Origin of the sequence: Paenibacillus sp. FSL R7-0297 (genome assembly GCF_038009025.1) — a bacterium.
In the GTDB taxonomy this organism is placed as follows: Bacteria; Bacillota; Bacilli; order Paenibacillales; family Paenibacillaceae; genus Paenibacillus_AQ.
This window is the reverse complement of the sequence record NZ_JBBPAQ010000001.1, coordinates 4,319,777-4,435,119: the sequence shown is the minus strand read 5'-3', so window position 1 is coordinate 4,435,119 and position 115,343 is coordinate 4,319,777. Positions and strand designations below refer to the sequence as shown.

The following is a 115,343-nucleotide window of genomic DNA, read 5'->3' as shown; positions in this document are numbered from 1 at the left end:
TCTCAATATAGACATCCGCATCTGTAAGCTGCTTCAGCAGCGTGGATTTGCCGGCGTTGGTATAGCCAACAAGTGCCACCTGGACAGCGCCGCTCTTACGGCGGCGTTCACGGTGCAGCTCACGCGTCTTGACGACCTCATCGAGCTGGCGTTTCAGCTCGGTAATCCGGTCGCGGATATGACGGCGGTCGGTCTCCAGCTTGCTCTCCCCTGGTCCTCTCGTACCAATCCCGCCCCCGAGCCGCGACAGATTCTTCCCGTGTCCGGACAGACGCGGAAGCAGATAGGAGAGCTGCGCCAGCTCTACCTGAATGATGCCTTCCCGGGTTTTCGCCCGTCCCGCAAAAATATCAAGGATCAGCTGGGTCCGGTCAATAATCTTCAGATCCAGAGACTCCTCCAGATTCCGCACCTGTGCTCCGGACAGCTCCTGGTCGAAGATCGCCGTATTGGCACCCAGTCCGTCAGCGGCCATCCGCAGCTCTTCTACCTTTCCCTTACCGATGAACCATTTGGAATCCGGGGTTTCCTTGTTCTGCCGGATGACATCGAGCACCTCCACCCCGGCCGTTTCAGCCAGCTGGACCAGCTCCTGAAGTGAAAGCTCGGGATCAATGCCCGTGCGTTTGATTTTGTCCGTGACCAGACTGACGAGTATTGCCCGGTCCTGAACATCTGTTTGGGTATCATGTGTGGTGATTGCCATTAATTAAGTGCTCCTTATCTGTATGCATTCATGTCTTACAATTTGAAATCCTCCGTCCGCAGGGTCATCAGCTCCTGCTTGCCGGGACTTGTGCTCTCATACTGATTCAGCAGCCGTACCGCCTGCGAGCGCACCGCCTTCTCAATACTGTTGCGCACATACCTTGCGTTGCTGAAGGCATGCAGACTTTCTGTTTTTTCAAGCAGTAAAGCCTGCTTAAGTTTGAGTATGGCCTGCGGCATCAGAATATAATCGCGTTCCTTGGCCATTAGCTCGGCAATCTGCAGCAGCTGGTCAATCGTATAGTCAGGAAATTCCACCTGAATCGGAAACCGTGAGGGCAGACCGGGGTTGCTCATCAGAAAATAGTCGATTTCCCCGGAATAACCGGCCAGAATCAGCACAAATTGGCTCCGGTGATCCTCCATGGATTTCACCAGTGTGTCGATGGCTTCTTTACCGAAATCCTTATCTCCCCCGCGGGCCAGACTATAGGCCTCATCGATAAAAAGTATGCCCCCCAGCGCCTTTTTCACCAGATCCCGCGTCTTCTGGGCAGTGTGCCCGATATATTCGCCCACCAGATCCGCCCGTTCCACCTCAATGAGATGGCCTTTGCTGAGCACACCCATCCGCTGGAACAGCTTCGCAACAATCCGTGCTACGGTTGTTTTGCCTGTACCGGGATTTCCCTTGAAGACCATATGATAGGCCTGGCCCCCGCTGGCAAGTCCAGCTTCACTGCGCATCTGTGCTACCTGGAGCAGGGCATATATCTCAAAAACTAGCTCTTTGATATTATCCAGACCTACTAACGCGTCCAGTTCCCGGCTGAGTTCCTGGAACAGTCCGCTGTGGCTGTGGTTTTTTGGGGGTACCGGGCCGCTGGCACTGTCTGCGGGTGAGCTGGCCACCGGCGCCGGATCCTGATTCCTCAGCACAATATTGATCTGCCGTGACGGTCTTCCTTCATCCCGTCCACTTGCCGCCGCTACATGTCCGTTCACCTTATTCACCTCATTATACAGGGCTGACTTGCTCTAAACAGTCTATTCCGGTACAGGGGGTGTTATTAGCAGTTTCCGAAATTAGCAGATTTATAAAGATAACTGCTGCATTTTCCATTTGGTATAGGCGAGAATTTCGCGTGTCTTGTACTTGAACATTGACATGACCTTAGACTCCGTAACCCCAAGCTCCGGGTTCGTGAACTTAAGCTCACGTGCAATCTCCAGCGCACGGCGGCCATGGAAATCATGCGTAATGATAACCGCAGAAGACAAGCCCTCCTGCTGCATGACTGCCTTACTGAACAGAAGATTCTCATAGGTGCTGGTAGACTGCTTCTCCAGATAGATCACATCCTCCGGAACACCATGTGCCGCCAGATACCTCTTCATTCCCTCGGCTTCAGTATACTTGTTATCCGGGTGATCCAGACCTCCTGAAACCACAAAATGGGTGAATGCTCCTGAACGATAGAGCTCAAGCGCGTAATCCAGCCGCTCCTTCAGACCCGGACTGGGTTCATCCCCCCACATCGACATGCCCAGAATTACACCCGCATCCGCTTTCACCATCGGCGCGGTTGTTTCTGCACCATTAATTCTGCTAAGTGCCACAGCGCACCAGATCAGTCCGGCAACGATGAGCAGAATCAGTGCAGACCACAACATTCGCTTCATACGATAGTTACGCTTCCGGGTGACTCTGCGAATGGGGGAGGATCCTCTTTGATAGACATACCATTCCATTATTATTTCCTCCTGAACTCTCCGTGATGAAATAATTCGGCACGGTGCTTCAGTGAAAGGGAGAAATAAGGGAAGGCATGAGCATCGATACTGCGCAGTATCGTATTTGCTGTAGACCAGGCTAAATTATAGTCACTGTCTGTTATGTCGTCCCGTTCCAGCGCTTCCTCCAGCTCATCCTCATCCAGCAAGAACACTTCACCGTTCCACAGCACCACAACATCCAGGTATAAATCATCAAACCAGGGAACCCCTTGGTCTGTTACTCCCTGAACCTTGCAGGTGTCGATATACCATTGTACAATATTCTGCCGTTCGTCAAACATAGCCGTCACAATATAGTGGCTGTCTTTGGGAAAATACTGCAGCCATGAATACCCTTTGTCCGCAATGCGGTATGTATGCCTGCCATAGCTCTTCCACAGCGGCTCCTTCAGCCCGTAAATGGTATACAGTGTAATGTACCCACTGAATTCCCGGGTTTCCACATAGCGGCAGGCAAAATGGCGGCGCGTAATCCGGCGCCAGTTGGCCCGGTCTCCGAATTTACGTTTCATATGAATAACCCTCTCAGATAATGGTGCCTTCAGCTTAACACATTTCGCGTAGACACTCAAAATATCACAGTGATCCAAGTCACCAGAAAACCCCGCCAGCCGGGAATTCTGCAGCATGCAGAGCGCTCCGGACTGCCGGGGTCAAATGTTTCCATGGATTTCAATTAAACCGCTACTACCTACTGCGTAGTATTAGCGCCTTCTACAAAACCGGCGTTCGGATCGCTGCCCGGATCTGTAGCGGGATCCGTTACAGGTTCGCCAGTAGTCGCGGTTGCTTCCGGAGCCGGCGTAGGCAGCGGTGTGCTTTGCACTGGAGGCGGTGTTATTTCAGGCGGAGGTGTTACTGTTCCGCCATTATTGCCGCTGCCTCCATTTCCGTTGCCGTTCCCATTACCATTACCATTACCATTACCATTACCATTACCGTTCCCGTTGTTGCCGGAGCCGTCATCACCCGGAATACCGCCATTTCCGGAGTTGCCGCCGTTGCCAGTGTCATCCGTAGGCAGATTCGGATCGAGTGTTGGTTCAGGTTCCGGCGTTTGTAGTTCATCCTGCACGGACACTGTTACGATATCCGAAGGCTCACTTTCCACATCAAGCTCCGGATCATAAGCTCTTACATAATATTCATAAGACAGTCCCGGCATCGCACTTATATCACCAACACTAGCAGCGCTCGTGTTAAGAAGCTGAGTAAAATCTGCTTCTGAGGTTTCCCGGCGGTATATGCGGTAGTCCACCCCTGCAGCTTCAACCGGGTTCCAGCTGAGGTTGACCGTCATGGTCGAGGCATCATAAGCCGCCTGCAGACCGGTTACAACCGGAGTCGCCTCAGGTGTCGGTGTGGCTTCAACCTCTGCCGAGCCTTTGGGAACCGGGAACGATTTGGCAGGAACGCCTTCCAGCGCTTCCTCCATGACCTTGCCCCAGAAGGCTGCCGCAAGCGGACTGCTGTTCTTGAGCAGATGTTTCTTGCTTGGCTTGTCATAGCCCATCCAGACCGCGGCTGTCCATTCCGGTGTATAGCCGACGAACCAGACATCGCGGTTAGAACTGATTCCTTCGTAGCCGCTCTGGGTGGTTCCTGTCTTACCGGCTACCGGACGGTTAATTCTGGCTTTTTTACCCGTGCCGTCCTGTACGACCTTCTGCATCATTCCAGTCATCTGATAAGCCGTGTCCTCGCTCATCACCCGTTCAGCGGTGGTATTGGCCTTATAGACCGTCTTGTCGTCGCTGTCGGCAATCGACTTAATGGAGTAGGCATTCCGCAGCTCTCCACCATTGGCAAATGCGCTGTAGGCCTGGGCCATCTCCAGTGTATTGGTCCCTTCACTCATCCCGCCGAGGGCAAGCGACAGGTTCTTGTCTTCATCCTTCAGATTGATGCCAAGCTTCTTGGCGAACTGGAAGCCGGTGTTCACACCGATCTCATTCAGCAGCCATACCGCCGGAATATTCTCTGATTTCGTCAAGGCATCCGCCATGCTAATCGTTGTCGAATAGCCATGCAGGTTGTTCGGGCAATATTTGCCGAAGCACTGCTTCTCATTGCTCAGCCTCGAATCATTCGTGAACTTGCCGGATTCCAGCGCCGGTGCGTAGGCAACCAGCGGTTTGAACGCTGACCCCGGGGAACGGCGGCTGCCGTCAACGCGGCTATAGCCTTTCTTCTCATAATTGCGACCGCCCATGAGCGCCACAATACTGCCGTTCTCCTGGTTGATGATCGTCATCGAACCCTGCACCAGCTCATCGTCCACGCTTTTCTCGAAATTCTCACTGTCGGCAAAAGCATCCTCAATGGTCTCCTGGGCATGCTTATCCATCGTTGTATAGATCTTGTAACCGCCAATATTCAGATCATCTTCGGTAAGCCCGAATTTATCCTCAGCCTCGTCAATAGCATAATCAATAAATGCCTGGTAATGCTGCTTGCTGCTCTCAGGTGGCGTATAGTTATAGTCAACTGCCTTAGCCTCATCCATCTGTTCCTTCGTGATCGCTTTCTGATCATACATAAGCTGCAGCACAACCGCGCGGCGTTCCTTGGACAGCTCCGGATTACGCAGCGGATTATAGCGGGAAGGCCCCTTCGGCATGGCAGCCAGTGTAGCCATTTGCCACAGCTCCAGCTTGTTCAAATCACTTTCACCGAAATAACGGATAGAGGCGGCCTTGATGCCGTAGATGGTTCCCCCGAAAGGTATCCGGTTCAAATACATCGTGATAATTTCTTCTTTGGTATGCTTATTCTCCAGCGCAACAGCAATCGAAACCTCTGTCGCTTTGCGGAAGAAGGTCTTATCCCGGGTCAGGAAGATATTTTTCGCGAGCTGCTGGGTGATGGTGCTTCCGCCTTCAACCATGCTGCGTGCCGCAATATCCTTCACCGCTGCCCGTCCGATGGACCAGATATCTACACCTTTGTGATCGAAAAACCTTTTATCCTCGGTAGCTACAAAAGCGGTGATCAGCATCTTGGGAAGATCCTCGTATTCTACGGGATCACTTTTCTCCAGGGCGAGCTCCCCGATCAGATTCGCATTCCGGTCAAAAATCTGCGTCGGTGGATTTACCGTCAATTTGCCCTGGTTCTCCTCCAGCAGCTTCTGGCCGTTCAGCATAATGAACAAATAGCCGCCCAGCGCACAAAAAATCGCCAGTGCCGTTGCAAAAAACAAACTCCACAATACACGTTTCTTGGTTAGAAATTTTTTCTTTTTCTTTGGTTTCCCTTTGGAATTCGGCGTATTGCTACCTCTGTCTCTATTGCCGCCATTCCTGGTTAGTTGGTCTCTGGACATGTTGCCTCCTGACTCCCTTAGCGGAAAAATCATGAATTATGGTCATGAATGAAAAGAACAACCTTCACAGGTTGCTCTCTCACACTCTCTATTCAAACGATTGATAAACAAAAAGGTTTCGCTTCAAGACTGTAAAATCTTAAATCTCGGTATTATTGTCCTGCATCAGCGATACGCTGCGCTGTGGTGTAAACGTGGAAATCGCATGCTTGTACACCATCTGCTGGCGCCCGTCGCTGTCGATGACAATCGTAAAGTTGTCGAAGGCTTTGATAATTCCCCGGATTTGGAAACCGTTGGTCAAATATACTGTAGCAGGGATATTCTCTTTGCGTAGTTGGTTCAAGAACGTATCTTGGATGTTAATGGACTTGTTCATATGACGTACCCCCAATGGTTCAATTAGATTGTTCGTAAGTATATTCAACACCTTAGAGAAACTTTCCTGCTATTATACCATGTATTCTGCAAGCACAGCAATGTAATAAAACAGGCTGAGATATGGTATGTAAAACGTTAACACATAGATGAAATCAGCTCATTTATTAAACCCCTCCACTACATATTAAATCTTCGGAGCCCTTCCGGTCAATCTCCATGCCTTCAGCATCAGCTGCGGTCCCGCTTTCAACCGGTTTATCCGGCACAGCAAATCCTCTAATTCAGTAGTGACGCGGGAAGCTTCCGCATAGTCACTCTGGGCAGCTGCTCTGATCCCGTCTTTTCATTTGGGTCCCCCGGTTCTTTGTACATTCGGCAAAAAGAGGCATGAAGCGGGATGTAAAAAGATGCTTCCGGTAAAGCGCGAACACGCTTTGGAAGCATCCTACATGTTCGTGCAGCCAAGAATGGATTTAATGGGGTAACCTCAAGAGTTATATTGAATTTGCAAAGGTTTGCGCAATTTTATGCTGAATGATTGCGAAAATCTCATGATAGTCCAGACTCTCCTCCACGTCGATCCACTGAATCTCCTTCATGTGGCGAAACCAGGATAACTGTCTTTTGGCAAAACGGCGGGTATCGCGCTTCAGCAGGATCACAGCTTCCTCAAGCGTTGTCTCTCCCTCCAGATAGGCGGCAATCTCTTTGTAGCCCAGTCCCTGCATAGATACAAGGCTTCTGCTGTAGCCGCGCTCAAGCAGTCCCTGAACTTCAGCGACGAGTCCTTGCGCCACCATCTGATCAATCCGTTCTTCAATACGTTTATATAGTTTTTTACGGTCCATAGTCAGCCCTATGAGGCATAACTCATAAGGGGATTCCTTCTTTTGCTCAGAAAGAGAGTCGGAAAGCGGAATGTTAGTCTGATGATAGATTTCCAGCGCGCGGATAATTCTTCTCCGGTCATTGGGATGCAGCCGCTCCGCACTGGCCGGATCTACCGCCGCCAGCCGGGCATGCAGCGCTTCCGCCCCATGCTCTTCAGCGTAAGCATCCTGCTCGCTGCGGAAGGCCTCATCCGCCACCGCCTCGGAGAAGCGGAATCCGTAGCACAGGGACTCAATATACAGTCCTGTTCCGCCAACAATAAAAGGCAGCCTGCCCCTGCTGCTGATCTCTTCGATCAGCCGGGTTCCCTGCTCCTGGAATTCTGCGGTGGAATAGGCATCAAGCGGATCATGAATATCAATCAGATGATGGGGAATCCCCTTCATCTCAGCTTCGGTGATCTTCGCCGTGCCGATATCCATACCACGGTAGACCTGCATGGAATCCCCTGATATGATCTCGGCACCGAAAGCTCCGGCCAGCTCCAGGCTCAGCCTGGTCTTCCCGACTGCGGTCGGACCGAGCAGCACGAGTACCTTGCGTTTAGTCTCTGTTGTCAATGGTGATCACCCCGTACGATGTTTTGGCGCTCGTTCTCAGCAGCTCCGTGAAGCCCAGACGGGCGAACTCTCCGCTCAGCGCCTTTTCCTTCAGCAGCACAGTCTTGCGTGCAACCCTGACCGCTTCAGCCACGCTCTCCGTCGACAACGCGGCGGGATTGGCGAACTTACGCAGCGGTGAAATCGCCGCTGAATCCGTCATCGGCACCCGGAACATCGGGTCGAAATAAACAATATCAATGCTGTTGTCCGGCTGAGCCTTCAAATACTCCAGATGGTCGCCCAGCCGGACGTCGATGCGGCGCAGGGCTTCATTCACCTTAATCTGGCCTGAAACATATTGGCTCATCCCCTCCAGCAGCAGCGCGTATAACGGCAGTGAGCTCTCCAGTGCCGTAACCCGGGAATGCTCCCCACCAGTGACGGCAAACAGCAGGGAGTCTCCCCCCAGCCCTGCCGTACAATCCAGCACGCTGTCGCCGGGCAGCATGCCTGCTGCATCAATCAGGGGGTCTGATTCGCCTCTAATGATCCGTTTCGCACGGACAAACCCCATGCTGGGATGGAACTCCATAGGCGGCATCTCCGGCGTTATCAGCCGGACCGCCTCCTGCAGAACGACCAGGACCTGCTCGTCCCCATATTGATCCACAAGCTTCGCCATGGATAACTTGGCACGGGGCGCATAGAGACAGCCGGTGCGCTCAGCCAGAGTCCTGGCCCGGTCTACTATTTCCGGTATCGGGTTAAAGCCCGTGGTTATAATCATGTTGCCTCCGATCTTGCTCTCTTCAAATGTTCAATGCTGCCACTACATCACGCGCTTAAACAGCTTCTCCAGATCATAGGAAGAAAAGGAGACGACTATCGGCCGTCCATGCGGGCAGGTATAAGGCTGGCGGCAGGCCGCAAGCCGGGAGAGCAGCGATTCCACTTCCAGCTCTGTGAGCTTCTGATTAGCCTTAATCGAGGCTTTGCAGGAGCAGAGGATAGAGGATTTCTCGCGCAGCTTGGCGAGGTCAATCGACCGTTCGCTCAGCACCCACTCCGCCATCTCCTCGATAACCGCCTTCTCGTCACCTTCCGGGAACCAGTACGGCAAGGAACGGACCAGGAAAGTCTGTCCGCCGAAATGCTCAAGAAATACTCCCGCCTGCTGGAACCAGTGCAGCCGTTCGCTGAGCTGCCTGCTCTCCGAAGGCGTGAATTCCAGCGTAATCGGCAGCAGCAGCTCCTGCGATGCATCTTCCGGCTTGCCGAATTTCTCATAGTAGAATTCATAATTCACCCGTTCATGCGCAGCGTGCTGGTCGATCAGATACAGCCCGCTGTCATTCTGGGCGATAATATACGTTCCGTGATGCTGGCCGATATAATTCAGCTCGGGAAATTGCGGGAGTCCCGTGTCTTCGCTTCCGGCAGGAGCAATAGCAGGGGCGTATAACTCCTCTGCGGTTGGCATTTGTCCCCGGTCAGCCGCAGCTGCCTGCGGGCGGTAGCTGTCGCGCGGACGGGATGACGGCTGTGCTGCGGTCCCGTTCCGGTAAGGTGCGGGCGGAATGATACCGCCGCCGTATGCTGCAGCCGTCTCCCTGGTCTGAGACTGCGGCGGCAGAGAATTGCCGCCGCTTGGATAACGCTGCGGAGCCCCGGCAGCGGCCCCACCACCGAACAGCGGAGCACTGCTGCCGGTTAGCGGGGCAGCACTGTTCCCGCCAGGGCGTGGCTGGCTGCTGCCTCCCTGCAGAGCATCAGCATCAGCAGGCATCCCTTGGATCGGACCGCGGCCAGCAGAAGCATCCGCAGGGTTAGCTGGCTCAGCACCTTGCTGCGGAGCTCCCGGAACCGACCCTTTGGAAAAAGCGAACTGCTCCTGAATGAAGGAGCTGCTATTTTTGCCCCCGATAATTTCCTTGGTTGGACGCGGTATCAGACTCTGTCCCATGAGCAGGCTGCGGATCTGCTGCTCCACGAATGCGTACAGCTCGGTCTCCTTGCTGAAACGAACCTCCAGCTTAGCCGGATGCACGTTGACATCGACCAGTGACGGATGCATGTCGAGCTGCAGCACCAGCAGCGGATAACGGTTAATCGGCAGCAGCGTATGATACGCTCGCATGATCGAGGCATTCAGTCCGTTGCTGCGGATATAGCGTCCGCCGACAATTGTCGTAACGGCATTACGGTTCGAACGCGTCCATTCCGGACGGCTGATATAACCGGAGATCTTATAATCCGGATCCTCGGCTGCGACCGGCAGCATCGCCTTGGCAGCGGAGGTGCCATACACGGCGGCAATAACCTGCAGCAGATCGCCGTTGCCCAGCGTATGCAGCAGCTGATTGCCGTTATGCTGCAAGGTGAATGAGATATCCGGATGGGCCAGCGCCATGCGGTACATCGCATCCGAAATATGGCCCAGCTCCGTCTGGATGCTCTTCATATACTTCAGCCGTGCCGGGGTATTATAGAACAATTCCCGTACGGTGAGATCACTTCCCCGGCCGGAAGGCGCATCCTCACTCAGGATCAGCTTCCCGCCCTCAATCTCCAGCAGCCGTCCCTTCCCGTCATCACCGCTGGCAGTCAGCAGGGTCAGCTTCGATACCGCCGCGATACTCGGCAGTGCTTCCCCCCGGAACCCGAGGCTGGTGATCAGGAACAGATCACGGCCGTTGGCGATTTTGCTCGTTGCATGGCGGTAAAAGGCCGTCTCGCAATCCTCCGGCTCTATGCCGGAGCCATTATCCTTGACGCGGATGCTCTGCAGTCCACCCTCTTCCACAGAGACCTCGATACGTGTGCTTCCCGCATCAATCGCGTTCTCCACAAGCTCTTTCACTACAGATGCAGGACGCTCCACTACCTCTCCGGCCGCAATCTGGTTGGCAATATGCTCGTCCAGCACATGAATCTTAGCCATATTCGTTCACCCCGCAATTAATAAATAATGTAGCTGCAAACTCATAGTGTTATCTGAATGGAGCCCGCTAAATCATAATTAGCCCGCTCGCTTGTATACACTTCTCAGGTTTATAGCTCTCTAGCCCTCATCTTCAGCTCATTCAGCAAGCCCATCGCCTGCAGCGGCGTCATATTCATCAGATCAGCGCCTTGCACAGCTGAGATCAGCTCTTTCAAGAGCGGATTTTCTTTGGCTGCCGGTGCTGCGACCCCGCCTTTGCGGTTCTTGCGCGGCTCGTCCTCACCAAAAATCGAAAGCTGCACAACCTCATTGTCCTCTTCCTCCGCAGGGGAAGCAAGTGAAACAGCGGCTTCCAGCTGAGCCGCAGCCATGGAAGCCACAGCCTGCTTCTCCTGAATCACAGATCCGGGACGGTCATTATAGCCCGTACCGTAGTTCAGCGGCACGCTGCCCGGCGGAGACGCCTGTTCGATGCTCTGAAGCAAGCCGTACGCGCGGTCGATAATGCCTTCCGGCAGTCCCGCCAGTCTCGCACAGTAAATTCCGTAGCTGCTGTCCGCCGCTCCCGGCACAAGCTTGCGCAGGAAGTTGACCTTGTCCCCGCTCTCCTGAACTGCCATGGAATAGTTGCGGAGTCCGTTTAGACTCTGCTCCAGATGAGCCAGCTCATGAAAATGCGTCGATACCAGCGCCTTACAGGCGATAGTATCATGCACATATTCAATCACCGCCTGGGCGATCGCCATACCTTCACTGGTTGAGGTACCCCGGCCCAGCTCGTCAATGATGATCAGGCTGCGGGCCGTAGCTTTTTCGGTCATGACCTGAATATCAGCCATCTCAACCATGAAGGTACTCTGGCCGCCGATCAGGTCATCCGCTGCTCCGATCCGCGTGAAGATGCGGTCAATCAGCGGAACCTCGGCACTGGATGCCGGCACGAAGCAGCCGATCTGGGCCATGATGCAGATGAGCGCAACCTGGCGCATGTACGTGCTTTTGCCTGCCATATTCGGTCCGGTAATCAGCAGGATATTGCCCTCATCCTTGCTGAGTGTGCTGCCGTTCTCAATAAAAGCGGAATCCTTCAGCACTGCCTCAACCACCGGATGGCGCCCGCCCTCGAGCCGCAGGTCATAGCTGTCGGACAGCTTCGGCTTCACGAAACGGTGCTCGGCACTAACCGCCGCGAGACATTGATACACATCAATCTCGGCCACCTTCTCGGCAAGCGCCTGCAGCCGGGGAACCTGGGCGCTAATCCGCTCGCGCAGCTCGGTAAACAGGCTGTACTCCAGGTCTGTCATTTTGTCCTGGGCCTCCAGGATCAGTGCTTCCTTCTCCTTCAGCTCCGGGGTAACATAACGCTCGGCATTGGCCAGCGTCTGTTTCCGTTCATATCTGCCTTCCGGAAGTGCAGACAGATTGGAGCGGGTAATTTCAATATAATAACCGAAGATTTTGTTATAGCCGATCTTCAGGGATTTGATGCCTGTCGCCTGGCGTTCCTTCGCTTCAAGCTCCGCAATCCAGCGTTTGCCGCTGCTGCTGGCTTCACGAAGCTCGTCCAGCCGCTCATGATATCCGCCGCGGATAATTCCGCCGTCACGTACAGATACCGGAGCATCCTCAACGATGGCCCGCTCGATATCCTCCCGGAGCTCTGCGCACTCATCCATGGATGTGCCGATCTCCCGCAGGGTGGCCGAACCGGATGTCAGGCACATCTCCTTCAGCGCCGGAATCTGCGCCAGCGACAGCTTCAAGGCATTCATGTCCCGGCCGTTGGCACTGCCGAAGGCAATGCGTCCGACGAGCCGCTCCAGATCATAGATTTCTTTCAGTGCTCCGCGCAAATCCTCGCGGACAATAAACTGGTTATACAGATAGTCAACAGCTTCTAGGCGGCGTTCAATCGGTGCGCGCTGCAGCAGCGGCTTGTCGATCCGGCGGCGCAGCAGACGCCCGCCCATCGAGGTTTCGGTGCGGTCGAGGAGCCAGAGCAGCGAGCCTTTTTTGGAGCGCTCCCTTACGGTTTCGGTCAGCTCCAGATTGCGCCGGGTGAACGGATCAAGAATCATATAATTTCCGGGCTCGTAGGGAGAAATCTGGGTGAGCTGCCCAAGTGACCGGCGCTGGGTCTCGCTGAAATAAGAGATCAGCAGTGCCAGACAGCGGCCGCGTTCCTTCTCCAGGCGTACCCAAGCCGCTTCGCCGAACTGGCGGCGGGCAAGTCCTTCCTCCTGCTTGTCCCACGGTGTATAAACTACCGGCTTAGCCAGCAGGGAGGCTTCACTGCGCAGCAGCTCCAGGAGCGCCGCGTCCCCGATAATCTCTGCCGGCTCATAGATGCCGATCTCATCCCGCAGCCATTCGGTGCTGGAGAGTACAGAGGTGACATACAGCTCACCTGTTGTTAAATCGCAGGCAGCCAGTGCCGTCATGCCATCTTCCTCAGTCACACAGACGAGGTAATTGTTGCTTTTGTCCGTTATAATTTTGCCATCCATCACGGTGCCCGGTGTAACTACACGGACGATATCGCGGCGGACCATTCCTTTGGTCACCGCAGGATCATCCAGTTGCTCGCAGATAGCGACCTTGTAGCCTTTCTCAATCAGCCGCTGTATGTACCCCTCAGCAGCATGATGCGGCACTCCGCACATTGGAATCTTTTCGCCGACCCCGCCATCACGGCCTGTTAATGTAATCTCAAGCTCTTTCGAGGCAAGCAAGGCATCCTCAAAGAACATTTCATAGAAATCGCCCAGACGAAAGAAAAGGAAAGCGTCTTTGGCCCCTTCCTTCACTTTTAAATACTGCTGAATCATCGGCGTATAGTTTGCCATCGTCTACCTCCATGCCTACTTCATACTGTTCTCTATTATAGCAGAAACTTCGCTCTCAAAGTTACCCGCAGCCTCTCACGGTCTCCTGCTAAAACCTGGTGCGAACCTATTCTCACGATTGGCAGAAGATGATTTCACGGTAGGCATGGCTTTCCCTTACGCACGCTGTAGGTGTTCTGAACGAAATTATATTTTCAAGAAACCCTATCCTATAATATTATCTATAGTATTAACAGTACACTCTATCTGCTAAAAGGAGGAAGTATTTGTGATACGGAAGCTAAATGAAACCGACCGCGATCCGCTGATGGCACTGCTTCTCAAAGAACCGGCCTTAAATTTGTTTATGATTGGAGACTTGGAGAATTTCGGGGTTGAACAAGACTTTATGGAATTATGGGGCGAGATGGATGAACCGGATAGCCGGATCAAAGCGGTTATGATGCGTTATTACGGAAGTTATTTGTGTTATGCGGATGGTTCTTTTGACGTGGAGGGGTTCGCGGAGGTGCTAAAAAAAGGCGGGAAGGCGGAAATGCTCTCCGGCTCTTCTGAAGTGGTGAATCAGTTCTGCGAGGTGTTGAGCTTCCGCACAGAGAAGCAGATGTACTTTGCCGAGCTTAAAGAAATGAATGAGCAGCTCCATAAGGCGGCTTGCGCCCCGGGAGAATTTCAACGTGCGACGGTTCTGGATGTAGAAGATATTTGTACCCTTACGGACCGGATTGATGAATTCTCAGACAACTCGGCGGATTCGCGGCAAACCCTGAGTAAAACACTGGAGAGTAAGACCGGACGCACCTATTTCACCAAAAAACACGGCCGGCTTGTAGTGACAGCATCAACCGCAGCAGAAAACTCCATGTCGGCTATGGTTGTTGCTGTAGCTTCGCATCCTGATTACAGAGGACAAGGTTTGGCTACGCGCCTGGTTGCCCGCTTATGCACCGATATCCTGGAGGAAAGCAAATCGCTGTGCCTCTTCTACAACAACCCGCAAGCCGGACTTATCTATAAGAAGCTCGGATTCCGCGATATCGGCAACTGGTCGATGCTGTACATATAAGCAGATCAAAGAAGGTTGGAGAACACATATAGCGTTCAGAATACCAACCCCTTTATGCATCTCTCAAAAAGACAGCCGCCGTGTTCACGGATTCCCGCACCCTGTGGTACGGAGGAATCGTGACCGGCGGCTGTCTGCCATTTTGCATGCCCTATTGATCCGATTCTCCGGGCCTCGAAGGAGGCGCCCCGGAGACTGACGGGGCGCTGCCGCACCACAAGCCGCGGATATCACGCGACTCGTCCCAGGTCTGCTGCGCGGCTATGGAGCGCAGCAACGGCTCTATGTAGCTGGCGGCGGCTGCGTAGCCGCCCAGTGCGCGAAGCTGCGCCTCCAGGGGAGGCCAGGCTTCGCGGAGCGGTTGCTTGTCGCCGCTGTAGAAGGCGGCATGCAGCTTCTCCCGGTCGAGCGGGCGCAGCGGCAGCTCTTCATAATGGCTCACGATCAGGTGAGCCAGGCAGACCGCGCCTTTGGCGATGACCGGGGACACCAGGAAGCTCGGCAGCGTCCGGTATTCGAAGCCGCCATGCGGCTGCCGCCGGAAATCGCCGAGCACGCCATAGCGGGGACGCCGGGCCGCAGCCCGGACGTCCTCGAGCAGCAGCATGGGCAGCGCGAGATAGTTGTCGAGCGCGCGCAGCAGCGGCGCGCACAGCGTCACGCCGCTGAAGTGCAGGTGGCCGCCGAGGGCCCAGCCCCGCAGCGGCATGCCTCCCGCCCGCCAGCGGAGCGAGCGGTCTGTAATGAGCCGGTCCGCCTCGCGCGCGGCGGACATCAGCTGCGCCAGCAGCGCGCGCGGTTCCCCGCGCGGCGCAGGGCGCAGCTCCGCCACCGGGAACACGCCGCGCGTTCCCGGGGGTCCGGCGTCGCAGCCCGCGGCGCCGTCCATGGGCAGGTACCGCGACGCCGGCACAACGCGGCCCGTGGATTCCCGGAGCAGAATGAACTCCGGGTCCATACCCATAAGCAGCCCGGCACGGCCTGGCTGCTCAAGGGCAAGGGAGCGGGCCAGCTCCCGCGAGGCTGTCCGGTACGGCTCAGGCAGCGGCTTGCCGGGAACCGGCATCAACGGATTGATGCCCGTCACCACATAACGCCGCCCGCCCATGGCCCGCAGTTCCACCTCGCCGCTGTCCAGCCCCAGGCTGTACAACGCCCGGACCGCCGTTACACGGACAACTCCTGCCACCCCGCGCATTTCACTGCCGCCACCACCCGCTCCGCCATAATTGTTCCCGCTATCACCCGCTCCACCACTACCGTTCTCGCCATCCCCGTCATCACCCGCTCCGCTATAACCACCCCGTCCTCTCCCCGGCCCCAAAAAAGCAGCATTCATAGCCGCTCCTGCACCCAGAGGCTGGCACTCCAGCACAGCCAGATTGAAAATACCCACCCGGTAGTGCTGCCTGTAACTTGCGGGGTCTTGTCCATGGGAATATGTATGACTCTCACTTGCATCCTTCCGCCGTGCAGGTCTGCCGATAGCCCCCGGGTCCGCTTCAATCCCGCAGCGCCGGAGTCTGCGCATAATCTGCTCCGGTGCCAGCTGAAGGAATAAGTTAAGCCCTTCGTTCATCCTTATGCCACCGCCCATCAGAAATTCTTCATGCAGCGCCTACAGCTGCACCATCCTAATGACCGGATAGCTCGCCCTTCAGCAGTACGCAGATGAAGCTTTTGGTGCTGAAACCTAACCCCAAAATATTTTAAAAAAAAGAGGGCATTCGCCCTCTACGCCGCTGCCCTCTCATCATATAATGGATCATAACCCACACAGTAACAGAAAGGCAGCGGCGTATTCCTTCCTTACAGCTCATCATCCAGGGCGTCAGGGTCCAGATCATCGTAATCAAAACTCTCGCCGTCAAAATCATAATCCTTGTCTTCCAGATCATCACTCTGATCGCTGACATACACGCGGACCTTGGTCTCAGCCACCAGCTCCGCCTCGAACTCCCGTTCCACCCGGAGCGTCACACTGCCGCCGCCCGGCGATACCCCGGCTTCCACACAATTGGGTTCCTGCGTTGCCTCCGCAGAGACCTGTGCCGTGGAAGCACGGTGTCTCGGGTCCAGATACGACAAGGGAATAAGCTCCACATAGGAGACCGTTTCCTTGGCAACCTCGGTCTGCTTGTTTTTGTCGTACGAGTACCAGATGTTCACATCATAAGTACCGATTACTTCGATTCCGTTCCCGGCGGCAACCGCTTCGTACTGGTGGTTAATAATCCAAGCCCCCAGAATACTAGTCGGATGATGTGGCGGAGTCACGGTATGGGTTGCGGTAGAGAACTTACGACCTTTGCCGCAAATTGCCTTCGTAATGATCTCCCTTGTTTGACGTTTATGGCTTAATGACATCTTTGAACCTCCTCCATACAATCATTCACTATCAAGTGTATGCACGTTCTGGGCATTTGTTGATTGTTAGAGTAGAAATAAATTTGGGTAAGCCCTCGTGAGAGTCTAATTAAGCCTCCTGCTTCATTTTATTGCTGAATTTAGCCAGTTATGAGTCCCGCCTCCGAAAAAACAAAAGGCAGCCCTTCCCCAAAATATGGGGAACCGCTACCTTTTTTTCGTATTACGATATTGCACCCTGTGCTTATTGCGGAATTACACGCACAATACCCAATTGCCTGTGACGGCTCAGATCAATGAAATCGTCATCGATATTCACCAGGGGACGCAACGGATCATGGGCCAGAATCATTATGATTTTGCCAATCCGTCCGTCTGTGAGCAGTACCTCATTGCCGATCATCGATTGCATCAGCTTGTTGATGAACACGCTGCAGATATAAGGGTCCAGCTTGCCGTAGACATTATCATCCATCTGCCTGAGCACCTCATACAAAGGGGCGGCCGTGCGGTAGAAGCGGTCTGAGGTCATCGCATGAAAAATATCCGCCACCGCAACAATTTTGCTGAAATCGGTAATCCGGTGCCCCAGCACACCAAAGGGGTAGCCGCTGCCGTCCATCCGTTCATGATGCTGCAGCGCAACAAGCGCCTGCATGTGAGTGGTGCCCACGGTATCCCGGATCATTTCATATCCAAAGGTGGTATGCTTCTTCATTAGCGCATGTTCTTCCACACTCAGCGGGCCGGGTTTGGTGAGAATTTCAGCCGGAATCATAATTTTGCCGATATCATGAAGAGTCGCTGCGATGGTCAGCATGCTTAGCTCTTCCGGCTTCAGCTTCAGCCATTTGCCAAGCAGTGTGGAGATAATACCAACCGCAACATTATGCCTGTATGTATAATCATCCTTAGACTGCAGTGCAGCCAATATTCCGTAGAAATCGTTCTTCTCACTTACCTGCTGGATAAAAGGAATGACTTCATTTCGGATCTCAATCATCGGCAGCCTTTTGGTCTTGGTATAGCGGAGCTGATCAAAAATGCTCTCCATCGCTGCTGTGCAGTCATCCACAGCCAGCTGATAGAATGCCGCGTTGTCCACCTGAAACACATCATGCGGCTCTAAGAGGATCTTGTGCTGGGAGATCAGCCGGATATGCTCCCCGCTTAATAAGGTCATCGCCGGCAGAACAAACACACCGCTATGATTAAAAAGATTGGCTGCAAGCTGTTTGCCGATATATTGTTCATTGCTGTTGTTCATGTTCCTCACCTGCCAGTGCAGCCGTCCACCGGAGTGAACCGCTGCTGTAATTGGAAGCTTCGCGGCCTCATGTACAATCTTATCCTGAAATGTGTTTATCTGTCCCGCACAGAAAATGAACATAGCTATAGAGATAAGCTCACTTTAAGTGCTTATATATCTTATCGTTAATTCACACCGTAATGTTAATACCTGAGACATATTTACCTTCCTGCTCAAGCTTTTCCCTTTGCGGGCAGCTTGTCCTTCACCGGCCTCGGATCGACCGGACTTTTATAGCGTTTGGCAATTTTGAGATAGAGCGCAAGCTCGCGGCATAACTGCAGAATAGCGGAGCGGATCTCGAAGACCTCACGGGAATCCGGGAGCTCCATCTGCTGAAATTCCTGCTGCAGATCATCCAGCAGCTTCTCGGTCCGGCCGGTATATTCCTCGGCCAGCACATCGCCGCTGAGCTGATCGAACAGCTCCGCAACCATATCACCATGCGGCAGCTGGCGGTATACCTGAGAGAGGAGCTGCATCATATTCTGAATCGACTCCAGCTGCTCCTTGCGCATGTAGAAGTATACATTCCAGGCTTCATCCGGATGGATCACATGATTCTCCATCTCCCTTGAAGCCGCGGTCAGACCCTTCTGCACCGCTTCACCGGCTCCGATCAGTTCCTTCCCGTCCCACACATAAGCGGGATCTCGCAGGGTTCTGGCAATCTGCCGGAAGATAACCGAGAAATAGCCGTCCACCTCTTTGCGGATACCGGCAATCATGTCTCCGGTCTGCGGCATATAGATGAAGTTGACGAGTCCGGCCGAACCCAGACCGATAATCAGCAGCTCAATCTGCTGCAGCAGGATGTGAACGGTAATGTCAGCTTGTCCAAAAACACGGAACACAATAACGGAGCTGGTGACGATCCCCTCTTTGAAGCCGGATTTGACGATAAGCGGGAAGCCGAACAGCACATACAATCCAAGAACCCAATAATGAAAGCCCAGGGTAAAAAAGAGAATACAGCCCAAAAAGAGTCCCACCAGCGAAGCGAAGAAGCGTGCCGTGATCGTGCGGAGACTCCTTTTGCGCGTCGTTTCCACCCCGAGAATAGCCAGCAGTCCCGCGCTTTGCGCATTGGGAATACCTGCGGCGGCTGCCAGCAGAATGGACAGCAGAGTTGCAGCCGCCGTTTTGATAATACGAAATCCCATGTTAATACCTCTCCTACAAAGTTCAGCTTCAATATTCAGGTAAAGATATAGTCATGGTACAAGATTTTGCCGGGAGACACAATATTACATTATTCTACCTCCGTGACAATAACAGCTTCTCCACATATACAACAAGCTGATACATGGCTGTAGCTACCGCGGCGATGATAAGCAGACTGGACATGACAAGTGTGAAATTGAACACCTGAAAGCCATAGATAATCAGATAACCCAGCCCCGATTTGGCCACCAGAAATTCCCCAACAATGACTCCGACCCAGGACATCCCGACATTCACCTTCAGCGTGGAGACCACGGCAGGGAAGGACGCCGGAAGAATCACCTTGTTGAATTCCTGTACTCTGGAAGCTCCGAATGAACGGACAACCTTAACCAGATTCGGGTCCACACTGCAAAAGCTGTTGTACACCACCAGAGTGGTAATAATCACCGTAATGGATAACGTGGTGACCACAATCGCGGTGAATCCGGCGCCGAACATAACAATGAAGATCGGACCCAGCGCCACCTTCGGCATACTGTTGAAGACGACCATATAAGGATCAAGTACGGCAGACAGAAAAGGCGACCACCAGATGATCACAGCCAGCAGCGTCCCAAGCAGGGTTCCGAGAATAAATCCGACTACTGTCTCTCCTACGGTCATCCCCAGATGCGGCCAAAGACTACCGCTGACCACGTCATCCCAAATTTGCCGGAACACTTTCGTCGGGTAGCTGAAGAGCAGTTCATCAATCCAGCCCAGCCTGGCCCCCGTTTCCCAGAGCACAAAGAACAGGATCAGGATACTGCCTCTTACGATCAGAACCTGAGTCTTGCGGCGCAGCTTCTTCTTCCTGTAGTCCGCATGCTTTTTTTCCAGCCAAAGTGCACGGGAGGCCGCCACTTCTGCGGGCAATTCTGTCTTCACACGCCTTCCCTCCCTGCCAGCTCCATTTCCTTCCACACTTCATGAAAAAGCTCTGCGAATCCGGGCAAGTCCCGCGCATACAGCGGCGGGGTACTGCGGATGGCTTCCGGAACCTGAAAAATCCTGCGGATTCTTCCCGGATTCCGCTGGAGCAGAATGACCCGGCTGCTGACGGCGATTGCCTCAGACAGGTCGTGAGTAACCAGAATGGCCGTTGTTCCCCGGCGCATCAGTGTCTCCGAGACCAGATCCTCCAGCTGCAGCTTAATCTGGTAATCCAGCGCGGAGAACGGTTCATCCAGCAGCAGCAGGCTGGGATCTGTCGCCAGCGTCCGCACCAGAGCGACGCGCTGGCGCATTCCGCCCGAGAGCTGCGCCGGAAAAGCAAGCTCCTTGCCCGCAAGCCCCATATCGGCCAGCAGCTGCAGGGTTTTGCTGCGCGATTCCTCATCCAGCCTTCCGGTAAGCTCCAGGCCAAGCAGTGCATTGTCCTGAATGCTCCTCCAGGGAAACAGATAATCCTGCTGCAGCATATAGCCTACTTCAGGAGACGGCCCAGCCGCAGAGCGTCCGCTAAGCAAAACTTCACCCCGCGAGGGCCGCAGCAGCCCGGCAATGATCGACAGCAGCGTCGTCTTGCCGCAACCGCTGGGCCCGACGAGGCTGACGAATTCACCCTGGCCCACGCTGAGATTGAAATCCTCGATCGCAAGCGAAGCCTCGCGGTCTCCCAGATAGGCGTGCGTGATTTCCTTCAACTCCACTACTGGAAGCATATCAGCCCTCCTAAAAGTTTTGCGTAAAAATCACATCCTCGATTCTTCTTTGCAGCAAAACTCGCTTCGGAAGCATCAACTTAGTTTGTGAGCATTACTTCTCACGATTTTGCTTCGAAGAAACTCGCTTCGGAAGCATCACAACCCTACTTAATGCTGCTCTTTCGCTTTTTCAGCAAAAGTGTTATCCACAATCTTGCCCGAAGGGACACGCTCCTTCAGCTCACCGGCATTATCGATCACATCAAGCAGATTGTTCCATTCTTTATCATCAATAACCGGGTTTACCGCATAGGTGTCCTGTTCTTTATAACGGCTGATGGCGGAGACGACAATATTCCGGTCCGTTTTATCAAAGTAAGGCATAACCGCATCAGCGATTTCTTCCGCGCTATGATTCTTCACCCACAATTGTGCACGCTGGATGGCATTGGTGAATTTCTGCACCGTGTCTTTGTTTTTGCTGATGTAGCTCTCCTTGGACATGAAGACGGTATACGGCAGATAACCGCTCTCTATGCCAAATGAAGCGACAACCTGTCCCCGGCCTTCACTCTCGAAGATCGATGCCTGAGGTTCAAAGAGTTGCACATAATCTCCTGTTCCGGAGGCAAAAGCACCAGCAATATTGGCAAAGTCAATATTCTGAATCAGCTTCAGATCCTTGCCGGTATCAATCCCTTTGTTCAGCAGGGTGAATGCACCGGCCATTTGCGGCATACCGCCTTGCCGTTGGCCGAGGAAAGTGGACCCTTTAACTTTGTCCCATGTAAAATCACTGTCCGGTGTACGTGCGAACAGGAATGTTCCGTCCCGTTGCGTGAGCTGGGCAAAATTGATCACGGGATCATCGGACCCCTGCTGATACACATAAATGGACGTTTCCGAACCGACCAGCGCCACATCTATTGCGCCGGAGAGCAGCGCCGTCATCGTTTTATCCCCGCCCGGTATCGTCTGCAGCTCCACGTCCAGCCCCTCATCCTTGAAGAAATTCTGGGACAGCGCTACATATTCAGGTGCATAGAACACAGAACGCGTAACCTCACCAATTTTCACCTTCACTACAGCCGAATCACCGCCACACCCGGCGAGTACTGCAAAACACATGACAATCATCATGAGCGGCAATGACAGTTTTTTCTTGAGATTCATCTTCATTCTCCTTTCTTCCCGGGTCTTTCGCCCTTGCTCTATGCATATGCGGTTGCCCGCCGAAAGGTTAAAGACCTGTATTGCTATCGTTTGCACAAAAAAACTGCATTCTATAAAGCGATTTGTATATATTTTCGGTCGATTTTCCGGATAGGCATTAATATAATGGTCATATCAGGTAATAAAACAGACTAAATCAAAGCATTAAAGCGATAACTCCAGATTAACTTGGTCAAAACCGATCCTATGACAGTATATATCAATATTCAGGTTGTGCAAACGTTTTACCAATAGTAGAGTTTCCAATAAGATGTAACAATAAAGCGCTTACGAAGTTACATATAATGAAGCGAAATATCCCGAATGCCTGAAAGGAGTTTTAATTCTATGTCTCGTTCTTCATCAGTTATGCCAACAACCCGTTTGGTGCATGCCTTAGCAATCACTGGCCTGGCTGCGGTGCTGCTGGCCGGTTGCAGCAGTACTGCGCGCACAGGCGGAAATCAAGCTGCCGGTGTCTCATCCGCACAACCTTCCTCCCCCGTTCACAGTACAGAACCGGAATCAGGGACAGGAATACAGAACAACGGCGCTGGGCAACCTGCCGCTAATCCGAATGCAGCTGTAGACGAGCAGCCTTCCACCGTATTTTATGAAATCTTCGTCCGCTCCTTCTACGATTCTGACGGGGATGGTATCGGTGATCTGCAGGGGATCACGGAGAAACTGGATTATTTAAATGACGGCGACCCGGGGACCCATGAGGATCTGGGTGTAGGAGGAATATGGCTGATGCCGGTTAACCCCTCGCCCAGCTATCACGGTTATGATGTAACCGATTACCGGAGTATTAATCCGGACTATGGAACGCTCGAAGATATGCAGACACTGATCAAGGAGGCACATAAACGGGGCATCAAGGTAATTATGGATCTGGTGGTGAACCATACGTCCAAGGCTCATCCCTGGTTTGTGGATTCAGCCAGGAATCTAGGCAGCCAATACCGCAGCTGGTATATCTGGGCAGAAGATCAGAACCGCCCGGTCAGTGGAACCAGTGCTGCCGGCAGCGGCAGTCCGTGGCATGCTCTGCGGGGAAGCCATTATATGGGGACTTTCTGGGAGGGAATGCCGGATCTCAACTTCGATAATCCTGAGGTCCGCCGAGAAATGAAGAGCATCGGTACCTACTGGCTGGAACAAGGCGTCGACGGGTTCCGTCTGGATGCTGCAAAGCATATTTATGAGGATCTTCTTTCGGACAAAAGCACTGCGACAACAGCCAAGAATGTAGCCTGGTGGCAGGAATTCCGCACAGCCATGAACGGGGTGAATCCGCAGGCTTATATCGTAGGTGAGGTCTGGGAGAATTCCGCTGTGTCCGTAGGGGCCTATCTAGATCAGGCCTTCAATTCCGGATTTAACTTCGGGCTTGCTGAAACGCTGGTCCATTCGGCTCAAACGGAGAAAGACAGCGGAGCCGCGTTCACCCTGGAACGGACCTACAAGCTGTATTCGCAACTCTCAGGCGGTGCTTTCACAGATGCGATTTTCCTGACCAATCATGATCAGAACAGGGTCATGAGCCAGCTTGAGAATCAGCCAGATCATGCCGCAATGGCGGCAGCCATGCTGCTGACCCTGCCGGGTAATCCATTTATCTATTATGGGGAAGAGATCGGACTGCTGGGTGTGAAGCCGGATGAAGGCATCCGCGAGCCCATGAAATGGACGCCGGACGGACTGGATACAGGTCAGACTTCGTGGGAGCCGGGCAGCAATAACGCTGCGAATCCCGGGGCCGATGTAGAGAGCCAGCAATCGCGCATGGGTTCACTTTTGGTGCGCTACCGCGAGCTTATTCAGCTGCGGGAAGAGGTGCCGGCCCTGCGAGACGGGGACATACGTGATTACCCTTCCGGGAACGGGGGAATTATGGCTTATGAACGGATAACCGCCAGGCAGCAGGTCCTTGTTATTCATAACTTAACGGGATCGGCACAGACGATGCAGCTTCATAGCGGAACTGGAGGCATTATATACGCTGGTATCCTCCGGACAGTTGGAGGCAAGGCTGCACTCGGCAGCGGCGGACTCACACTTCCTGCTTACACAACAGTTATTCTGGAGTAAAAATCGGAGTAGAATGCATGACCCACTCATAAAAGGCGCAGCACAGCTCCGCCTTCGTGAGCGGAGCGGCGATCAGATAGTCCCGCGCTGGCTCGGAGCTCATCCGAAGGAGCCAGCCGCCAGCAGCGTTCTCAAAATATGAAGCCTGCTGAAGGCTCCAGCCGCTGCCAGTTCGGGAGCATAACCGCAGTTCTCCGGTCATTTCCGGGCCTAACATAACCTTGGCCAGTTCAGTTGAACTGGCCAAATCACCTGTCTCCTCCCCCAGGTACTCAGCCAGCATACACAAACTGCAGGACCCTGCTTGTTGTTTAATCTCCTCATACCTGCTTCTAGACAGGAAGAGTGCAGGAACAGACACCATGCGGGTCTCTGCATATTCAAAGCAGTTAAAAAGATAATAACAGGCGCGCTTCATCTCACTTGGCTCCTTCAATTCATAACCGAAGGGGTCTTCTTCCAGTATACCGGTAACAACTATTTTATCTTTATGTATTTGCATGCATACATCCTGCGAAGTTTCGCCTTCCAAATACTTCACCCTGCAAATCCCTACTGCGCCAGAGACTGTCTGCAGGATATCCGCCACCACTTTCCGCTCTGTTTCACCGGGGAACAGAAACTGTGCTAAACAGATTACATCTTGAGTTTTCACATCCATATATCCTTCCCTATTCCCATAAATCTGAAATTTATTGTCAATGAGTGGCTTTCAAATAACGGTAAAACTATAAAACTTGCAATCTTTATGTTATCATAAGCTAATTTTAAGGTAAAATTAAGAAATGCAGGGTAAGATCAATACCATGAAATACTTTTAGCGAGGTGATTTCAAAATGAGAATGCTCATCACATTTCAGAACAAGCTTGTACCAGTATATTTCACAACAGAAAACAAACAGCCTACCCAAAAAGTACTTCGACTGCTTAACAGCACACTGGAGCTCAAAATTCAAAAGGGGAAAAACGCCCTGCAGAAATGTTTGAATTCTCTGATCAGTATCGAAATTAAAGGCTCAGAAGCTATATTGCACAGTTATAGTGAAAATGATTCACTGGCTTTATCCCTCTATTAATAGAGGGATATTTTTTTGCCTGAAAATGTACTTGATGCAGATCCGGTGAAAACCATACAAAAAAGCACACGCCTGCATCCAGGAATGTGCCCTCTCTACATAATGCTCTGTATGATCAGTGAATGCTCTGCCTCAGCCAATCCTGAGTTTCCGTTTCTCTTCTTTCTCAGCCTTTTGAATCCGCAGCTTGAACAACTTCACCAGGTTGCGCCGGGTATGCTCTTCGTGACAGTTGTCCAATTTCTTAATAATAAACCGGTCAATGGACATGTCAATCGCTCCTTTGGAATGGGATCGGAATCCTGTTGTAGAGAGAGGAAATCATTTCCTTGTCTCCTTGTAACACCTATATAACCGGGTCCCGGATGGCTTAAACCAGCCAATATCGCTGCTGCAAACAGCTGCGAAATTAGTCTTACTACATATTGACGGTTCTTCTGTGAATGGATTCCTGGATCAGGAGATATGGTATCTGTGCAAAAAAAAGCCTGTTTGTGTCGGCAAAATAAAAATATTATCCGACGGATATTTACAAACAATTTATTAAATGCTATATTATCTATAGTTAATATTAAATATATATTTAAGGAGAAATCATAATGTCTAATGTCCTGTTTATCAAAGCAAATAACCGCCCAGCCGAGCAATCTGTAAGTGTTCAGCTCTATAATGAGTTCCTGGCGAGCTACAAAGAATCCCATCCGCAGGATGAAGTTACTGAATTGGATTTGTTCGCTGAACAACTTCCATACTACGATAATACGCTGATTACAGGCGTATACAAAGCAGCACAAGGCTTCGAAGCAACTCCTGAAGAAGCTGCCGGCGCCGCTCTAGTTAAGAAATATCTGGACCAGTTCCTGGCCGCTGATAAAGTGGTATTCGCCTTCCCGCTCTGGAACATGACTGTTCCGGCTGTACTGCACACTTACATCGATTACCTGAACCAGGCCGGCACCACCTTCAAATATACTGCTGAAGGTCCTGTAGGATTGCTGACAGGCAAAAAAGCAGCTGTACTGAACGCCAGAGGCGGCGTGTACTCCGAAGGCCCGGCAGCAAGTGCTGAAATGGCTGTTAACTTCATCATGGGTAACCTGAACTTCTGGGGCTTCAAGGAAACTACACAAGTTATCGTTGAAGGACACAACCAGAACCCGCAGAAATCCGCTGAAATTATCGCTACCGGTCTGCAATTGGCAAAAACTGCAGCTGTATCGTTCTAATCCGCCAGCGCTAAAAGTCCGGTTTCACCTTTAGAACCCCGCACTTTTATCAGGCATCTGCCATAACATCAACCGGACTTTTATTTATATATAGATCCGTCGGTGCATCCTCCGGGACACCCGCCGGACCCTACAGGAAGAGGCCCTGCAGCTGTTACGTCAGCTGCAGGGCCTCTTTTGTGCTCCGGAAAGGCTTAATACTCTTCCAATACCCGCTGCCAGCTGCTGCCTTTGGCACGCGGAGGTGTACTTTTGGAGGAGGCAGCTACGGTTTTGCGCTTCTGCTTCACTTCCTTGCTGTTCTGGAACTGCAGTTCCTTCTGCGTCTTGCGGTAATTGAGCAGCCGTTTCTCATCCAGTGCACCGCTTGCTACTGCCTCAAGCACCGCGCAGCCTTCCTCCCGAATATGGCGGCAGTCACTGAAGCGGCAGTCTGCCGCGAGCGAGCTGATGTCACCGAAGGCCAGATCCAGGCCTCCCTCATCTTCCCACAGCTGCAGCTCACGCATCCCCGGCGTATCCACAATGATGCCGCCATCCGGCAGGACAAACAGCTCACGGTGTGTGGTCGTATGCCGCCCGCGGCTGTCCCCTTCACGGATATCCTGGGTAAGCTGCAGATTCTGTCCGCTGAGCCAGTTGACCATCGTTGATTTGCCGCAGCCGGAGGAACCGGTCAGGGCTACGGTCTGACCGCGGCCGATATAAGGCAGCAGTTCCTCCCGCCCATCGCCGAGCAGTGCGCTGACCGCATGTACAGCTACCCCGGGAGCCGCCCGCTGCATCTCGGCAATTTTATCCGCCGCGTCCGAACAGAGATCTGCCTTGGTCAGCAGAATCACCGGATTTGCCCCGCTGTTCCAGGCCATAATCAGATAACGCTCCATCCGCCGTACATTGAAATCATCGTTCAAGGCGCTGACCAGGAACAGGGTATCGACGTTGGAGGCAACGATTTGTTCCTCTTGCGTCACCCCTGCCACCTTGCGCGAAATTACGCTGCGGCGGGGCAGGATGCCATGAATCACAGCATGCTCCCCGCCGTCCTGCATGGCCAGAACCACCCAATCACCAACCGCCGGATAATCACCGGACCCGGTCAAGGTATGTCTGAGCTTGCCGGATAACTCTCCCCAGATCTCTCCTGTGCTTGCGATAACCCGGTACTTGCTGCCGAAATCACCGACAATACGGCCCGGCTCAAGTATCCTGGCCTCGAGCTGCTGCAGCTTCTCTGTCCACTTATTTTTCCATTCATCGTTCCAGCCATACTGTTCTATATTCATACAAATCCTCCTGGTTATTGCTTCGTATTAAGCTTTAAATATTTCCTTTTTTGAGATTTAGGATCAGCCGCCACTGCGGTGGATATTTGGGCTTTCGGCCGCTGTTAGGTTTGGATTTCATGATTTATCACCGAGTTCACGGTGGAAATCCAAACCTAAAGGCGAACGCTACCGCTCCTCCAGCCCAAAATCCCCCTCCGCCACTCCTTCTCTTTTCTCAAATATTCAATTCTAAACCAATAGCTTCACTAGCCTGCTTAATCATTCAAGTGTATTTCCGGGAATCAGTAACCCATCCAATCCTTTTAGCACAGCACATCATTTACTGCGTGCAGCATATAATGGCTGCTGTTTCAACAAAAAAACCGCCGGAACCCAAAGGTTCCGGCGGCGGAATCGAACAAAAAGCTGAAGTACTCCCCACGTAAGGAGAACTGACTCAGATTTCTGGGCGTGCCACAGACCAGGATATATTCAAGCGCATGAATATACACCTGGCAATGCACGCAAAAAAGCCGCCGGAACCGATACGGTTCCCGGCGGCTCTAAAAGGCATCTTAGAGCTTACCCGCTAAGCTGGGAATCTTATTCCACAGCCGCTGTTCCCGGAAGACACGTATCCACAACAGTTGCAACTGATCCTGATAACACGGTATAAACTGTCATTTGACATCGTCTCCTTCCGAACTAATATGCTGTTATGATAAACGCGCTGCCAGCTGTTTGTCAACAGGCTCTCTTGAATTTTTTAACAAATTCGAATTAAATAATGCCTTCAAGCTCATTCAGCTCATGAATAGTGGCCACCGGCTGCACGTTCAGCGACTCATCCCAGGCATGGTTACGCTTCAGCCAGATGGTATCCATTCCGGCCCGGACTGCCCCCCAGATATCATTCACCGGATGGTCCCCTATGAACAGGGTCCGGTCTGCCGTTGAACCTAGACGTTCCAAGGCCAGCCGGTAAATCTGAGGGTCCGGTTTGCTGATTCCGACTTCTCCAGAAATAACGATGGTACGGAAATAGCGGCGCAGACCGAGCAGATCGATTTTGCTATATTGAATATCCCTGCTGCCATTCGTTACCAGTCCCAGCGGATAGCCGCGGCCTTGGCAATATTCCAGTGTCGCCACCGCATGCTTCATGATTGCCCCGTGGTGAATATATGTTTCGTCGTAGTATTTCCGGATGTCCTCTGCCGACCGCACAGTCTGCCAAGGGAGAACTTCGCTTAGTTCTGCAAAAAAGCCATCCTTATCACGGTAACCGTCAGCATCTCTGATAATCATATCTTCAACCACCTGCGCGGCCTCTTCCCCTTCCAGATGCCCGAGGAAATCCTGTACAAATTTCATACTGAAGCTGCGGAAGGTCTGATCACGGTCCATCAGCGTATTGTCGAGGTCAAACAGTAAAGCTTGTACTTCCTTCATTCTTTCGTTCCCCTTATTTCATCAATTTCTATGATCCAACATCAGAAATTCATTGTACTATGCACCGGGGAACAAAGAAAAGACCATTCTGTTAAGAAGAACAACCGCTTCTTCCACAGGATGGCCTCTATTTTCAGATTCAGGTCCGGAACGCCTAAGATTCAAAATGCTCTGCGCGATGCGTAAGCATCATTTCCTCTTCCGTAATGTAAAGCGGGAATGGCGGCGTTTCCTTGAGATAACGTTCCGTGGAGAGCAGCCGGTAATGAACTTCTGGCAGCCAGGCATCTTCTAGCAGCGGGAGCTTGCCCGTATCACTGATATAGTTGTCTACAGCCGACTGCACCATATCGAGATAATACGGTACCAGCTTGTCAGCTTCCTCAAAGATTTCAAAGGTTTCGCGGGACATATAGAACTTCTGTTGCGGGACCCCGCCCAAATATCGTTTAAGCCGATTAAGATCAATACTTTTATCGTCCATAATCAGAGCAGTGCGGTTAATCGGCGCAGGCATATCTTCTTCAAATTGCCTAACAGCCTGCTTGACTTGCGGCAAGGTAACGGTGAGATGAACAGACGGCATATTTTTTTTGGCGCGTTTGAATATCATACTGAAAGTCTCCTTTCGAAGTTTATGTCAGATAACGCTTACAATTCCATTTTATTCGTTATTCAAACATTTAATCAGCAGATTCGAACTTGTCACACAAAATCCCCATTTATTAGATCATTATTTGACATTTTCCCAGTGAGTCCACAACTCGGGCGGATTCAGCTCATACTTCTCGTTCTCCCGGTACATGAATTGATGCATAATGAACTCCCGGCGGATCGTCGCATAATCCTCGTGAAACGGCTTAATGAATTCATTGATCTCTTTTTCGGAATAGACTACACCCGGCTCCAGCTTCTCCACCATATACTGTAGGGCGATCAGCTTCTTCTTATACTGTGCGGGAATCTGCCGTAGGCGTCCGTCCTTCGCAAAAAAATTACGCAGCACCGATTCCTTCAGACTGCTCTCCGGCGACGCTTCCTCCATCTCTTCCACCCCCTTGGCAAAAATAAATTTCAGCGAGGCCTCTGAGCCTGCCTGAATAAACTCAGGATTCAGCTTGAAATATACCGTATTCTTATCTCTTCTCTCCAAGATCAGCGCAGCTTCGCGCAGTTTGGCGGCATGATGGGTTACGGTGGGCTGTGACAGGTTCAGCTTCTCGGCCAGCGCATGTCCGTGAACCTCGCCTTTGGACAAAAGCAGCAGAATCCGCAGCCGGGTCGGATCGGATAACGCTTTATGGTAAGCAACAATTTTATCTAACTGCATCGGAACACGCTCCTATAGACATTTGAACATTCATAAACCCTATTTTATAAAAATAAATACTGTTATCTGCTGCATTGTGTTTAGATATATATCTAATTATATACCTTTTTCAATGATTGAGCAATGCTTTTGTTACTGGAAACACCGGGGAATGGCATAAATCTAAAATATAAGGTACCATTTACTGAAAAGAATACTTACCCGAAAGGATGCAGCTATTATGAAAGACGTTATTATTATCGGTGCGGGTCCCTGCGGACTGTCTGCAGCTATAGAATGCCAGCGCCAGGGGCTCTCCAGCCTGATCATTGAGAAGAACTTCATCGTCCATTCTATTTATTTATATCCGACGAATATGCAGTTCTTCAGTACAACCCCGCTGCTTGAAATCGGAGATGTGCCCTTCACCTCCCCAAACGACAAGCCGTACCGCCATGAAGCCCTGGTCTATTACCGCCGCGCAGCCGCGCAGCATGACCTCGACATCGCCGCCTATGAGGAGGCACTGTCCGTTCTGCCGCAGGAGGATGGCAGCTTCATCGTACATACACGCAACAAGCGCGGAGAAGAGCAGCACCATAACGCCGCGAATGTAGTCATTTCAACCGGTTATTTCGACCAGCCGAATATGATCGGGATTCCCGGGGAAGAGCTATCCAAAGTAACCCATTATTTCGGTGAAGCCCATCCATATTCCGGCATGAAGGTTGCCGTCATCGGGGGAAGCAACTCAGCGGTTGATGCCGCTCTGGAGCTCATCCGGGTCGGTGCCAAGGTGGATATGGTCTACCGCGGAAGCAGTATTTCGGAGAATATTAAGCCATGGGTGCGTCCGATTTTTGAGAGCATGGTCCAGAAAGGGAACATTGCGCTCCATCTGGAGTCACGGGTAACGGAAATCACCCCGTCTTCTGCAGTAGTCACGGCTAGCAGCGGGGAGACCCGCATCCTGGATAATGACTTCGTCCTTGCCATGACCGGCTTCCGTCCGAGCAGAACCCTATTATCCTCGGCAGGTGTGCTGATGGATGATTCCCTGGATAAACCTGACTTCAATCCTTCTACGATGGAGAGCAATATTCCCGGTATCTATGTCGCAGGCGTTATCGCGTCCGGACGGAATGCCAATGAGGTATTCATCGAGAGCGGTCGCGGGCACGGCAAACTGATTGCCGATCATATAATGAGCAAAAGGCTTTCTTAGAGAAGGAGTGCTTCTAAGCTATGGATATGACCTCGTTACTGCTGCTGGGTCTGGCCGCACTGGGGATTATCAGCAGCAATTCTCCGGTCACGATTGCCATGGTCGTTCTGCTGCTGATACGGGTGCTGGGCCTGCAGCAGGCTTTTCCCTGGCTGGAGAAATACGGGCTTACCGTCGGCATCATCATCCTCACCATCGGAGTGATGACACCGCTGGCCAGCGGTAAAATCTCGCTGCAGACGATCGGCCAATCGTTCCTGCACTGGAAATCGCTGGCCGCAATCGGCATCGGGATTCTCGTCGCCTATCTCGGCGGTCGCGGCGCGGTGCTTATGGGCAGCCAGCCGACGATTGTGGCCGGGCTGCTGATTGGCACCGTCATCGGCGTCGCTTTTTTCAAAGGCGTGCCGGTTGGTCCGCTGATTGCCGCCGGTATCCTGTCGCTGCTGATTGGACGGATCTGAACCCAGCCACAAATGAAACAGGCTGCATCTTCACCTAATCGGGTGGAGTATGCAGCCTGTTTGTTGTCCTGCCTAATAAGTTGCGCTCTGCTGTCGCTTGGGGACCCTGCTAACCATCCAGCCGCTGGACATTGAACAGGCGTGCATAGCTGCCCTCCAGCACCATCAGCTGTTCATGGGTTCCGCGTTCAGTAACGGCCCCGTTCTCCAGCACAACTATCAGATCGGCATAGGTTATGGTAGACAGTCTGTGAGCCACAATCAGTGTGGTCCGTTCTGAGGAAAGGGCCTGCAGCGACTGCTGAATCAGATGCTCTGATTCAAGATCCAGCGCTGAGGTGGCTTCGTCCAGAATCAGCACTTTGGGGTCCTTCAGGAATACGCGCGCTATCGCCACTCTCTGCTTCTGGCCTCCGGACAGCTTCACTCCGCGCTCTCCTACCTCCGTATCATAGCCTTCCGGCAGCTGCATGATGAAATCATGGGCATTAGCCGACACCGCCGCTGCAATGACCTCCTGCTCCCCTGCCTGCGGATTACCGAACAGAATATTATCCCGCACGGAGCCGCTGAACAGGAAGTTATCCTGCAGCACCATGCCCACTGCCTTGCGCAGACTCTCTTGTGTCAGCCCTCTGATATCCTGCCCGTCCATCCGCAGGCTGCCTTCACTGATATCGTAGAACCGCGGAATCAGGCTGATCAGCGAGGACTTGCCGCCCCCGCTCATCCCGACAAAAGCCACCGTCTGCCCCGGAGCAATACGCAGATTAATATCGCGTAGAACCCACTCATTCTCATCGTTATACTTGAACCATACCTCGCTGAATTCAATCTCTCCTGCGGGTGCCAGCAGCGGCTTCGCCCCTGGGGCGTCTACGATATCATAAGGCTCGTTCATCAGCTCCATCACCCGCTCCAGCGAAGCAGAAGCCTGGGTCAGCACAGTCGAGGAATTAATCAGCCGGCGGAGCGGTGCATACATGCGGTCCAGGTATCCGAAGAAGGCTACGAAGGTTCCCAGAGTCAGATTACCCTGGATCACCTGGTACCCCCCATATCCAATGACGAGGAGCGGCGCGATATCCGTCAAGGTGTTGATAATCGCGAAGGTAAAAGCGTTCCAGCGCGTTTGCGCCATCGCTTTTTCCAGAAATCTGCCGTTAATATCCTTGAACTGCTGCTGATCCACCCGTTCCATAGTGAAGCTGCGGATCACCGCAATCCCCTGAATCCGTTCATGCAAGTAGCCCTGAATAACTGCAAGCGCCTGGGACCTGTCCTTGGTAAGCAGCTTGAGCCGCTTATACAGGGTGTTCACGGCAATGCCGTACAGCGGCAGAATCGCAATCGAGACCAGCGCCAGCACCGGATTCAGGTAGAACATGAACCCGAGTGCAAAGAGCAGCGTGAACATGTCCAGCCAGACATTCATCATTCCGACCTCAACGAGATTCTTCGACTGCTCCACATCGTTAATAAATCTGGAGATTGCCTCGCCCACTTTGGTATTCTGGTAATAACGCAGCGACAGGCGCTGCATATGTCCATACAGCTTATTGCGCATATCGAAGAGGATCTTGCTTGTAATCAGCTGGGCAAAATACTGGCGGTAATACTCTACCGGACCTCTGATAATCACGAACAGCACAAATGCGCCGCTGAGCACGATCATCAGCTTGGACACCCGTTCAGCAATGGTTAACGCAGGATTGCCCAGCAGATCATCTACTACATACTTCAAAATCATCGGCAGCGTCAGCGGAATACTGAATTTGATCATCCCGATAATTAATGTGAGCACAATCCATTTCATGTAAGGCCGTACGAAGGTATAATAAGATTTCCATTGTTTCACAGCCTCTTACGCCCTTTCCCGTTAATTGGTTTACCCGGACACTGTTGACATTTGCGCTCCGCAGTGTTTTTATAATTTTATTAGTTACGATCGCAGTACCTGAAATCCAGGAGGATAATGATGCCCAGACAATTTGTGACGGAAGCCGTCATGATGGCGATTTACGGCCAGCTTCTCGCACCGCGGAGCCCTGTAGAATATATAGTGCCTTACACTACAATTATGGAATTGTACGAACTACGGGACAGTGATGAGCCGGTGATGAGCCACGCTGACGATGACCAGCATGTGAAGCTGAGAATCCGCGAGCTGATCAACTATTTCGAGGAACCGCTTAATTCCAAGAAGATCAACCGCTGCCTTAATGTCCCGTGGGCCAAAAGCTCCGGCATTCTGCTCGGAGGTCAGGCGCAGATTACTATCATCAACAGCTTGGACAACGCTTCCTACGGAGAAACCTTTGATCCGATCGAGACGGAACTGCTCCTGGCCTCCCAGCGTGAACAGGTACCGATTCTCACCGACCAATTCGAGCTGATTCAGCGTATCATCGAAGGCGGAGTGCCGGTACAGGTGTTTGATATTGATGATTTCGAGTTCGCGATGGAAGAAGAAACATTCCGCAGTTCTCATTGATGCTGCAGCAGATGATGTAGGCGGAATGCCTATCCGCTAATGCGTTCTCACGTAAAATCCCTTGCCTCATGGCAAGGGATTTTTACATCTTTCACCGTAATGGGGCCTGCACCATTCCTTACTTCCGGGTTATTCCTTTACCCCTCCGGCGAACGGCACAGACTCATACTTATACTCGATATCATCCTCAGCCTCCGAATAGACAATCGACAGGCTATACCCCTCCATGTACCACAGATCCTGCTCTTCCATATAGAAAATAAGGCTTCCCTGCTCGAACTGAACAGCGGGACGGCCCGGCGGTTCTGTAGCAATTCCCAGCGAGAATCCGGGATGCAGTCCGCCTCCTGAGCTATACCGGGGAAATATACGGACATACGCTCCATTCTGGAGGCTCAGCTCTCTCTTGAACCAGGCGGCAGCTTCCGGACTAATTAACATGTTCATCTCTCCACTCCTCCCGCATAAGTTTATTTTATCATACAGCTTATTCGCAATTTGTTCAAAATTACATTTGACAATTCTTGAAGGGTGATGATAAACTCGGAACATAACGAAGCGTCTTCAAGTTATTACCAAAATCAAATCAAAGAAAGGGTGAGCGCGGTGTTTACTATTGTTCCAGCATATTTCCTAACTATTGTCGGCAAATCCACACAACTGAATACCGAAGCAGCCCGAGTAATGGATAATTCCTGAGTATCATGCGTGTTACGCGTACCGTATGAATTCAGGCTAAGCAATTCTCTTCCATGTCTCTGTGCTGCGACAAGCACCGTGGACATGATAGCCGTAAATGACAGGCGTATCATCCGTTTTCGGATGGTACGCTTTTTTGCATGCTTTGAGAGAGTTATCCATTGTTCTGCAGCCCCACAATTTCCTTACCCAAGCCGGCAAAAAACATTCTCAACACGAAAGGAAGGGATTTCCCTTGTTCTCCGTTCTCCGCGATCTCGGCTGGTTCTTCCGCCGGGAAAAAAGGCGCTATGTTATAGGCCTTATACTCCTAATTGTGGTAGGTGTGCTTGAATTGCTGCCTCCGCGTCTCCTCGGTAACGCCATCGACGATATTGTCAGCGGCGCCATTACTGCAGGTTCACTGATGAAATATATTGGCATGATCGTGCTCATGCTGCTGATTATTTACTGGATCACCTACATATGGATGCACAAGCTGTTCGGAGGTTCAAACCTGGTGGAGCGCCTGCTGCGCTCGCGTTTCATGAATCATCTCATGACGATGACACCGGCTTTCTTCGAGCGCAACCGCACCGGTGATCTGATGGCCCGTGCCACCAATGATATCCGTGCGGTATCAGCTACCGTAGGCTTTGGTATGCTGACCCTCGTCGATTCGACAGTCTATCTGACAGTAGTGTTGTTCGCCATGGGGTTCCTGGTCAGCTGGAAGCTGACACTTGCCGCAGTTATCCCGCTTCCGCTGATCGCGATAGCTATGGTCTTCTACGGCAAAGCCATTCACGACCGCTACAGTCTGGCGCAGGATGCTTTCGGTGACATGAACGATCAGGTGCTCGAATCCGTATCCGGTATCCGCGTTATCCGTGCCTATGTGCAGGAACGCCAGGATGAGAAGCGTTTCTCTGATATCACCGAAGATGTGTACCGCAAGAATATGGCCGTAGCCCGGGTCGATGCTTTCTTCGAGCCGACTATCCGCTTTTGCGTTGGCCTCAGTTATATTATTGCACTGACCTACGGAATCAATCTGGTCTTCCGCAATCAGATCACACTTGGAGATCTTGTCTCCTTCAATATGTATCTCGGCATGATTGTCTGGCCGATGTTCGCCATCGGCGAGCTGATTAACATTATGCAGCGCGGCGGCGCCTCGCTGGAGCGGATCGATGAGACACTGCATGCCAAACCTGATGTGCAGGATGTCCCTCACCCAACACCCGTAGAACATCCGTCATCTATTGAACTGAAGGATGTGACCTTCCGTTATCCGACCTCAACCATCGACAACCTGAGCGGAGTCAGCCTTTCCTTGTCGCAGGGCCAGACACTCGGTGTGGTTGGACGGACCGGCAGCGGCAAATCGACTCTGCTGAAACAGCTGCTGCATGAATATCCGACCGGCCAGGGTGAGATATTGATCTCAGGTGTTCCGATCGGGCAGATTGCCCTGGATCAGCTGCACAGCTGGATGGGCTATGTGCCGCAGGAGCAGATTCTGTTCTCCAAATCGGTACGCGAGAACATACAGTTCGGCCATTCGGGAGCCAGCGATGAGCTCATTATGCAGGCTATAACGGCTGCAGCATTCCAAAATGACCTCGGCACCTTGTCCGACGGGCTCGACACGATGGTTGGCGAACGCGGTGTTTCCCTGTCCGGAGGACAGAAGCAGCGGGTCTCAATCTCCAGAGCCTTCATCTCTAATCCGGATATTCTGATTCTCGATGATGCACTGTCTGCTGTTGACGCGCGGACAGAAGCCAAGATCATCGAGAACATCCGTGAAGAGCGCAGCGGTAAAACCACGCTCATCTCCACCCACCGCCTCTCGGCTATTGAACACGCCGATCTGATCGTGGTGCTTGACGGAGGACATATTACGGAACGGGGCACCCACCAGGAGCTGCTTGAATTGAACGGCTGGTACCGTGAGCAGTTCGACCGTCAGCAGGTTGAGAATAACCTGACGAATGAATAACCCAAAAATAAGTTATAACGTGCATATATCCATTCTAATGTTCTGAAATATAGGAGGTGTCACCGTTGACACAGAGTACAGGCAAACGTCTGCTGCAGTACGCACTGACTGCCAAAAAAACATTCATAGCAGCCCTTCTGCTCCTCACCATCGGGGTAGCGGCTGAGCTGGCGGGGCCTTTCATCGCTAAGAGTATGATTGACAATCACCTGCTCGCGATTGAGAAGCCTTATTTCGTGACTGCTTCGCCTGAAGATGCTGCTGAATATAACAATAACTATTACAAGCGCGGTGACCGGTTTGCCGCAGATGAAGTCAAAGGCCAGGAAATCCGCCTGCTTCAGGCTGGCAGAAGCTTCTATTTCATTAATGAAGCTGTAGCCCAGACTGAAGGCGAGCGGAGCTTCTCGGACGGGAACCTGCGTATCCAATATGGCGATCAGGCGACGGTCTATCCGGCCGTCAGGCTGTCGGCTGATGACCTGTTTTCATTCTACAAACCAGAGTTCCCCGGGATTTATAAACTAGTCGCTCTATACGCCATGTTCCTCGTCATCTCCATAATTGCGGAATTCGGCAAAACCTACTGGCTGCAATCATCAGCTAACCAGGTCATCCGTAAACTGCGGACGGACGTGTATGCGCATATCCAGCGCCTCCCGGTGCATTTCTTCGATAATCTGCCTGCAGGCAAGGTAGTGTCCCGGGTCACCAATGATACAGAAGCGGTCAAGGATCTGTTCATTGCTGTACTGTCCAACTTCGCAACAGGGATTATTAATATTACGGGTGTATATGTCGCCCTCTTCCTGCTGGACGTGAAGCTGGGTCTTGTCAGCTTGTTCATCGTGCCGATTATCATTGTCTGGATTGTGCTCTACCGCAAGATCGCAACGAAATACAATACGATCATCCGCTCACGCCTTAGTGAGATCAATGCCATTATCAATGAATCCATCCAAGGGATGTCCATTATCCGGATTTTCCGCCGCCAGAAGCAGAGTAGTGCGGAATTCGAACAGCTTAATGATGATTACTTGAAGTATCAGAACAAAATGCTTAACCTGAATGCCTTCACGTCCCACAATCTGGTGAACTCCCTGCGCAGTCTCTCCTTCGTGCTCGTGCTGTGGTATTTCGGCTTCGGCAGTCTTGACGGTTCAACCTTCGTTTCCCTGGGCGTCCTGTACGCCTTCGTCGATGTATTGGGAAGGATGTTCCAGCCGATTACAGGGATGGTCAACCAGCTGGCGAACCTTGACAGCTCGATGGTATCCGCAGGGCGCGTCTTCACGCTGATGGATGAGCCTGGTGAGCCGGTAACCGACGGTTCGATGCCGCGTTATAAAGGTGATGTGGTCTTCAAGGATGTATCCTTCGCCTACAAAAAAGACTTCGTCCTGCGTGATATCTCCTTCGAAGCGCGTCCGGGCGAGACTGTCGCTCTGGTCGGTCATACCGGCTCGGGCAAAAGCTCGATCATCAATCTGCTGTTCCGCTTCTATGATCCGCAAGCCGGAAGTATCACTATTGACGGCCAGGAGGTCAAGGATCTGCCGAAACAGTGGCTGCGCAGCCATATGGGCATTGTGCTGCAGGACCCTTACCTCTTCACCGGAACGATTGCCTCGAATGTCAGTCTCGGGGATGAACGCATTAGCCGGGAACGTGTAGAGCGTGCCTTGCGTGAAGTAGGGGCTGACAAATTGCTGTCCCATCTGCCGCAAGGCTTCGACGAACCGGTAATTGAGAAAGGCAGCACATTATCCGCTGGCCAGCGGCAGCTGATCTCCTTCGCCAGAGCGTTGTCGTTCGATCCTGCGATTCTGATTCTGGATGAAGCGACCTCCAACATCGATACCGAAACGGAGAGTATCATCCAGCAGGCGCTGGAGGTGTTGAAGAAGGGCCGGACCACATTCATCATTGCCCACCGGCTGTCCACCATCCGCAGCGCAGACCAGATTCTGGTGCTGCACCGGGGCGAGATTGTTGAACGGGGCAGCCATGATGAGCTGATGGCGCTGGGCGGACGTTACTTCCGCATGTATCAGCTTCAGCTGGGTGCCGGTGCCGGTAACGGTACGGATGCACCAGCCCCAGACCCTGTCTCCTCTTCCACTTCCGCTGCCGGACTGCGTCCGTCACTGGAGCAGATTTAATCTTTGAGGTTCAGCCATCCTCTCTGCTGATTAACAAGCCCCCCTGATGCTGTAGAAGCTTCAGGGGGGCTCTTTCACTTGAGTTCAGAACATTTGTTCCGTATAATGGAAAGCAATACATAGGGATGGGGTGAAGGACTTGATAACCTATAGTCTGAGCAAGCGGCAAGCCCGGCTGTTCCTGCTGCGTCACCAGCGGCTGGTCACGGGAGGACTGAAGGAGGGTAAGATGAGCATCCACGAATTCGTCCGCCACGTGGGCTGTATTCAATATGATCCGCTGAGTATAGCCGGACATAATCATGAGCTTGTGCTGCAGGCCAGACTCCCGGGATTCCGGCCGGAAATGGCCACGGAGCTGCTCTATAAGGACAGGCTGCTGATTGACGGCTGGGACAAGAATATGTCGATCTACTGCACAGAGGACTGGCCTTATTTCCAGCGGCGCAGAGAAGCCGCCGCCAGGCATCAGGACAATGAAGCCATGGCTGCCATGGTCACCCATGTCCGTGAAGAACTGAACTCACGGGGTCCGCTCTCTTCGCTTGATCTGGAGAGCAAAGAGAAGATCGACTGGTCTTGGGCTCCGGCGAGACTATCCAGGGCAGCAATGGAGAGCATGTATTTCTGGGGAGAGCTCTCCATACACCACCGGGTGCATACCCGCCGTTATTATGATTTTACGGCTAAGCTGCTACCGGCCGGACTGCTCAGCACAAGCGACCCGAATGTAACCATGGATCAGCACCATGACTGGTATGTACTGCGACGGATCGGCAGCATCGGGCTGCAATGGAACAAATCCGGGGACGGCTGGCTCGGAATCTCCGGCCTGAAGAGCAAGGAGCGGACAGCAGCCGTGCAGCGACTGCTGCTAAGCGATAAGCTCCGCGAGGTACGGGTCGAGGGCATCAAGCTCCCGCTGTACATTCGGACATCCGATGCCCCGGAGCTGGAAGCGGTACTGCGGCTGGATGACGCCGCTGTTACGGACGCTGACACACAGGAGCTTACGTTTGCAGCGGCGCTGGCTCCGCTCGACAACCTGCTGTGGGATAGAGAGCTGATCCGCCAGCTGTTCGGCTTCCATTACCGCTGGGAGGTATACAAGCCTGTGCTTGAGCGGGAGTACGGTTATTACGTACTTCCCCTGCTATATGGCGACCGCTTTATCGCCCGGCTTGAACCGGTGATGAATAAGAAGAGCGGAATTCTTACCATTGTCCGCTGGTGGTGGGAAACCGGAGAATCGCTTGTTCCGGACATGCTTCCCGCGCTCGTCAAGGCTCTTACTTCACTTGCCCGTTCAACCGGAGCGTCCGGTATCCAGTTTGCGCCGGAAACTGTCCAGTCCTGCAGGCTGCAGGAACTGGAATCCGTGCTGTCCTCTCCACAATAACCGCACAACGTAAAGAGACTCCTCTTATCCGCAGTGTTTTTCTGCGTAAAGAGTGAGTCTCTTTGGTTTGAACTGATAGGATGGCGTTACTTGATATGCTCTTCTTCAAGACCCAGCTTGCTGTACATTTCTGTACAATAGCCCTGCAGCTTAATCTCCAGTCTGCTTGCCTTGTTCTTAAACCGTTTCAATTCGCGGATCATATGGGCACGTCCCGCCGGAGTGAACGTCTCCTGGATCCGTTCCTTGAAATAATCATGGACAATGTGGTTGCGTTCTTTCCATACTGCCTGCAGTTGACTCGTTTCTTCCTCCGAGAATGGAAAGTGATGCTGGATTTCTTTGATGAGTTGGCCGAGTGAATTGCTAAGCTTGCGTTGATACAATTCTGATATCTCTGCATCGGTTGGCGTTTTGCCCTGTGACAGCTTGGTCAGCAGCAGCAGATTGGTCAATTGCTGCTCCAGTGCCTGGCAATAATAAACGGCCAGCCCGAAATAAGCAAATAGCTCTTTGGATTGTTCACTCTCCGGTACATGTGTATCCTTCATCTTTCCTCCCGTTCTTGATCTGGTTATTTGTGCTGTATCTATTGAACCTTAAATTCTATTTTGGAATGACCGTTACTGCTGAGAATATTTGGACTTCCGGCCGCTGCCCGTCTCCAGATTTCTCCAATTTATCCGCTGTTCGCGGTGGAAATCCGTAGACAAAGGCGGTCGCTTCTGCTCCTACAGCTCCAAATATCTCCTCCGCCACTTTTTCCAAACTGTAAATCTTCAGGTTCAAAGGATACAGCTCATGTTATTTTGTTATAGTCCATGCGGCCGGAACGGTAAATGTAGAATCCGGTCAGCAAAATTATGTATACCAGCGCGTGGGCATAGGCGCGAAGCAGGGTTGACACCGGCAGCGTATCCGCATTCATCATTGCATCCATCACCGGAAATACGGGCGGCAGCAGCACCGGAACAACAGGTCCGGGCACCAGCTCAGCAACCTTGCTGGCGCTGATGGACAGAATGATTGTGATGAGCATCAAGCCGGCGGCGTAGCTGGTTCTGGACACCCACGAGGACTGCAGGTACAGGGAGACTACAATACCCAACATACCAAGTAGAGCATGTCCCGTAAAAGCAAGCAGGATCCGGTCCAGTCCGGCCGGTTCATTGAAACTCCCGGTCACCACCGGATAGATGACAATGAAGAGATCCAGCAGCAAGGTGAGCAGGCCCAATGTAAGAATACCGCCGATACTGTAACGGCGGGCACTGCGGAGCTGGACGATAACCACCTGTTTCTGTACCGCATGCTCATGATTCAGAAAGCTTAACCCCAGCCAGCAGCAGGCTACAAATAGAAAGACTGCCGTAGCCGAGTAGCTGTTCATTACAGGATTAGGCTTATAGGAATACAAGATTAACACAGTTATAATAATGCCGGCAATTGGACCGAAATACCGCTGGGAGACACTGTAGCTGCGCAAAAAATATCTGATGAGAGCCTTCACCCGCATCCACTCCCGTTCTCTTCCTTCGGGTCCATCCACTCTGTTATACCGCTTAAGCCCCCAAGACGTTCAACCGAAACAATTGAACCGCCTGCTGCAAGAATCTGCTGCAGGCAAGTATCTGCCATCTTCTGGTCTACAGTCAATCCTGTACAGGCTGCACCTTCAGAATCCGGTACTGGATGCATATGGAGCACTCCAGGCAACGCCTTTACCGCCTGTTGTTCCACTGGCGGAAGGTCTGTGTAGACGATATGTACTGACGGCACCGTCCGCAGGTTCTCTGCTCCATGGATTGTCCGGATCATCCGCCCTTCCTGCAGTACATACACGGCATCCGCCAGAGCTTGTACGGTCTGAGGCTCGTGCACGGAGAAGACCAGTGCCGTCCCTTCCGACTTCAGCTCCTGCAGCAGTTCGGTCAGAGTATGCTGAGCCGGAAGATCCAGTCCAGACATGGGCTCGTCCAGAAGCAGAAGCTGCGGACGGATCAGCAGGCTCTGGATCAGATTGACCTTCTGCAGCATGCCCTTGGAGAAGCCTGCCAGGGGGTGGCTGCGGGACGCTCCCAGCTTAAAGATATCCAGAAGTTCGCTCACCCGCGATACCGCTGCCGCCCGGGAGAGCCCGGCAATACGGCACATGTCGTGCAGATAATCTTCTGCTGTTAATTTCAGTCCCGGAAACGCTTCGGGCGCATAACCCGTAGTCAGCCCTTGACGGCCGTATGTAAGTTCACCGGAGGACAGCCTCAGCAGTCCCGCGAGAATGGAGAGCAGAGTACTCTTGCCGGAGCCGTTCCTTCCGATGAGCGCCGTCGCCGTGCCAGGGTGGACAATCATTGATATTTCATGAAGAACCGGGCGGCCTCCATACCGCTTGGCTCCCCGGGTGAGTGTAATAAGCGGGCGTGCATCCGGATCTTCCGGCATATTAATTCTGTCTGTACTCTGAAGGAACATTCGTTTATAGCCTCCTTCAACTTACGCTAGGGCAACGGCCGCACGAAATGGCAGCCAAAGTTCTTTATTTACTACATTCGCCGGAAGCTTCCTTTTCTCCTTTTGGATTTCGCAGATTACTGAATATCGGATACAAAAAAACCAGACAGGTGCAGAATGATTCCCGCACCTGTCTGGCCCCTGCTTTTTTATAAGGAAGTGCTTAAAATCTGTATTATGCGTATACCTCAACAGCTCCGCTTACCAGTCTGCAGGCCATTGCCGCACTGCGGCAGGCATCAATGCATTTCTGGCAGTGTATATGCTCATGTCTGCTGCTCGTATCCGCACAGCGCTCACAGATATCAGCACATAACCGGAGAATCTCCACCACGAACGGGCTCTGGCGGGTCATTGCCTGGATGGCGAAAGAACACATATCAGCACATTCGCGGTCAAGCTGGATGGTCTCCCTTAGTGCTGCCAAATCATATTCTTTCAGGCTTGAGACATAGCTATAGTTACAGGCATCCATACATTTCATACAAGCATCAATGCATTCCTGATATTGAATTCGGGTCATAGCCTTAAACCTCCTGCAATTATTATAGGGTATGCCTATGTATTAACCTGCAAGAAAAGGAACGAACCAATCCCCCGGCTTCAGGGGAAGGTATTACAGGCTTCTTTTGACGGCAGCCGGTCTTGCCAGCAGACGTTTCTCCAGCCGCAGAAGCTCTGTGCGCAGTTCGCTGGAAGAGAAATGTTCACCGATAAATACGGCGACATCAGGTACCTCGCCCTGGGGGGTGATTTTCATGAAATCCGCTTCCCTGTAGGCATATTGAAACAGAAACCGGCTCGAGGTGTCGTTAAAGGATACAATTCCCTTAGCCCGGTAGACGTCACGCGGCAGTTCCTTAACAAACCGTTCGAAGGCCTCGCTGTTCACCGGATTCTTGAAATAATGCGTGTATGCCATCACATGATCATGCGAAGCATGCATTTGCCTGGCATCTCCATCCTGTTTACAATGCTCATTCTCTTCTGTTACACCACGTTCTTCCGAATAAACTCCACCGATATTGCCGAGCAGGGCTTCCGGCTCCAGCTCACAGCGTACAGCGGGCAGTATCTCTGCATACGCATTCCATTTGCGCAGCACCGCCGAGATCTCTTCAGCTTCCTCTGCACTGATCCGGTCTGTCTTATTCAGAATAAGCACGGAGGCGCAGCGGATCTGCTCCTGCATAAGGCGGTAGGTAGCCCCCTGCTGGGAACGGTACAGTTCTAACAGATGGGCCGCATCGACGACCGTGATCAGTCCTTTCAGCTCCACCTGCTGATATAGTGAGGTTTCGGTAACAGCGTCCACAATCTCCAGCGGATTCGCTGCGCCTGTCGCTTCAATGACAACTACATCCGGTGATTCTTTTTTGACCAGAGTGGTCAGCTCTGTACTTAAATCGCCCCGGCTGGTACAGCAGATACAACCGCCCAGCATCTCTGCCATCGGCACAGACTGCTCTACCAGCAGACCATCCAGATTAACCTCGCCAAGCTCGTTCATGATTACCGCCGGCCGGAGGCCTTGCGTTTTCCAATGCTCCAGCAGACGCTGCAGTAATGTAGTCTTGCCGCTGCCGAGAAATCCCGACAATATGTAAACTGGTAATGTGTGTTCCAAGTTCAATCGCTCCCCGCAAAAATCAGTTATGGTAGCGAGTGTACTACAACGGACGGCTCTACGCAAGACATCTGCAGCTTCCGGGGTATCCGCCTGCTGCTGCCTGAACTTGTCTTTGCATGCCCCATCCCCTATCATGGGATTACAAGCCGTTCATAACACCATTAAGGAGCTGGTTCGCATGTCATCCGTTGAAGAACACCGGCGTGAAGCCCCCGATTCAGTAGCTTGCTATATCATTACGGTCTCGGACACCCGGACCATGGAGACCGATACCGGAGGACTGCTGATCCAGAATATGCTTGAAACAGCAGGCTATACGGTTTACGGCCGCACGATCATTAAGGATGATTATGAGGATATCCGTGAACTGGTCTACAAAAGCTCCGTTCATTCCGGCATCGAAGCTGTACTGCTGACCGGAGGAACAGGCATTTCCCCCCGGGATACCACTTATGAAGCTGTTGCTTCCTTGCTCGACAAGTCGATGCCGGGGTTTGGAGAGATTTTCCGGCTGCTCAGCTTTACCGAAGATATCGGATCCGCTGCCATGCTCAGCCGGGCCATTGCCGGTACAATCGGCAGCACAGCAGTCTTCTCCTTGCCCGGCTCTACAGGTGCAATCAAGCTTGCCATGGAGCGGCTGATCCTTCCTGAGCTGCGCCATGTCATGCGTGAGATCTATAAGCGCTCCTAAGTACGGATTGCTGCACCCTATGTATTATTTTATTGAAGGCAAACCCTGCAACCGCGTTTTTAACGAGGCGCGTTGCTTGCAGGTTTGCCTTTTTTGGCATGGATCAATAATGGCATTGACAACATCTGGAGATCTCCTTATACTATTGAACACTTTACGCGAAAGTGTTTTTTGATTAACTAAATGGTTAATCGGAAAGGAAAGAGATGAGCTCACTCCAACAATTGCAACGCAAGATCAAAACGGTTGCCTGTCCCTATCATGAAATGCTGTGCAGCCTGCATGTACTCCATCAGCCGGAGCATCACCCCAAACGCCTGCAGTGGGCCGTTGAGATGCTAAGTGTAATGCCTTCTTCGCTGGTTGAAGGGATACATACTATCGGCCGGTTAACCGACAGCTGGATGGGTCTTATGCTTACCGGGCGAAACGGAGCGTTCCCGTCAAGCCTTGCGGGCATCCGGCAGCTGAAAGCATTGCCTGATACAGAGCTTCTCCACGTGCTGCTGAACGGCAAGGTTTCTCTCGGCACCATTCTGGAGTGGCAGCATGGACTGCTGCCGGGAAACGGCGAGACCGGAGGTCAGCCAGATGAACCTGCCCGATACCTTTTGCAGCATTTGAATGAAGTACGCACACAGCTGTTCACAACACTGGAAACCTATGAACAGGACTACTTCCGCAAGGAGTGGGAGTATGTCCAGCCATGGATCCATACTGCAGCCGCAGAGTTTCAGGACTCGGTCTCCCGTTCTGCGGAGCGGGCGCTGAATTCCCTGCATCCCCGGCTGCACGCCGCTGAAGGAACCATCACTGCACAAAAGGCGGTCACTTATCATTTTGAATATGAACAATTACAGCTGATCTATGTACTTCCCTCCACCTTCATCTTCCCTCATCTGCTGATCGATTGGACCGGAGACAGGCTTGTGCTGCCGCTCGCTGTCGATATTCCCGGCCTGTCCTTCAGCGAAGCGCCTCCGGCGGATCTGCTGCGCCAGTTCAAGGGACTTGGCGATGCGACGCGCCTGCGCATACTGAAGCTGCTATGGCAAGCTCCGCACTGCACGAAGCAGCTTGCTCCCATAATGGGCATCTCGGAGGCAGCGGTATCGAAGCAGCTCAAGCTGCTGAGTGAATCCGGACTCGTAAGTTCGCAGCGCAAAGGGAACTATTTGTTTTACTCCAGTGACAAGGAGGCGTTCGACAGCTTGATTGTTCTGCAGAGGCAGTATTTTGAACAATGAAGCTGATCCCTGAATAAGGAGTTGTTCACACGTGTGGCAAACCGCAATTGCAACAGCGCTCAGGAACCAGAGAGCCAATCTCAGGGCTTTTCCCTGGAACTTCACTTTAGGGCATATTATTGAAGGGGCTTATCTGGTCCTGGTCTCTTATTTCTCGTATGTCTATTTAATACAAGGCGATTTAGATGACAGGTTCGCACTCTATACCGGAACCAATAACTATCTGGCTTTTGCCATCATTGGCGGTACTATGAATATTTTCTGCATCAGCATGATGATGAACGTATCGCGGGCGCTGATTACCGAATGGCGGGAAGGAACGCTTGAGGCGCTTCTGCTCTCCCCTTCAAGCCGGAATGGCTATTTTCTAGGAACGGCCGTTCAGCAATTTTACCGCAGCGGCATTGTGCTGATCACTGTACTGGCTTTTGGCATTCTGGCCGGACTGCGGCTCCCCTCTCCTCACCTGCTATCCGTGCTGTTAGGCGCATTGTTGTTTATTCTCTCTACCTATGCCATGGCGCTGGTGCTGGGCAGTGTAATGCTGTTCACACGTGATACATACATCGTACAGAATACACTATTTGCCGTAACTACCCTGCTCTGCGGTTTCCAGTTTCCAAGACAGTATCTCCCCCGTTCCCTGCAAAATGTAGCGGAGATCTTCCCGCTGACCTCCTCGCTCCAGCTTCTGCGCGGAGCACTGCTGACCAGTAACGCGGTATCATTTCCGGATATGCTGCCTGCACTGCTACTTAGCCTGGTCTATATTGTAGTTGGATTGTGGTGCACTAACCGGGTTGAACGCAGTTTATTCGAGAAATTCTAAACTCAGGAGGCTGATATTCAAGTGATCTGCATGAACGAGGTAACCAAAATCTATCAGACCAAACATAGACTCGGTCTGTTCCGCTCCGAAACCAGGATACAAGCGGCAGTCAAAGCGCTGACCCTGACCATTGCACCGGGTGAGGTTGTCGGATTGCTCGGGCTGAACGGGGCAGGCAAGACTACAACCATCCGCATGCTCTCAACCCTGCTTGATCCGACTTCAGGAAGTATAGAGGTGGATGGACTCTCCATGGCCGATAACCGGAAAGCTATCCAATCGAAGGTAAACATGATTCCCGGTGGTGAACGAATGCTGTACTGGCGGCTCACCGGCAGGGAGAATCTGGAGTATTTCGGCAGACTCTACGGTCTTAGCAGCACTGCAATCCGGATGGAAAGCACCCGGCTTCTGAATGAAGTCGGGCTGGCGGAAGCAGCTGACCAGCCTGTAGAGCAGTATTCCAAAGGGATGAAGCAGCGGCTCCAGATCGCCAGAGGATTGATTAATGACCCTGCCTACTTATTCCTGGATGAACCTACACTTGGACTCGATGCACCGATTGCCCGTCAATTGCGTGGCACGGTTCGGACGCTAGCCCAAGAGCAGGGTAAAGGTATTCTGCTGACCAGCCATTATCTTCAGGAGGTTGAAGAGCTATGTGACCGGGTATACGTACTTAGCCGCGGGGAACTTCTGCTGTGCGACAAGCCGGAGGCTATTGTCCGGCAGATTGCCGGTTCTCAATCTGCCCATCTCGAGGTAAGCGGATGGGATGAGCAGCTTCGTCCGCAGCTGGTGTCTCATCTGACTGAGCTTGGGCATCCCGCACAGCTGGTTGTCGGAGAGAATGCCGCCAGCCAGACTTCTTCCGGAGAAGATACAACGTACCGGATTTCTGTACAAACTCCGGTAGCTGATACGCTGATCACAGAGCTGCTCCCCTGGGTAAGTGAACACGGGCTGCGTATCCACAGTTTCTCCTGCGATAAACCAACGTTGGAGGATGCCATTATTCTGCTGTCGGAGGACCGGGCATCATGAGACCCGGTGGATTATGGACGACGATTGCCGCCGAGCTGTCCAAGCAGCACCGGAACCGCAGGAAAGGAAGGGCAACCTTCTTCTCCCTGCTATTCTGGCCTGCGCTCAGCTTCCTGACCTCCTATTACACCATGAAGCCCTACAGGACCGGGGAAGGCTCCGTCCTCTCGCGGATCATACCGGATGAACGCATTCCTTTGTTTTTGCTCAGCGGGTATCTGGTGTTCCAGCTGTTCTGGACGGTGGTTGAAGCTGCCTGGATTTTTGAGCAGGAACGCAAAGACGGTACTGTGGAGACGGTATTCCTTACACCTGCTCCCAAAATAGCCTTTCTGTACGGACGCTCCCTGTATTCGCTTATGCACGGAATCTGGATGTTCGCCGTCTTCTCCCTGCTGACCTTTGTATTTGTGTCTGATATTTCAAGCGTCAATTGGACGGCGCTGACGCTTGCGCTGCTGCTGATTATGGTTGCGGCCGTGGTCTGGGGTGCTCTGCTCAGCGCAGTGTCGCTGTTCTCCCGTGAATCTTCATTTCTCTACTATATCTTCCAGACACCGATGGAATTATTCGGCGGAGTACGGATCCCCCCAGCGGTCTTCCCGGCCTGGGCAACCGGAGTCTCCACACTATTCCCGGTGACCTACAGCCTAATCCTGGTACGAGGAGCTTTGTACGGCACCATCGGGGCCACCTGGTGGTGGGCTCTTGGCATCCTGGCCGCGGGCAGCATAGTACTTGCGGGATGCACCCGTTATGTGCTGTACCGTGCGGAGCACCATGCCAGACTGAAAGGCAATTGGAGCTTGTTCTAGCGCCGGCCCGGATCTCCAGGGAAATGAAATTCACCGGAAAATAACGGATATGCATCACAAAAAAACGCCCGCAGGCTTCATGCAGCAATGCTGTCATAAGGTCTGCGGGCGGTTTCTGTACGGCTAGCGTTTTCATGTATTAATGAGCATGTGTGCCCAAATGTTCCAGAAGTCCAGTGAAGAGGCTCTTTACCTTCTTCGAGTATTTCCCCTTCTCCTTGCCCATGGATGTATAGACGAGCGAGGTATTGTCCTTGTTGTAGATCTCTGTTCTGGCCCCGGAAGTTTCCGATACCTGCAATCCGCCATACCAATTTGCAATCCGGCTCACCCGCTCAGGCTTACTGCTGAATACATGCAGGGTAATATTCTGCGCTGGCTGGCTGTTAATCAGATACTGATAACTCGTGTTTCCGCTGTTGTCTTCAGTAAATTTCTCATCCGTCAGCTTAATTTGTTCTCTGGCAAAAGCCTGATGCATCTCCTTGCGGAACCGGCCGTCCAGTCCCTTCCCTTGTGAAAGGGCCAGCATCGTACCATCCTGATAGGCTTGCGTCGTGTAGCTTCCCGCTTCCTTCTTGTCCTGCTCCCCGGAACAGCCCGCCAGCAGTGTCCCGGCAGTCAGTGCGGTAGCCAGCATGGCTGCTAATCTGCGCTTCATAGCCAAAAGCCCCCTTTTCCAAACACTCAGGTTCATTCCTGTTAGGTATAGGATGTCTGAGCGTGTGAAAAATATGCAAACCGCTGCCATTCACATCTGCGTGCTGCCCAGACCGAAGTACCGTTACCGTACAGGCGGATCTGTATGCACATCAATATCCGGGGCTGAGACTGACCAGCGGGTGAAGGTCACCTGAAGCCCTGGCCGGGTTGGTGCGCACAGGAACGGACCTGCCTGCTTGCCATTCTCATGAGCAAAACGTGCTACCCGGATCGTCCGCCAAGGATGATTCTCTGTTCTCGCCCTAAGGATAACCGCATCCTTCATCCGTGATGCCCGTAGAGTCACCACCTCACCTGTCCATTCCGGAACTGGTGACAGCGACCAGTCTGAGTACGTATCCGTCACAACCGCGCCGATATGCGGCACGCCATCATTCAGTTCAATTCCGGCTTTGATCCATATGTCATCACTATGCCACAGCATTATTCCCGCCTGATCGTAGAGCCCTGTAAACCCGTCCAGTACAAAGCTGACCTCAACAGCTTCCGAGTCGTCCCAAGGTGCGAGCAGCGCATGCCCGTTGTCATGCTGGAAGCCGTACATCGTTTTTTGCCAATAATCACTGCCTTCTGCTGCTTCCACCACAAGCTTGCCAGAGATCTTTGTGCTGGACACCGGTTCGTTGCTCCATACTCCATCCTGCCACTCTACTATGCTCATTACAGGCTCACCTCTTCTTTCCGTTTTTTCATCATACTGTTGATCTGCTCAGAACTTAACATCATAACAATAATATACCCGATCATCACAAGCGGAAGAATCATAAAAGTGCTGCGGGCAGCTACCCACCCGAGAAGTGGAGGCAGAAAAGCACCGCCCGTATAAGCCAGTGCCATCTGGTAACCCATAATCTTCTGGGAATTCTCTTTCCCGAACCGGGCCGGTGTCTCATGCAGCATGCATGGGAAGATCGGCGCCGAACCCAGACCAATCAGAATAAACGCAACCAGTGAATAGACAGCAGGCAGCGGCATAGCCAGCACCAGCGCACCTAGCAACGAAATCAGAAGACCGCCGCGGATCAGCGCACGGTTGCTGAATCTGAAGGTAATGAATCCGGTAATCAGCCGCCCAGCAGTGATTCCCCCGTAGTACAGCGACACCCAGCCAGCCGCCGTAGCCGGGGATACATCCTTGACATTCACCAGGTAGCTGCTGCCCCATAAACCTACTGTCGCCTCAACACCGCAATAGAACAGGAAGGTGATCATCGCCAGCTTTACTCCCTTAATCCGCAGCACATTACCGGAAGAAGCATTCGTAGCAGGCACTGCCACCAGCCCTTCCTGAACTTTTTCACCAGCTTGCGGACTGCTGCTCTTACCAGCTCTTTTCCATAACGGGAGACTTGCGAACAGCAGCACTACAAGGGCAAACTGGATCATGCTGACCATGAAGTACCCTTCTCTCCAGGATTCGCCGCCTGCAATATAACGCGACATAATGATCGGCCCGAGCATTGCCCCGACGCCCCAGAAGCAGTGTAGCCAGCTCATATGATGTGCTTTGTAATGGGTAGCCACATAGTTGTTCAGCCCTGTGTCGATCGAACCTGCACCGAGTCCCAGCGGCAAGGCCAGCACCGCTAGCCAGACTACAGAGGAAGAATAAGAGAAACCCAGCAGAGCCAGAGCGGTCACAGCCACGCTGATAAAAGTAACCATTCCTGTCCCGAACCGTTTCAGCACGCTGCTGCTGGCCAAACTTGATATAATTGTGCCTGCGACTACGATCATGGAGAGCAGTCCTGCTGTATCGACCGGTGCCCCATAATCAAGCCTCATCATCGGCCAGGCTGCGCCCAGCATGGAATCCGGCAGCCCCAAACTGATAAACGCTAAATATATAATAATTAAAAATACTGTTGCCATGTCAATATCCACCCTGCCCTTCAGATTTCGTCAGCTTCAGCCCCTGTTCCAAAGTCCCTAAGGTCTGCACAATCATACCCTGAATATAATCGGCGGCAAAATCTTCTGATAGCAGCACCCGCGGAATAGCGGCGTCCGGCAGAAGGGCCCCGCATTTCTCCGCAAGCGCCTGCAGATGCCCTTCATTCAGGAAGCTCCCATACAAGATAACTGCATCCGGGTTCAGCACACTGCTGACAGCTACCGCCAGTCTGGCAATCGCATCAGTCAATTCTGCAAAGGAGGAGATCAGACGGGGATCTCCCCACGGAATGCCCAAGGGTATGTTGGCCACTTCTCCAGCAAAGCCCCGTTTGCCTTTATAGAGCTTACCGTTAATAAAGATCCCTGCCCCCGGTTCAAACCGGTCGGGAAAATACAGATAAATAACTGAACCTTCCTCCTCCTTCATTCTGCGGCAATACCCGATCACTGCAGCGTTGACATCATTCTCAATCACTACGGGTTTGCCGTAACGCTGCCTGAAATGCTCTGCCACCGGAACACCGAGCAGTGCATCATAATCGGACACAATCATTTTGCCATCCACTTCAGCACCAGGCAGTCCTAACCCTATTGCCTGTATAGCGGGGCACATCTGCAGCGAGCTGTCTATTACGGTTTCAAAAGCCGCTAGATCAACTCGCAGAACAGCCGTTTTGTCTTCAAACAGGCAGCGACCGGCAAGCGTAACGATGGTTCTGTGAATATAGATGACATTCTGTTCTTCATGTGTAAATACAATCAGTGCTAGAGCGAATTCTTCGTTATATATGTATTGCTGTGACGGTCTCCCGCCGCTTGAGGAAACCTGCCCACCCAGAGTTACCTCATTCCGCTCCATCAGAATCTGCAGTACGGTTCCTACAGTAACGATACTTAGCCCGGAATACTCGGCGATCTGCCGCTTGGTAGCCTGCCCTCTTTCCTTCAGCACCTGCCGCACCAGATTAATATTTACTTCTCGAATGACCAGAGCGTTGCCGCCAATCTTCTGCATCTGCTTTCACCTCATTAATATAATACTTTATAAAAGTATTTAAATAAATAGACAAATTGAAAACTCCGGCTTCAGGAACGCTATAACGGTACGCACCTCCACCCAACGCTGCGGCGGTGAGTCCCTGCATATTATTATGCTTTGGACAGCCGTTATCGCTGGAATATCTTAAGACAATGTTAAGGTTAGTCATATTTTACTGAAAGGCAAGGCAACTATAATGAACTTACGACCCCGAGGATATGATGAACAGGAAGGGAGGTGAACTCGTGAACAAAACGATTCTGGTTGTAGATGACGAGAAGGAAATCCGTGAGCTTCTACGGTTGTATATCGAGAAGGACGGCTACTCCGTAATCCAGGCTGCTAACGGATTGGAGGCGCTTAAACGGGCTGCGTCCACACGGATTGATTTGGCGGTTATCGACATTATGATGCCTGAGCTTGACGGCTATCAGCTTATTAAAGGTCTGAGAGAACACAGTAATCTTCCTATTATTGTCGTCAGCGCCAAAACGGAAAATCACGAGAAAATTCTGGGGCTTGATCTTGGCGCAGACGATTATGTAACAAAGCCTTTTGACCCTTTGGAGGTTACTGCCCGGATCAAAGCTCAATTACGACGTTATGACGGAGGTGTGTCGGATCGAGAAGCGGATCTGCTGACGGCAGGCGCATTGTGTATGGATGTTTCGGCTTGCATTCTTAGCCTTGGCAACGGGGCAATTCCTCTTACAGCGACAGAATTTAACATAATGAAGCTGTTTATGCAAAGTCCCGGTCGTGTATACACCAAACAGCAGATTTATGAGGCTGCATGGCAGGAGACCGCCATCGTAGACGACAATACAGTGATGGTCGCCATCAGCAAGCTGCGCAGTAAACTTCCCGGAGGCGCGGTATCCATTGGAACTGTGCGGGGATTAGGTTATCGTCTGGAGGTGCGTACATGAAGAACAGACGCAGTTTCAAAAGAGTCATCATACACAGATTCATAGGTTACACCATCGGAATTGCACTAACGCTTCTGGTGTTGGAGTTTTTATTCAGTCTGTATACATTGAATAACGGGATGAATCTCTCGGAGCTGGCGTCTTCCCCTCTGGGCGAGGGGACAGAATCTCTTCAAATCACACTTTCAGTATTCTGGAATCTTATTACAGCTGGAGTATATCTGATTGGGATTGTCCTTTTTGGGCGCGGAATCAACAAGAGAATCATGGAACCCATTCAGAAAATGGAAGAAGGCTTCAAGGCAGTTACCGCCGGCCACCTGGACACTATACTAGACTTTGAAACAGAAACGGAATTTGGGGACATGCGGGACGCCTTCAACTATATGGCGCGAAAGCTGAAAGATTCCGAAGAACAGCGAATGACCATGGAAAATGAAAGGATGCGGCTTTTCTCGCACATTGCCCATGACTTAAAAACCCCCATGACGACGATTTCCGGATACGCTGGGGCTTTGGCAAGCGGTATGGTTGAGGAACCTGACAAACAGCGGGAATACCATCTGGCGATTCAAGCGAAATCCGGACAGATGAACCAATTAATTGACCAGTTGCTTTCCTATTCCAAGCTGGGTACGCCGAAGTACCGGTTAAATGTTGCCAAGGTTGACCTTGTAGAGCTGCTTCGCGCATCTTGTGCCGCTTTGTTCGGTGAAATCGAAAACAAGCTGATGAACTTGGAGCTGCGGTTGCCGGATCATCCAGTATTTCATATGGCGGATTCGCTGGAAATTGCCAGGGCTATCAGCAATCTGCTGACCAACGCAATCCGCCATAACCCGAGCGGCAGCTTATTATACGTGGGGCTGAAGGAGGAATCCGGCTGTATCGAAATACATGTTGCCGATAACGGAACAACTATCCCCAAGACGATTGCCGGGAGTCTGTTCGAGCCTTTTGTATCCGGCAGTGATTCAAGAAGTACCAGCAGTGGAACAGGACTTGGGCTAGCCATTGTAAAAAAGGTGATGGAACACCATTCTGGTGAGGTCTTTGTATGGGACGCCCCCTCACCCTATACCAAGATGTTTGTCCTGTGTTTCCCCAAAGTTTCAAAGTTTCAAGACACAGAAAGACTGAGGGATGAAGATGTATCGTAAAATGATCAAAAATGATATACGCAAAAGCAAGCTGATTACCGCGATGATTACGGCATTTATCCTGATTGCCGCCATGCTGACTGCTTTGGCTGCATCGCTGACAGTAAACCTGTTCGGTGCTATCGACAATATGCTTCTTTCGGCAAAGGCGCCCCACTTCATGCAGATGCACACAGGCGATATTGATATGGAACAGTTGGGAAGCTTCGCGGACGCTAACGACAGCGTAGAGGACTATCAGGTGCTTAAGTTCCTTAACCTTGAAGGTGCGGACATTGTCATCGGGGACGGTTCCCTTGTCGGGAGCATACAGGATAACGGCCTTTCCGTACAGGGCGAGAAATTCGACTTCCTGCTTAACTTAAACGGTGAAATCATCCAGCCGGCCGACGGCGAAATCTATCTCCCCATCTATTACAGGCAGGCTGGAAACGCGGCACTTGGCAACAAGGTGATCATTCATGGCATTTCCTTTACCGTCGCAGGATTTTTACGGGATTCTATCATGAACGCGGCGATGGTAAGCTCCAAACGGTTCCTTGTGAGCCAAGCGGATTTTGATAAAGTCCGTGATTTCGGACAGTTAGAGAACCTTATCGAGTTCCGGCTGGCGGAGGATGTTTCCTTCCCTGCTTTCGAGGCAGCCTATCTTAATGCGGGGCTTCCGTCGAACGGCCCCCCCGCGATCACTTACCCACAAGTAAAGATGATAAATGGCATTACAGATGGTATAACCATTGCCGTGCTGGTGTTGATAGGCACCCTCGTAATCATCGTGGCATTTTTGTGCATCCGGTTAACGCTTCTGGCTAAAATTGAAGAGGATTATAAGGAAATAGGCGCACTGAAGGCTATAGGGATACGGGTATCACAGATTAAAAAGCTTTACCTTGCGAAATACGGTGCTATCTCAGGGGCAGCCTGCGCGCTGGGTTATCTCGCCTCCCTGCCGCTCCAAATTCCTTTCATGCAAAATATCCGTCTATATATGGGAGAGAGCAGCAGCCCGTTACCCGGCCTGCTCTGCGGTCTTGCGGGGGCCACAGTTATCAGCGGGGTTGTCATGCTGTATGTGAACGGGGTGTTGCGGCGTTTCCGCAACATATCTGCAGCGCAGGCGGCGCGGTTCGGCTCAGCGCCGGAACAATCGAAACCTGCCAGAAGCTTCCGGCTGAGCAATAACAGGCTTTTTTCCCGGAATATCTTTCTTGGAATCAAAGATGTTCTTACCCGGAAAAAGCTGTATGCCACCATGCTGATGGTACTGGTCATATCCTCATTCATTATGATTGTACCGCACAATATCAGCAGCACAATTTCTGCGGAAAGCTTCATCACCTACATGGGGATGGGAATTAGCGATGTTAATATCGGGGTGATGCGTACACAGGTGGAGGATGTATCGGGGAAGGCGGCTGAAGTTGCTGAAATGCTGGCGGAGGACAAGAATGTGGAAAAGTATGCTGTGTTCACCGGTATGATGTTAGACCGGAAAGCGGACGATGGAACGATGGAGAAGCTGCGGGTGACGATTGGTGACTACTCCGCCTATCCTATCACCTACTCCAAGGGCCATGCGCCGCAGTCAGAATCGGAAATCGCCCTTTCCGTCCTCAATGCCGAAGACCTTGAAACAGCCGTTGGGGATGACATCATTTTGATCGTTGACGGAGCAGAAAAGCATCTGACGGTGTGCGGGATTTACTCTGATGTCACGAGCGGTGGCCGAACGGCGCAAGCCACTTTTACCGTTAACAACAGAGAGGTATTGAGCGTTGGGCTGGCCGCCACGTTCCGTGACCGTAAGAGTGTACAGACAGCAATATCACAGTACAGGGAACAGTTGCCCTTCGCCAAGGTTACCGGCATCGACGAAAGCATTGGGCAGATGCTCGGATCTATACGGGATTCCATCAAAATGGCTTCCGTTGTCGCTGCCTTGGCAACCGTCCTGCTTACACTGCTGGTTACGGTGCTGTTTATGAAAATGCTGGTAGCGAAAGACCGATATCCCATCGCCATCCTGAAATCAATGGGCTTCACCTGTGCGGATATTCGCGGGCAGTATCTTACACGCTCCATAACCGTGCTGGCGCTGGGCGTCTTCATCGGAACGCTTCTGGCAAACACGCTGGGTGAGCTTGTGGGTGTAGCCATCGTCTCTTCCTTTGGCGCAGCAACCTTCCATTTCGCGGTAGATCCATGGTTTGTCTATCTCGCCTCACCTCTGCTGATTACGGGTTGCGTCATCTACGCCACCATGCTGGGCGTCTCCGGCATCCGTACACTACAAATTTCCGAACATATTAAGGAGACTTAACCTTATGAATAACATTATCACAGGCAATAATATCGTGAAAACCTTTGGCAAGGGTAAGGAGCAGGTCACGGCATTGAACGGAGTAAACGTGGAAATAGCAAAAGGCGAGTTTGTTGCCGTGATGGGGCCGTCAGGTTCGGGGAAATCCACACTGTTGTTCGCGCTCAGCGGCATGGACGAGATTACAGGCGGATCGGTGAAATTTGGCCATACCGAACTATCTAAACTCCGCGAAAACGCGCTTGCAGATATTCGCCGGACAAAGATGGGCTTTGTCTTTCAGCAGCCCACTATGCTGAGAAATTTAAATCTGTTGGATAATATTATTCTCCCCGCCGCGCATGAGGGCTACAAGGATACAGCGAAAATCTCACAAAAGGCCAAAGCCCTAATGAAGAAAACGGGAATTTCCGGTTTGGAAGGCAGGGATATCACAGAGGTATCGGGTGGCCAGCTCCAGCGGGCCGGCATCTGCCGCGCCCTGATGAATGCGCCGGAGATACTCTTTGCCGACGAGCCGACCGGCGCGCTCAACACAAAGTCAGCGGATGAAATCATGGGGCTACTGGTGGTTATTAATCAAGAGGGCACAGCCATATTGCTTGTGACCCATGATGCGAAAGTCGCGGCCAGGGCTGACAGGGTTCTGTTTACGAAAGACGGAAGTATCGTTTCCGAACTACCGCTACCAAAGTTCAGCGGCACGGATATGGAGGCGAGAGGGGACAAGGTACTCGCCGGGATGGCGGCTGTGGGTATTTAAATAGCCCGGCAGAGAATCTCTGCCGGGCGGGTATGAATGATGGCTAATTATAGTGGTGCTTAGGTTAAGCCTTACAAATCCGGATGCTCATGTTTCGCTTTGAGACGGCTCCAGCGGCGCTGTACCTCATTCTCGAAGCTACGCAGTGCAGGCTCGTTCTCCGGCTTCAGCAGATGGCGCGTTTTGCCCATAGTCTTCAGCCAGGCGGAGACTTCAATCCGTTTCTCCTTGTCTTCCGGGTTATACGTGATGTTGGTCATGCCCTGCTCTACTTCATAGAGCGGGAAGAAGCAGGACTCAACGGCCAGGGAGACGATATCTGTACCGTCTTTGTCTTCACTCATCCAGTTGAGCGGACAGGCGATCAGAATCTTGCCATAGACGAGACCTTCATTCTGAGCATACCACTGAGCCTTCGCAGCCTTCTTCAGCAGATCCTGCGGGTAAGCTTCACAGCCGGTGAAGACATAAGGGATATTGGTCGCAGCCATAATCTGTGCAGTGTCCTTATGCTGGGTCAGCTTGCCCTGCTGGGTTTTGCCGATGCTCGAAGTCGAAGTACGGTGTCCGAGCGGTGTGGAATAGGACTGCTGTGCACCTGTATTCATGTAGCCCTCGTTATCGTATTCCACGATAATCATCTTGTGGCCGCGCAGCGCAGCGCCAATCGCCGGACCCATACCAATGTCCATACCGCCGTCACCGGTTACCATAACGAAGGTGAAGTCATCCTGCAGCCCCAGGCCGTCCAGCTCGCCGCGGCGTTTGCGTTCCCAGAACATTTCGACCACACCGGACAGCGTAGCTGCACCGTTCTGGAAGAGGTTGTGGATGAACGTTGATTTATGTGACGAATAAGGATAGCCGGTAGTTGTAACCATGGCACAGCCGGTGTGATACAGCGCTACGATATCCCCTTCAATCCCTTTGAAGAACAGCTCCAGGCCGGAGAAAATACCACAGCCCGGACATGCGCCATGTCCCGGAGACAGACGTCTTGGCTTCTTCATCAGGGAGCGGATCGGCGGAATCTTCACGGCCAGCTTACCTGTTTCTTCATTCTTGTTCACCGTAATCAGTCCGGTCTTCAACAGATCAAAGTTCATCGGCTTCAGCAGACGCTTCGGCGCATTCTCCGGCGCTCCCGGATTATGTCCGTAGTAATCAAACGGCACTTCTACGCGGTCCGCTACCACGGCATCCATTGCGAGCTGGAAGAAGTGATGGCCGTCTTCAGCATAGAAGTCTTTACCGCCCAGTCCGTAGATACGGCTGATTACCTTAGTGGTAGTGTTGCCGTAGGTGAACAATGCAGCCTTAATTTCGTTAACCATATTGCCGCCGTGTCCGCCGACGGAATCCGCACGGTCACCTACAGTAATGGCTTTGACATTCTTCAGCGCTTCAGCAATCTGCTTCTGCGGGAACGGGCGGATCATATTCGGGGAGATCGCTCCCGCTTTGATTCCTTGCAGACGCAGCTGGTCAACTACATCCTTGATAATCTCCGAAGCGGAGTTCATCAGGAATACGGCCACATCGGCATCCTCCATCCGGTACTGCTCGATCATGGGATAATGGCGGCCTGTCAGCACAGCGAATTCCGCTGCGATCTCTTCAAACACGTCACCGGCATTGTACATGGCTACCGACTGCTGATAACGGTTGTTGATATAATCCGGTTCGTTCATATAAGGACCTACAGTAACTGGGTTATTGCGGTCCAGCGTATCTGTGAAGCCAACTGGCGGCTGCTCGCCTACGAACTTGTGAACATCCTCGCGGTGGGCAAAAGCCTGCACACGGCGCTTCTGGTGAGAGGTGAAATAACCGTCGGAAGCAACCATAACCGGAAGGCGGACCTTGGCATGCTCCGCAAGCTTCAATGCCATCAGATTCATATCATATACGGACTGCGGATCACGGCACATCAGGATCGGCCAGCCGGTGTTCAGGGCGAAATACAAGTCGGAATGGTCACCGTGAATATTCAGCGGACCCGAGATCGAACGGCAGATCAGGTTCATAACCATAGGCATCCGCGTACCTGCTTGTACAGGCAACTGCTCCAGCATGAACATGTACCCTTGAGCACTGGTAGCATTGAACACACGGCCGCCTGCTGTTGAAGCGCCGTAACAGATCCCGGCGGAGCTGTGCTCCCCATCGGAAGGCACCAGCATAATGTCATGCTGGCCGCTGGCTTTCATGGTATCGAGGAACTGGGCAACCTCCGTCGACGGCGAGATCGGGAAATACCCCATAACATGATAGTTAATCTGATGGGCGGCATAAGCAGCCATTTCATTGCCTGATTCATATAGGAATTTCTGCTCCACTTTTGCGGAGCCTACTTCTTTTTCATAATCAATAGCCACAATTCATTCCACCTTTCTTCCGAAATTTAGACTTGAGTAACCAGATCAAACGTATGCTTCACGGTATGGCTGTCTGCATAGCCTTCCTTCTCCCGGGTGCTGGAGAGCGCCGAGGTCGGGCAGGCGCCGATGCATTTCAGGCAGCCTTTGCAATATTGATAGTCAATGCCGAGCAGGAACATCTGTGAACGGCCCTTGCGGTCCAGCCGTTCTTCCCATACGAAGCATTGATCCGGACATACCGTGTCACACTGTGCGCAGTTGATGCAGGACTCATTCTCATAGACCGGAAGCATACCGGAACGGGAGATGCTGAGGTTCTTCAGGAAACTGCCGCCCGGGTTCGTGATGGTGCCGCCTATCGGCTGAGTCTCGTAGCCGAGAGCGGAAATATCGGAGCGGACATACACCGGCATGCTGTCGCCGGCAGCCAGCTCGAAATGCAGGAATTTCACTTCATTATAGCCACGGTCAAAGGTCGTAATGGCCGACTGGACCGCCTGCGGATATTTCTTGCCGAGCGATTTCTCAATAACGCCCTTCATAATATCGGTATCCAGGAACGGACAGAGCCGGAACAGCGCGCCAAGCATCGCCATATTCACCCGGTTCTTCTCTTTCAGCGCGATGCTGGTGGCATCGATTACTGCAATCGTACCGGCCTTCATCTTCAGCAGTTCTTTGAGTTCTTCCGGCGTCTTGGCCGAGTTCACAAGAACGGTACTGTGTTCATGAATTCCGCTGGTTACGTTAACGGTCTTGGCAAGCGCTTCGTGAAAAACACCTACAACATGCGGACGTTCTACCGGGGAGGTATCACGGATATGAGTGTCCATATCGCAGAAACGGATATGAGCTTTAACCGCCGACCCCTTCTTTTCCGAACCATACGATGAAAAACTGACGCCATTGAGTCCTGCGCCGACTACACCCGCTTCTGCGAGCATCTTACCGGCAAGGTTCGCACCCAGGCCTCCAATAGATTCGAGACGAATCTCAAAGAAACCGAGCTCATTTACTTTTGGCAATTGTACCACCGACATAACCCCTTTCTTAGTGTCAAGAAGAATAACATCCTTTTGACTTTTTCAACGATTGTAACTTGAAATTGTAAGCCGCGAAGTGACATATCTTGCATTTTCCACGCTTTGGGAATCACAATTCTTTATGGATTTCAATGGATTTCTTTATACGCGACAGCGCGGCGTTACTTCAATAGAAGGTAATCTGCCATAAAAACGACAAATTGTGAAAATTGTGTGTAATTCCGCGTTTTCCCAAGGATGAAGTGGAACCAATGTCACCCTTAATTTAGCAATAAAATTAAAAATTAAGATGTTAAATTTATCACAGATTTCATGATAAATGTCACAGGCGCCCATTATGAAAAAAGACGAAACCCGTGATCAGAGATCACCCGGATTTCGTCTTTGGATCATATCAAGAATAAAAACGCTTAGTAAGTCCACCAGTTACCGGACATTACGATCATGGAGAACAGCTTAATGCTGTCTTCATAATAATCCTCTGCCGCGCTGCCTGACGTATGGCTCCAGAGTGAATTCAGCCAGCTCTGGTTGCCTGATGAAGTCATCGCACTTACGCCGAACGGAGCATAGAACGCGCCGCTGTTGTAGCTGCCGAAAGTGGTTCCGTTCAGCTTGTAGCCGTCCTTGATGTTGCCCGGAGTATTGCTTACCTTAGTCTTGATCCAGCTGTTCAGCTGATTCAGCTGGGACAAGGCACGGTTATCGCCTGTGAGCAAATAATCGGTGGTAATCCGCCACGGGGTACGGCATGAATTGTAGTTATAATTGCCGTCGTTGGCATCCTCCAGGAAATTCGCTGCGGCCGGTTTATAGGTGTTACTGGAGTAGACTACGAAATCTGGCAGCAGACCGGTGGTAGAGCTATAACCGGTATAGAGGTTGTTAATAATCGTATAAGTCTTATCCGTTACATTCTGCCAGCGGGCATCGCCGGTAGCGGACTGGAAGGCCTTCAAATGGCTGAGCATGAAATCGGAAGGACGGGTTGCTGTATTGTATGAACCGCTGTTCGCCCAGTCCCCCAGGCGGATGGTCCACTGGGTCTGATTGATCTCATTATCCATGATTGCATTAATGATGTTAGTAGCTGCCTGCAAATAGTTGATCGTCCCGCTGCTTCCCCATTGTCTGTGAGCCAGCAGCAGCGAGTACGCAATATCCATATCACCATCCGTTGCGGAATCCTCGCCTTCGATATTCTGGAAGCTGCTGTTCTGTTTCCAGGACATCAGATAAGGATTGATGGAGCTTGGATGTGCTGTGTAATAATTGTAGAGTCCGTTATAGTAGTTCTGCGCATTGGTGTCGTAACCGGCCATCAGGACAGTGAACAGCATGCCGTAGCCATGCGCTTCAGAGACGGTCTCCCCGTCTGAATTATATTTAACATAATATTTGCCTGTCCCGGCCGGTTTGAGATATGCACCCTTCCAGGCATCCCATTTGGTCTTAACCGCATTATCCATAACCGTCTGCGTAACATTATTCGGTTTGATGGTTCCGGCCGTATAGGTCGTATGCTGCGGGAACGGTTTGTTCACTGCGGCGAAAGCGGACCCGGCAGGCAGGATAAAGAGCGCCAGACAAAGAAGCATCAGACTTTTCCAGTGCAGCTTGCGTTTCCCTTGCTTATTCATAACGCATTCACTCCTCATGATTTGGTCGATATGGCTTCGAATCCATTGCAATCACAAACGAACTGCCTTAGGAAAAGCTCACCCCCTCACATGGAGTATCCGCCCAACTGTCTGCCGAGCTAAAGTTAAAGCGCTTTAACTTTAGCTCCAAAAAAATAACCTTTTCTGTAAAAATTGTATTTAAGAACATATTTAATATATTATTCCAGAGACTTCGTGTCAATGAGCATATGGTCCTGCGTATTACGTGTCTATGAAGATATACTCAGCGGGCAGGGGGATGAGCCTGCCTGTCTTCTGCCCACACCCCGGCAAAAAAGCCCTCCCGGTCGTGGATTATCCACCGGCCGAGAGGGCTAAGTTAATTGAGTATATTTCTATATAACAATCAGGCTATTCCACATCCGTCATCATATGCTCCGCGATCAGCTGCTGCTTGCGGTTCCACAGCTGCTCGCTGAGATTCACGCGGAATACTTCAGGGTTCAGCTTACGCAGGTACTCCGGCCAGAACAGATCAAGCTGCTCCTGATGGTAGCGGCGGATCTCGTTCAGATCCGGCAGCTGATAGACCTGGAAGCCGTTCACTACAATCGGCTCCAGCATTGGCAGCGCTTCATAGTGCTCCACATGTTTTCTCATATAAGGATGCAGCGGATTGAACAGCTTGAGCCGGACACCGTTACGCGGCGCCTCTTCCCCGGAGAAGCTGATGTAATCTGCCAGGGCTTTACCGTTCTGCCCGATAATGCGGTAAACGGCCTTTTTGCCGGGAGTCGATACCTTCTCGGGATTAGAGGAAATCTTGATCGTTGGAATCATCTCTCCGCTTGGAGATTCAATCTCGACCAGCTTGTATACTCCGCCTAGAGAAGGCTGATCGGAAGCTGTAATCAGCTGGGTTCCGACCCCCCACGTATCAATAGCCGCCCCTTGCGACTTCAAGTTCATGATCGTGTTCTCATCCAGGTCATTGGAGGCAACGATCTTCACATACTGCAGGCAGGCTTCATCGAGCATTTGCCGGGCTTTGCGGGATAAATAGGCTAAGTCACCGCTGTCGAGCCGGATGCCGTTCATCCGTTTGCCCTGCGCCTCCAGCTTCTTGGCGGTGTTAATCGCATTCGGCACACCGCTGCGCAGGGTATCGAAGGTATCGACCAGCAGGGTAACGCCGTCCGGCATTACTCTCGCGTAAGCGTCGAAGGCTTCCTGTTCGCTCGGGAAGCTCTGTACCCAGGAATGGGCATGGGTGCCCTTCGTAGGAATGCCGAACATTTTGCCGGCCAGCATGTTGGAGGTCGCATGGAAGCCGCCCACATACGCTGCCCGGGCACCCCATACGGCCGCATCTGCTTCCTGCGCACGCCGCGTTCCGAACTCAAGTAGCGTATCATTCGGAGCCACTTGCTTGATCCGGGAAGCTTTGGTCGCAATCAGGGTCTGGTAGTTCATGAAGTTCAGGATGGCTGTCTCCACCAGCTGAGCCTCCATAATCGTGCCTTCCACGCGGATCAGCGGCTCATCCGGGAAGACAAGCGCGCCTTCCTTCATCGAATGTATGCTGCCCTGGAAATGGAACTGCAGCAGCTCCTCCAGAAACGCCGGTGCATAATTCTCCTCCTGCTCCGACAAGTAGCGGATATCATCCTCTGTGAACCGCAGTTCAGCAATATACTGGGCAATCCGCTCCAGGCCTGCAAATACCGCGAACCCGTTGCCGAACGGCAGCTTGCGGAAATAAGCTTCAAATACAGCCCGGCGTTTGTGCGTGCCGTTAACCCAATGGGCGTACATCATATTAATCTGATATTTGTCTGTATGTAGAGCAAGTTCTCTCCTCAAGTCCTCATCTCCTAATAGTTGCACTGCTGTAGCGGGATCTGCAGCTGCTGTTGTGTTATATAATCCAAATTTCCCCTTCGTTCCTTACAGCTTTTGATATTATCTTCGTTCAATTATATTATTTATCTATGTGATAGCGACTACCTTCGCTCCGAGACTGCCCCGGAAATGTCCCAGTGCCCAAGTATGCCCGTCCGGGTTGAAGCTGGCTACCGCATCCTCGTGTACAATAATGCTGAATCCCAGATTATACGCATCCACTGCCGTATGCAGCACACAGATATCCGTACATACTCCGATCAGGTGCAGCTCGGTAATGCCGCGTTCACGCAGCTTCAGCGCGAGATCCGTGCCGCTAAAAGCGCTGTACCGGGTTTTGTCCATCCAGTAGATGGCTTCACGGTTCGCTTCGTATACGGCCTTCAGGTTGCCGTAGAGCTCACGTCCTTGACTGCCCCGCAGATTATGCGGCGGAAATAATTTACTCTCCGGATGATATGGATCATCTGTTTCATGCAAGTCTACAGCCATCACAACATAATCCCCGCTCTGCACGAACTGTTCCGTGAGCTGGCTGACCCGTGGCGCAATCTCGATACCGGGCTGCCCTACCGGCAGACTTCCGTCAATGAAATCATTGGTGAAATCAATTACGATTAGTGCTCTCATTAGTTGATAGCCTCCTCAAAGGGTTGTGAGCATAAGCTTCCCAGCAGATTAGGTATAAATCGATAATAAAGGTTCATGGTCCGTGAACATATAGAGCTGTGCCGGACGCTGGGAGTATTGATTGGAGCTGAGCGGATTGCCCGCTTCATCACTTACTTCCTTTAATATACCCTGCCGGCTGCGTGTTGACGTAATTTTACGGATAAAATTCGGTTCCTTGAATTCAGGCACGACCGTCTGGATCACCTGATACAGCTCACTTAGCGTGAAATGGCGCGGCAGAAACTGCCGTGCAATCGTAGTCTGCAGCATTTGCTGCTGAATCCGCAGATAAGCGTCGGTAATAATATCATGGTGGTCAAAAGCCAGCTCCAGCTTCTCCAGCGCTTCCTGCAGGGTGAACAGGCCAACCTCCCCTGCATCATCAGAGGCCTGACGCTGCTCCAGCATCCACTCCTCGACCAGTGCAAAAAACGCATGGCTGATGATCCAGCCCCGCGGATCGCGCCCCGGCTTGCTGTAGACACCGAGATATTCCAAATGGCCGCCGTCTACGCCGGTCTCTTCCTTCAGCTCACGCGTAGCCGCATCATAGATCGATTCATCTTCCTGGCAAAAGCCGCCCGGCAAAGCCCACATACCTGCATAGGGCCATTTCTTGCGCCGGATCAGCATAACTTTCAACTCCCGCAGCGGGAGTGTCTTCGTGACCGTCTTCCGTTCGCGTTTGGTCAGCGTAAACATGACAATATCCGCCGGAACGCCGTCCGGAGTGCGGTATTTTTTGGAGTTATAGGTTTGTTCCACGTTCTCGCTCACTTTAGATCATCCTTTGCCGCAGCTATATTTGCTGTTCGTATCTTTTAATGTACCAAACCTGTCCTCTTAAAATCAACCGCAGTTCGCGCTATATATGAAAAAGGGACGGATTCTCATCCGCCCCGGGGGTATTCAATTAGTCACCGCAAGTGGATGGAGGCGCTTCTGTGCCTGCTTCCACATTGATTTTGTCCGAGACGGTATCCCTGATAACGGAGATAACCAGCTGCAGCAGATAGTTAATGTCGCTCTGGCTCTGCTGGAACTCGTTCACGACCGGAATACTGTCTATTTCATCCTGCAGCACTTCAATTTCCTGTTCAATCTTGGCGACCATCGCCTGATTCTTGAAGCTCTCAAAGGCCACAATCTCCTTCTGCTTCTTCTTAATGGTAGCAATCAAACCCTGTACACGATCGTGATTCAGAATTTTCTGCTCGGCCTGCTGGAAATGCCGGACCTCTTCACTGGTGGAGATGAGTGTAGCCAGCTCCTTCGCTTTGCCCATAATATCCTCTCTTACGATTAAATCACGGGTGTTGTGGGTCTGCATGCCGTATTCATTCAAACGCGCTTCTTCCTGGCTCAATCTTCTCGCCCCATTTCTCTATAATTAGAGGACTGCTGCAGCTTCCGCCAGATAGTCCCCTTTGATGTACCATGTCTTCGTACTGGTAATTCTCACCTGCACCATTGTGCCGATCAGTGACGGCGGGCCTTCGAAATGCACCAGCTTGCTGTCACGGGTACGTCCAGCGAGTACGTTGATGTTGTTCTTGCTGTCGCCTTCCACCAGTACCTCGACCAGCTTGCCGAGCATCCGTTCATTGCCCTGCCGGCTCTGTTCTTTGATCAGATCGTTCAGACGCTGCAGGCGCGCGCTTTTGACTTCCGCCGGAACGTTATCTTCCATAGCAGCAGCCGGAGTACCTTCGCGCGGAGAATAAATGAAGGTATATGCCATATCATACCCTACTTCGCGCACCAGCGACAGTGTCTCCTCGAACTGCTCTTCGGTTTCACCCGGGAAACCGACAATAATATCGGTAGTCAGCACCGCGTCTGGCACGCCTGCTTTGATCTTGCGGACCAGCTCCAAATATGCTTCACGGGTATACTTGCGGCTCATCTGCTTCAGGACGGCTGTACTTCCCGACTGGACCGGCAGATGGATATGTTCCACCAGATTTCCGCCCTTGCCAAGCACTTGAATCAATTTATCGTCAAAATCACGGGGATGCGACGTCATGAAGCGGATACGCGGAATATCGATCCCCCGCATGTCGTCCATCAGGTCCCCGAATGTATAGTCAATGTCGGTAAAATCCTTCCCGTAGGCGTTTACATTCTGCCCCAGCAGCGTAACTTCCTTGAAGCCCTGACGGGCCAGCTCCCGCACTTCGGCAATGACATCTTCAGGACGCCGGCTGCGCTCCTTACCCCGGGTGAACGGCACAATGCAGTATGTGCAGAACTTGTCACAGCCGTACATAATATTCACCCAGGCGCGCAATCCTTCTCTCTTCTTCGGCAGATTCTCAATAATGTCGCCTTCCTTGGACCAGACCTCGATCACAAGCTCCCTGCTGAACACCGCTTCCTTAATCAGCTCCGGCAGCCGGTGGATATTATGCGTACCAAAAATCATATCCACGAAGCCATAACGGTTCATGATCCGGTTAACTACGCCTTCTTCCTGGGACATGCAGCCGCAGATCCCGAGCAGCAGCCCCGGCTTCTCCAGCTTGAGCGATTTGAGATGACCCAGCTCTCCGAACACCTTATCTTCCGCATTCTCGCGGATTGCACATGTATTTAATAGAATAAGATCAGCATCTCTGCGGTCATCAGCCGGCCGGTAACCCAGTTGCTCCAGCATACCTTTCATCGTTTCGGTATCATGTTCATTCATTTGGCAGCCGTAGGTGGTGATATGATAGGTTTTGCCTTGGCCGAAATCCTCCATCTCCGGCGGAATCTCGAAATGGTAGAGCACCTCGATCTCTTCCTTGCCGCGGCGCTTGCCTTCCCTGTAGTCGGGCTGGCTGTTTATCTGAACGTTTCTTCCTTTTATGCGATAGGTGGTCTTGCCCTCTTGCTCACTTATCACTTTAGCATCGGTAAAATCAAAATACTTGGAGTAATCCTTGCCCTTGGTGGAGTTGAAGTCCGCTGAGTTCCGGTTCTCCTTCGTCATCAGATTTACACTTCCTTTATAAGTAATTCATGAATTCAGATACACCCGCAATCAATTCAAAATTATATCACAGATAAGGATAATCTAACCATCTAATCCATTGATCCGATTCAGCCTTTAGTACAACAATTCCGGATTTGGGCCGGTAGGATGAGGAAAATGTTGTATTTTGGGCAGGAATATATAAACAGTTACCGGAGCTCTGCGAAAAAATTTCCTGAATGACAAAAAAAGCCCCGACAAGGCAGAGCTTTTCGTGAATTTTACGTTTAATGATGCGGTATCAGCTCTTGGATGCTGTACTTCTCCACTCCATTTCCTGTTTGCACCAGAACCTGAATATTCGGAGCATAACGTACCAGCATCTCCCGGCAATTGCCGCATGGAGGAAGCAGAATTCCTCCTTCGCTTTGCGCTCTGGTAGCAACGATAGTCTCGAATTCCCGTTCTCCTGCTGTAATCGCCGCGCCGATAGCAATAAACTCCGCACATGAGCCATGAATCGAGTACAAATTAACTCCTGCATAAACTTTGCCATTCGCGCAGCGTACTGCTGCACCTACCGTGTGACGCTCGTTCACTTCATCGAAGTTGCGGTCTATTACCTTAATGGCTTCCTGGATCAGTTCCAGATCTCTCTGCTCAACTTGCATTGTATTAGTCTCCTTATGTATCAATTCCACTTGCTTCCTTATAATACTAAATATTCTTTATATTTCATTGAAGAATATCACTGCATCATTCCATTCTATCCACAGCAATAAACCCGGCCCAAGCTTATGGTTCGGGACTTATTCATTAAACTCTGCTTGCCATAACCGGGCTCAGCACGGTCCGACACTTAATTTTTCTTACACATACAGGGACCGTACTCCAATAAGGCTGTAGTCCAAGATAGGAACATCGAATTCCTCGGTTGTATTTCGGCCGTCTATTTTTGACTGTTACCGATTGAGTCGGGCGGGTGCCTGTGCTGTTTACCACATTGTTCTCGATAGGTCCCGTCGATAGAATCGCCATCTCTCACTCTCCTTCTTCTGAATTTACAAAGGTCCTCCTTATAGCAATATTCTAGAGAAAGGTAAGGATGCTCGGACAATGGCATTATTTCAGGAAATTGGACAGTAGTATGCTGTAATGGGGCTGATCTGCGCAAAAAACACCCGATGTGGATGGACATTAGCGGATAAACACGAGGTTTGCCGCAATTCCCAATTCACCGGGTGCTCTGGCTCAAACTATATGAATTAGTATTCTTAGTATAATGTCTTGGTTGCGTCAGAGGTGAAATGAATGATCTCACCAATTCTGCCAGCCTGCACTTTAGCAGCCCACGCCGGATCGCTGATCAGGGCTCTGCCTACCGCAACAAGATCGAACTCTGCCTTGTCCAGCCGCTCCAGCAGAAGGTCAATATTATCCTCCTGATTCTTCTCGGTTACCGGGCTGGGAAAGGCACTGTCGAGTCCCACAGAGCCTACTGTGATTGTCGGTTTGCCGGTAATCTTCTTCGTCCAGCCTGCCAGATTAAGATCTGACCCTTCGAACTCCGGCTGCCAGAAACGCCGGGTGGAGCAGTGGAAGATATCCACACCCGCATTGCTGAGTGGTGTCAGGAAGCGCGCCAGGTCTTCAGGCGTCTCCACAAGTCTGGCGTCATAATGGCCACCCTTCCACTGCGAGAAGCGGAGCACAATCGGGAAGTCCGGTCCTACCGCACGGCGGCAGGCATCGATCACTTCAACCGCGAAGGTTGTCCGTGCCTCAAGATCACCGCCATATTCATCGGTACGGTGGTTGGTCTTCTCCCAGAAGAACTGGTCGATCAGATAACCGTGGGCCCCGTGTAATTCAATGCCGTCGAAGCCAATGGCCTTGGCATCTTTGGCCGCCTTGGCAAAGGCGCTGACAATCCCCTGAATTTCATTCTTGGTCATCGGCTCGGTAACTTGCTCTCCGGCCAGATTAAGCCCTGTAGGACCGATAGGAAGCGCTGAAGCATTCGGCAATTCACCGATGCTACGGGCCATGCCGACATGCCACAGCTGCGGAATAATTTTGCCTCCGGCAGCATGCACTTCCTTGACTACCTGCGCCCATCCCTCCAGAGAGGCTTCGCCGTGGATATTCGGAATATCCGGATGGCTGACCGCCGCCGGATGATCGATAGCTGTTCCTTCAGTAATGATCAGACCGACGCCGCCTTCCGCCCGGCGGCGGTAATAAGCCGCTACCTCCGGACTAGCCACGCCTCCTGGAGACTGAACCCGTGTCATCGGTGCCATTACCACACGGTTGGTCAGGGACAGGCCCCCTCCCTCAAAGGGTTCAAACAATTTATTGGTATTCATGATCGGCCTCCATTTCATAATATAATTACTTTAAGTAAGCATATTATGACTGTTCTCAGCGGCAAATGCAAATGAGTGCCGGGATGATCCTAATTAACCTACAGGTCCAGAACGCCGGCCTTCGGAGTTACCCGGAATGCTGCGGCCAGATCGGCCAGCTGTTGATCCGTGATTTTCTGTTTGATTTCACGTCCGCCGATCAGATTGTAGACAATTGCCGCTTTTTCAATGGTTTCTACCAGACCGAAGGTAGCATCCATGGTAGCACCCGTAACAAAGATACCATGCTGTGGCCAAATCACTACACGATAGTCTTTCATTTTATCCGCTGTAGCCCGTCCAATATCACTGCTTCCCGGAACCATCCAAGGAATGACGCTGACGCCATCCGGGAAGACAACCAGACATTCTGTGCACATTTCCCACAGGGTCTTGGTGAACTTCAGTTCATCCAGATCATGGGTGAAGGTCATGGCAATCACATTCGTTGCATGGGTATGCAGCACGATGCGGTGCGAAGGATCTACCTTCAGCCGTTCAATATGGCTCATGAAGTGGGAAGCAAGCTCACTGGTCGGTACCGCTCCGTTACGCAAGCCCCAGAGCACTTCTACACTCTCACCGCTGCCGCTGACACGCAGCACGCCAAGGTTCGCTTCCGGGTCTTTGATGACGTTGCGGAAGTATTTACCGGAGCCGGTTACGATGAAGGTTTTGCCGGCCAGCTCGGTCACAGGGAAGGTAAGGGCGATTGTACGCAGCGGCTCGCGGATGTTAATATACTTGGCTACTTCTTCTTCATCCAGCAGATAGCTGACGTTGCCTCCATTCAGCTCATCCCAGCCCAGCGACCACATGTGGTGGGTGATCTCCGACATTTCCTGGATAAACGGCGCTTCAACATCGGCGATATAACCTTTAGATTCTACTACTGAAGTACTCATATGTTATCTCTCCTCTATATGCTCGTATAAGTGCGTAGATACATTCAATTACGCTATATCAAATGCCGCTGTGTCTATGATTCAACAGGACAAAATCCCATTTATCTTGCAGCCAGTACTTCCTGCTCGTAGCTCTTCACTTCAGCCAGCCATTGCTCACGGACCGGAGTGCCCTGTGATGCGCAGTAGTAATCCCAAACTGCGCCGAACGGATAGGACTTGAATTCTTCTACCAGCGCGAGGCGTGAAGTATAGTCTCCTGCCAGTTCAATGGCGCGAAGCTCCTCAACCGGCTCCAGCATAGCGCGAAGCAGCGCCTTAATGGTGTTGCGAGTTCCAATAACCCAAGCCGCGAGATGATTGATGCTGCCGTCGAAGAAATCAAGTCCGATGTTCGTGCGCGGCAGCAAATCTCCGCGAACCAGTTCACGGGCAATTTCCAGCAGCTCATCGTCCATGGTGACAACATGATCGCTGTCCCAGCGGACCGGTCTGCTGACATGCAGCAGCAGCTGTTCTGTGAACATCAGGATCGAGCTGAGTTTATTGGAGATGACTTCGGTCGGATGGAAATGTCCGGCATCGAGGCAGATCGCCTTGCCGCGGGTTAGGCCATAACCCATATAGAATTCATGTGATCCGACAACATAGCTCTCAGAACCGATACCGAACAGCTTGCTCTCAAGTGCATCAATATTGTACTGCGGATCAATTTCCTCACTGAAAATTTCATCCAGGGATTCCTTAAGACGCACACGCGGTGCCAGGCGGTCAATCGGAGTATCCTTGTAGCCGTCCGGTACCCAGAAATTCGTTACACAAGGCTGTCCCAGCTCGCGGCCGAAATGCTCGGCGATGCGGCGGGAAGCCTTGCAGTGTTTAATCCAGAAATTGCGGATTTCGTCATTGGCATGACTCAGGGTGAAGCCGTCAGCAGCCTTCGGATGCGAGAAACAGGTTGGATTGAAATCCAGTCCCAGCCCTTGCTCTTTCGCCCACTCTACCCAGCTTGCGAAGTGGCGCGGTTCCAGCTCATCCAGATCGACCTGTTCGTCAGTATCAGCATAGATTGCATGCAGATTGACTTTATGTTTACCCGGAATCAGCGACAGGGCTTTCTCCAAATCCTTGCGCAGCTCAGCCGGTGTGCCGGCACGTCCGGGATAGCTGCCAGTCACAGCAATCCCGCCGCTGAGCTCTTTGTCTTTGAACAGGAACCCTTGAACATCATCGCCTTGCCAGCAATGAACGGAAATTTTGATCTTCGCAAGCTTCTCCAGCACCTCATCTACATTAATTCCATGGGCTGCGTATAATTTCTTCGCTTCGTTATAGCCACTGGTGATGCTCTGATCCATGCTGTTGCCTCCTAATAGTTCTATATATTCTCAATCGTACTTGCCGCAGAATGGAGCTTATTCCAGCGGGCCAGTAGCTGATTCAGCCGGGGAACCGGCCGCGGCAGATACGACTTGATTGCAAAGGAAGTGCCGATGACGTCCCGGGCTTCATGGATGTCGGCCATTCGGCCCGCCTTGATCATCTGCACGGCCAGATTGCCCAGTGCCGTTGATTCCGTCGGACCTGCCAGTACCTCTCTGCCGATCATATCGGCGGTCAGCTGACACAGCAGTTCATTATTGGCGCCGCCGCCGACGATCTGCAGAACTTCAATCCCTTGGCCCGTGAGGTCTTCAAGCTCGGCCAGATAGCTCCGATAGGATAGAGCCAGACTGTCAAATATACAACGGGCTAGTTCACCCGGCGTCTCTGGAACAGGCTGGCCGCTCTCCGCGCAGGCCTGGCGAATCTCTTCTATCATATGGTCCGGATTCAGGAAACGCGGATGATTGCATGGAATCAGGCTGCGGAAGCCTTCGCTGCCTCCGGCCATTGAGGCCAGCTCGGCGAAGCTATATCTTGCCCCATCCAGTCTCCGTACTTCCTGGATCAGCCAAAGGCCCATAATGTTCTTAAGGAAACGGTAAGTGCCGTAAGCTCCCCACTCGTTCGTATAATTGGCTGCCAGAGCTTTGCTGTCATTAATCGGGTGATCCAGCTCCAACCCGAGCAGAGACCAGGTGCCGCTGCTGATGTAAGCTGAGGATCTCCCTTGCTGCGCAGGCACACCGAGCACGGCAGAAGCCGTGTCATGTGTGGCGGCACAGATTAGGCGGCACTGCGGCAGATCATGCTGGTGCATCAGCTCCGCCGTGATGAAGCCGAGATCTTCTCCCGGCTCCGTAAGCAGTGCGAACTGCTCTCTGCGGAGATGCAGTAAGGACAGCAATTCCGGATCGAAATCACGGGTAGCAAGGTTCAGCAGCTGCATCGTGGAGGCATTGGTCACCTCGTTGATCTTGCGGCCGCTGAGTCTATAGTAGAGATAATCCGGAACCATCAGAATCTGATCTGCTGCTTCCAGCTCTTCCCGGTCATGCGCATACAGCTGATACAGCGTATTGAAGCTAAGCTGCTGAATCCCTGTCTTGGCGTAAACCTTCTCAGGCGAGAGCAGCTTGCTGACTTTCTCCATAACCCCATCAGTGCGGCGGTCACGGTAAGCATAGACTTCCTGCATCCGCTTGCCTTCCGCATCCAGCAGCACATAATCTACTGCCCATGTATCAATACCCAGTGTACATTCGTTAATTCCTGCGCTTTTTGCTTGATGAAGACCGCTGATAATTTCATTAAACAAATAATCAATGTCCCAGAAGCAGGAGCCCTCCTGCTCAGTGAATCCATTGCTGAAACGGTGAAGCTCCTCCAGCTTGAGACTCCCGTCCACGAGGGTTCCGAGTACAAGCCGCCCGCTGGAGGCGCCGATATCGACGGCGATATGATTGTTCATAGGGAATCTCCTTATCTATAGAAGGTAAATTACAGAATTTTGCGGAACAAGGCAATAACTTCTTCTTTGGTAGGAATGAAAGGGTTGCCCGGTGCGCAGGCATCCTTCATCGCATTCTCAGCCAGCAGATCCAAATCCACTTCATCTACACCCAGCTCGGACAGTTTGGCCGGAATACCAACTTCCTTGGACAGGGCTTTGATCGATTCGATGACGAAATCCGCGCATTCCTTGTCGTTCTTGCCTTCGACCTGCAATCCGATCGCTTTGGCAATCGCTCTGAATTTCTCAGGCACATATTTGGCATTCTCTTCTTCCACATGTGGCAGCAGCATCGCATTACAGACGCCATGCGGAAGGTCATACACGCCACCGAGCTGATGTGCCATGGCATGCACATAACCAAGTCCGGCATTGTTGAAGGCCAGGCCTCCCAGGAAGATCGCATACACCATCTGCTCACGTGCTTCGATATCATGTCCGTTTGTTACGGTACGGGCCAGGTTTCCAAATATCAGTTCAACAGCCGCCAGTGCAGTAGCGTCAGTTACAGGGTAAGCGCCTGGTGTAACCAGTGCTTCAATTGCATGCGTCAGTGCATCCATACCTGTAGCCGCGGTAAGTGCAGCAGGCTTGTCGATCATCAGTTCAGGATCATTCACCGAAATGGTGGCGATACTGTTCTTGTCGACCATTACCATCTTGATCTTGCGTTCTTCATCTGTAATTACATAGTTAATTGTAACTTCACTTGAGGTTCCTGCAGTAGTGTTCACGGCTACGATGGGCAGGGATTTGTTCTTGGACTTGTGAACGCCTTCATAATCAGCAATATATCCGCCGTTGGTTGCTACAATCCCGATCGCTTTAGCAGTATCCTGCGGCGATCCTCCGCCGATAGAGATCAGATAGTCGCATTGATGATCATTCAGGAAATCAACGCCGTCATGGACATTTTTGCAGGTTGGGTTCGGCTTCACTTCATCATATACGACATAGTTAATCCCTGCTTCATCCAGGACAGCCAGCAGTTTGCCGGCGATCCCGCTCTTCGTCAGGAACTTATCCGTAACCACGAGCGCTTTCTTCAAATTCAGTTCTTGAATATAGGGAGCGATTTCCTTCAGACAGCCCTTACCCATAATGTTGATGGACGGAACATAATAGACATGAGTACTCATTGCTTGACCAGCCTCCCAGGCAAATTAGTATAGAACGATTACAGTAAGCTAAGTATCTCCACTGATAGTAGGAAGTACATTCTGGCTGCGGCGCCTCAGGCTGGTCACTGAGGTTAAGCAGCAGACCGGCTCCGGCGCTTCCGTTGGGAACCGGCATACGCTTTCAAAGAGATTATTAGCATCCTCATCGTATCGCCAATAATCTGTGTTGTCAACAAATTAAATATTAATTATGTTGTTTTCATTTGTTTAATGTCTGTTTTGCAAAGAACATAATATAATACATGTTGTTTTTCTTATATTCATTGTACAACACAGAAATAACGGTCTATATTTAAATATAAGAATCTATCTGTTTCACACGATAACTTATCCTTATAGTATTTCTCGCTGAAACGTTACCGTCCCTAAAAAGGACGGCCAAGCCGTTTCCACTTGAAGCTATAAGCTACCGGAAAGGTGATACGTATGCTTGCTGCCGAAAGACGCAAAAAAATAATAGATCTTGTTCATCAGGATAAACGTGTGCTTGTGTCCGATTTGAGCCGGATGTTCGAGGTCACAGAGGAAACGATACGCAGAGATCTGGAGAAGCTGGAGAAGGACGGAATTGTCAGCCGCACCTACGGCGGAGCGATGCTGAACAGACATACCAATGAAGATCTGCCGTTCCTGACCCGGGGGGCGCTCAATACGGATATCAAACGCAATATCGCGATTAAAGCTCTCAATCTGATTAACGACGGGGATACGCTTATGGTAGACCCCAGTTCTACCTCGTTTGAATTCCTTAAGCTGCTGGGCAATAAAAGCAATCTGACAATCATCACGAATTCGATCAACATTCTGCATGAATTCGCGAGTTCCAGCCTGAACATTATTTCCACCGGGGGTTCGCTGCGCCACCGCTCCCTGTCGCTGGTCGGCCCTGTAGCCCACGATACCACCCAGCGCTATAATGTGGACATCGCTGTGATCAGCTGTAAAGGCATTGATATGGAGCACGGAGTTACCGATTCCAATGAACCGGAATGCGAAACGAAGAAATACATGCTGCGCCAGGCGGAAAAGGTAGTGCTGCTGGCCGACCATACCAAGTTTGACAAAACCGCCTTCGCCAAGCTGGTCGAGCTGAGCCGGATCGATGTGCTGATTACGGACCGCAAACCTTCGGATGCATGGCTTAAGCTGCTGTCCGGGAAGAATGTGGAAGTGTTATATTAAGTAGACCTGGCGCAGGAATCAACAGGCCAGTCCCCTATATAAGTGTATAAAAGCAAAAGGCAAACCCTCTCTTCCCGGATTCGGGATCAGAAGCTTTGCCTTTTTGCATACTCTCCATTCCATTGCAGTCTATTCCTGACTCTATTGGAATTCACTTCCCCTATATGATAAACTTGCAGAAATTATCTGCTATTCATAAAGGAGCGGAAAAATGCTATGGGGAAAAAGAAGCAAGCCTTACCCGCCGATTTTGGCGAGCGGGTCAAAACGAGTGATATCGCAGCGCTCAAGGCCATCTTTGAGGAGTGCGAATGGGATGCCCGCGGGGGTTACAGCAAAGGAACCGCGCTCAGCTTCCGGCAGATCCCGGATGAGCTGGTCCGCTGGCTTGTAGAGCAGGGTGCCGACATCAACACCCGGGACAAATATGAGCACACTCCGCTGCACTCCCAGGCTGCAACCTGGTCCGGAAATATCCCGTTACTCATGGAATTAGGCGCGGACCCCGATGCCCTGGATTATCAGAATGAGACACCGCTGCACGCAGCGGCAGGTTATTACCGTACCCGGGCCATACAGGACCTGGTCGCCCATGGTGCAAACATCCATGCGGAGAATAAACGGAAACAAACACCGCTCGCTAAGGGATTATCCCAATGCCGGAATATCGATATAGCTAACATGGTGGAAATCTCGAAAATCCTGCTGGATGCCGGAGCAGCAATCACGCTGGAGATGAAAGATTCCGTGCGGCGGATCGGCAAGGATCTGGAATTTGTCAGAGCCAGCCACAGTAATGATGAGCTGGATCAAAAAGCATCCGCAATGCTGGAGCTGTACCGGCTATTCGATGTCGAGCCTGTTGCGAAACAGGTGAAGCACAATGGAACCTCCCCCATCATGGCTGCCACAGCGGCATGGTCCGCCCAGCATCAGGAGCTCTGGGATTACCTTGTCCCTGCTTCAGGGCACGCGCAAACTGTACAGGGAGAGGTTATCCGTATTACCGGACGGGTCTCTCATGAAATCCTGGATAACGGCGGAGGCAACTGGGATGACAATTACCGTAAAATGCTGGATGCCCTTATCCGGCACCTGGGCACAGGTACACCGTTATCTCCCGCCCTTCTCCAGGAGGCAGCTTCATTAACCAATAGACTGCGCAAAGGCTCCGGCTACGATGAACCGGCAAGATTAAGCGAACTGGCAGTGCAGTGGGTACTGGCCAATCCTCAGCCTGTCTCAATGGAACAAACGGATTATACCCGCTAAGTCTAATATATACGGACGTATTACGATACCGCTCCTTTGGAGAGCATGATGTTCAGGATGGCCTGGTCGGTTGCCGCAAGCCCTTCCTGAACCAGTGTCTCCATATTCTTAATTGTATCTTCAACCTTCTCAAAGATTACCCCGTCATTCAGACTGGCTGAAATGTCGTTCATCGCCAGTGTTGCGGATTGGATTGCAGCATTCGTGGCGGTTGAGATTTTGAGCGCGCAGGTCGGTTTCGCACCATCGCAGATCATTCCGGAAGTAGAAGCAATAGTGTTCTGGATGGAGCGCTTGATCTGCTCCAGCGTGCCGCCCATCAGGTAGACAATACCGCTCCCTGCCCCTACTCCCCCGGCAATTCCCGATCCGCACAGCGGGGACAGACGGCCGATATAATGCTTGACGTGAATGGTAATCAGATTGCTGAGCGCCATCGCTCTTGCCAGTGTCTCCTCATCTTTGCCAAGGAGATCAGCAAGGGCAATTACCGGCATCGTGCAGGCAATGCCCTGATTTCCGCTTCCCGCAGTGGTCATGACAGGCATGGCGCTGCCGTCCATCCGCGCATCGGATGCCGCTGCCGTGGCGGCAATAATCCGGTTCGCCACATCCCCCCCGAACAAATTCACCGCCGATTGCTGGCTCATCTTCCTGCCCACCTGCAGGCCATACTCCCCGCGCAGCCCCTCATCCGAAATCGCTTTATTCATCCGCGCTCCTTCCAGCAGAAACCGCAGCTCAGTGAAATCCGCAGTCTGGATGAATTCATATATTTCTTCCAATGAAACCGAATATACCTCCGGGTCCAGCATGTCTGACTCCTCGCAATCCGCCTTGTCCTTCCCCGGCTCCAGCTTAACGCCGTCTTTGGACAGGAATACTACATTCGTATGCTCTTTAGATACAATTGCAGTCGCTGTATGATTCAAGCTGCTCACCCTGGCTTCAATATACAATTTCTCAGGGGTATCCTTCAGTTCCACATTCAGCAGCTTCTGCCCGATCATCGCATTAGCCTTCGCCAGCTCTTCGGGAGTAAGTCCGGATAGAATCTCCAGCTTGCGATGAGAACGGCGGATCACTGCGCCCAAGGCTGCTGCTATCGGCAGACCGGTCTGCCCGGTGCCCGGAATCCCTACACCCATCGCATTCTTCACAATATTCCCGCTGAGGAACAGCTGAATCGAAGTAATCTCTCCCTCAACCTGTTCAGCCGCCAAAGAGACTGCATAGGCAACCGCAATCGGCTCAGTGCAGCCTTCTGCCGGAACAATTTCTTTGATCAATACTTCCAGTAGGTTAACCATACGCGAATCACCATTCCTCTATCTCTCTCTATATAACTATTCCTATATAGTACCTCAGATTGATAGCCTGGGGGAATCCCCGTTATTAACCATTAACCAGCGGGTTATTCAATTTCCATCCGGCTGAACTCGTGAATTCTGTTATTTCCCAAGTAACAACCCGAGTTTCCCCAGCCTCTTCAGCCCTTCAGTACAGGCCCATCCCCCCGCACCCGCCAGAATAGCATTGTGAAAAATTTTCAGTGCCAGTGAATATGTCATACTGCCTAAAACAATTTCAACTGCAATAAACCGGATGATATCGCCCTTAGTGATCAGATAGACTGTAAATTCCTGATTACGAGACACTGGTTCATCCCCCGTCTGCTTCTCTTTCTGTACCTATATGCTCCGTGCGGGTTGTCTAATTCGGGAGCAGCAAGGTTGAGCCGCTATCTGCCCACTCCTCAGACTCAAAGACACTACCCGGCACCAAAAAACAGCAAATCCCCAAAGGATCTGCTGCTCTTTTCACACTTCTATTATCTTATAGGACCAGAGTCCGGCAACTGCCGCCCCTGCTGCTTCCTTTACTTCGTCTCCACAGCATGGCCGCCGAATTCATTACGCAGCGCAGCAACTACTTTGCCGGTGAAGGTATCGGTCTCCAGCGACCGGTAGCGCATCAGCAGCGCCATGGCGATAACCGGCGTAGCCGCCTGCAGATCAAACGCGGTCTCCAGCGTCCATCTGCCTTCCCCGGAGGAATGCATGATTCCCTTGATCTCATCCAGCTTGGCATCCTTGGAGAAGGCGCGTTCGATCAGCTCCATCAGCCAGGAGCGGACGACCGATCCGTTATTCCAGACGCGGGCCACCTGCTCGAAGTCGAAGTCATAGCCGCTTTTCTCCAGCACCTCAAAGCCCTCACCGATGGCAGCCATCATGCCGTACTCAATCCCGTTGTGGACCATCTTCAGGAAGTGTCCGCTGCCGGATTTGCCGGCATACAGGTACCCGTTCTCGACCGCAGTATCCCGGAAAATCGGCTCGACGACCGCCCACGCTTCCTCATCTCCGCCGATCATATAACAAGCGCCATTGCGTGCGCCTTCCATCCCGCCGGAGGTTCCGGCATCCAGGAAATAAATCCCGTGGGCGCTAAGCTCATCGTGACGGCGGATTGACTCCTTATAATGAGAATTCCCGGCTTCGATGATGATATCCCCCTCCGACAACAGCGGCGTCAGTTCTGTGATGACCGAATCCACAAAGGTGTGCGGGACCATGATCCAGAGGATACGCGGGGATTCCAGCTTGCCTGTAAGTTCTGCCAGACTTCCCGCACCGGCGGCTCCTTTCGCTTCCAGCACCTGCACCGCACCGGCGTTCACATCATAAGCCACGACTTCATGTTCGTGCTCCAATAGATTCTGGCCGAGATTGAAGCCCATTTTGCCTAATCCAATTAAACCAACTTTCATTGCAAATCCCTCCGAATGTTATAGATTAGATGATTATGCCGCTACTCACGCACCAGGCCGGATAGCTTCCGGGTCCAGCTCCTGTGTCTGGCGGACCCCGGAATGCTCCACAGCCTCCGGTTCATCAAGCCACCAGTGATGCTCTCCAAGCAGTTCATCGGCAGCCCGGGGTCCAAAGGAACCGGCTGGATACAGATGAAGCGGAAGCGTCCCTTCTGCTGTTGCTTCGATTATAGGCTGAACCCACTGCCAGGACAACTCAACTTCATCCCAATGGGCAAAGAAGGTGGCATCTCCGAGTAAAGCATCATAAATCAGGTTCTCATAGGCTTCCGGCAGATCGGGGTTGCCCGACTCATGCTTAATGCTGACCGGCTCGAGCTGTCCGTGCTGGCGCGGATTTTTGGTATTTAGGGTAAGGGAGATCCCTTCGTTCGGACCAATATCAATCACCAGCAGGTTAGGGTCCAGGGCAAGCTTGCTTCTGTTCTTATTATGCAAATCATTAAACGGCTCTTTGAATTCTATAACAATCCGCGTCGATTTCTCCTTCATGCGTTTGCCGGTGCGGATATAGAATGGCACGTCCTTCCAAAGCGGGTCATCAATCCACAGCCGGGCGGCGATGTAGGTCTCATTCTGTGAAGAGGCTTCTATGCCGGGTTCAGCCGTATAAGCGGGAACCTGCTGCCCGCGCAGCTCACCCGCTGCATACTGGCCGCGTACCACATGCTGCGTCACTTCCTCACGGAGCAATGGCCGTACCGAACGGATCACATGGCGCTTCTTGCTGCGGACATCTTCCGGGGTGCTGCCTTTGGGCAATTGCATAGCCATCATCATAAGCAGCTGCAGCATGTGGTTCTGGAACATGTCGCGCAGCGCGCCAGCCTTGTCATAATACCCAGCCCGTTCTTCCACACCGACCGTTTCACTAGCCGTAATCTGTACGCTCTCGATATACCGGTTCTGCCACAATGCCCGCAGTACCGGATTGGAGTATTTCAGCACCTCAAGGTTCTGCACCATCGGTTTGCCGAGGAAGTGGTCAATCCGGAAGATCTCTTCCTCCTTAAAAGCAGTGTTCAGGCTGTCATTAAGCACCCGTGCCGACTGCAGATCCCGTCCGAACGGTTTCTCGATAATCAGCCGCTTCCATCCCTTCGTGTCACCAAGTCCGCTGGCGTTAATGTTACTGGCAATCTCACCGAAGAATTCAGGACCGACGGATAAGTAGAACATCCGGTTCTGCGGAAGGCCCAGCTCTTCCTCACGGCGCTGCACATGGCCCAGCAGCTTCACATAATCTTCGGGGCGTCCGACATCCAGCACGCTATATTCAAAAGCCAGCAGGAAATTCTGCAGCTCTGCTGAATCCTCAACCGGACGCCGCGAAAAGGTGCGCAATGAATCCAGCACCTGATGCTGGAAGGTTTCATTCGACAACTCTCTTCTGCCGAGACCTATGACTGAGAGAGGACCAGAAAGCTTGCCATCTTTGAACAGGTTATATAGGGCGGGGTATATTTTTCGTTTGGCCAAATCCCCGGTTGCGCCAAATAGTACGAATGATGATGATTCCACTTTCATTCCTCCCGTAATTATCAAATGTTTATGTGGTTACTTATTATTACTCACAAACTTTATAACACTCATCATACGACTGCAGAATCCATTCGTCAACCTCATTTCGACATTTACGAAAAGTACTTATTTTCACGCACTTTCTACTATGTTATAGTAAGGTGGGTATTTATAATAACTACACAAGGGGGAATCCGCATGACACAGGAGCTTAAGCCTTTGCTCGCCAAAGTCGAGCATGTTCATCATATTATCGGCAAGAAGTGGGTGAATCTGATCATCCATGTGTTAATGGAGGGGACCAAACGGTTCAGTGAGCTGCACACGGTCATCCCTGATCTAAGCAAACGTATGCTCAACGAGCGCCTGAAGGAGCTTGAAGAATGCGGCCTGATCAGCCGCGAGGTCATTCCTGACCGTCCGGTAAGGACGGAATATTCGCTCACTGCCAAGGGGCAGGAGCTGGGCACGGCGCTCCTGCCCGTCGAGGCATGGGCGATGAAGTGGCTGTAATGCCGCTGCCCTGAACACGCTAAACAGCAGGCCTCCGGGAAGAAGACCTGCTGTTGTTAGCTTTTATAGTATAAATTAAGCCTTTCAGAATCAGGACACCAGGGTCTTCTCTCCGTCTGCTTCGCTGCTGCCTGCCCGTACATACTTAGTGTTGAAATAGAGCAGCACGATATTGGATCCCAGCAGCGAGGCGCCCGCAAAGCACCAGATGAAGGCATACCCGAGATTCTTGGCCATGATCCCCAGGATCAGCGTAATCAGGAAACCGGCGAGTGATTTGAGCGCTGACAGCCCGGAGGTGAAGGTCGCCCGCTTGGCCCCGGGAATGAAATCCTGTACCCAGACACCTGTAGAAGACATATCCATCCCGAGCCCGAATTCAAACAGCACCAGACCGGCAATAAATACAGCCTTATGCGGAAACAATCCGACCAGCAGCAGTCCGAGTGCAGAGATTACAGTTCCGCAGACGATGATCCGGACGGCAGCAACCTCTTTTTTGGCCAGATAGGAGACCAGGAAGCTCGATACACTAATTACTCCCATGAACAGAATCAGCAGCACCCCGAGGGAACTGACCGGAAATTCCAGCTCATTCACCCCATATACCTGCCAGGACAACAGAAAGACCAGCAAGGCGGTATGTGTCAGGATGCTGCGCAGAAGAATAAACCGCATCTCTGTGCTGCGGGCGAAATCGGCCGAACTGGCATAGATCTCCCGGCGGATGCTGCTCTGCGTTCTGCTTCCGTAGTTGTCGCTGAAGCTGAGCCAGGTATATACGCCGAGTCCTACCGCCAGCACGCCGGCAATAGCCACCGGAAGAACATAATGTACGCGGCTGCTCACCGTACCCATCAATGCACCGACGATGGCAAACGCCGATACAAACCCGCTGATGCGGGGCAGGGCGATTTTTTTATAATCCGGCATTCCCAGCTCTTCCAGCTGATCAATGTACCACGCCTGCGGAGAACCCGAAATCATCGCAACTCCCAGAGACATCACGATGGAGGCGGCGATGAATAAGGCAAGACCGTTAGCAGCGGCAAAAATCCCGAGCCCCGCTCCCCACACCATGAATCCGGCCGCCGTCATGCGCTTTCTTCCATAGATATCGGACAGATTCCCGCTGGGGTAATCAAAGATAGCCATGGACAGTGAAGAAACGGCAAACACGATACTGATCTGAAAGGCATCCACGCCGCGCAAGCTCATCAAAATGATAAAAACCGCGCCATAGAGCTTATCAGCCACATTATACCCCGACAATATGACGCCCAGAAATACACTGTATTTCCGTTGTAGCTGATTGTTCCCCACTCTGCATCCCGCCTTTCGCCTCTCGCCGATATTCCAGTCCGAGTTAATTACTCAGGATTATATTATAATTGTTACCTTTTCAAAGTGAATTACTGCACAGCTGACAGCTCCCTCAATCCAATCCCGGGGTAAAAGGATTAGAACCATGAAGCCCTCATATTGCGGATTTGATCTCGGGGACTGCTTCTAGACCATGGAGTGGATCTACGAGAATTATAACCTGTGCCGGATAATCCTTAGAGTAAGGTCCTAAGGAAATCACGATGCCGCTTCTGCAGCTGCTCAGCTGCCTTGGAACAGGCGAGCAGTCCCAACTAACTATGCCACCTGGGACCAGCCGGAGCATGAAGCTATTCTGCTGCATGGTACAGGCAGCGGCGACTCCTTCATCGATGTATCGCTGATCTAGGGCGATTATTACTAAGTCGAAGCCGTCGCCAAGCTGAAGTGTTGAAGCACCGTATTTTCTAATCTGGCTATTGGATAACTCAAACAGCGGGCCCCCACATACTGGGGACCCGCTGTTTGTTGTTTAAACTTATGGTTCAAAAGATTATTCAAGTGTTGCAGAATCGCGATTCGATTCCGGTTCAAAATCCTGCACGGAATACAACATTCCCTTCACTTTATTGCCTCAAATCCAATAATGTTGTATAAAATACATTCATCTTCTTCCAGACAGCTTAGCGGGAATATTCCTGTATTTGCTACAACAATCCTCCCGAACACCCCAGTATTTAAGGTTCAAAGTTGTAATCTGTACAACACTTTCACCTTAATAGGTGATTATCGCTAACCGTTCGCGGCTGGGCGAAGCTCTGACAACTACACATACGAAATGCTACTGCGGCTCCGCGTGTTCGGATAACCCTTTCAGCTTGCAAATGCTTACCCCCGCTGCTCCTCCAACCACAAGACCGCCGTCACTCCGCGCGGATAATATTTGCTGCCGGTGATCTCGCCGGAGATAATCTGGTCGCTCCAGCTCCAGATCGAGAGCTGCGGATGCGTAAGCCAGGTTACATGTGCCGAATCGGCTGCATGGCCTTTGTCCTCCCACTCCAGACCAAGAATTTGTCTGGCGATGAACTGGCAGAGATAAATCTTGCTCAGCCAGCTGTTGTTGCTGGTGGAGGAGATTTTCCAGCCGCCGTCCTCGAACAAGCACACCCCTTCAACAAGCACGGCCTGCAGATGCGTGTCTAGCGCCGCGATGTATTCGCCGAACCGCCCCTCGCGCTCCAATGCTTCCTTACAGCCTGTGAAGTAAGGGAAGACGAGGCCTTCAATCGCCGGAATAATCTTGGAGTCATTGCCTTCACCGATTACAGCCGGGATATAGCCGCCCTCGGTAACACTGCCCACAATGGTTGCTGCGCAGAGCTCTGCCTGTCTGCCGGCAGTCTGTGACAGCTCCGTATTGCCGTTATCGCGGAAGATCTTCTCCATCGCCAAATACGCTGCCCAGCATTTACCCGCCAGGTAAATATTGTTGCGCGCCTGGCCCAGTGACACATCAAGACTGTCGTACGTAGTAATCTCCGCACCGCCCATTGTCCGCGAGCTGTCGAGGGCCATCACACCGTTTCGTTTCGCCGGGTCCGGATGATCCCGGTTCAGCATACTCTGCAGGCAGCTCTCCAGTACTGTAAGGTTGCGTTCCATCCAGCTAAGGTCACCAGTATGCTCCAGATATACCGCCGCAGTAAGAATCCAGTTCACCAGCTGCTCATGGGTCATATGCGAGAAGCAGCCGTCGATGCCGTACAGCTCATATGAGGAATACCCCGGACGTGAGACGGCATTGGCTACCCCCATATCATGGGTGAAGCTGAGCCCGCCCGGATATTCCGTCATGTCTCCCGGGAAACGGACAGTATCCACATAGCTGTACCGGTCCACGAACATATCCAGCTCATTGCGAACGGTCCACGGATTCATCTTCAGCTCATAGAATAGCTGGTCCACTGTAAGATCGAATGTGTTCATCATCCGGTATTCGCCTTCGTTCACAATCCAGAACGGCTGGGCTTTGTACTCCAGCAGCTCGGTTGAGCCATAATAACTGCGGATGGCATGAGCCAGCATGAATGTCTGGTCTTCGCTGAGCCCGGTTCCTTCCAGCATGGTGTTAGCCTGCTCTGCCTGCTGCTTCAGCTGATCGAAATGGGACAACGCATATTCCGCTACCGCCTCTACATTACTGTAATAGCGGTTATAGTAATAACTGGCGTCCATCCCCGAGGTTACATAGCCGGACCGGTGGAAGCAGACTGCGAACCGGTAGACCTTGCGCTCTCCTGCGGGCACATCCATAACCAGAGCTCCAACCTGGCCGAGTCCGAAGGTCCAGTTCTCCTCCAGCTCCGCTGTGAGAATATCCTCCAGGGTAAAGTGCATGGCAGCTTTCACGCTGCCCTGTTCAGCAGCAATGGCCAGAAACCGGCCTTGTCCGACACCGGTCAGCTCTGCCTGGCCGCCATCGAATCTTCTCAAGGCGTTATAGGGATCATTCCCCTGGAAGCCGAAGAAGGCACGGCGGATAGCATTGCCCGAAGTGTTATCGACTTCCAGCTCTACCAGCACTGCGGGCAGCAGCACTTCCTTAAGCTCTTCGTCAGTAGCCGTTTCGGGGTCCGGAACCGGCCGGACCGGTGACAGAATGCGGAAGGTTAGGTCACCTGCCTGCCAGCTATCCGATGCCAGGCGGAAATCGCGGGTGATCTCTTCGTCTGCGTAGTGATAAAGAATCTGCGGCTTATCCGGGTTCGGGTCGGGGTTCTCGATGTCATAACGTTTACTTTCATCGTCGCTGCCCTGCTCATGGAACGGCAAGGTATCGAAGCCGCTGCCATCCTTGCGCTCCAGACCAATATATACATTCTGTCTAGGCGGTTTGCCCACTTCCAGGTCAAAGCCGCCGGACGCTCCCTTAAATCCGAGGGTAAAGCTTGAAAAAGATCCAATCGGTGAATGATGGGCATTAAAGAATTGATTCTTCGGCATAACGTAATGCACTCCCTCCAGGCTGTGGCCCGGCAGTACCGGGCTTATAACTCTATGTTAGCTTTGCCCCCGCTTATGCAACAGGCGCAAAGCCGCCAATTATTTGGACAAATCAATCGGACGCGGCGGCTTATGCTATAATAGAGCCAACTTTTAGTGAAAAAGAGGTTGAGTATGAACGTATTAGATCCCGGTACACAGCATTCCATGGACGGCCGGATGTCCCCGGATATACAGGCTGCCTTTCATATATTCGCTGCCCACTGGCGCAAGGTGAACAAGGAGTGGCAATATCCGGCACACACCCATCCGATGTTCGAGATCAATATCGTCCTGCAGGGTTCGCAGCAAATGAATGTAGGCGGACAGTCTTACATCCAGCACAGCGGCGACATTCTGTTCATCCGCCCAAGTGTCCTGCATTCCAGCCTGGGTACAGTGTCAGAGGATGAAATGACCTATTATTGCCTGCATTTCGACATTGATGATCTGGTCCTGCGCCGTTCCCTGATGACGATGGACACCGTCAGCCTAAGCGGTGACACTCCGGAGCTGCAGGCGATCCGTTCTTCACTCGATGCAATTATCAGCTCGACGATCCTCCCTGATGCCAGCGATGCCCAGCGGGGCCGGCTGGTGACGCTCAATGCTTCGCTGCAGCTGTTCACCGCACTCAGCAGCTGGGTGCTGGCTGCATTGCCCTCCCCTGCACGGAGCACACTGCCCGGTGTTACGGAGAAAACCGTTGCCCTGGCGAACGCCATTGAAGGGCTTCTGCAGGAATCCGTATTCACCGCTGCGGCAACCGGCAGCCGGGCCGGAAGCATTGAAGACATCGCTGCAAGACTTGGCTACAGCCCGAATCACTGCAACCGCGCCTTCCGGCAAATCTACGGATTGCCGCCGAGGCAGTATCTCTCTGATCTGATCATCCGCCATGCCAAGCTACTGCTGCTGGATAACAGCCTGTCAGTGGAGAGTATCGCCTACAGGCTCGGATACCGTGATGTCTCCCATTTCAGCAAGCAGTTCAAGCGCTGGACCGGCCTGCCTCCCATGGGCTACCGTCAGCTTACGGAGGAACCGGGGAAGACAGACGGCAAAGCGTTATCCGCCAATACGCTGCGAGGCACATTATGAAGATATACTTTTTCAATCAGGAAACCGGTAAACCAGTTTCAGCCTTCAGCTCCGACTTCATTTCATCCCGGATTATCCAGACGGATAGAAAATTGCTTCGAGGATTATTCACAAGAAAACGAAGGTCGGCAGACCTCCGTTTTCTTGTGTAGGCAATAGTGTAATGTCACCGCCAGTATTCCTGTACCTGCCTGTCGTATTCAGTATCGGCCCGTTTCATATATTCTAGTACATCCCCGTCCTTAACAACCATTTCCTGCAGCAGCCTATAGAACTGGTTACGAACTGCGGAGGAACCATTGTTATCTCTCCGCCCATTGTTGATCATCAGGGATTTGGTAACGGCTGGATCGGGTTTATACTCCATACTGCTGGCCCCCAGCCTGCTCCACCGGAAAATATACCGTATACTCCTCGTCCTTAACCTCAAACAAAGGAATCAGACGAAATCCCCGCTCCTGGCGGATCGTCCGGTAACTGCCGAACATCCACCAGCCATGGTTACGTTCGCGGTCAGGGGTGAGCATGCTGCCCGGATCTGCCGCATCACCAATCAGCCTCCGCTCTTCTCCAACCAGACCGGCCAGTACCACCGGACCGTCCACGAATGCGAAGATATCCTGATCACCCGGCAATGGCTCCGCAGTTACCCCCTTGGGGAGTTCCACATCCACGGTGTCGCCGCTGCTCCACATCCGTTCTATTTCATAAAAGGCAGACGGGTTGCATATTCCCGGCTGCAGTATTCCATTCACCCTGATGACAGCTCCCTCCCGCAGCCACCAGGGCATTCTCAGCCGCAGGCTGAACCGGCTGTCCTCATTAGCCGCAACGGTAAGCTTATATACCAGCGCATCCGGACGGTGCACCGGGATAGGCGGAATATCTACTCTGGTAATATTCGTCATGCCGGCTACCGACCAATTATTCATAGGGTAGACGCCATGCTGGCCATCCTGCTCCAGCCGGATACCTATTTCGGCTCCGCCCTGCTTGAAGCTTACTGTGGAAGGAATCCATTGGCATACTGCTAAGCCGCCCTCCTCCTGCATGTAAATCATCGGTTCATAGGAGGCGTTGGCCTGCATCAAGGTGCCATGGCAGCACCAGAAATGTCCTGTTTCCGAGCCCCATGTTTTGGTGCTGCCCGCACCGAGCCCCAGGAAATATGAAATCCGGCCGTTCTCTCCATGCTGATGGGCCAGCACACCGTTATAGAAGCGCCGTTCCCAGTAAACCCCGTAAACCGCATCTCCGGTCCAGCGCAGCAGGGTATGCGAGAGCCGCATCATATTGTAGTTGACGCAGTGCTCCTGACCAGCGCCCAGCCGGGCCGACATCTCTCCAGCGGGCATCCACAGCTCTCCATCATCGCCCGCACCGCTGCACAGATAACCGCGCGCAGTAACGGCACATTTCCAGAACGCCTCCACAATGCTGCGGTAACGTTCATCTCCTGTGACCTCGTACACTTTTGCCGCTCCCAGTATCTCGGGAATCTGTGTGTTGGCGTGTTTATTGGTCAGTACATCCTGACCGTCCAGCAGGGCATCGAAGAAGCGGCGTCGGTCATAGCGGCGGATCAGCTCCAAATGCTCCTCCGATCCGGTAATTCCGTACAGATCCGCCCAGGCTTCGAGCATCCCTCCTGTCTCCAGATCAAGCAGTTCATCCAGCTGCTCCCTGCTGAACCGGCCGGTCCAGCGGAAGAACCAGGCTGCGATCCCCTTCATGATCTCCAGTGCCTGCAGATTGCCGGCTATGGCATACATCTCGTGTAAACCCATCAGGAGCTTATGAACTGTATAATGCGGAGCCCAGACATACTTGCCGTTCGCAATGCGGTGCATATAAGTCTGCGGAAAAGCAGCCAGCCACTCCCCGCCGTTCGCTTCCTGGCATTTGGCCAGTTCACCCACAATATGATCTGCCTTGGCCTTCACCAGCATATCTTCCGTCTGTGCATAAATACGCGCAGCCGCAGACAGCCAGTGACCCATAATATGCCCACGCAGCTCACAGGTCGGTGACTCCCAGCCCCAGTGCCATTGCTCCGGTCCATCCATGCTTGTTGTGGAGGCCGCTGTTGTCCCGCCGTTGCCGCTATAGCTCCAGAGTCCCGCCTCCAGATAGAAACTGCGCAGCAGATTCATCGGGGTCAGACTCATAATATACTTTTTGTTCAACTCAAACCGGGCTTGCACCGGTCCGGGGGAAAGCTTAATCTGTCCAATCCGTAAAGCTGACATTGCGCTGTGCATGATTCAACAACCTCTCTTTATTTTGGCTATAACAATAATTATAGTCACTGTCCATTAAGAGAAAATGCATCAAACCACAGATTGCATATCCTTTTTTGTGATTATATAATGCGGATAGATTAGAGAGGACAGGAGGTGAAACCTTGGAAGAGCAGATCTTTTTGACGGCAGACGGGTTTCCGCTTGTCCGGGATATCGGCTGGAATCAGGCTTCAGGCCTGTACACCCATCCGGACCGCCTGCTGGATTATGAGGTATTTATTTATGTGACCCAAGGCAGCATGCAGGTGATAGAAGAAGGTACGGAATACGTAGTACAAGCGGGAGAATATCTTTTCCTGAGGGGAGGACTTCATCACTGGGGCGAACCCCGCTGCGCTGCGGGAACATCCTGGTACTGGGTTCATTTCACATCCGCTGCAGAGCACCGGGACAAGAGCAGCTACAAGGATTATATTCCGCTGCCTGAGCTGGAGTATTATTATCCCGATTATTACAAGTACCGGTTCCCGTTACCCAAATATGGCAGAGCACCGGTTCAGCTTGGACTGGAGAGCCGTCTGCGGCTAATTCTCGAGCAGGTTCAGCGGACCGAATCGCAAACGCACTGGATGACACGGAGCTGCCTCAGTGTATATGAGCTGTTCATGGATATACATGCGGCCGGGCAGCAGGAGAGCAGTACATCTGTCAGCGGCAAAAGCGGGAATGCTGTACGGAGAGTTACAGCTTATCTGATCAAACACTGCGGCGAGGATTTCGCCGGGGAAGAGCTCGCTTCACAGCTGAACATGAATTACAGCTACCTGTCATCCGCGTTCAAGCAGGCCACCGGACAGACGATTATTGAGACCCATACCAAGCTCCGGATGAACAAGGCCATCGAGCTGATGCGGACGAGTGCGTACAATGTATCTGAGATCAGTGATGCGCTTGGCTACCCCAACCCTTACTACTTCAGCCGCGTGTTCAAAAAAGTGCTCGGTGAATCCCCCTCCTCCTACATGAAGCATCTGTACCGCACCTGAACATGGGCGAAGCTGGGAACAGCAGCCGGACTCATGGTACAATACAACCAGAATTGATCTGCTATGCCAGGGCAGGTGAACATAAGACTCTTATATAATCCTTCAAAAAGTTGGTGACCTGCTTGATCTACCTCATTAAATTCGTATACAGCTTTGTTCTGCCTCCGGGAATTTTTGTGATCCTGCTGCTGGGGATGGTGGTCTGGCTGTGGAAAAGCAGCCGCCGGCCGGCGGTCGTACTGCTCGCAGTGAGCCTGCTGCTCTATCTGTCGATGACCTCTGTGGTCAGTGACCTGCTGATTGGCAGTCTAGAACGGCAATATACGCAGCCTTCTGTAGTAGAAGGCGATGTTATTGTCATCCTCGGCGGAGGTGCCACCTCTGGCACCCCGGATTTGGACGGGCAGGGCAATATGTCAGGCCCGGCGGCGAACCGGCTGCTGGCTGCCGCCCGGCTGTACCGGCAGACCGGACTGCCGGTTATTTTCTCCGGCGGCCAGGTGTTTGCAGACAGCGGCAATGAAGCCGATATCGCCCGGCGGCAGCTGATCGGACTCGGCATCCCGGCAGAAGACATCCTGCCGGAGAACCGCTCGCTTAATACCGAGCAGAATGCGGTCAACACCGCTGCACTTATGCAGGAGCACGGATTCAGCCATCCGGTGCTGGTCACCTCAGCCTTCCATATGCCGCGCAGCATGGTGCAATTTGAGCACGCGGGATTAACGCCGCAGCCCTTCCCGGTGGATTACCTGGCCAGCCGCCCCATGTCACTCTATGTGAGCAAATTCACTCCCTCCGCCGGGTCCGTCTCCACCACCGGACTGGCGCTGAAGGAGTATCTGGGGCTTGTGGCAGCGAAGCTGTTGCCTTAACTGCTCAAGCTGCAAACCGGTTATCACGGGCGTGACGGGCATGACGGGCATAACGGGCATAACGGGCATAACCGAGTAACACTGATCGCTTGTGGTCTGCACTCCGCTCGTATAAGAGTAACATTAAGCCCTGGCTGACCGCTGCTCGGCCGTAACGGAGCAAGGCCGGTTTCACGCGGACTGAGATTCGCCCTGGACGGAGCAATCCGGTCTCGCCGGACTGAGATTCCGTTATTTCGCTCCATTCCACCTTTTTGGAACTCCCACGGACTGAGATTCCGTTAATGGTGCCCGTTTGCTCTGAAAAGAGCCTTTCCGCATCACTTAGCGGAATCTCAGTCCGCAAGCTGCCGGAAATGCCTGTTTTCCGGCAAATAAAGGATTCTCAGTCCGCATACTCCTGAACGAACGCATCCATTCACCTCGTTGGTCCTTACTTTTCGGATGGGCTGCCGGGTAGTATCCTGCACTATATTACATACATCCTAAGTGAAAGAGAGGACTAGCCTGGTGACTCAGCATGAAGAAATACTGACCGGCGGAAATGTGAATCACATTGTCCGTAAGGCGGATACCGTCCGCCGTCCCACAGGGGATTGGAGTCCTAATGTTCATGCACTGCTGCAGCATCTGGAGAAGCAGAACTTCGGGGGAGCGCCACGTTTTCTCGGATTGGATGAGCCCGGGCGTGAAATACTCAGCTATATTCCCGGAGAAGTTCCAGGCAATGCTTACCCTGAACTTAAGCCGTATATGTGGTCTCGTGAGACACTTGCAGGTGTAGCACGCCTGTTACGTCATTACCACGATGCGACTGAAGGATTCAATCCGCAATCAGAGGGAAGCTGGCAGCTCAGCTATGCCGATAACAGTGCACATGAAGTGATCTGCCATAATGACGCTGCCCTGTACAATGTGGTTTTTCAGAATGATGCTCCTGCGGCATTGATTGATTTCGACATGGCCGGACCCGGTCCGCGGATGTGGGACATTGCATATTCCATCTACACATCAGTTCCGCTGGCCAGCTTCGCACCTGACTACACATCAGGGTCCACCGCAGCTTACCAAACCCATTTACATGCGTCAGACCGGTGCCAGCGGATACAGTTATTTTTTGAGGCTTATGGGATTCCCGTCCCCGCCCCTAAGGAGCTGAACAAGTGGGTGGTCGAGCGCCTGACAGCAATGTGCGATACCTTGAAGCAGGGAGCTGCCGATGGCAATCCTGCTTTTATGAAAATGGTTGATGAGGGGCATCTGGCACACTATGAGCGCGAGATCCGGTTTATAGCCGGTCACTACACAGAATGGAGTTAGCCAAAACCGCCAAAGAAGCCGGAATCCCTAGACCTCTAGGAATTCCGGCTTCTTGCTCTACAGCTATTCTTTAATGAGATCCGTAAATACAGCAGATACCACATCTGCCAGCAGCTTAGGCTCAAGCTCCATCTGCATGCCGATGCGCCCTGCACTGACGGCGATGGTCTGCAACCCCTCCGCGCTGCTGTGTATGAACGTAGGATACAGCTTCTTCATGCCAACGGGCGAACATCCCCCGCGCACATAACCTGTCCACTTCAGCAGTTCCTTCAGCGGGAGCATCTCGATCTTCTTCGCTCCGGCGGCTTTGGCCGCTTTCTTAAGATCAAGCTCTTCAGCCACTGGAATAACAAATACATAGGGCTGCGGCCCGCTGTGTGAGACCAGTGTCTTAAACACTGTCTCAGGCGGGAGGCCAATCTTCTCAGCAACAGCACTCCCGTGAATCTGGCCATCCTCATTATCATAAGTATGAAGGGTGTATCCGGCCTTTTTTGCATCAAGCATACGCATGGCATTGGTTTTGTTCACTTGCATGTCCCTGCTACCTCCAACCACTCTCCGGCGCGCCGGAGCTTTCTTCTGCCCTGCTATACTCTACCTTACAAGACCTGCCTCCAGCGGCTAATCCCGCGGGTAATTCACCTGCATAATATCCATGAACGGAACCTTGATAATTTCTTCGTTATATCGCAGGTGTACCTTGCCGGTACGCGAATCCATCTCCACAATCACTCCGCGAACCTGTTCTTCCTTCCCCCAGACCGTCAGCAGAATCTCGGAATCCTCCTGTTTCGCCTCGACCAGCTGATTGCCCAGCTCTTCCAGCACGAATTCGTCGCGGGTTGGACGTTTTGCTACTTTTGCCTTCGCCACACTATGCCTCCAGTAAGCCATTACAAATTTATGATACTTCCGGGTGTAAATGCTCCCGTATATTATAACACGACCTTTACCCCGGGTTTACAAAATAATACCGGTCTCTGCAGCCAATTTTCGCTATCCCCCGGATTCTGCCCTTTATTCCATATTCAAAAGCGCCGCCCCCGCGATCCCGGGATGGGTCATTTCATAGGGATCGAGGATCAGATTAAGCTCTTCCTCACTGAGCACATTGTATTTCAGGCATAGAGCGCGCACGGATTCGCCGGTCAGAATCGCTTCTCTGGCAATACGCGACACCACTTCATAGCCCAGATGCGGGTTCACCGCAGTAATGATGCCTACGCTCTGCTCGACTTCACGCTGCAGCTTCTCCTTATTGGCCACAATGCCCGCCAGGCAGTAGTCCGTGAACACCTTGAAGGAATTGTTCATAATGCTGATCGACTGGATCAGATTGAATACCAGCACCGGCTCCATAACGTTCAGCTCGAGTTGGCCCGCCTGGGAGGCGAGACAGATCGTATGATCATTTCCGATGACCTGAAAAGCGACCTGATTGATCACCTCGGCCATCACCGGATTCACCTTGCCGGGCATGATGGAAGATCCGGGCTGGCGGGCCGGAAGCGTAATTTCACCCAAGCCGGAGCGCGGACCGGAGGCCATCAGCCGCAGATCATTGGCGATTTTGGACATGTTCATCATGCAGACCTTCAGCGCTGCCGAGACCTCGGTGTAGGCATCTGTATTCTGCGTAGCATCGACCAGATGCTCAGCACTCACCAGCGGCAATCCGCTGATCTCGGCCAGAAGTTCTACCACCCGCGCAATATAACGCGGCTCCGCATTCAGTCCGGTGCCTACCGCCGTCGCCCCCATGTTCACCTGATAGAGATGCCGCCGTGTATGCTCGATCCGCTGAATATCACGCTCCAGCACCCGGCTGTACGCCTCGAATTCCTGGCCCAGACGGATCGGTACCGCATCCTGAAGATGGGTCCGTCCCATTTTGATAACCGGATCAAACTCCGCCGCTTTCAGCACAAATACGCCATGCATGCTCCGCATGGTCACCAGCAGCTGCTCCAGCAGGGAGAGCGTGGCAATATGAATTGCCGTCGGAAAAGCATCGTTCGTGGACTGTGCCATATTCACATGCGTGTTGGGACTGAGCTGCAGATAATCGCCTTTGGCCCGGCCCAGCAGCTCCAGCGCGCGGTTCGCAATCACTTCATTCGCATTCATATTCAGCGAGGTGCCGGCCCCGCCTTGAATCGGGTCCACGATGAATTGGTCATGCCACTTTCCGGCAATCACCTCATCCGCCGCCGCAACGATAACTTCCCCCAGTCCCTTGTAGAGTCTACCGATTTCCATATTGGCCAGTGCCGCAGATTTTTTGACGATGCCCATAGCTTTAATCAGCTCCTGATGCACCCGGTACCCGGTTATCGGGAAATTCTCTACTGCACGCAGCGTCTGTATCCCGTAGTAGGCGTGTTTCTCCACCTGTTTACTTCCTAAGAAATCCTTCTCCAGCCGGTATTCTATCTCTGTCATACTGCTCCCCCCATGTCTCCATAGTAGATGCTTCGCTGCCAAAATAGTGATCTTATTGTTTCCTATGATCTACTAAGATATTACCATTCTTAACATATCATGCTCCAGCCCAATCCTGCTAGGCGAAGCAGCCGCAGACAATATAAGAACCCGGCAGACGCTTCAGCATCCCCGGGTCCTCTATAGGTTCATTAATTATTTACAAGCTTAGACAGAATAACTGTCAAAAGAAACCGGTTTGCCGTTAATCTCTGCTTTGAACTCTGTCAGGCCATTGCCTGTGCTGAGCTGTAAATACTCATGGCCGAGCCATGTAGTGTATTCCGCAGACAGAATTTCTCCCGCTCCAAACTTAGGCGCCCGCTGTGCGGCGGCTGCGGCAAACTCATCAAACCCGCTTATTCCCAGCTCCGCAGCCTGGCTAACGCTTAGCGCTTCAACAATGACTCCGCCCGGCATCCCTTCGGAGATCACCTCAAGATAATCCGGGCGTTCCAGCAGCTCATAGCCATGCGATAAGTAGACTGCAAAATACACATTGCCTGCATAACCGAACAGCGCTGCAGGCTGTTTACTCCACTGCCCCTTAGGAAGAACACCCACAACCAGCTTGTTCTCACTTTCGGGTACCGGGAACAGAGATATGACGGTGTTCTTATGGTACAGCACTTCCATATAAGGGCTTTGGTGCCGCGGATCGCCCGCGTTATACCCCTGGCCCGGATGGAAGAAGTACAGCCGGTTCACGCCTTCAGCTGCACCCACCGGGAGCGAATACGCCCAGCGCAGCTGCTCATTGTCGAACTCCTCTACCCGCTCCCACATGCCGCCTGCCGCATAATCCTCTGTGAGGTAGGCATAGGAATGGAGCGGCGGCTGGCGGTCCGGATCACCGGCAACCACCTTCTCGGTTTGCTTCTTGACCTCTACCGCTGCCTCGCGGTTCAGCGCATTCGAACGCACCTGCTCCGGCGCTTCATAGAACAGGAAACCGGCATATTCGGTGCGCGGCATCTCCGCCGGCAGCTTGAAGTCTCCGAACTGCACATAGTCGTGCAGCACATTGCTGTCAGCCGGCACATCATGCGGCCAGCCTCTGGAATGGGCACCTGCCCAGGCGCCCTGCAGATACCACTGGCTCCGCTCGTTCCAGAGATAATCAAGCATCTCGCCAAGGGTACGCTTAATGCCGCTGTCTGTCTCCAGCTCCCAGGCACAGGTGAATGCCTGCACCCAGTGCCAGAACCACGGGAGGCTGCCGTACTCCGGCATTCCTGTCTCCCGGATATGCGCCAGCGTGATGTCCAGACTCCGCTGTCCGTCTTCCAGCAGCTCGTCATCCTCGAAGAAGCTGCCGAAGATCAGCTTGGCTGCCGTATATTTTGCTTCATGGTGGCTTAACGTCGTTACCGGCTTACGGAAGAAGCCGCTGCGGTACACATGACCGATGGCCGTGTGGTAGGCAATACGCAGCCCTGCGCTGAACTGGCTGGAATATTGCTTGCAGAACCAGACCATCAGGCTACCCATGATCTCCACCGGCAGCTCATGCGGCGGCGCTTCTCTGGGCTGCGGATTCAAGCCCAGCGGCCAGTGGCCATAGAGTTCTGTACCGGGCTGGCGGTTCTGCAGCAGGACCGTTTCCAGCATGACGGCTTCCGCCTTCCGTTTGGCTTCCTCCTTATCGAAAGGCAGCTCCAGCGTATCATCTACCGCAGCAGCAAATAAATAAGAAGCATAATAGAAGTTATTCCGCACATCATCATGGAACCAGAGGCCGCTCGCAAGCAGCGGACGCCGCTCCGCCTCCAGTGCGATTGAACTGATAATTTCCTGCTGGCGTACTTTATAAGAAGTCTGATTCTGAAGCCTGTCTGCCATTTCCCTCACCCTCCATTATATATTCTGTATCACGAGCCCCTAATCCGGGAGTCATGCCGCGTGTGTATACATAGAACAACTATCCCTCTTCAATTAGGTAGACTTCACCTTGGGAACTCACTGCTTTCCAGCTCTATTGTGCACGCTTTCAGTTCAGATGGCAATCTCTAATCCTAACAAACGAACTAAAATAAACGTACTAAAAAAGATTATCACTTGCCAAATGAACGTAAATGGATTAAATTGTACCTATACGAACGAAAATACATTTTTCTTAAGGAGATTGAATATTCAATGGAAAGACGTTTTGCATCACATCCGAATGAAGTTAAGCAGTTTGACACTGAGCGCCTGCGCAAGGAGTTCCATATTCCGGTTATTTTTGCTCCGGATGAACTGAAGCTTGTCCTGACCCATGAAGATCGCATGATCGTTGGCGGGGCTAATCCGGTCAATGGGGATGTTGTACTTACAACGGACCTCAAGGAGCTTGGAGTGACTTACTTCCTGGAACGCCGTGAGCTGGGTATTATCAATGTCGGCGGCAAAGGTTCGGTTGTTGTAGACGGAACTGAATATGAAGTTGACTTCAAGGAATGCCTGTATGTAGGCCAAGGCTCCAAAGATGTTATTTTCAAAAGCGCCGACAGCGCCAAACCAGCGAAATTCTACCTGAATTCCGCTCCGGCTCACCAGTCCTACCCTACTACCAAGACCACGCTGGCTGAATCCGAATCCGGAGCCATGGGCGGACTTGAGAATTCCAACGAACGTACGATTCACCGCTTCATTCACACGAACGGCGTGCAGAGCGCACAGCTTGTGATGGGAATGACTCAGCTGAAACCGGGCAGCATGTGGAACACCATGCCATCCCACACTCACCCGCGCCGGATGGAAGCTTACTTCTACTTCGATCTGCCGGATGACTCCATCGTCTTCCACCTGATGGGCGAGCCTACAGAAACCCGCCACATTGTAATGCACAATGAACAGGCAGTTATTTCCCCAAGCTGGTCCATTCACAGCGGTGTGGGTACACATAACTACACCTTCATCTGGAGTATGGCCGGAGACAACAAACGTTACGATGATATGGACCCCGTAGGCATGAAAGAATTACAATAGAAGCAAATCAACTACGGAAAGATGAGGCAGGCGGATGAACCCGATACGGCGGCACGAGATGATTATGGAAGTTATGTTGAACCAGAAGGATGTAACAGTGAACGAGCTGAGCGACAAGCTCCAGGTAACGGGAAAAACAATCCGCGAGGACTTAAGCAAGCTGGAGGAACAAGGACTGATCATGCGTGTACACGGCGGAGCTGTGCTGGCACAGAGCGATCAATTCGGGATTCTGCCCTCCAAAGACCCGCTGGATAAATATTCCGAGGAGAAATCGGAGATTGCCCTGCGTGCGCTGGCACATATCGCCAAGGATGACATTATTGCACTCGACGGCGGGAGCACCACGCTTGAGATTGCCCGGCGGCTGGAGAATATGCCCCTGACAGTCATTACCAACGATGTGTATATCATCAGCGAGCTGGTTCCCAAAGACAACATACGTCTGGTCGTTCCCGGAGGGTACCGTGTCCGCAACATGCTGGCCGGCCCTGAAGCTGTCTCCTATGTACAGAAGCTTAATATTCAAAAAGCCTTTCTCTCGGCGACAGCCGTTCATATTGAGCATGGCCTGTCCATCTATACCGGAGATTTAATCGATTTCAAACAAGCCTTAGTATCCACGGCCCGCCAGGTATTCGCCGCTTGCGATCATCACAAATTCGGGCATACCGCTCTGCGCACCTTTGCTTCACTGCAGGAAGTCGATGTGCTGCTTACAGACAGCGGGCTTGCGCCCGAGACGGTGGAGCTGTTCCGCAAGGCAGGCGTCAGCATCGAGTGCGGGTAGTTTAAATACCCATTTATGCCTTATAAGCGATACTCAATTATGCAACTTAAAGGAGAGAATTATAATATGTCATCTTTATTCAGTTTGGCAGGTAAAACAGCAATCGTAACGGGTGCTGCCCAGGGTCTTGGACAAGGGATCGCCCTTGCCTTCGCAGAAGCTGGCGCAGATGTAATCTCCGCTTCCCTTAATGGGAGTGAAGAGACTGTTTCAGCAGCTGAAGCTTTTGGCGTTAAGGCACTAAGCATTGCTACTGATCTGAGCGATCATTCCAAGCTTCAGGGCATGTTCGACGAAGCTGTTGCCTTCACAGGCAAAGTTGACATCCTCGTGAACTGCGCAGGTATGATCCGCCGTACGCCAGCCAAGGATCACAGTGAAAAAGACTGGTTCGACGTCATCAACCTCAACCAGAACACTGTATTCCTGCTGTCCCAGATCGCCGGCCGCCACTTCCTTGAAAGAGGCAACGGAAAAATCATCAACATCTGCTCCATGCTCTCCTACCAGGGCGGCATCAACGTACCAGGCTACACTGCAAGTAAGCATGCCGTAGCAGGTCTGACTAAAGCATTCGCTAACGAATGGGCTGGTTCCGGTCTGAACATCAACGCCATCGCTCCAGGATATATGGCTACTGAGAACACAGCTCCAATCCGTGCCGATCAGAGCCGTTCCGATTCAATTCTTGACCGCATTCCAGCCGGACGCTGGGGAACTGCTGAAGATGTTAAGGGCCCTGCTGTGTTCCTGGCATCTGCGGCTTCCGACTACCTGAACGGACATATCCTTAATGTAGACGGCGGATGGCTGGCCAGATAATTCCGGCTTGGAATTTTTGAATAAAAGCACCATAAATTGATTCGGCTTGCTCCAACTATAGAGATAATAAGCGCCGTATATACAAACTGAGCGCGTATAGATAGGATTGTTCGTAGTTTAGCGGCGGCTGTTCAGAGCAACTGCTAAACACATCAAACCCCGGATGCTTCTTATGCACCGGGGTTCTTTGTATGCTTAATCCGACCCATCCCTTATCGGAACACGATGAACTCGTCAGGATTGGCACGGATGTAACCAGCGATGATCCGCAGACTATGTGCTGTAAGCGGAGCATCTTCAAAAAACTGCAATCCCTCCAGCACACTGCTCCAGTATCCCGGCTGATCCAGCAGATAACTGAGCCACCCGTAGTATTCTTCCGCAGACTTAGAGCTGTGGTCATATAGAATCCGGAACATACAGAGCGCCCTCTGTCCCCTGCTTAGCTGTGCAATTGCTTCATTCTTCACCGCCGGAGATTTCGCGCGGATCTTCATGAACGTGGGTTCCATGCAGGCATAGCCGAGCCGTTCGTCACTAAGCGAGTTGAATGTAGTAAGCTCCATGGGTACTGGCTGCATTATTCGTCCTCCCTGACAGTCAAGAATATAGAGCATGCCTGAACAATGGCTACATACAAGAAATGCAGGATAAGTATCCCTATGAAGATTAGTCCGGTAACCGGTGCCGGCTCGTCCTCATGTACTGTCATGGGAAAGAGCGCAGCGAACAGGTAGACGAATAAGCTGAAATAGGCAAACCAGAGCAAACTCGTAATCATAGCTATTCTCCGGTTGTCCAGTATTCGCCGGGTTACATACACGATCAGAATTCCGGTCAGCAAAAAGCCTGCGATATTGATTAGCGTGACCGAACGCTCAACCTTCCCGTACTCCCATCCGGTGATCCGGCTAATCCTCAGTGCATTTCCAATCAGCTCAATGGCTGCAAAGACCGGCAGAGCCAAGATGATGCTGGCCAGATTTAGCTTAACCAAATATTTCATCGTTCTCCTCCTGAGCCGTACATTCCCTCTACCACACCTTCATTTGGATATTACTGTATTTCTGTATCTATGGTAAGCTGTAAAAAATATAATCGTCAAGACCCGCTGCATTCCGCATCCTGCTTTGACGCAATTGGTGAAGGAGCTTCTGTATGACCGAAGAGATACTAACTACATTTGATGAGCAAGGTAATAGAACCGGAACCGCTCCCCGCGATGAGGTACACCGCCACGGTCTCTGGCACGAGACCTTTCATTGCTGGTTTGTCCGTCAGGCTGACAATGGACTGATGATTTACCTCCAGCTGCGCAGCCGGCACAAAAGAGATTATGCCGGACTGCTCGATATCACTGCCGCCGGCCATCTGATGGCTGATGAGACGGTGGAGGATGGGGTCCGGGAGGTACAGGAGGAGCTGGGCCTTAGGCTTGCTTTTGACGAATTAAAACCTTTGGGAATTATCCCCTACCAGATGGATACAGCCGGGTTTATGGACCGGGAGCGGGCGAATGTTTTTGTTTACGAGAACAATTATGCTCTCAGTGACTTCTCGCTGCAGCAGGAAGAGGTAGCAGGGATCGTCCAGGCCCGCTTCGCCGAGTTCCGCAGCTTCATCGCTGGGGCAAGCAGCACTCTACATGTGCAAGGCTTCCGGGTAACCGATGACAGTGAATGGGCCGAAATTAATGAACGGGTAAACCACGCACAGCTCGTACCGCATGAGCCAGCTTACTATTTGCGGGTGATTGAGGGAATCGAAGCTCTTTACAGCAGGGAATGACGTCCAGATTTCAAACCTATTTGCTTACTCAGCTGCTTCCACGGCAAAATGTCAGGCGTAATGCTCAAACTAAATCCTTTAGATGGATTTAATACATTTATTTTTCGTCGAACGAATTGATTCCTGGCATTACGTGGATAAACAGCATCTGCTTCACTGCATTTTGGAGGCTTATCATATCATTCAAAAAGGCAGAACCCGATTTTTAGCGGGTCCTGCCTTTTTGAACTCATTGCTTATATTTTCAGCCTGCTTTATGACTTAGCAGCTTGCCGTTTCAGCATAACCAGCCCGTTGACCGGCAGCTTCAGCTCTGCAGGTGCAGCAGCACCGGATTCGAGGTCCGTATACTCCTGACCATCCAGCGTTACCACTTGCTCGCTGCCGCTGAAATTCTGCACAAATACATAATCATGCTCGCCGTCACTGCGCAGCTGAGCCGTTACTCCTGTAGGAAGCTCGGTGTTCAGGGAGCGGCTGATGCGTTCTTTGCCGGTAATTGCGGCGTACAGATCTACATAGAACTGCGGGTCCTTCACCCGTGTGGCCAGATGATAGGCTTTGCCTGCCCCCAGCTTGTTCACGGTCAGTGCCGGACGTCCGGCGTAGAAGTCGCTGCGGTAATGCCCCAGCGCTTCTGCACCCTCCAGATGGATCAGCTCAGCGATTTCATGCGCATCATAGTCTCCGGTCAGCTTCAGGGTGTTGCCAGGGTCCATCACGAGGCCGTTCAGATCGCGGCTGTGCAGACCTTCTGTCTCTTCTGCCCAGATCCCCAGGGTTCTGCGCAGCGGTCCAGGGAAGCCGCCCAGGTGGCACAGGTCCGTCTCGCCTACGACTCCCGACCAATAGGTGGCCAGGAATGTGCCGCCCTGCTCCACGTACTTCTCAATCCGCTTGCCATTTTCTTCGCTGATCAAGTATAGCATTGGCGCAATGACCAGCTTGTAGCCGGACAGATCATCACCGGAGCCGACCACATCCACCGGAATCCCCAGCTCCCACAATCCACGGTAATGCTGAAGCACAGTCTCTTCATATTTCAGCCCGGAATTGCGGATACCCTGGGCATCCTTAACCGCCCAGCGGTTGTCCCAGTCGAACAGGATGGCTGTTTCGGCAGGAGTGGTTGTACCGACTACATCCGTTAATCCTGCCAGCGTACGCCCAACCTCAGCCACATCTCTGAATACACGGGTCTCCGCATGTCCGCTGTGATCGACAACTGCGCCGTGGAACTTCTCGCTGGAGCCGCGGCTTTTGCGCCACTGGAAGTATTGTACGGAGTCCGAACCATGGGCTACCGCCTGCAGGGAGGACAGCTTGTGCATACCCGGACGCTTCAGCTTGCTGACAATCTGCCAGTTCGTGAGCGAAGGTGTGCTTTCCATCAGCAGGAACGGTTTCTTTTTGAAGCTGCGGTACATATCGTGATGCATCGCCGTCCAGGCCGCCAGCCGGGCATCATCATCATCCTCGGTATACCCCCAGTCCGGATAAGCATCCCAGGAGACCACATCAAGGATCTTCGCCAAGTTACGATAGTCAATACCGTCGATCATATGCATGTTGGTCGTCACCGGCAGTTCAGGATTGAAGCTGCGCACCGAGTCAATCTCATGCTGGCAGAAGTTAATCGTCTGGTCACTTACGAAACGGCGCCAGTCCAGGTTAAGACCATGCACCTGAGTCTCTCCGTGCGGAGCCGGGGATTCAATCTGTTCCCAGGAGGTGTACGTATGGCTCCAGAACGTGGCCCACCAGGCATGATTAAGCTCGTCCAAATCTCCCTTGTATTTAACCTTAAGCCACTCTCTGAAGGCATTCTGACAGTAATCACAGTGGCATTCGCCGCCGAATTCGTTGGAAATATGCCAGCCGATGACTGCCGGATGATGAGCGTAACGCTCAGCCAGCTTGGAGTTCATCAGCGCGGTTTTTTCACGGTAGACCGGTGAAGTGAAGCAGTGATTATGACGGACCCCATGCAAATTGCGCACCCGGTTCCGTTCTACCCGCAATACTTCAGGATATTTCTCCGACATCCAGGCCGGACGTGCTCCGCTTGGCGTAGCTAGGAAGGCATAAATTCCATTATCCTTAAAAGTATCCAGCAGCTGATCCAGCCAATCGAAGGTGAATACTCCTTCTTCACGCTCCAGCGATACCCAGGAGAAAATGCCCACGGACATTACATTGCAGCCTGCCAGCTTCATCATCCGGATATCTTCTTTCAGCACCTCAGGGTATTTCAGCCATTGCTCGGGATTATAGTCGGCACCATGCAGCATTACAGGAGCCTTGCTGCTGATTGCAGGAACTTTGCTGTTCATATTATTACATTCATCCTCTCGTATAGGGTTCGATGTTAGAATGAGACTTTTCACTGATATAAGTTTTTCGTCAGCTCTATCCCTTTAGCTTGTAACCATTTATACTATTTATAATAAAGGATAATCAGTTGCCAATGGTAGTATAATAATAGCGTTTCCATAGCACAAAATGAATATGAGGTGTTTACATGCTCCCCTTCTCCCTGATCGAAATGCCGCGCGACCTGAATGCGTTCCCCTTATACCCTTATTCGGTCGGCCGCCATATCCAGTATCACCATGTGCGTCCGGCCGGATTCCCGGTGCATCAGATATTCCTGATCCGCAGCGGTAGCGGACGGTTCCGCGACCTTGAGAACGGCACTGAGACGGTGCTGACACCGGGAATGGCCTATGCTTTTCCACCCGACCGCGGGCACGAGTATTATCCGCTGTCACATGAGCCGTGGCATGTAGGTTTCATCGGCTTCCATGGAAGCCAGTCAGCAACTGTGCTGGAGGGACTCGGCCTGCTGCCGTCTGCGCTGTTCCATCCTGAACGATTCGAGGATTGCTGGGATATGATCGGCGGAATCTGGCATACGGTAAACGGAAACAGCACCGGCCGCCAGGAGGAGCAGTCGATGCAGGATCTGTCGGTAACCCTCTACAGGCTGCTGCTGATGCTGCGCAGGAGCGAATGCTCCGCCGGTACAGCGACCCGCCTGGAGAACGAAAATGTACGCAACGAAGCTCTGAATAAAGCCGTCAGCCTGATCAACGAGCATTTCACGGAGCCGCTGCTGATTACGAATCTGGCCGCTGCCGTCGGTTATTCTGTCCAGCATTTCCAGCGTCTGTTCCTGCAGGAATACGGCGTGACTCCGCATAAATATCTGCAGAACCTGCGGCTGCAGCGCGCGCTGCAGATGATCACCGAGGACCCTGAGCGTCCTGTGCAGGATATCGCCCTCAACCTTGGCATGGACACCAATTATTTCATCCGCGTCTTCCGCAAGGCGCACGGAGTGACTCCGGGGGTGATGCGGAGCAGGCTGCACGGGAGTGACGAGTGAGCAACGTATTCTTGCTCCATCCATTTTGCCAACTGCATAAGACGTCCAGAACCCCCAAACGTATGTAGAATAGCCAATTCATCTGTGACCCGAAGGTGTGCTTGGGAGGATGGAGTTATTTTCACGGATTAGTTCAGCCCGCAAATACTTCAGCCAAATGCTCCACGCAGTTGTACAGCAGGCAATCCCAGTTATTATTGATTTTGGTGAGCAGGGTTAGCGAAGCATTCTTTATGTAAGTAGTGGTGAACTTGCGGCAGCAGGTGCTGGAGCGTCAAGCCGATTAAGGCACCGTGGCTGACAACCAGTATTTTTTTGTCACCATAGCGGGTATACAGCTCCTCTAGAACAAGCTTTCCTCTGCGTGATACATCCTCTGCCTTCTCTATCCCGAGCTTTAGGCTGCGCCAGTCCGGACCCCATCTTGCGAACCATTCTGCCTCATTCAGCCCTTCCAGCTGTCCGCAATCCATTTCACATATCCGTTCGTCAATCAGGTGCTCCTCAATCCCTGAGGCTGCAGCAATAATCTCTGCAGTCTCCCTAGCCCGGCACAAATGGCTGGAAATCATGAGGTCCCACGGTTCTTTACTCAGCCGTCCGGCAAGTCTAAGCGCCTGCTCTCTGCCTTCCCCGTTAAGCGGGATATCCGACAGTCCCTGAGCCCTTCCTGCGATATTCCATTCTGTGATCCCATGCCTGATTAAACCGATTTTTGCCACTCGAATGAACCTCCATTGTTATCGTCTATTGATCACTGCAATTTAAATCACCGAAATCTCTCGTTAGCTGTGGCACAGCAGATTGAGTTACTTACTCACTTTTGCATGGGGCACTATTGTTGGTCGAATTGCAACTTTAATCTCTTAATACCCGGGTGTTCAGGAGGATTGTTGTACGAAATACGAAATACAAGAATTGTCCCGCTCAGCCGCTCGGTGGTTGCTAAATCCTGCTTTTTATACAACAATTTCCAATTGGGGCCGAAGTAATGAAGAGAATGTTGTAATTAGTGCAGGATTATCTAAAAGTCACCGGTTCGCCGGATCTCCACCACGATCAGAGAGTTAACCGAAGGATCTTGGCAACAGCAACACCCATCAGCGGCCTGAAGTCCAGGGATCACCAAAGTCACAGCTCATTCTTATGTAAATCTCCTAATAAGTTCAGTTTATCCCGCTGCAAAAAAGACAGCGCAGTCAGCCTCTTCCGAAGAGGTCCTGACCACAGCTGTCTTTCTGCATATCACCCTATCTAAACCGCCGTAAACTGGCTATTGTACAAACGGGCGTAATAGCCCCCGCTCCCCAGCAGCTCCTCATGCGTTCCGCTCTCCACAATATCTCCGTCCTTCATGAACAGAATCAGGTCCGACTCACGGATCGTGGACAGCCGGTGGGCAATCACGAAGCTGGTACGGCCGGAGATCATCGCCAGAAAAGCCTTCTGAATCCGCACCTCCGTCAGCGTATCAATACTGCTCGTAGCCTCATCCAGAATAAGCATCGGCGGATCGACGAGCATCACACGGGCGATGGTAAGCAGCTGCTTCTGGCCTTGAGAGAGATTATCTCCCGAGCCGCTTATTTTCGTATTATAGCCCTCGGGCAGCCGTTTGATGAAGCTGTGTGCATTCGCGGCTTTGGCGGCGGCAATGACCTCCGCTTCCGTTGCTTCCGGCTTACCGTAAGCGATATTATCGCGGATCGAACCTCCGTACAGCCAGGTATCCTGCAGCACCATCCCGAAGTTACGCCGCAGACTATCCCGGGTAATCGAAGTAATGTCCGTACCATCAATCCGGATGGTGCCGCTGTCGACTTCATAGAAGCGCATCAGCAGGTTCACCAGTGTGGTCTTCCCCGCTCCGGTCTGGCCGACAATCGCCACGCGCGTGCCCGGCTTCACTTCCAGACTGAAGTTCCTGATCAGCGGCCGTTCCGGGGTATAAGCAAAGCTCACTTTGTCGAAGGTAATGGTACCCTGGCTTCCCTTCATCACTACAGCACCCGGAGCATCCGGAGTCTCCTGCGGCAGATCCAGAATGGTGAAAATACGCTGCGCCGATGCCGTCGCCGACTGCAGCTGGGTAATGACACCTGTAATCTCATTGAACGGCTTCGCGAACAGATTCGAGTAGATCAGGAAGCTGGACAGATCCCCGACGGAGAAGTGTCCGCCGATCACAAGTGCACTGCCTATCATCGCGATCACCGAGAAGGTGATGTTGTTCACCAGACGTGTAGTCGGATTAGACAGAGAGCCGTAGAACTGTGATTTGATCCCTGTCTTGTACAGCTCATTATTCCGCTCCGCGAAGCCTGCAAAAGAACGGTCCTCGTAGTGATAGGCCTGCACTACCTTTTGTCCGCCAACGAGTTCTTCCACATAACCGTTGAGCCCGCCGAGGATTTTGGCCTGCTCCCGGAACATCTGCTGCGAACGCATTGTAATGAAACGGGCGACGAAGAAGGTCGCCGGTGCAGACAGCAGCACCACCAGCGTCATCACAGGGCTGATATAGAGCATTAGCCCGATAGCCCCGGCAATGGTCACAATCCCCGTCAGCAGCGTGGAGAAGCCCTGCAGCAGCCCGTCAGAGACAGCATCCATATCGTTCACGAACCGGCTGATGCTGTCGCCTTGCGGATGATTATCATGAAACTTCAGCGGCAGTGCGTCCAGCTTGTCAAACAGCTCGCGGCGGAGATCGTAAACTGTCCGGTAGGCCAGCTTGTTCGTATAGTAAGTGAGCAGCCAGCCGAAGAAGCTGCCAATCAGATATATGGCTCCCAGGATCAGCAGCAGGCGGAAAATCCCCGGGAAGTCCACCTGATCCGGCCCGATCATATGGTCAACCGCGCGGCCGATCAGCAGCGGTCCGATCAGGCTGGCAATCACACTCAGAATGGCGCAGATGACTGCCCCGATAGTAATCTTCCGGTATTGGCTTGTATATCTAAACAGCCGTTTCCAGGTCGCCCTGCTATTCATTGTACAGCCTCCTCGCTCGAGAGCTGGGACATGCAGATTTCCTGATAGACCCCGCAGCTCTTCAGCAATTCTTCATGCCTGCCGATACCGGCAATCCGCCCTTCATCGAATACAATAATCTGATCCGCCTGTCTTACGGTACTCACCCGCTGGGATACAAGCAGAACCGTCCTATCTCCGCTGTTCTTGTTCAGTGCACGGCGCAAAGCTGCATCCGTGGCAAAATCCAGCGCACTGGAGGAATCATCCAGGATGAGTATAGGCGGACGCCCTACAACCGCCCGGGCAATTGTCAGCCGCTGCTTCTGTCCTCCGGACAAATTATGCCCTCCGCGTGCGACAAGAGTATCCAGTCCCTGCGGCAGCTTGGCAATGAACTCTTCCGCCTGAGCCACCGCTGCTGCAGACATAATCTCATCCCGGGTTGCAGAGGCCTTGCCCCAGCGGATGTTATCGGCAATTGATCCGGTGAACAGCATGGCCTTCTGCGGCACAATGCCAATCCTGCTCCGCAGCTGCTCCAGCCGGTACTGCCGCACATTTACACCTTCCACCAGAATTTCACCCTCTACTGCATCATAGAACCGCGGAATGAGGTTCACGAAGGTCGATTTACCGGAGCCGGTACTGCCGATTAGTCCGACCGTCTCCCCCCGGTGAATGTCGACCGTGATATTCTCCAGCGCAAGCTCACCGGTTGTGTTATACCCGAACGAAACATTGCGGAAGGAGATCACCGGCGCTGAATCATCACGCTTGGCCGCCGGCGCGTCTGCCGCAACCTCGGCAACCGTTGCCGTCATTGCCAGTACCTCGTTGACACGGTTGGCAGATGACGAGGCTTTGGTGAACAGAATAACGAGATTGGATACCACAATCAGCGCCAGCAGGATCTGTGTCACATAGTTGATGAATGCAATGATCTCCCCCTGTGACAGCCGCCCGGCATCGATATGAATGCCGCCTGCCCACAGAATGGCGATAATCGCCGCGTTAACCACCAGCGTGGTTATCGGGCCCAGCCAGGCGGATATCCGTCCGACCCGGATTGCGGTCTGTGTCAAATCCTCGGAAGCTTCATTGAAGCGCTGCTTCTCGCGGCGGCTCTCGGCAAAAGCGCGGATGACCCGGATACCGGACAGATTCTCGCTAAGCACCAGCGCCAGACGGTCCAGCTTGACCTGATATTTGCGGTAGAGCGGCGAGCTGCGCGTAATGATGAAATACAGAATGACTCCGAATACCGGTGTAGCCGCAATCAGGATCAGCGACAGCCGGAAATCCAGAATCATCGACATGATGATCGCCCCGATGCAGATGAATGGCGCACGGATAACCAGCCGGATCAGCATGGCTACGGCCAGTTGGAGCTGATTGACATCATTCGTGATCCGGTTGATCAGTGATGGCGTGCCTATAATATCAAGCTCTGCGTAGGATAACGATGAAATATGCTTGAACATTTTGTTGCGCAGCGATGTGCCGAAGCCCTGTGATGCCCGCGCTGCATAATACTGGCAGATCATGGAGCAGCCGAAGCCGAGGATGGCCATCAGCACCATCAGGGAGCCCATACGGTAGACATAGGCACTGTCCTGCCTGCCAATCCCGTTGTTGATAATCAGGGCCACAATCGTCGGCAGCAGCAGCTCCAGAATTGCCTCCAGCAGCTTGAAGATCGGCCCGATGATCACTTCTTTCCTGTATGGCTTTAGAAAAACAGCAATTTTGAACACAGTAATCCTCACCTAACCTACGTAGTATGTATTCACTCTTGAAAAAAACAAAAGACCCGTTATGATTATGTCATACCTGCTTACATATTAATAATATTGGTTTCGTATCTTTGCCATATGATCTTCATATGGATATGATTGAAGACGCGGGACGGGAGGCTGTAATAACTTGGATATCCGACAATTGAAATATTTCCTTGCGATTGCCGAGGAAGGTCAAATCACCTCAGCTGCCAGGAAACTGCAAATGGCCCAGCCCCCGCTCAGCCAGCAGCTGAAGCTGCTGGAGGAGGAGCTCGGGGTCAAGCTGGTTGAACGCGGTCCGCGCAGCATCCAGTTAACCGATGCAGGAATTATTTTGCGTAACCGGGCACAGCAAATTCTTGAATTAACGGATTCGACCACGAGAGAAATCAATGATTTTGCCAAAGGACTGAAGGGCAGCCTCTCGATCGGCACCGTCTCCTCTTCCGGAGCCACCCTGCTGCATGACCGGCTGGGCGAATTCCACAAGAACTATCTGGGGGTTACTTTTGAAATCCATGAAGGCAATACGTTTATGATCATCGATCTGCTGAACAAAGGCATCGTCGAAATCGGCATTATCCGCACTCCTTTTAATACCAGCAATCTGGAATGTCTGTATCTCAATTCGGAGCCGATGATTGCCGTTATGACCTCTTATTATGATTGGAATTCCGGCGAGGCGGCTATTTCACTCGGGGAGCTTCAGCATAAGCCGCTTATCATTTACCGCCGCTTTGAGCAGCTTATTCGTGAGACCTGCCTGGAGCATGGCTTCGAACCCCAAATTTTCTGCATGAACGATGATGCGCGGACGACCCTGCTCTGGGCCAACGCCGGTCTTGGCATCGGGATAATTCCCAAATCTGCTTTTGAGCTGGCGAATCACGGGAACCTGATCTATAAGGAGATCCGGTGCGAAGCGTTGCATACCCGTGTAGCCGCCGTCTGGATCAAGGACAAGTATTTGTCGTCGCTAGCTACCAAGTTTATCGAGACTTTCCAGGTACGCTAAACGCCAAACGCTGAACCCTGAACAAGAACATACCATTCCGGCTCCCGGCAGCAGTGCAGTTATCCGGCCCGGACATTCTGAAGGATGTCCAATCTCTGCTTCCTTCACCCTGTCCTTCAGGCCGCCTCTAACCCTGCCATCACGCTAGAAGAACCCAAGATTCTGACGTTTCAACACCGCATGGACTAAATGTTGTACATCTTACAACTTGATTACCTGGATACCTGGGTGTTCAGACAGATTGTTGTATGCAATACAAGATTTGTCCCGCTAATCGGCCCGGAGGAGTAAAAATGCTGCCTTTATACAACAATCTTGAAATATAGCCGGGATTATAGTGAAATTGTTGTATTTTGGGCAGGATTTTATATAAACTCTACCCTTCAACAAAAAAATACCCCGCACTGGTCTGCACCAGTAGCGGGGTATTCTTGTATCGCAGGTCCTCTGGCCGGTGCGAACGCCGGTTTAGACCATGATTTTGCAAATATCGTTCGTGAACTGCACCGGATCGTTAACCTGCAGACCTTCAATCAAGAGCGCCTGGTTATACAAGAGGTTAGTGTAAAGACCCAGCTTCTCCTTGTCCCCTTCAGCAGCAGCCTTCAGCGATTTGAAGACATCATGGTGAATGTTGATTTCCAGCACCTTGTCAGCTTGTACATCCTGGCCGCCGTTAGGCATAGCCTTTAGGATTTTCTCCATCTCGATGGTCAGCTCGCCTTCAGTAGACAGGCAGACCGGATGGGATTTCAGCCGCTTCGAGGCTTTGACTGCCTTTACTTTGCCGGACAGGATGCCCTGCATCGCTTCGAACAATCCCTTGTTCTCATTCTCTTCCGCTTCAGAAGGCTTATCCTCAGCACTTTCTTCAATCCCTAAGTCACCGCTGGAGACGTTCTTGAATTCCTTCTCTTTGTAGGACATGATCATCTTGATTGCGAATTCATCGATATCGTCGGTGAAGTAGAGGATTTCGTACCCCTTGTCCAGCACCATTTCTGTCTGCGGCAGCTTCTCGATGCGTTCCACCGATTCACCGGAGGCATAGTAGATATACTTCTGGTCTTCCGGCATTCTTTCCACATATTCAGCCAGTGTAACCAGCTTCTTCTCCTTGGAGGAGTGGAACATCAGGAGGTCCTGCAGCGTTTCTTTTTCCATGCCATAGTCATTGTAGACCCCGAACTTCAGCTGTCTGCCAAAAGATTTATAGAACGTCTCATACTTCTCACGCTCATCCTTCAGCAGGCTCAGGAGCTGGCTCTTGATCTTGCTCTTGATGTTCTTCGCAATCAGCGTCAGCTGGCGGTCATGCTGCAGCAGCTCACGGGAGATGTTCAGCGACAGATCCTCGGAATCCACCATCCCTTTGACGAAGCTGAAGTAATCCGGCAGCAGATCCCCGCATTTGTTCATAATCAGTACGCCGTTGGAGTAGAGCTCCAGGCCTTTTTCATATTCCTTGGTGTAGTAATCGAATGGCGTATTCTCCGGAATGAACAGGATTGCGTTATAGACCACAGCGCCGTCGGCACTGATATGGATATGCTTCAGCGGCTTGTCGAAGCCGTAGCGTTTCTCCGCATAGAAGTTGTTGTAGTCTTCTTCCGTCAGCTCGTTTTTGTTCTTGCGCCAGATCGGCACCATGCTGTTCACCGTCTGCTCTTCCGTTACATCGACGAACTCATTCTCAGCGCCTTCTTTGGGCTGTCTGCCGGTAATGTCCATCTTGATCGGGAAGCGGATGAAGTCCGAATATTTCTTGATGATCGACTTCAGGCGGTACTCTTCCAGGAACTCATCGTAGTTATCGTCTTCGGTGTTCTCTTTGATCTTCAGCGTGATTTCGGTTCCGACAGCATCCTTCTCACAAGGCTCAATCGTGTAACCGTCCGCACCCTGGGATTCCCATTTGAACGCCTGGTCGCTGCCCAGCGCTTTACTGATCACTGTAACATCGTCAGCCACCATGAACGCGGAATAGAAACCTACCCCGAATTGTCCGATGATGTTGTGTCCGTCCTTGGCTTCATTATCCTTCTTAAAAGCAAACGAGCCGCTGTTCGCGATAATCCCCAGATTGTTCTCCAGCTCTTCCTGCGTCATCCCGATTCCGGTATCGGAAATGGTTAACGTACGGCTTGCCTTATCGGCGGTCACTTTAATGTAGTAATCCTCTTTATTGAACACCAGGCCTTCATCGGCCAGTGCCTTGTAATAGATTTTGTCGATGGCATCGCTTGCATTGGAGATCAGTTCCCGCAGAAAAATCTCCCGCTGCGTATAAATGGAGTTAATCATCATTTCCAGCAGTCTTTTGGATTCGGCTTTAAACTCTTTTTTGGCCATGAATAAATAAATCTCCTTTCAAAAATAACCTTCGGATTG

Annotated in this window: 101 protein-coding genes (1 of these 101 cut by a window edge); 32 read left to right on the top strand and 69 right to left on the bottom strand. The window is 52.1% G+C overall.

Annotated features, from left to right (window positions below; translation table 11 throughout):
• The 10 genes from hflX to mutS form a co-directional block, all read right to left on the bottom strand.
• Nucleotides 1–706: the 5' portion of a GTPase HflX gene (hflX, locus tag MKZ24_RS19510; protein ID WP_340785636.1), read on the bottom strand. It extends 584 nt beyond the left edge of the window; the window shows 706 of its 1,290 coding nt (coding positions 1–706); the start codon lies at nucleotides 704–706; its stop codon lies off the left edge, out of view.
• A 35-nt stretch (nucleotides 707–741) separates the two neighbouring features.
• A complete protein-coding gene (locus tag MKZ24_RS19505) occupies nucleotides 742–1,713 on the bottom strand; it encodes an AAA family ATPase (protein WP_340785634.1) in 972 nt (323 codons plus the stop codon).
• Between the two features lie 90 nt (nucleotides 1,714–1,803).
• A complete protein-coding gene (locus MKZ24_RS19500; protein ID WP_340785632.1) occupies nucleotides 1,804–2,460 on the bottom strand; it encodes a YdcF family protein in 657 nt (218 codons plus the stop codon).
• 2 nt (nucleotides 2,461–2,462) lie between these two features.
• On the bottom strand, nucleotides 2,463–3,017 hold the full coding sequence (locus MKZ24_RS19495; protein ID WP_039299253.1) for a DUF402 domain-containing protein: 555 nt from the start codon (nucleotides 3,015–3,017) through the stop codon (nucleotides 2,463–2,465).
• A 179-nt stretch (nucleotides 3,018–3,196) separates the two neighbouring features.
• Nucleotides 3,197–5,830: a PBP1A family penicillin-binding protein gene (locus MKZ24_RS19490; RefSeq protein WP_340785628.1), complete on the bottom strand. Its 2,634-nt coding sequence runs from the start codon at nucleotides 5,828–5,830 to the stop codon at nucleotides 3,197–3,199.
• 139 nt (nucleotides 5,831–5,969) lie between these two features.
• Nucleotides 5,970–6,209 carry an RNA chaperone Hfq gene (gene hfq, locus MKZ24_RS19485; RefSeq protein ID WP_042236917.1) on the bottom strand — a complete coding sequence of 80 codons (240 nt, stop codon included), beginning with the start codon at nucleotides 6,207–6,209 and terminating at the stop codon, nucleotides 5,970–5,972.
• A gap of 496 nt (nucleotides 6,210–6,705) precedes the next feature.
• Nucleotides 6,706–7,662 carry a tRNA (adenosine(37)-N6)-dimethylallyltransferase MiaA gene (gene miaA, locus MKZ24_RS19480; protein ID WP_042236919.1) on the bottom strand — a complete coding sequence of 319 codons (957 nt, stop codon included), beginning with the start codon at nucleotides 7,660–7,662 and terminating at the stop codon, nucleotides 6,706–6,708.
• Nucleotides 7,646–8,431 carry a class I SAM-dependent methyltransferase gene (locus MKZ24_RS19475; RefSeq protein WP_340785623.1) on the bottom strand — a complete coding sequence of 262 codons (786 nt, stop codon included), beginning with the start codon at nucleotides 8,429–8,431 and terminating at the stop codon, nucleotides 7,646–7,648. The genes miaA and MKZ24_RS19475 overlap by 17 nt, the downstream gene beginning before the upstream one ends.
• Before the next feature lie 42 nt (nucleotides 8,432–8,473).
• Nucleotides 8,474–10,585, bottom strand: coding sequence for a DNA mismatch repair endonuclease MutL (gene mutL / locus MKZ24_RS19470; protein WP_340785621.1), 2,112 nt, complete (start codon nucleotides 10,583–10,585; stop codon nucleotides 8,474–8,476).
• A 110-nt stretch (nucleotides 10,586–10,695) separates the two neighbouring features.
• Nucleotides 10,696–13,437, bottom strand: a complete 2,742-nt coding sequence (gene mutS / locus MKZ24_RS19465; RefSeq protein ID WP_340785618.1) for a DNA mismatch repair protein MutS — start codon at nucleotides 13,435–13,437, stop codon at nucleotides 10,696–10,698.
• A 268-nt stretch (nucleotides 13,438–13,705) separates the two neighbouring features.
• On the opposite strand from mutS, the gene MKZ24_RS19460 reads away from it, so the two are divergent.
• Complete coding sequence (locus tag MKZ24_RS19460) at nucleotides 13,706–14,503, top strand: GNAT family N-acetyltransferase (protein ID WP_340785617.1); 798 nt, start codon at nucleotides 13,706–13,708, stop codon at nucleotides 14,501–14,503.
• A gap of 151 nt (nucleotides 14,504–14,654) precedes the next feature.
• Here MKZ24_RS19460 and MKZ24_RS19455 read toward each other — a convergent pair whose 3' ends face one another.
• The 7 genes from MKZ24_RS19455 to MKZ24_RS19425 form a co-directional block, all read right to left on the bottom strand.
• On the bottom strand, nucleotides 14,655–16,082 hold the full coding sequence (locus MKZ24_RS19455; RefSeq protein ID WP_340785616.1) for a putative amidoligase domain-containing protein: 1,428 nt from the start codon (nucleotides 16,080–16,082) through the stop codon (nucleotides 14,655–14,657).
• Nucleotides 16,083–16,312: 230 nt separating this feature from the next.
• Nucleotides 16,313–16,870: an outer spore coat protein CotE gene (locus MKZ24_RS19450; protein ID WP_039310097.1), complete on the bottom strand. Its 558-nt coding sequence runs from the start codon at nucleotides 16,868–16,870 to the stop codon at nucleotides 16,313–16,315.
• A gap of 244 nt (nucleotides 16,871–17,114) precedes the next feature.
• The gene (locus MKZ24_RS19445) at nucleotides 17,115–18,137 is read right to left on the bottom strand and encodes an HD-GYP domain-containing protein (protein WP_042242696.1); all 1,023 of its coding nucleotides are present in this window, start codon (nucleotides 18,135–18,137) and stop codon (nucleotides 17,115–17,117) included.
• Nucleotides 18,138–18,352: 215 nt separating this feature from the next.
• A complete protein-coding gene (locus MKZ24_RS19440; RefSeq protein WP_340785612.1) occupies nucleotides 18,353–19,342 on the bottom strand; it encodes an aromatic acid exporter family protein in 990 nt (329 codons plus the stop codon).
• A 94-nt stretch (nucleotides 19,343–19,436) separates the two neighbouring features.
• Nucleotides 19,437–20,189: an ABC transporter permease gene (locus tag MKZ24_RS19435; protein WP_340790188.1), complete on the bottom strand. Its 753-nt coding sequence runs from the start codon at nucleotides 20,187–20,189 to the stop codon at nucleotides 19,437–19,439.
• Nucleotides 20,190–20,269: 80 nt separating this feature from the next.
• A complete protein-coding gene (locus MKZ24_RS19430) occupies nucleotides 20,270–21,049 on the bottom strand; it encodes an ABC transporter ATP-binding protein (protein WP_340785610.1) in 780 nt (259 codons plus the stop codon).
• A 150-nt stretch (nucleotides 21,050–21,199) separates the two neighbouring features.
• Nucleotides 21,200–22,204 (bottom strand): ABC transporter substrate-binding protein, encoded by a 1,005-nt coding sequence (locus tag MKZ24_RS19425; protein ID WP_340785608.1) that lies wholly within the window; start codon nucleotides 22,202–22,204, stop codon nucleotides 21,200–21,202.
• A gap of 387 nt (nucleotides 22,205–22,591) precedes the next feature.
• Between MKZ24_RS19425 and MKZ24_RS19420 the strand changes: the two genes are divergently transcribed.
• Nucleotides 22,592–24,337 (top strand): alpha-amylase family glycosyl hydrolase, encoded by a 1,746-nt coding sequence (locus MKZ24_RS19420; protein WP_340785606.1) that lies wholly within the window; start codon nucleotides 22,592–22,594, stop codon nucleotides 24,335–24,337.
• Here MKZ24_RS19420 and MKZ24_RS19415 read toward each other — a convergent pair.
• On the bottom strand, nucleotides 24,324–24,992 hold the full coding sequence (locus tag MKZ24_RS19415; RefSeq protein WP_340785604.1) for a hypothetical protein: 669 nt from the start codon (nucleotides 24,990–24,992) through the stop codon (nucleotides 24,324–24,326). The two genes, MKZ24_RS19420 and MKZ24_RS19415, sit on opposite strands and share 14 nt — an antisense overlap.
• Before the next feature lie 181 nt (nucleotides 24,993–25,173).
• On the opposite strand from MKZ24_RS19415, the gene MKZ24_RS19410 reads away from it, so the two are divergent.
• Entirely contained in the window at nucleotides 25,174–25,413 is a 240-nt protein-coding gene (locus MKZ24_RS19410; protein ID WP_039310083.1) for a hypothetical protein, read from the top strand.
• Nucleotides 25,414–25,545: 132 nt separating this feature from the next.
• Here MKZ24_RS19410 and MKZ24_RS19405 read toward each other — a convergent pair whose 3' ends face one another.
• Nucleotides 25,546–25,683, bottom strand: coding sequence for a hypothetical protein (locus MKZ24_RS19405; RefSeq protein ID WP_340785601.1), 138 nt, complete (start codon nucleotides 25,681–25,683; stop codon nucleotides 25,546–25,548).
• A gap of 329 nt (nucleotides 25,684–26,012) precedes the next feature.
• On the opposite strand from MKZ24_RS19405, the gene MKZ24_RS19400 reads away from it, so the two are divergent.
• Nucleotides 26,013–26,639: an FMN-dependent NADH-azoreductase gene (locus MKZ24_RS19400; RefSeq protein ID WP_042236940.1), complete on the top strand. Its 627-nt coding sequence runs from the start codon at nucleotides 26,013–26,015 to the stop codon at nucleotides 26,637–26,639.
• Nucleotides 26,640–26,833: 194 nt separating this feature from the next.
• On the opposite strand, the gene rsgA is transcribed toward MKZ24_RS19400, so the two are convergent.
• The 4 genes from rsgA to MKZ24_RS19380 all read right to left on the bottom strand — a co-directional run bounded on the left by rsgA (nucleotide 26,834) and on the right by MKZ24_RS19380 (nucleotide 30,689).
• Nucleotides 26,834–27,925: a ribosome small subunit-dependent GTPase A gene (rsgA, locus tag MKZ24_RS19395; RefSeq protein WP_042236941.1), complete on the bottom strand. Its 1,092-nt coding sequence runs from the start codon at nucleotides 27,923–27,925 to the stop codon at nucleotides 26,834–26,836.
• A 762-nt stretch (nucleotides 27,926–28,687) separates the two neighbouring features.
• Nucleotides 28,688–29,359 carry an HAD family hydrolase gene (locus MKZ24_RS19390; protein WP_042236943.1) on the bottom strand — a complete coding sequence of 224 codons (672 nt, stop codon included), beginning with the start codon at nucleotides 29,357–29,359 and terminating at the stop codon, nucleotides 28,688–28,690.
• A 154-nt stretch (nucleotides 29,360–29,513) separates the two neighbouring features.
• Nucleotides 29,514–29,972 (bottom strand): DUF3939 domain-containing protein, encoded by a 459-nt coding sequence (locus MKZ24_RS19385; protein ID WP_042236946.1) that lies wholly within the window; start codon nucleotides 29,970–29,972, stop codon nucleotides 29,514–29,516.
• A 120-nt stretch (nucleotides 29,973–30,092) separates the two neighbouring features.
• Nucleotides 30,093–30,689 (bottom strand): DUF2087 domain-containing protein, encoded by a 597-nt coding sequence (locus MKZ24_RS19380; protein ID WP_042236947.1) that lies wholly within the window; start codon nucleotides 30,687–30,689, stop codon nucleotides 30,093–30,095.
• Nucleotides 30,690–30,909: 220 nt separating this feature from the next.
• Here MKZ24_RS19380 and MKZ24_RS19375 point away from each other — a divergent pair, with 220 nt between their 5' ends.
• Complete coding sequence (locus MKZ24_RS19375) at nucleotides 30,910–31,893, top strand: YpdA family putative bacillithiol disulfide reductase (RefSeq protein WP_042236949.1); 984 nt, start codon at nucleotides 30,910–30,912, stop codon at nucleotides 31,891–31,893.
• A gap of 20 nt (nucleotides 31,894–31,913) precedes the next feature.
• Entirely contained in the window at nucleotides 31,914–32,357 is a 444-nt protein-coding gene (locus MKZ24_RS19370; RefSeq protein WP_042236951.1) for a DUF441 domain-containing protein, read from the top strand.
• Between the two features lie 109 nt (nucleotides 32,358–32,466).
• Here MKZ24_RS19370 and MKZ24_RS19365 read toward each other — a convergent pair whose 3' ends face one another.
• Complete coding sequence (locus MKZ24_RS19365) at nucleotides 32,467–34,215, bottom strand: ABC transporter ATP-binding protein (RefSeq protein WP_340785594.1); 1,749 nt, start codon at nucleotides 34,213–34,215, stop codon at nucleotides 32,467–32,469.
• A 120-nt stretch (nucleotides 34,216–34,335) separates the two neighbouring features.
• On the opposite strand from MKZ24_RS19365, the gene MKZ24_RS19360 reads away from it, so the two are divergent.
• Complete coding sequence (locus tag MKZ24_RS19360) at nucleotides 34,336–34,851, top strand: hypothetical protein (protein WP_042236954.1); 516 nt, start codon at nucleotides 34,336–34,338, stop codon at nucleotides 34,849–34,851.
• Between the two features lie 129 nt (nucleotides 34,852–34,980).
• Here MKZ24_RS19360 and MKZ24_RS19355 read toward each other — a convergent pair whose 3' ends face one another.
• Nucleotides 34,981–35,298 carry a HesB/YadR/YfhF family protein gene (locus MKZ24_RS19355; protein WP_340785591.1) on the bottom strand — a complete coding sequence of 106 codons (318 nt, stop codon included), beginning with the start codon at nucleotides 35,296–35,298 and terminating at the stop codon, nucleotides 34,981–34,983.
• 487 nt (nucleotides 35,299–35,785) lie between these two features.
• Between MKZ24_RS19355 and MKZ24_RS19350 the strand changes: the two genes are divergently transcribed.
• From MKZ24_RS19350 to MKZ24_RS19340, 3 genes are all read left to right on the top strand, one after another.
• Nucleotides 35,786–37,534, top strand: a complete 1,749-nt coding sequence (locus MKZ24_RS19350) for an ABC transporter ATP-binding protein (protein WP_340785589.1) — start codon at nucleotides 35,786–35,788, stop codon at nucleotides 37,532–37,534.
• 65 nt (nucleotides 37,535–37,599) lie between these two features.
• Nucleotides 37,600–39,696 (top strand): ABC transporter ATP-binding protein, encoded by a 2,097-nt coding sequence (locus tag MKZ24_RS19345; protein WP_340785588.1) that lies wholly within the window; start codon nucleotides 37,600–37,602, stop codon nucleotides 39,694–39,696.
• Between the two features lie 139 nt (nucleotides 39,697–39,835).
• Entirely contained in the window at nucleotides 39,836–41,095 is a 1,260-nt protein-coding gene (locus MKZ24_RS19340; protein WP_340785586.1) for a winged helix-turn-helix domain-containing protein, read from the top strand.
• Nucleotides 41,096–41,181: 86 nt separating this feature from the next.
• Here the strand turns inward: MKZ24_RS19340 and MKZ24_RS19335 are convergent, their stop codons facing one another.
• The 6 genes from MKZ24_RS19335 to MKZ24_RS19310 form a co-directional block, all read right to left on the bottom strand.
• Nucleotides 41,182–41,646, bottom strand: a complete 465-nt coding sequence (locus MKZ24_RS19335; RefSeq protein ID WP_042236964.1) for a hypothetical protein — start codon at nucleotides 41,644–41,646, stop codon at nucleotides 41,182–41,184.
• 55 nt (nucleotides 41,647–41,701) lie between these two features.
• On the bottom strand, nucleotides 41,702–41,884 hold the full coding sequence (locus MKZ24_RS19330) for a hypothetical protein (RefSeq protein ID WP_340785584.1): 183 nt from the start codon (nucleotides 41,882–41,884) through the stop codon (nucleotides 41,702–41,704).
• A 10-nt stretch (nucleotides 41,885–41,894) separates the two neighbouring features.
• Complete coding sequence (locus MKZ24_RS19325) at nucleotides 41,895–42,605, bottom strand: hypothetical protein (RefSeq protein ID WP_340785582.1); 711 nt, start codon at nucleotides 42,603–42,605, stop codon at nucleotides 41,895–41,897.
• Nucleotides 42,602–43,567, bottom strand: a complete 966-nt coding sequence (locus MKZ24_RS19320) for an ABC transporter ATP-binding protein (protein ID WP_340785581.1) — start codon at nucleotides 43,565–43,567, stop codon at nucleotides 42,602–42,604. Before MKZ24_RS19320 ends, MKZ24_RS19325 begins: the two co-directional genes overlap by 4 nt.
• A gap of 214 nt (nucleotides 43,568–43,781) precedes the next feature.
• Nucleotides 43,782–44,129 (bottom strand): four-helix bundle copper-binding protein, encoded by a 348-nt coding sequence (locus MKZ24_RS19315; protein ID WP_042236968.1) that lies wholly within the window; start codon nucleotides 44,127–44,129, stop codon nucleotides 43,782–43,784.
• 93 nt (nucleotides 44,130–44,222) lie between these two features.
• Nucleotides 44,223–45,233: a CobW family GTP-binding protein gene (locus tag MKZ24_RS19310; protein ID WP_340785578.1), complete on the bottom strand. Its 1,011-nt coding sequence runs from the start codon at nucleotides 45,231–45,233 to the stop codon at nucleotides 44,223–44,225.
• A 181-nt stretch (nucleotides 45,234–45,414) separates the two neighbouring features.
• Between MKZ24_RS19310 and MKZ24_RS19305 the strand changes: the two genes are divergently transcribed.
• From MKZ24_RS19305 to MKZ24_RS19285, 5 genes are all read left to right on the top strand, one after another.
• Complete coding sequence (locus tag MKZ24_RS19305) at nucleotides 45,415–45,930, top strand: MogA/MoaB family molybdenum cofactor biosynthesis protein (protein WP_042236973.1); 516 nt, start codon at nucleotides 45,415–45,417, stop codon at nucleotides 45,928–45,930.
• Nucleotides 45,931–46,136: 206 nt separating this feature from the next.
• Complete coding sequence (locus MKZ24_RS19300) at nucleotides 46,137–47,177, top strand: ArsR/SmtB family transcription factor (RefSeq protein ID WP_340785575.1); 1,041 nt, start codon at nucleotides 46,137–46,139, stop codon at nucleotides 47,175–47,177.
• A 31-nt stretch (nucleotides 47,178–47,208) separates the two neighbouring features.
• A complete protein-coding gene (locus MKZ24_RS19295; protein ID WP_340785574.1) occupies nucleotides 47,209–48,006 on the top strand; it encodes an ABC transporter permease in 798 nt (265 codons plus the stop codon).
• 21 nt (nucleotides 48,007–48,027) lie between these two features.
• Nucleotides 48,028–49,050, top strand: coding sequence for an ABC transporter ATP-binding protein (locus tag MKZ24_RS19290; protein ID WP_442950490.1), 1,023 nt, complete (start codon nucleotides 48,028–48,030; stop codon nucleotides 49,048–49,050).
• Nucleotides 49,047–49,865: an ABC transporter permease gene (locus tag MKZ24_RS19285; RefSeq protein WP_042236979.1), complete on the top strand. Its 819-nt coding sequence runs from the start codon at nucleotides 49,047–49,049 to the stop codon at nucleotides 49,863–49,865. Before MKZ24_RS19290 ends, MKZ24_RS19285 begins: the two co-directional genes overlap by 4 nt.
• Before the next feature lie 139 nt (nucleotides 49,866–50,004).
• Here MKZ24_RS19285 and MKZ24_RS19280 read toward each other — a convergent pair whose 3' ends face one another.
• The 4 genes from MKZ24_RS19280 to MKZ24_RS19265 form a co-directional block, all read right to left on the bottom strand.
• Nucleotides 50,005–50,526, bottom strand: coding sequence for a hypothetical protein (locus MKZ24_RS19280; protein ID WP_042236982.1), 522 nt, complete (start codon nucleotides 50,524–50,526; stop codon nucleotides 50,005–50,007).
• Between the two features lie 123 nt (nucleotides 50,527–50,649).
• Nucleotides 50,650–51,249 carry a DUF1349 domain-containing protein gene (locus MKZ24_RS19275; protein ID WP_042236985.1) on the bottom strand — a complete coding sequence of 200 codons (600 nt, stop codon included), beginning with the start codon at nucleotides 51,247–51,249 and terminating at the stop codon, nucleotides 50,650–50,652.
• Complete coding sequence (locus MKZ24_RS19270) at nucleotides 51,249–52,460, bottom strand: MFS transporter (protein WP_042236987.1); 1,212 nt, start codon at nucleotides 52,458–52,460, stop codon at nucleotides 51,249–51,251. Before MKZ24_RS19270 ends, MKZ24_RS19275 begins: the two co-directional genes overlap by 1 nt.
• A gap of 1 nt (nucleotide 52,461) precedes the next feature.
• Nucleotides 52,462–53,499, bottom strand: a complete 1,038-nt coding sequence (locus tag MKZ24_RS19265; RefSeq protein WP_042236988.1) for an ROK family transcriptional regulator — start codon at nucleotides 53,497–53,499, stop codon at nucleotides 52,462–52,464.
• 269 nt (nucleotides 53,500–53,768) lie between these two features.
• Between MKZ24_RS19265 and MKZ24_RS19260 the strand changes: the two genes are divergently transcribed.
• Genes MKZ24_RS19260 through MKZ24_RS19245 form a run of 4 tightly spaced genes read left to right on the top strand, consistent with a single transcriptional unit; the run spans nucleotide 53,769 to nucleotide 58,695 of the window.
• Nucleotides 53,769–54,452, top strand: coding sequence for a response regulator transcription factor (locus MKZ24_RS19260; protein WP_081956568.1), 684 nt, complete (start codon nucleotides 53,769–53,771; stop codon nucleotides 54,450–54,452).
• Nucleotides 54,449–55,612, top strand: coding sequence for a sensor histidine kinase (locus tag MKZ24_RS19255; protein WP_042236992.1), 1,164 nt, complete (start codon nucleotides 54,449–54,451; stop codon nucleotides 55,610–55,612). The genes MKZ24_RS19260 and MKZ24_RS19255 overlap by 4 nt, the downstream gene beginning before the upstream one ends.
• The gene (locus MKZ24_RS19250) at nucleotides 55,602–57,932 is read left to right on the top strand and encodes an FtsX-like permease family protein (protein ID WP_042242707.1); all 2,331 of its coding nucleotides are present in this window, start codon (nucleotides 55,602–55,604) and stop codon (nucleotides 57,930–57,932) included. The genes MKZ24_RS19255 and MKZ24_RS19250 overlap by 11 nt, the downstream gene beginning before the upstream one ends.
• Before the next feature lie 4 nt (nucleotides 57,933–57,936).
• The gene (locus MKZ24_RS19245; RefSeq protein WP_042236995.1) at nucleotides 57,937–58,695 is read left to right on the top strand and encodes an ABC transporter ATP-binding protein; all 759 of its coding nucleotides are present in this window, start codon (nucleotides 57,937–57,939) and stop codon (nucleotides 58,693–58,695) included.
• A 71-nt stretch (nucleotides 58,696–58,766) separates the two neighbouring features.
• Here the strand turns inward: MKZ24_RS19245 and MKZ24_RS19240 are convergent, their stop codons facing one another.
• The 14 genes from MKZ24_RS19240 to MKZ24_RS19175 form a co-directional block, all read right to left on the bottom strand.
• The gene (locus tag MKZ24_RS19240) at nucleotides 58,767–61,073 is read right to left on the bottom strand and encodes a thiamine pyrophosphate-dependent enzyme (protein WP_042236996.1); all 2,307 of its coding nucleotides are present in this window, start codon (nucleotides 61,071–61,073) and stop codon (nucleotides 58,767–58,769) included.
• Nucleotides 61,074–61,099: 26 nt separating this feature from the next.
• Nucleotides 61,100–62,110, bottom strand: coding sequence for a 2-oxoacid:acceptor oxidoreductase family protein (locus tag MKZ24_RS19235; RefSeq protein WP_042236998.1), 1,011 nt, complete (start codon nucleotides 62,108–62,110; stop codon nucleotides 61,100–61,102).
• A gap of 419 nt (nucleotides 62,111–62,529) precedes the next feature.
• The gene (locus MKZ24_RS19230) at nucleotides 62,530–63,759 is read right to left on the bottom strand and encodes a glycosyl hydrolase family 8 (protein WP_042236999.1); all 1,230 of its coding nucleotides are present in this window, start codon (nucleotides 63,757–63,759) and stop codon (nucleotides 62,530–62,532) included.
• A gap of 393 nt (nucleotides 63,760–64,152) precedes the next feature.
• Nucleotides 64,153–65,604: a nicotinate phosphoribosyltransferase gene (locus MKZ24_RS19225; protein ID WP_340785564.1), complete on the bottom strand. Its 1,452-nt coding sequence runs from the start codon at nucleotides 65,602–65,604 to the stop codon at nucleotides 64,153–64,155.
• Nucleotides 65,605–65,730: 126 nt separating this feature from the next.
• A complete protein-coding gene (locus MKZ24_RS19220) occupies nucleotides 65,731–66,273 on the bottom strand; it encodes a cysteine hydrolase family protein (RefSeq protein WP_340785563.1) in 543 nt (180 codons plus the stop codon).
• A gap of 48 nt (nucleotides 66,274–66,321) precedes the next feature.
• A complete protein-coding gene (locus MKZ24_RS19215; RefSeq protein WP_042237003.1) occupies nucleotides 66,322–67,092 on the bottom strand; it encodes an NUDIX domain-containing protein in 771 nt (256 codons plus the stop codon).
• 136 nt (nucleotides 67,093–67,228) lie between these two features.
• Nucleotides 67,229–67,645: a RicAFT regulatory complex protein RicA family protein gene (locus MKZ24_RS19210; protein ID WP_442950525.1), complete on the bottom strand. Its 417-nt coding sequence runs from the start codon at nucleotides 67,643–67,645 to the stop codon at nucleotides 67,229–67,231.
• A gap of 60 nt (nucleotides 67,646–67,705) precedes the next feature.
• Nucleotides 67,706–69,289: a tRNA (N6-isopentenyl adenosine(37)-C2)-methylthiotransferase MiaB gene (miaB, locus tag MKZ24_RS19205; RefSeq protein ID WP_042237005.1), complete on the bottom strand. Its 1,584-nt coding sequence runs from the start codon at nucleotides 69,287–69,289 to the stop codon at nucleotides 67,706–67,708.
• Nucleotides 69,290–69,558: 269 nt separating this feature from the next.
• Nucleotides 69,559–69,942: a hypothetical protein gene (locus MKZ24_RS19200; RefSeq protein ID WP_340785560.1), complete on the bottom strand. Its 384-nt coding sequence runs from the start codon at nucleotides 69,940–69,942 to the stop codon at nucleotides 69,559–69,561.
• A 603-nt stretch (nucleotides 69,943–70,545) separates the two neighbouring features.
• Nucleotides 70,546–71,640, bottom strand: a complete 1,095-nt coding sequence (locus tag MKZ24_RS19195; RefSeq protein WP_340785557.1) for an NADH:flavin oxidoreductase — start codon at nucleotides 71,638–71,640, stop codon at nucleotides 70,546–70,548.
• 98 nt (nucleotides 71,641–71,738) lie between these two features.
• Complete coding sequence (gene rhaD / locus MKZ24_RS19190) at nucleotides 71,739–72,584, bottom strand: rhamnulose-1-phosphate aldolase (RefSeq protein ID WP_042237007.1); 846 nt, start codon at nucleotides 72,582–72,584, stop codon at nucleotides 71,739–71,741.
• 101 nt (nucleotides 72,585–72,685) lie between these two features.
• The gene (gene rhaA / locus MKZ24_RS19185) at nucleotides 72,686–73,942 is read right to left on the bottom strand and encodes an L-rhamnose isomerase (RefSeq protein ID WP_340785554.1); all 1,257 of its coding nucleotides are present in this window, start codon (nucleotides 73,940–73,942) and stop codon (nucleotides 72,686–72,688) included.
• Nucleotides 73,943–73,962: 20 nt separating this feature from the next.
• Nucleotides 73,963–75,438, bottom strand: coding sequence for a rhamnulokinase (gene rhaB, locus MKZ24_RS19180; protein ID WP_042237011.1), 1,476 nt, complete (start codon nucleotides 75,436–75,438; stop codon nucleotides 73,963–73,965).
• 29 nt (nucleotides 75,439–75,467) lie between these two features.
• Complete coding sequence (locus MKZ24_RS19175; RefSeq protein ID WP_042237012.1) at nucleotides 75,468–76,619, bottom strand: iron-containing alcohol dehydrogenase; 1,152 nt, start codon at nucleotides 76,617–76,619, stop codon at nucleotides 75,468–75,470.
• A gap of 468 nt (nucleotides 76,620–77,087) precedes the next feature.
• Here MKZ24_RS19175 and MKZ24_RS19170 point away from each other — a divergent pair, with 468 nt between their 5' ends.
• Nucleotides 77,088–77,843: a DeoR/GlpR family DNA-binding transcription regulator gene (locus MKZ24_RS19170; RefSeq protein ID WP_042237014.1), complete on the top strand. Its 756-nt coding sequence runs from the start codon at nucleotides 77,088–77,090 to the stop codon at nucleotides 77,841–77,843.
• A 216-nt stretch (nucleotides 77,844–78,059) separates the two neighbouring features.
• Nucleotides 78,060–79,115, top strand: a complete 1,056-nt coding sequence (locus tag MKZ24_RS19165) for an ankyrin repeat domain-containing protein (protein WP_340785550.1) — start codon at nucleotides 78,060–78,062, stop codon at nucleotides 79,113–79,115.
• Between the two features lie 20 nt (nucleotides 79,116–79,135).
• On the opposite strand, the gene MKZ24_RS19160 is transcribed toward MKZ24_RS19165, so the two are convergent.
• From MKZ24_RS19160 to zwf, 4 genes are all read right to left on the bottom strand, one after another.
• Complete coding sequence (locus tag MKZ24_RS19160) at nucleotides 79,136–80,425, bottom strand: L-cysteine desulfidase family protein (RefSeq protein ID WP_340785548.1); 1,290 nt, start codon at nucleotides 80,423–80,425, stop codon at nucleotides 79,136–79,138.
• 141 nt (nucleotides 80,426–80,566) lie between these two features.
• Nucleotides 80,567–80,773: a hypothetical protein gene (locus tag MKZ24_RS19155; RefSeq protein ID WP_042237020.1), complete on the bottom strand. Its 207-nt coding sequence runs from the start codon at nucleotides 80,771–80,773 to the stop codon at nucleotides 80,567–80,569.
• A 221-nt stretch (nucleotides 80,774–80,994) separates the two neighbouring features.
• Nucleotides 80,995–81,888 carry a phosphogluconate dehydrogenase (NAD(+)-dependent, decarboxylating) gene (gene gnd, locus MKZ24_RS19150; protein ID WP_042237021.1) on the bottom strand — a complete coding sequence of 298 codons (894 nt, stop codon included), beginning with the start codon at nucleotides 81,886–81,888 and terminating at the stop codon, nucleotides 80,995–80,997.
• A gap of 45 nt (nucleotides 81,889–81,933) precedes the next feature.
• On the bottom strand, nucleotides 81,934–83,472 hold the full coding sequence (gene zwf / locus MKZ24_RS19145) for a glucose-6-phosphate dehydrogenase (RefSeq protein WP_042237023.1): 1,539 nt from the start codon (nucleotides 83,470–83,472) through the stop codon (nucleotides 81,934–81,936).
• A gap of 198 nt (nucleotides 83,473–83,670) precedes the next feature.
• Here zwf and MKZ24_RS19140 point away from each other — a divergent pair, with 198 nt between their 5' ends.
• Nucleotides 83,671–83,985 (top strand): winged helix-turn-helix transcriptional regulator, encoded by a 315-nt coding sequence (locus tag MKZ24_RS19140; RefSeq protein ID WP_042137990.1) that lies wholly within the window; start codon nucleotides 83,671–83,673, stop codon nucleotides 83,983–83,985.
• A gap of 90 nt (nucleotides 83,986–84,075) precedes the next feature.
• Here MKZ24_RS19140 and MKZ24_RS19135 read toward each other — a convergent pair whose 3' ends face one another.
• Both MKZ24_RS19135 and MKZ24_RS19130 read right to left on the bottom strand, forming a co-directional pair.
• A complete protein-coding gene (locus MKZ24_RS19135) occupies nucleotides 84,076–85,308 on the bottom strand; it encodes an MFS transporter (protein WP_042237025.1) in 1,233 nt (410 codons plus the stop codon).
• Nucleotides 85,309–86,196: 888 nt separating this feature from the next.
• A complete protein-coding gene (locus MKZ24_RS19130) occupies nucleotides 86,197–88,314 on the bottom strand; it encodes a glycoside hydrolase family 52 protein (RefSeq protein ID WP_042237026.1) in 2,118 nt (705 codons plus the stop codon).
• A 174-nt stretch (nucleotides 88,315–88,488) separates the two neighbouring features.
• Between MKZ24_RS19130 and MKZ24_RS19125 the strand changes: the two genes are divergently transcribed.
• Nucleotides 88,489–89,454, top strand: coding sequence for an AraC family transcriptional regulator (locus tag MKZ24_RS19125; protein WP_340785538.1), 966 nt, complete (start codon nucleotides 88,489–88,491; stop codon nucleotides 89,452–89,454).
• A 166-nt stretch (nucleotides 89,455–89,620) separates the two neighbouring features.
• Here the strand turns inward: MKZ24_RS19125 and MKZ24_RS19120 are convergent, their stop codons facing one another.
• Nucleotides 89,621–89,821: a hypothetical protein gene (locus MKZ24_RS19120; RefSeq protein ID WP_340785536.1), complete on the bottom strand. Its 201-nt coding sequence runs from the start codon at nucleotides 89,819–89,821 to the stop codon at nucleotides 89,621–89,623.
• Nucleotides 89,811–91,715, bottom strand: coding sequence for a beta-L-arabinofuranosidase domain-containing protein (locus MKZ24_RS19115; protein WP_340785534.1), 1,905 nt, complete (start codon nucleotides 91,713–91,715; stop codon nucleotides 89,811–89,813). The genes MKZ24_RS19120 and MKZ24_RS19115 overlap by 11 nt, the downstream gene beginning before the upstream one ends.
• Before the next feature lie 143 nt (nucleotides 91,716–91,858).
• Here MKZ24_RS19115 and MKZ24_RS19110 point away from each other — a divergent pair, with 143 nt between their 5' ends.
• Together MKZ24_RS19110 and MKZ24_RS19105 are read left to right on the top strand one after the other, a co-directional pair.
• Nucleotides 91,859–92,743, top strand: coding sequence for a helix-turn-helix domain-containing protein (locus MKZ24_RS19110; RefSeq protein WP_042237028.1), 885 nt, complete (start codon nucleotides 91,859–91,861; stop codon nucleotides 92,741–92,743).
• A gap of 122 nt (nucleotides 92,744–92,865) precedes the next feature.
• Nucleotides 92,866–93,618, top strand: a complete 753-nt coding sequence (locus MKZ24_RS19105) for a YdcF family protein (protein WP_340785530.1) — start codon at nucleotides 92,866–92,868, stop codon at nucleotides 93,616–93,618.
• A 4-nt stretch (nucleotides 93,619–93,622) separates the two neighbouring features.
• Here MKZ24_RS19105 and MKZ24_RS19100 read toward each other — a convergent pair whose 3' ends face one another.
• Entirely contained in the window at nucleotides 93,623–93,868 is a 246-nt protein-coding gene (locus MKZ24_RS19100) for a hypothetical protein (protein ID WP_340785527.1), read from the bottom strand.
• Nucleotides 93,869–94,128: 260 nt separating this feature from the next.
• Here MKZ24_RS19100 and MKZ24_RS19095 point away from each other — a divergent pair, with 260 nt between their 5' ends.
• Nucleotides 94,129–94,938, top strand: coding sequence for an aminoglycoside phosphotransferase family protein (locus MKZ24_RS19095; RefSeq protein ID WP_042237031.1), 810 nt, complete (start codon nucleotides 94,129–94,131; stop codon nucleotides 94,936–94,938).
• Between the two features lie 63 nt (nucleotides 94,939–95,001).
• Here the strand turns inward: MKZ24_RS19095 and ybaK are convergent, their stop codons facing one another.
• The 4 genes from ybaK to MKZ24_RS19075 form a co-directional block, all read right to left on the bottom strand.
• Nucleotides 95,002–95,478, bottom strand: coding sequence for a Cys-tRNA(Pro) deacylase (gene ybaK, locus MKZ24_RS19090; protein ID WP_042237032.1), 477 nt, complete (start codon nucleotides 95,476–95,478; stop codon nucleotides 95,002–95,004).
• An 87-nt stretch (nucleotides 95,479–95,565) separates the two neighbouring features.
• On the bottom strand, nucleotides 95,566–95,817 hold the full coding sequence (locus MKZ24_RS19085) for a YolD-like family protein (protein ID WP_039294685.1): 252 nt from the start codon (nucleotides 95,815–95,817) through the stop codon (nucleotides 95,566–95,568).
• 144 nt (nucleotides 95,818–95,961) lie between these two features.
• Nucleotides 95,962–97,386 carry an aspartate ammonia-lyase gene (aspA, locus tag MKZ24_RS19080; RefSeq protein ID WP_340785519.1) on the bottom strand — a complete coding sequence of 475 codons (1,425 nt, stop codon included), beginning with the start codon at nucleotides 97,384–97,386 and terminating at the stop codon, nucleotides 95,962–95,964.
• A gap of 207 nt (nucleotides 97,387–97,593) precedes the next feature.
• The gene (locus MKZ24_RS19075; protein ID WP_042237036.1) at nucleotides 97,594–99,267 is read right to left on the bottom strand and encodes a hypothetical protein; all 1,674 of its coding nucleotides are present in this window, start codon (nucleotides 99,265–99,267) and stop codon (nucleotides 97,594–97,596) included.
• A gap of 294 nt (nucleotides 99,268–99,561) precedes the next feature.
• Between MKZ24_RS19075 and kduI the strand changes: the two genes are divergently transcribed.
• The 3 genes from kduI (at nucleotide 99,562) to kduD (ending at nucleotide 102,007) form a co-directional block, all read left to right on the top strand.
• The gene (gene kduI, locus MKZ24_RS19070) at nucleotides 99,562–100,395 is read left to right on the top strand and encodes a 5-dehydro-4-deoxy-D-glucuronate isomerase (RefSeq protein ID WP_042237039.1); all 834 of its coding nucleotides are present in this window, start codon (nucleotides 99,562–99,564) and stop codon (nucleotides 100,393–100,395) included.
• Nucleotides 100,396–100,429: 34 nt separating this feature from the next.
• Nucleotides 100,430–101,185, top strand: a complete 756-nt coding sequence (locus tag MKZ24_RS19065) for a DeoR/GlpR family DNA-binding transcription regulator (RefSeq protein WP_340785516.1) — start codon at nucleotides 100,430–100,432, stop codon at nucleotides 101,183–101,185.
• A 66-nt stretch (nucleotides 101,186–101,251) separates the two neighbouring features.
• Entirely contained in the window at nucleotides 101,252–102,007 is a 756-nt protein-coding gene (gene kduD, locus MKZ24_RS19060; RefSeq protein ID WP_042237041.1) for a 2-dehydro-3-deoxy-D-gluconate 5-dehydrogenase KduD, read from the top strand.
• 212 nt (nucleotides 102,008–102,219) lie between these two features.
• Here the strand turns inward: kduD and MKZ24_RS19055 are convergent, their stop codons facing one another.
• Both MKZ24_RS19055 and MKZ24_RS19050 read right to left on the bottom strand, forming a co-directional pair.
• A complete protein-coding gene (locus MKZ24_RS19055; protein ID WP_340785514.1) occupies nucleotides 102,220–102,588 on the bottom strand; it encodes a hypothetical protein in 369 nt (122 codons plus the stop codon).
• Nucleotides 102,588–103,013 carry a hypothetical protein gene (locus MKZ24_RS19050; RefSeq protein ID WP_042237045.1) on the bottom strand — a complete coding sequence of 142 codons (426 nt, stop codon included), beginning with the start codon at nucleotides 103,011–103,013 and terminating at the stop codon, nucleotides 102,588–102,590. Before MKZ24_RS19050 ends, MKZ24_RS19055 begins: the two co-directional genes overlap by 1 nt.
• A 152-nt stretch (nucleotides 103,014–103,165) precedes the next feature.
• Between MKZ24_RS19050 and MKZ24_RS19045 the strand changes: the two genes are divergently transcribed.
• Nucleotides 103,166–103,795: an NUDIX hydrolase gene (locus MKZ24_RS19045; protein ID WP_042237046.1), complete on the top strand. Its 630-nt coding sequence runs from the start codon at nucleotides 103,166–103,168 to the stop codon at nucleotides 103,793–103,795.
• A gap of 254 nt (nucleotides 103,796–104,049) precedes the next feature.
• On the opposite strand, the gene MKZ24_RS19040 is transcribed toward MKZ24_RS19045, so the two are convergent.
• The gene (locus MKZ24_RS19040; protein WP_340785511.1) at nucleotides 104,050–106,128 is read right to left on the bottom strand and encodes a beta-galactosidase; all 2,079 of its coding nucleotides are present in this window, start codon (nucleotides 106,126–106,128) and stop codon (nucleotides 104,050–104,052) included.
• A 188-nt stretch (nucleotides 106,129–106,316) separates the two neighbouring features.
• Between MKZ24_RS19040 and MKZ24_RS19035 the strand changes: the two genes are divergently transcribed.
• Nucleotides 106,317–107,183 (top strand): AraC family transcriptional regulator, encoded by an 867-nt coding sequence (locus MKZ24_RS19035; protein ID WP_081956570.1) that lies wholly within the window; start codon nucleotides 106,317–106,319, stop codon nucleotides 107,181–107,183.
• Between the two features lie 194 nt (nucleotides 107,184–107,377).
• On the opposite strand, the gene MKZ24_RS19030 is transcribed toward MKZ24_RS19035, so the two are convergent.
• The 3 genes from MKZ24_RS19030 to MKZ24_RS19020 form a co-directional block, all read right to left on the bottom strand.
• On the bottom strand, nucleotides 107,378–107,905 hold the full coding sequence (locus MKZ24_RS19030; RefSeq protein WP_340785509.1) for a histidine phosphatase family protein: 528 nt from the start codon (nucleotides 107,903–107,905) through the stop codon (nucleotides 107,378–107,380).
• A gap of 532 nt (nucleotides 107,906–108,437) precedes the next feature.
• Nucleotides 108,438–110,177, bottom strand: a complete 1,740-nt coding sequence (locus MKZ24_RS19025; protein WP_340785507.1) for an ABC transporter ATP-binding protein — start codon at nucleotides 110,175–110,177, stop codon at nucleotides 108,438–108,440.
• Entirely contained in the window at nucleotides 110,174–111,913 is a 1,740-nt protein-coding gene (locus tag MKZ24_RS19020) for an ABC transporter ATP-binding protein (RefSeq protein WP_340785504.1), read from the bottom strand. The genes MKZ24_RS19025 and MKZ24_RS19020 overlap by 4 nt, the downstream gene beginning before the upstream one ends.
• 169 nt (nucleotides 111,914–112,082) lie before the next feature.
• On the opposite strand from MKZ24_RS19020, the gene MKZ24_RS19015 reads away from it, so the two are divergent.
• Nucleotides 112,083–112,952 carry a LysR family transcriptional regulator gene (locus MKZ24_RS19015; RefSeq protein ID WP_042237054.1) on the top strand — a complete coding sequence of 290 codons (870 nt, stop codon included), beginning with the start codon at nucleotides 112,083–112,085 and terminating at the stop codon, nucleotides 112,950–112,952.
• Between the two features lie 468 nt (nucleotides 112,953–113,420).
• Here the strand turns inward: MKZ24_RS19015 and htpG are convergent, their stop codons facing one another.
• Nucleotides 113,421–115,304: a molecular chaperone HtpG gene (gene htpG, locus MKZ24_RS19010; protein ID WP_042237056.1), complete on the bottom strand. Its 1,884-nt coding sequence runs from the start codon at nucleotides 115,302–115,304 to the stop codon at nucleotides 113,421–113,423.
• Nucleotides 115,305–115,343: the final 39 nt, after the last annotated feature.

Excerpts from the sequence above, each read along its gene's own strand:
- MKZ24_RS19430 (WP_340785610.1), bottom strand. The coding sequence starts at position 21,049 with ATGCTTCCAGTAGTGGAGTTGAAGGAAATCACGCACGCCTATCTGGGA.
- gnd (WP_042237021.1), bottom strand. The coding sequence starts at position 81,888 with ATGAAAGTTGGTTTAATTGGATTAGGCAAAATGGGCTTCAATCTCGGC.
- ybaK (WP_042237032.1), bottom strand. The coding sequence starts at position 95,478 with ATGCAAGTGAACAAAACCAATGCCATGCGTATGCTTGATGCAAAAAAG.
- MKZ24_RS19255 (WP_042236992.1), top strand. The coding sequence starts at position 54,449 with ATGAAGAACAGACGCAGTTTCAAAAGAGTCATCATACACAGATTCATA.
- MKZ24_RS19285 (WP_042236979.1), top strand. The coding sequence starts at position 49,047 with ATGAGACCCGGTGGATTATGGACGACGATTGCCGCCGAGCTGTCCAAG.
- MKZ24_RS19370 (WP_042236951.1), top strand. The coding sequence starts at position 31,914 with ATGGATATGACCTCGTTACTGCTGCTGGGTCTGGCCGCACTGGGGATT.
- MKZ24_RS19025 (WP_340785507.1), bottom strand. The coding sequence starts at position 110,177 with ATGAATAGCAGGGCGACCTGGAAACGGCTGTTTAGATATACAAGCCAA.
- MKZ24_RS19425 (WP_340785608.1), bottom strand. The coding sequence starts at position 22,204 with ATGAATCTCAAGAAAAAACTGTCATTGCCGCTCATGATGATTGTCATG.
- MKZ24_RS19045 (WP_042237046.1), top strand. The coding sequence starts at position 103,166 with ATGACCGAAGAGATACTAACTACATTTGATGAGCAAGGTAATAGAACC.
- kduD (WP_042237041.1), top strand. The coding sequence starts at position 101,252 with ATGTCATCTTTATTCAGTTTGGCAGGTAAAACAGCAATCGTAACGGGT.
- MKZ24_RS19195 (WP_340785557.1), bottom strand. The coding sequence starts at position 71,640 with ATGAATACCAATAAATTGTTTGAACCCTTTGAGGGAGGGGGCCTGTCC.
- MKZ24_RS19385 (WP_042236946.1), bottom strand. The coding sequence starts at position 29,972 with ATGATATTCAAACGCGCCAAAAAAAATATGCCGTCTGTTCATCTCACC.
- aspA (WP_340785519.1), bottom strand. The coding sequence starts at position 97,386 with ATGACAGAGATAGAATACCGGCTGGAGAAGGATTTCTTAGGAAGTAAA.
- MKZ24_RS19265 (WP_042236988.1), bottom strand. The coding sequence starts at position 53,499 with ATGCAGAAGATTGGCGGCAACGCTCTGGTCATTCGAGAAGTAAATATT.
- MKZ24_RS19165 (WP_340785550.1), top strand. The coding sequence starts at position 78,060 with ATGGGGAAAAAGAAGCAAGCCTTACCCGCCGATTTTGGCGAGCGGGTC.
- MKZ24_RS19200 (WP_340785560.1), bottom strand. The coding sequence starts at position 69,942 with ATGCAAGTTGAGCAGAGAGATCTGGAACTGATCCAGGAAGCCATTAAG.
- MKZ24_RS19410 (WP_039310083.1), top strand. The coding sequence starts at position 25,174 with ATGAGAATGCTCATCACATTTCAGAACAAGCTTGTACCAGTATATTTC.
- MKZ24_RS19405 (WP_340785601.1), bottom strand. The coding sequence starts at position 25,683 with ATGTCCATTGACCGGTTTATTATTAAGAAATTGGACAACTGTCACGAA.
- MKZ24_RS19440 (WP_340785612.1), bottom strand. The coding sequence starts at position 19,342 with ATGGGATTTCGTATTATCAAAACGGCGGCTGCAACTCTGCTGTCCATT.
- mutL (WP_340785621.1), bottom strand. The coding sequence starts at position 10,585 with ATGGCTAAGATTCATGTGCTGGACGAGCATATTGCCAACCAGATTGCG.
- MKZ24_RS19210 (WP_442950525.1), bottom strand. The coding sequence starts at position 67,645 with ATGCAGACCCACAACACCCGTGATTTAATCGTAAGAGAGGATATTATG.
- MKZ24_RS19270 (WP_042236987.1), bottom strand. The coding sequence starts at position 52,460 with ATGGCAACAGTATTTTTAATTATTATATATTTAGCGTTTATCAGTTTG.
- MKZ24_RS19160 (WP_340785548.1), bottom strand. The coding sequence starts at position 80,425 with ATGGTTAACCTACTGGAAGTATTGATCAAAGAAATTGTTCCGGCAGAA.
- MKZ24_RS19170 (WP_042237014.1), top strand. The coding sequence starts at position 77,088 with ATGCTTGCTGCCGAAAGACGCAAAAAAATAATAGATCTTGTTCATCAG.
- htpG (WP_042237056.1), bottom strand. The coding sequence starts at position 115,304 with ATGGCCAAAAAAGAGTTTAAAGCCGAATCCAAAAGACTGCTGGAAATG.
- MKZ24_RS19040 (WP_340785511.1), bottom strand. The coding sequence starts at position 106,128 with ATGAACAGCAAAGTTCCTGCAATCAGCAGCAAGGCTCCTGTAATGCTG.
- MKZ24_RS19500 (WP_340785632.1), bottom strand. The coding sequence starts at position 2,460 with ATGGAATGGTATGTCTATCAAAGAGGATCCTCCCCCATTCGCAGAGTC.
- kduI (WP_042237039.1), top strand. The coding sequence starts at position 99,562 with ATGGAAAGACGTTTTGCATCACATCCGAATGAAGTTAAGCAGTTTGAC.
- MKZ24_RS19355 (WP_340785591.1), bottom strand. The coding sequence starts at position 35,298 with ATGAACATGTTAATTAGTCCGGAAGCTGCCGCCTGGTTCAAGAGAGAG.
- MKZ24_RS19140 (WP_042137990.1), top strand. The coding sequence starts at position 83,671 with ATGACACAGGAGCTTAAGCCTTTGCTCGCCAAAGTCGAGCATGTTCAT.
- rhaD (WP_042237007.1), bottom strand. The coding sequence starts at position 72,584 with ATGAGTACTTCAGTAGTAGAATCTAAAGGTTATATCGCCGATGTTGAA.
- MKZ24_RS19375 (WP_042236949.1), top strand. The coding sequence starts at position 30,910 with ATGAAAGACGTTATTATTATCGGTGCGGGTCCCTGCGGACTGTCTGCA.
- MKZ24_RS19320 (WP_340785581.1), bottom strand. The coding sequence starts at position 43,567 with ATGTTCCTTCAGAGTACAGACAGAATTAATATGCCGGAAGATCCGGAT.
- MKZ24_RS19490 (WP_340785628.1), bottom strand. The coding sequence starts at position 5,830 with ATGTCCAGAGACCAACTAACCAGGAATGGCGGCAATAGAGACAGAGGT.
- MKZ24_RS19390 (WP_042236943.1), bottom strand. The coding sequence starts at position 29,359 with ATGAAGGAAGTACAAGCTTTACTGTTTGACCTCGACAATACGCTGATG.
- miaB (WP_042237005.1), bottom strand. The coding sequence starts at position 69,289 with ATGACGAAGGAGAACCGGAACTCAGCGGACTTCAACTCCACCAAGGGC.
- MKZ24_RS19055 (WP_340785514.1), bottom strand. The coding sequence starts at position 102,588 with ATGCAGCCAGTACCCATGGAGCTTACTACATTCAACTCGCTTAGTGAC.
- MKZ24_RS19125 (WP_340785538.1), top strand. The coding sequence starts at position 88,489 with ATGAACGTATTAGATCCCGGTACACAGCATTCCATGGACGGCCGGATG.
- MKZ24_RS19380 (WP_042236947.1), bottom strand. The coding sequence starts at position 30,689 with ATGCAGTTAGATAAAATTGTTGCTTACCATAAAGCGTTATCCGATCCG.
- MKZ24_RS19450 (WP_039310097.1), bottom strand. The coding sequence starts at position 16,870 with ATGTCATTAAGCCATAAACGTCAAACAAGGGAGATCATTACGAAGGCA.
- MKZ24_RS19130 (WP_042237026.1), bottom strand. The coding sequence starts at position 88,314 with ATGCCGAAGAATCAATTCTTTAATGCCCATCATTCACCGATTGGATCT.
- MKZ24_RS19360 (WP_042236954.1), top strand. The coding sequence starts at position 34,336 with ATGCCCAGACAATTTGTGACGGAAGCCGTCATGATGGCGATTTACGGC.
- MKZ24_RS19445 (WP_042242696.1), bottom strand. The coding sequence starts at position 18,137 with ATGAACAACAGCAATGAACAATATATCGGCAAACAGCTTGCAGCCAAT.
- MKZ24_RS19420 (WP_340785606.1), top strand. The coding sequence starts at position 22,592 with ATGTCTCGTTCTTCATCAGTTATGCCAACAACCCGTTTGGTGCATGCC.
- MKZ24_RS19315 (WP_042236968.1), bottom strand. The coding sequence starts at position 44,129 with ATGACCCGAATTCAATATCAGGAATGCATTGATGCTTGTATGAAATGT.
- rhaB (WP_042237011.1), bottom strand. The coding sequence starts at position 75,438 with ATGAACAATCATATCGCCGTCGATATCGGCGCCTCCAGCGGGCGGCTT.
- MKZ24_RS19120 (WP_340785536.1), bottom strand. The coding sequence starts at position 89,821 with ATGGAGTATAAACCCGATCCAGCCGTTACCAAATCCCTGATGATCAAC.
- MKZ24_RS19455 (WP_340785616.1), bottom strand. The coding sequence starts at position 16,082 with ATGAACGAAGGGCTTAACTTATTCCTTCAGCTGGCACCGGAGCAGATT.
- MKZ24_RS19075 (WP_042237036.1), bottom strand. The coding sequence starts at position 99,267 with ATGGCAGACAGGCTTCAGAATCAGACTTCTTATAAAGTACGCCAGCAG.
- MKZ24_RS19220 (WP_340785563.1), bottom strand. The coding sequence starts at position 66,273 with ATGAGAGCACTAATCGTAATTGATTTCACCAATGATTTCATTGACGGA.
- MKZ24_RS19175 (WP_042237012.1), bottom strand. The coding sequence starts at position 76,619 with ATGAGTACTCATGTCTATTATGTTCCGTCCATCAACATTATGGGTAAG.
- MKZ24_RS19475 (WP_340785623.1), bottom strand. The coding sequence starts at position 8,431 with ATGATTATAACCACGGGCTTTAACCCGATACCGGAAATAGTAGACCGG.
- MKZ24_RS19335 (WP_042236964.1), bottom strand. The coding sequence starts at position 41,646 with ATGAAGGATACACATGTACCGGAGAGTGAACAATCCAAAGAGCTATTT.
- mutS (WP_340785618.1), bottom strand. The coding sequence starts at position 13,437 with ATGGCAAACTATACGCCGATGATTCAGCAGTATTTAAAAGTGAAGGAA.
- MKZ24_RS19300 (WP_340785575.1), top strand. The coding sequence starts at position 46,137 with ATGAGCTCACTCCAACAATTGCAACGCAAGATCAAAACGGTTGCCTGT.
- MKZ24_RS19245 (WP_042236995.1), top strand. The coding sequence starts at position 57,937 with ATGAATAACATTATCACAGGCAATAATATCGTGAAAACCTTTGGCAAG.
- MKZ24_RS19250 (WP_042242707.1), top strand. The coding sequence starts at position 55,602 with ATGTATCGTAAAATGATCAAAAATGATATACGCAAAAGCAAGCTGATT.
- MKZ24_RS19495 (WP_039299253.1), bottom strand. The coding sequence starts at position 3,017 with ATGAAACGTAAATTCGGAGACCGGGCCAACTGGCGCCGGATTACGCGC.
- MKZ24_RS19035 (WP_081956570.1), top strand. The coding sequence starts at position 106,317 with ATGCTCCCCTTCTCCCTGATCGAAATGCCGCGCGACCTGAATGCGTTC.
- hfq (WP_042236917.1), bottom strand. The coding sequence starts at position 6,209 with ATGAACAAGTCCATTAACATCCAAGATACGTTCTTGAACCAACTACGC.
- MKZ24_RS19280 (WP_042236982.1), bottom strand. The coding sequence starts at position 50,526 with ATGAAGCGCAGATTAGCAGCCATGCTGGCTACCGCACTGACTGCCGGG.
- rhaA (WP_340785554.1), bottom strand. The coding sequence starts at position 73,942 with ATGGATCAGAGCATCACCAGTGGCTATAACGAAGCGAAGAAATTATAC.
- MKZ24_RS19275 (WP_042236985.1), bottom strand. The coding sequence starts at position 51,249 with ATGAGCATAGTAGAGTGGCAGGATGGAGTATGGAGCAACGAACCGGTG.
- rsgA (WP_042236941.1), bottom strand. The coding sequence starts at position 27,925 with ATGAATATAGAACAGTATGGCTGGAACGATGAATGGAAAAATAAGTGG.
- MKZ24_RS19400 (WP_042236940.1), top strand. The coding sequence starts at position 26,013 with ATGTCTAATGTCCTGTTTATCAAAGCAAATAACCGCCCAGCCGAGCAA.
- MKZ24_RS19230 (WP_042236999.1), bottom strand. The coding sequence starts at position 63,759 with ATGAATAAGCAAGGGAAACGCAAGCTGCACTGGAAAAGTCTGATGCTT.
- MKZ24_RS19050 (WP_042237045.1), bottom strand. The coding sequence starts at position 103,013 with ATGAAATATTTGGTTAAGCTAAATCTGGCCAGCATCATCTTGGCTCTG.
- MKZ24_RS19115 (WP_340785534.1), bottom strand. The coding sequence starts at position 91,715 with ATGCACAGCGCAATGTCAGCTTTACGGATTGGACAGATTAAGCTTTCC.
- MKZ24_RS19065 (WP_340785516.1), top strand. The coding sequence starts at position 100,430 with ATGAACCCGATACGGCGGCACGAGATGATTATGGAAGTTATGTTGAAC.
- MKZ24_RS19305 (WP_042236973.1), top strand. The coding sequence starts at position 45,415 with ATGTCATCCGTTGAAGAACACCGGCGTGAAGCCCCCGATTCAGTAGCT.